Here is a 111219-nt window from a genome sequence, read left to right on the forward strand (position 1 = left end):
CGGGGTCGGTGCTCGGGTGAAGGTGCTCGGTCACGGCTACGGCCTCGCCATCGTGGTCTTGGGTCCGGATCGGGTGAACGTGCAGGACCACGAGGCTTTGTCGTTGTTGCCGCCGCCGGTGTCGCCGACCGACACGTACGCGGTCCACACTTCCCAGATCGTCTCGCCGGGGGCAGCGAAACGGACCTGGCCCAGCGACAGGTTCCCGACCTTGGTGCCAAGCGCTTCCACGAGCTTCTGGCCTGGCTCCGGCTGCCCGGTCGCCGGGTCGGTGAGCCGGAAGCCTTCCAACTGGAGCGAGGCCCCGCGCTGCATGACCTGGCCTTCGTACTCGCCAGCGGACACGAACGACGTGGTGTCGGTGGTCTCCTCGTTCTCGCTGCGCGAAAGCGTGAAGGTGTTCAGGCCGCCGATCTCGGTCCAGACCGGGGTGGCGGCCCCGTCGCTGATCTGGAACACGCAGTCACGCGCGTTGTACTTCACAGGTGGTGCCACGGTTCCCCCGTTGTTCTAGGTGCGATGCGCCGAGGCGGCGCGGATCTCGGTGCGGAAGTTGACGGCGAACCGGCGGCGGCCCGACTCGTCGAGGCCCAGCGGCACGGGGCCGGACTGCACCCCGGCGCAGGACAGCAGGTGCGTCCCTCCGGGCAGGCGCAGCGGGCCGAGGCCGTGCAGGGCGTCGTACACGGCGGCGGCCAGGTCGGCGGCGGCCTGGGTGCTTGCGGGCCCGCGCACCGTGACCTGTACCGACGGCTCGTCGTAGCCGAGGCCGGTGTCAGACTCGGGGCCCGCGTACAGGGCGACGGCGACGGCCAGGTCCGGCGCGGGCGGCAGGTCGTCAAGGAATACGTTGCCGCTCGCACTGGTCGCGCTGTAGGTGACCAGCCCAGCGGTGGCTAGGTACCGCGCCAGGCCGTCAGCCAGTCCCACCCGCGGCCTTCCGCTTGGGCTCGGCGGGCTGCTGCTCGCCGGGGCGGTGCCAGTCCGCAGACGCCGCTAGGCGGCGGTCCTCTGTGGAGTTAGGGACGGTGCGGGCCTGCTCGCCGCTGGTGTGCTGCCAGAGTGTCACGATAGGTGTCTCCTGATCTGCTGGGCGATGACCTGCCCGGCGATGCGGCGGGCTGCGACGATCGGGTCCTCCAGGTACTTGGCTTTGCGGCCCGGACCGTGGTGCATGGTGAGGCGCTCGTGTTGCACGATCGCCAGCGCCACCGTCGCGCCGGGCGGCGAGTCGTAGGTGATGAACCCGGTAGCACCGGTGCTGCTGGCCCGGACGAAGGTTCTGCCCGTGGCGCGAAGGTCGCCGCCGTCGAGGGGCACGAACCCCTGGGCCTCGTCGAAGATGAACCGGGCCACGGTGCGGACACCTGCGACGACACCGGCCTGTAGCGCGTCGAGGGCTTCGTCGCCCCGCCAGCGGAGCTGAAAGCGGCTCACGAGCGGCCCCCTGTCCACTGTGGCGGGCCGATAGGCTCCCGGGATGCGGAAAGTGAAGATGGTGACCTTGCTGGGCCTGGCCGCGCTGCTGGCGGCGGGCTGTTCGCCGGGGACGGACCAGACGCCCGGGGCGGCCCCCGCCACCACTCAGGGGCCTTCGCTTGCGGCCACGGCGTCGCGGGTCCTGCCCCAGCCCGACGAGGCCCAGAAATCCGGGTACCTAGCTGCCGTAAAGGTGATTGACCCTCGGCTCGCGGAGAAGCCCGACCGCGCTGTCAGCCACGGCCGGGATATCTGCCTCGACCTCAAGTCATCCCGTGACAAGGCGGTCCGGCTGGCCGCGCAGCGTGACGAGGTCACACCGGCCGTGGCGGAGAAACTGGTCGCCGCAGCGATCAAGCACCTGTGCCCCTCGGGCAGCTACTAGCGCAGCCTCACCTCAACGTGATGCGGCCCAGCCCGGCCCGGGATGACGGCCACGGTGACGGCGGTCAGTACCCGGCCGCCGATGGTGACCCTGGCGCCGGCGGCGATCGGGGTGCCCAGCGGCAGGAACAGCCGCGCGGTCGCCGGGGCCTGCTCGCCGAGGTTGTCGCGGAGCAGCTCGGCGGCGTCCTCGATCCGGCACCTGCTTGCCACCCCGGGCCCGAACAGCGGCCCGGTCGCGGAGTGTCCGGCGGGCGGCTCGATCAGGCAGGTGTCGCCGAGCAGGTGGTCGATGCTCATGCGCGGTCCGGGAGCCGGTAGCGGTCCAGGACCAGCCGCTCGACGGGTTCCAGCGCCGGGGTGCCCGGCGTGCTGGCTGCCGTGGTGTAGCTGTACGCCCCGATGGCCTCTTGCCGGTACGCGGCTGGGGTGGCGGCGTGACGTGCGGCAACGGAGACGACCATCGCGGCCACGTCGTCGGGGACCGGGTCGTACCCGTGGCCGAACGTGACCTCGACAGCCCGAAACTGGTCAGGCCAGCCGGCCCGCCGCCGCAGCACCCCGGCCGCCGACCATTCGTAATCGGTGACCGGGATGCCGTCGACCTTCACCGTGTGCACGGCGGTCAGCAGCAGCGTCGGCAGCAGCAGGATCATCGACCCGTCGCCGTCGAGGACTGCCGACGCGTCCGGCTCGGCGGAGATGTTCCAGCCGCAGTAGCCCCGGACCTCGGTTGAGGCGACCAGCAGCAGGGCGGCTGCGTTGGCTGGTACCGGGGCAGTCGTGTAGTCCGGCCACTGGGCGACCGTGACCAGCCCGGCCACGGCTCAGCCCTCAGCAGGCGGGCGGGCCGCCGTCTTCTTTTGCGCGCGGGCCGGTACTGCGGGCGGCCCGGTGGCTGGGGCGGGGAGGCCCCGCTCGGCGGCATCGGCGGCCGACAGCAGCAGGGTCGTGGCAACGCCGTTGACGACCACGTCGTACGGGTACAGCTCAGACATCGGCACCACCCCCTACAGCCCGGTCACGGTGCAGAACGCGGAGGGGCGGGTCACGGCGAACGCGACTCGTTCCTCGGCCAGCAGCGCCACCAGGTTCCGGATGAAGAAATCGGCGTGCGCGTCGGAGATGGTGACCGTGGTCTGTTCCCGGTCCCACAGCACGGCTTTGGAGAAGTCGGCCACGAGGCCGGTGCCGGCGGGCATGATCTCGGACTCGACGACCGGGACGCCCCACGCGGTGCGGGGCCCGATGCCCCACGGGCCCGAGCCGAAGTAGCGGCCCTGGGTGTCCTTGAGCAGGTCGAGCTTTTCGACCTCGACCGGGTTGAGGACGATGCCGCTGGGTGCGACCCGGCCGACCGTGCGGGCCTTGGTGATCGCCTTGCGCAGCGCATCGGGGAAGGTGTCCGCGCCCTTGGCGATCGTCTGGATACCCGAGGTGCCGAGGATGCCGGGCAGGTTCTCGCCGACACCCGAGCCGTTGAGGATCTGTGCCTCTTCGGTCTCGGCCAGGTCGGCGGCCAGCTCGTCACGGATCAGGCCCTCAAGCTGGGCCACGTCCGCCAAGGCGCGCTTGGTGGCCGGCACCCACTCGGCGAGCGTCTTCACGGTCGCCGTGCGGCGGGCGAACGCCCAGGACCCCTCGGGCTTGTACCCGCCAGCCGGGTCGTTGACGAGCGCGCCAGCGCCACCCGGGGCGGTCGGCGGGGCCGAGCTGGTCGCCTCGGGCACCGGGGCGGCGGCGTTGGTGTGGCTCGTCTGAACGACGTACTCGACGGTGTCCGACGTGGTGCGCCGTACCGAGATCAGGTCGCGGACGGTCAGTGCCCGGCGCCCGAGCATCTCGACGATGTCGGTGCGTTCCGGGACCACGAACGGGCCGGCGCTGGTCGGCGAGCCGCCGACGAACAGGGCCTTACGCGGAAGGTCGACGGGGATCGGGTCGGACTGCACCCGCGCCCGGTCGGGCACCCGGACCTGGCCGTACTCGTCACGGCCGAACGCGCCCATCAGGCTCTTGAACTGAGCACTGCCGACGACCTGTAGGCCGAGGCTCGCGGCCTTGGCGCGGGTCGGGTCCTCGCCCTGGGCACCGAGGTCGCCGCGGGCGGTGTCGATGTCGTCGAGGCCAAGGTCGGCGGCGAGCTGGTCGGCGCGCTTGAGCAGGTCCTGATCCCGGCGCGCGGCCTTGATCTGCTCGACGAGCTGACCGGCGGCGTCAAGGTGCCCGGTGTACTCGGCGAACTCGTTGCTGTTCATGTCGCGGCCCTCGTCGAGGGCCTTGGTGGCGATGGCCTTAGCTGCTGCAAGGGCCGTGTTCGCCTCGTTCTTGAGGCGGGCGAGCTTGGCGGACAAGGTGGTACTCCCCGTGAACAGGGCGCAGCGCGGCCCGGGGGCCGGTGCGCGGGTGAAGGGTGACTAGGCGGCGTCGAGCGCCAGGTCGAGCGCCAGCTCGGCGGCGGTGTCACGACGGGGCCGGGGCAGCACCTTGACCCGTGCGGGTTCCTCGGTGTCCGGGGCGTGGCCGTGGATGGCCTTGCTCTGGCAGGCCGCGCCCAGGCGGACAGCGGCGTCGTGCATGTGCTGTAGGTCGGCCAGGTCGGTCGTGCTGTTGCGGCGGCCTTCCTTGACGGCCAGCAGGCTCGTCGCCTGGTTGGCGCCGATCAGCGTCGGGCCGACCTCGTACACCTTGAGCTTGCGCAGCTCCAGCACGTCGGCCCCCTCGTGCACACCTGGGGCGGCGTCGAGGATGTCGTACGCGAAACTGAACTGGGTAACCCTGCGGCCTTTGAGCAGCCGGTACACCTGGGCCGCTTTGGGGGCGTCGAGGTCGAGCAGGCCCCGGACCCAGAGGCCCTCGCCGGTCTCGGCGGCCTCGATCACGTGCCCGATGTGGTAGTCCGGATCGTCCGACCGGTGACTCCAGATGATCGGGATGGGGTCGCCGCTGGCCTCCCACTCGGCCAGGGTGTCCGTGAACGCTCCCGGCATGACCTTGTCACCGACCGAGTCGACATTGCCGAACACGGAGACGATCGCCTCGAACTCCCCGGCGGGGGCCTCGGGGCCGCCGGCCTGCTTGATCCGGGCACGGCAGGTCTTGAGCAGCACTAGGAATCCTCCCGGTCGGCGGTGGTCAGGCGCATGTCGCAGGTGCAGCCGGCCCGGTCGTCCTCGTCGAGGACCCGGTCGCCCGGCCACCGCGCGCCGTTGCTGAACTTGGTGCCGATCGCTGCGGCCTCGCCGTCCATACGGGCGTGCGAGCTGCGCGGCCTGCTGCTGGTGACCACCCAGGTTTTGTGTGTGAACCCGGCGTGCGGGCCGGCGTCCTCGGCGGCGAACCCCGAGACGTTGGTGGCCTGCGTGATGGCGATCTGCCGGGCGCGTACCTGCTGGGCGGCCGTGAACAACGCCGTCAGCTCGGCGAGCGGATCGGCGGCGGCCTGTGCGGCGGCGACCTGTTCGACGGTGGCCTCGTTGATGGCCTCGGCGGCGTGCTCGGCGTTGGCGGCCAGCCAGCCGGTCATGGCGTCCAGCGCGGCGGCCTGGTCGAGGTCGCCCCCGGCGGCCAGCCCGGCGACGACCCCGGCAGCGTACTGCTGGTTGATGCCGAGCAGCAGCTCGGCCAGCTCCGGGTTCCACCGGTCCGGGTCGAGCAGGTCATCAGCCGCAGCCTTGGCCCCGGCCCTCGACAGCACCGCCCGGGACTGCCGCGCGAAGAACCCGGCGAGCTGCTCGGCGGCCTCGTCGACCAGCTGGCCGGGCGCGGCCTTCACCCGGACCCACCTGCCCGCCTTGCTGCGGCGGGCCTTGGGCGGCGGCGCGGAATCCCTCGGGCTGGCTTGCCCGCCCACCGTCACGTTCAGCGGGACAATCAGCTCGTCCCCGCCGGGCACGGTCGGCAGGTTGTTCCTCGCCCTGGCCTCGTTCGCGGTCATCCACGGTCGCCCGACCGAGGTGCTGAACGCGGTGGCCTGCTCGGTGAACGAGCCGTTGAGCTTGGCAGCGAGGTTGAACTCGACGTACACCCGGTTCGCGTCGGGCAGGTCGGGGACGAGCTGAGCCTCGATCACCTGCGTGATCTGTTCCAGCCACGGCCCCAGGGTGTCCGAGTAGAGCTGGCGGTGCTGCTGCTCCACATTGGAGAAAGTTGCGTGATCGAGAATGCCGACCATCGGGGGCGGGATGTGGAACGCGCTGGCGACCTCTTCCCTGGTCAGCCTGCGGGCCTCGATGTACTGGGCGTCGGCGGGCGAGATGGCCGCCGGGGTGAAGCTCATGCCGTCCTCAAGCACCGGCGTCCCGCCAACCTGCGGGCCGTCGCCGGTGTACTGCGACTGCCAGGACTGCCGGAACCGCTGGCGCGCGGGGTCCGACCAGTTCGGGGCGTCCACGGGCCGGGACAGGTAGCCGCTCACCCTGGCCCCGTTGCGCCAGAGCTGCTCGCGGTAGGCACCGGCGGCGTAGTCCTCGGCCAGGACCTGGCGCAGTGTCTCGATCGGGGAGCTGCCCCAACCCGACGTACTGGGGTCGTAGCCGTGGAAGTGGACGACCTCGTCGGCCGTGAAGGTGTGCACTCCCCGGCCCCCGGCGAACTCGTACATGGCCGGCGACACCCAGCTCGGGCCGACCGGGCGGACCATCCGGGGCGGCAGCCGCAGCAGCCCGAGCCCCGACGCGCCCCGGACCTTGAGCCAGAAAGCGTTGTCGAACAGGGCGAGGTCTTGGACCAGGGCGTCGATCAACTGGTACCGGGTGACGCGCGGCCAGGGCGAGCCCAGCAGCACCGCGAGGGGGTGCTCGGCAAGGCGCTGCCGGTCGGTGTCGCTGACCCTGCGGAACACTCCCAGGCCCAGTTGGGCGATGTTGCGGCCCAGGAAGCTAATCACGGTGCGCACCTGCGGCTGGGCCCGCCAGATCTGCGCGTAGTCGCTGACGAGGTTGTCCGACAGCCGCAGGTGCGTCGAGCCGGCGGCGATCGGGGCGGCCAGGGTGGCGATCTGGCCCGAGGACACAACGAACGCCACGCCGCCCCCTTGGGTTAGGTGATGAGCTGGATGAACTCGACGGCGCTGCGTTCGATGACGACCTCGCCGTCGACCGGGACCGGGGCACAGCCCGGCTCGTGCAAGGTGGCGTCACGCAGGATCAGCAGGGGCCCGGAGCGGGCGAACAGGATGCCGGCGAAAGCCTTGCCGCCGGTCAGGTTCACGATCGCCCGCCGTCGCAGCAGCCGCCGGAACGCGAACAGGGCCACGTCACACCACCTCTAGGTCACGCTCGTCGTAAGCGCTGGTCTTGGGTTTGGGCGCGACCATCGCGCGGGCGAGGGCCGTCACCAGCGCCGAGATCCCGTCGATGTTGTCGCCGCTCTTTGCCTTGTCCGGCTTGACGTTGCCGGCGGCGTCCATCTGGACGGCGAGGTTGTCGAGCATCCACCGGGCCACTGGGTGACCGCCGTGCCGGACCACCGGCGCGCGGCTGGTTCCCTTGCGCAGCAACGTGTTCAGCTCTTTCAGCGGGGGCGACATGCTGGCGTAGCCCTGCCCGATCGGCACCACCGGGGCCCCGGCCTCGGCTAGGTCCGTCACGAGCTGCGTGGCGTTCCAGCGGTCGTAGCCGAGCGCGGCGACCTGCAACAGGTCGAGGTCGGCGTCGATGCGCTGGCGGATGTGCCCGTAGTCGATCACGTCGCCCGGGGTCAGGGTGAGCAGGCCGTCGCGGTGCCAGACACTCGCGTTGCCCGCCGTGCGCTTGTCCAGGTCGCCGAGGATCGCCTCGGGGGCCCAGAACCGGAACAGGCAGTCGTACCCGCCCGCGCCGTCCGGCAGCAGCCAGGCCAGCGCGGACAGGTCCGTCGTCCGGGAGAGGTCCAGGCCGCCGAACGCCACCCGCCCGGCGAGCTGCTGCTCGTCGAGCACCGGGCCAGCGTTGCGGTCCCACACCGCGAGGGGCAGGTACCGGGTCTGCTGCCGGGTCCTGATCCCGAGGTGCAGCCGCAGGTACGACGCCAGCTCGGCCGGGGTGTCGCGGGCCTTGGTTGCTTTGCCCGCCAGGTACTCGGCGGTCGGCGAGATGCCGTAGCCGGGGTTGGCCTTGCGCTGCGTCTCCGGGCTGAAAGGGTCGTCCCGCTCGCTGGCCCCCCAGATCACGCCGTACGTGGTCGGGTCGACCAGGGTTCCGGCGGCGAGCTGCTCGACCCGCCTTCTCTTCCGGCTGTAGATGGTGTTCGGCTTGCCTGCGTCGGCGGTCGTGATCAGGACCACGAGCGGCTGTTCCCGCGAGCCGGTGCCGGTCTCGATCGTCTCGACCAGGTCCGGCGTCGCGTGGACGTGCAGCTCGTCGACCACGGCCGCGTGGACGTTCGCGCCGTGCAGTGCCTCGGCAACCGAGCTGACCACGGTGAAGTAGGACCCGGAGCGCGGGTGAACTATCTTCTTGGCCAGTGCCCGGACGTGACCGGAGAGGGCCGGGGCGTGGCGGGCGAGCTGGCGTACCGGCTCGAACAGGTACGACGCCTGCCGCTCGGTGGTGGCGGCGGCGAGCACCTGCGCGCCGGGTTCCCCGTCGCCAGCCGTGAGGTAGATGGCCAGCCCGCCGGCCAAGGTCGTCTTGCCGTTCTTCCTCGGCACATCGACGTAGCACTCGCGGATGATCCGCACCCAGCGCCCGGCCTCGTTCTGCCGTACCCAGCCCATGACGGGGGCGAGGATGTACGCCACCTGCCACGGGTCCGGGACGAGCGGCTGGCCGGCTAGCGCTCCCTGGGTGTGCCGCAGCAGCCCGAACGCCTTGAGGACCCGGTCGACACGCTCGGGGTCGAACCGGGCCCCGGGTAGCGTGCGCGGTTCCGGGGTCTTGTGCTTGGGCGGGCACGCCGGTAGCGGGATGCCCCGGCTGATCAGGTACCAGGCGACCTCGGGTGACAGCTTGATTTTCCGCAGTTGCGCCCGGCCCGGCATCGGGTTCGCTGGCGGTTGCGCAACCGGGCCGAGGTCAGGCGAACGGGTTCTCGTCGTCGGGAGCACTGGTGTCCCCCTTGGCGAGCTTGCCCTCAGCGGCCGGGGTGAGTCCGAACTCAGCGCACCAGCTACGGAATTCCTTACCCGCGCGTTCCTCGATCCCGACCCACGGCGCGGCCACCCTGCCCTGGGAGTTCTCGGCCAGCAGCCCGTGGGCCTGGCGCATGGCGACGGCCTGCCGCCACCGGGCGTAGGTCTCAGCCCCGACACGCAGGGCCGGGCCGTCCAGAACCTTCAAGAGCTGCAACTCCGGCAGGTGCGCAACCACCAGGTCCCACAGCTCTGCCGCTTCCGGCGAGAGGTCGTCAGGCCGGGAGGGCAGTTCGCGGGCGAACTCCGGGAGTTTCGCCACCTTCCGCCCGCCGGAGTCACGCCCCGGGGCGCGGCCTTCCAGCAGTTTCAGACCAGCAGGTTTGGGGGTGCGGCCGGTTGCGGCAGGCACGGCGGCACCTCCCATCATGGTTCCGGTCTCGGTGGTGCCGATGTGGCAGCTAGGTCCAGCACGCGCCGTTGTCGCAGGGCGCATCGTCTTCCGGTTCCAGCCCCGGCAACTCGTCCTGTGCCGGTGCGATGTCGTCGGCGAGCGGGCGCGCGGAACGCAGGAAGAACACCGGGTCGCGACCCAGCTCGGCTCGGCGTGTGTTGAGCAGCGACTCAAGGTCGCAGGTTGCGGCGAACTGATCGGGCCTATCGCGGCGCATGATCGCCCAGTGCGCGCGGGTGTGCAGCGGGCAGAACCAGCACGACGACTTACCCGGTACCGGCAGCCCTGCGGCCCTGATGATCGACATGCAGTCCGCGCGGTTGAGGCGCAAGTCGAGCAGCGGATACGTCACGCGCTCGTACGGGTTGACCCAGCGGTTGTGCGCGCGGTGCATCTCGTCGAGGGAGATGCCCACCGCAACCGTCGCCGGATTCTCAGAGCTGGCCCCGTTCGCGCGCAGCCACCGACCGAGAACCTTGATCTTGAAGTCCGCCGTACACGACCTGGTGCCCGGCGAGCCGTTGCTCATCCTCACCGGGATCGGCAGCGACCGCGACCCTGGCCGGGTCAGGCGGCCGAGCAGCGTCTCGACCCGGCCGTCGCGGCGTACCCGGTCGAGCTGGTGTAGCGCGATCCCGTGCGCGGCGGCGTAGGGGGCCGCCACCTCGTGGACATAACGCAGGCTCGCCGGTTCCTCGCTGTCGTCGCCAACGTTGGCGAACAGGAAGGTGGGGAAGTCGATCCGGCCGGTCGCGGCGAGGACGAGCAGTGCGGTCGACTGCACACCGCCGCCGTAGGCGACGACGCGGATCGGGCCTCGGGTCGTGAGCATCATTCACCCCCGAGCCGAGTTGGAAAGTGGTATGACGAGCTAGTCCACTCGGAGGTGAACTTTGGAGACCAACCCAGCAACCGGCAAACTCCACCAGACGGATCAGATCCGTGATCACGTCTTCCCGCTCTGCGTCTTCGATCATCAGACCGGCAAGGTAGTACGGATGTTGGGCTCAGCATTCCTCATCGGTGAGCGCCACTATGCCCTCACCGCAGCCCACTGCATACGCGGCGAAACAACGGGCTTGGCCGCCATGTTCATTCGAGATCGCGAATGGTATGCGTACGACATCGTCGCGTCGGCCATTCACCCCAGTGAAGACGTCGGGCTCGTCCGGCTGCAAGGAAGCGGCCTGACCTCCATGATGCGACTCTCGAAATCTCACTACCCTCAAGCACACCCGTACAAAAATTTCGGGTACCCCGAGGATGTGTACTACGAGATGGTCAAGGACGGAGCAGCCTTGATCCGGCCAGACCTCGTGTACACCGAGGGCTACATCCGACGTCGCATCACGGACGTCCCGATGCCATTTCCCGGGCGATACTTCTTCGAGTTGAGCGCCATCTCCGACCCAGGTTCGTCCGGAAGCCCCGTGATGAAGATCAACCCCGGCAGCAAGATGGATGTGTTCGGTATCTACGTAGGCGAGCGCAGACGCGAACAGGGTGCGGCGGTCGGCTACGCGGTTCGGGTTGACGGGTTCGGGGATTGGCAGCCCGAGATCCTGGATAGGACGGTATACGAGGAATCACAGTGACAATGACTGTCCAACTGCATGGTTGAGGGCAGAAGGAGCCGACCGCAAGGGGGGTCTCTGGTTCTGAGCGTGTGTGCGCGTCACCACCCCGGACGGTCTCGCCCCTCACCGCGCCAGCGATTGCGACGCCCCTACCCCTCGGCCTCGTCGGCTTCGGCGGCCTGGTCGCGGTCGCGGTGCCAGCCGCCCGGTTGCAGGCGCGCCGTCTCGCTGCTGTGACAGCCGTGGCACAAACCCCGGCCGAGTGCCGGGTCGCCGTGCGGGTCGACACCAGCCTCGATCAGCTCACGCAAGGACAGCGGGTAGTGATCGGCGTGCGCGGACAGCCGAAGCTGGCACACCTTGCAGATCGGGTTCTTGGCTAGAACCTGCCGCCGCCATGCCCGATGCCGGGCGCCGTATCCCCGCCTCACTGCTGACGGCCGCAGGTCCGGCAAGCGCTCGGCGTGCTCGGGGCAGCGGCGCTGTCCGCTGGGGACGAGTTCGGGGCAGGGGGGCCAGCCGCGCCAGGTGCAGGGGGTGGGGGGTCGCTGCGGCATCAGGCTCGCGCCAGTTCGGCGAGGTCGGCCAGCAGCAGTTTCACGGCGTGACTCGCCTGCAGGTTGACGACGCCGTTGCCGATCACGCGCAGGGCGCGGCTGTAGGTGGTGACAACGTCGGTGACGTAGCCGCCGCTCAGGCCCATCATCCACTCGGCGAACCGGGCGTTGAGGCGCGGTGCGGTGCGGCCCTGCTCGATCGGGTCGGGCGCCGGGCGTCCGGTGACCTGTTCCCACCGTGCGATGGCTGTGGCGTACTGGCCCCAGCGCGACCCTTCCTCGGCGGCGAGCTGCACGGCCACCCCGAGGGGCATCCCGCTCGCGCCCTTGCTGCGGCGGGCGGCCAGCAGCTTGTTCCGCGCTAGCCAGGACTCGGGGTTGTCGTTCAGCCCAAACGGGCTGCTGCGCAGGGTCGGCAGCAGGGAGACCGTGTTCGGCAACGACGAGATGTTCGGCAGCGGCGAGATCCCCCGCCCGTCGCGGGCCGCAGGGGTTGCCATCAGCGCCAGGTCTCGGTTTGCTGGCGGCGCGGCCGGTTCGGTGACGGGCAGTCCGTCGAGGCGGGAGGCGTCAACCGCGAGGATGAAAACGCGCTGCCTGCGGTGGGGAGCGCCTACGTCCGACGCGCGGACGCTACGCCATGCGCCCAGATACCCGAGGGTGGAAAGGTCGCCGAGTACACGTCCGAATCCCTTGCTGAGGTGCCCGGATACGTTCTCCAGCAACACGAATCGCGGTCGTAGCTGGCGAATGGCCGCAGCGATGGACGGCCAGATGTTGCGCGGGTCATCTTCACCTCTGCGGGGTCCGGCCAGGCTGAACGGCTGGCAGGGGTAGCCGCCGACGATCCAGTCGACGGGTGGGGTTGCGGTCCAGTCAGCGAGCGTGAGGTCGCCGAGGTTCGGAACACCCGGGTAGCGGGCGGCGAGGACGGCGGAAGCGTGAGGGTCGGTTTCGGCGTGCCAGGCGATCGTGCCGCCGCCAAGGGCGTCAACCAGGCCGGCGTCTAACCCGCCGTATCCAGAGCAGAGGGAACCGATGGTGAGCACGCCCCACCTCCATGCCGCGACTCGACGGCCTCAAAGATGGGTGCTGTGTGTTGCCCGGTGCGGCCGGGCGGGGCGTGCTCGGGAACGCCGAGAGCCCCGGGCCGCTTGGGCTCCGGGGCTCTCTCGGGTGCAGTGCACCAACTCTGACTTGACAGTACTTCGGTGCTGGTCAGGGCTCAATGGATCTTGGGTGTGGCCTTGCTTACGAGCATGTGTTCCAGATCGTCGAACACGTAAAACGTCCTCCCGCCCTCGCGGTAGCGCTCCCAGTTGCGTTCGCTGGCCAGCCGGTACACCGTCCCGATAGGACGGCCGTAGATCTTGGAGATGTCGGCAGCCGTCAGCCCGAACCGCTTCGTCACGCGGCCACCGCCGTCCGGGCGGGCTTGAGTTCGTGCCAGCGGTCGCGGCCCCAGCGGTGGGCCTCGGGCTCCACGTCGCACACCACCGCCGACCGCTCGGGCCGGTCCAGGTACACGTTCGCTGTGATCAGCCCTCCGCAGCCGACCACCACGCACGGCCCCAGCAACCGGCGGCGCGGCGGGTCCGGGTACGCCGCCTTGTCGGCGATGTGAACCAGGTCGCCGACCTCGGCGCACAGGTCCCCGGCCGCCGGGTGCGCGCACAGCCAGTCCAGGTGGCGGCGCAGGTACCCGGCAGTGGCCACAGCGTCGCTGCGGTAGCGGTAGACCCGGTTGGCTGGCCCGATGAACCCGTGGGGCATCTCGCACAGCCCCCAGGCCCCAGGCGGGCGGATACCACGCTCGTCAGCGACCATCCCGGCCCACTCAGCGAGGACAGCGAGGAGCTGGGCGCGGGCGTCACCGGCCGCAAGGTTCAGCGGGAGCCCCGGCTCCGAGGTGCCCGACACCTTGTCGTGCAGCCCGGTCGCGCGGATCATGGCCTGTTCGCAGTCAGCGGCCAGCCCCGGCAGGCTGGCCAGGTACTCGCCGAGGCGGTCGCGGCACACCCAGCAGACGCGCAGCCCGTCAGCAGCCGGGCGAGGGTCCGTGCGGCTCTTGTCCTCACGGTCGCGGCGGCAGCCTGCCGACTCGCACAACGTCATGTTCAGGGTCTTCACTCAGTCACCGTCCAGATCTGGATGTAGACGCCCGGGATGGGCAGGGCGAGCGGGTGCTCGTCGGGCCAGCACTTGGTGGCCGTCAGCTCGACGACCTGGCTGTCGTCGGCCCAGACCTTCGCGTCGGTGAGGGCGTCGAGCAGCGCACGGCCGAGCTTGTCGACATCGGGCCGCTTGCTCGGCCAGGTGCGGGTTTTCTTCGGCGCGCTCTTGGGCTTGGGCATGGTGGCCACGGCCATCACCTGCACCGGCCCGAGGTGCGGGGTGGTCTGCCCTGTGACGGCGAGGGCGGCGCGGGCGGCGGCGGTGACGGTCGCCCGCCACGGCCGCAGCCGGGGCGACGAGTCGATGAGGCGGCCCCCGCCGACGTGCCGCAGTGATCCCTGCGGGGCGGGGTTGCCGTAGGCGTACACGGCGAGCAGCAGCTCAGACATTGAAGGTCTCCTTAGAAGGGTGGGATCTGGTCGACGGGGACGGCCCGCCACGGGGCCGGGATCTGGGTGCCGCGCTCGACCTGCCCGGCGTCGAGCAGGCGGCGGAGTGCGGCCTCGGTGGTCTCGACGCTCATGCCGAGGCGGACGGCCACCCCGAACAGGTAGTCCGGCCCGTTGCGGACGAGGTGCCCACGGACCCGGGTGGCGTCCGGGTCGAGTTCCCGGGGCTGGCGCTGCTGCGGTACCGGCAGCACGGCCGGGGCGTGGTGCCCGGCGGCGATGGGCTGCCCGCACTGGTGGTCCACCACGACGGCACCGCTCAGGCTGGCCGCCCTGCCAGCGTCGCGGCGGACCAGCTCGCGGCCGACGATGCTGTACGTGCTGCGGCCTGCGAGCACGGCGTCCAGTTCCCCGGCCGGGGTGACGGGCTGCGGGTCGGCGTGGACGGGGACGCCCTCGGCGACACCGGCCAGAACCAGCACCCGGCAGCGGGGGCAGGTGTGCGGGAGCGCTGGGGTCGAGATCATGTGGGTGGTCACGCTGCGTTCTCTCCTTCACATCCGACGTGGGTGACGGCTCCCCGGTCGGCGAGCCACGGGTCGAGAAGGTCGCCGCAGCCGAGGCACACGGCGCGCTGGGGCGGCTGGGGTGACTTCGCCCTGGCGGGCTGGGCGAGGTCAGGTGTTTTCTGTTCGCCCTGGGGGCTCGCCGACCTCGCCCACCCCCCGTAGGGGAGGGGGGTGGTGGGCGAAGTCGCGGACGACCTCGCCCCGTCGATGGATGGGCGAAGTGGGGCGAGGTCAGGCGAGGTCGCCCCGAGAGCAGCCGCAAGAGGGGTTAGGGCTCGATCGCTGCCGATGTCGTCGGCCTCGCGGTAGGGCCGGGCCGAGGTGAAGATCCGCGCCCCGCGTGGTCCGGCGGCCTCCGTGAGGTAACCCTCGGTGACCAACTGCCGGACCGCTTTGCGCTTGGCTTCGCGGTTGCCGGGGACGCCGGACTCGATGGCGTTCATGGACCCGGGCGCGAACTCGACGTACCTGGAGACCTTGTCCATGAGCGCGGTCGGGCGGAACTCGGCCCGCTCCCCCGAGGTCCCCGGGGCGGCGTTCTGCGGCGGCCCCACGGTGACGGCGATGCGGCCCGGGGTGCGGGAGTCGACGACCACCCGGGCCGCTTCCTGGCTGCGGTCGGTCTTGCGCCACGGGCCGCAGTGCGGGCGGACCGCGCCGGGCCGGTCCTTGGCGACACGCAGGGACACAGCGCCGAGCAGGCCACGGCCGAGTACCTCGACGACCTCGACCATGTAGGCCGCCCCATCGAGGGCTGCCATCTTCGCCTGCCCGCCGATAGCGAACCGGCCCCTGCTCTCGCTGTCCTTGCTGACGTGGTCGATGAGGACGACGGCGGCACCGGTGCGGCGGGCGATCTGGCGCGGTACCTCGCGCATGAACGCGCTGACGTCGTCGTTGTCGGTGGAGCTGGCCCCGTGCAGCCCGAGGGCGTCCGTGACACCGTCCACAATGGCCAGGTCGCACGGTTCCATGAGCAACCGAACCCAAGCCTCGTGTTCGAGGACGTTGGCCCGGGGCGAGGACTCGGGCCGGACGTAGCGGAAGTTGTGGCGGATGTCCTCGACGCCGGCCCCGAGTTCGAGCAGCCTGGCGACTACCGCGGCGGCGTCGGACTCGAAATCGAGGTACAGCACGGGCAGCCCCAGCGTCAGCAGCCGGGCGCATTCTGCTTGCGCCACAAGGCTTTTCCCCGACTCGGACTCACCGTGAAACGAGTGCACCCGGCCCGGGTACAGCAGCGCAGGCCCGTCGACCCGGGGGAACAGCGAGGCGGCCTCGGGCACGAACGTGCCGTCGAGGTGCGCGGTCAGGTCGACCGGCGCCCAGGTACGAACCGGCTCCGGCTCGTCCTCGACCTGGCCGTCGCTGGGGGCTGCGGGGGCGACAAGAGCCAGCTTCGGCGGCGTGGCCGAAGCGGGCGGGGTGAGGACCCCGAGCGGCGCCGGGGCGGTGCGGTTGCTGGTTACGGCGTTCAGAACGGCGGCGGGCAGCGCGCGGGCTGCGGTGCTGGCGGTGATGCTGCCTGCGGCTGCGGCGGCGATGTCGCGGGCCGCCGCTTTCTCGTCTCCGCCGTGGTGCAGGTGCGCGAAGACGCGGCCCATCGTGAGTTTCTGCCCCGGGCCGCTGGGCAGCCCGGCGGCGTCGCTGTGCACGACGAGCGTCGGGGTTCCGCCGTGCCCCGCTCGGGCGGAGTACGCAGAGGACGGGTCGCCGGGACGCCGCCACAGTTCCGCGCCGTCCCGCTCCCGGCCCACCAGGGTCCATCCGGATGGGGCGAGGATGTCGGCCCAGGTGCAGCCGGCAGCGAGGGCGTCGAACGGGGTGCCGTCACCAGCGGGACCGGCAGCACGCGGTTCCGGGGCCGGAAGGCTCGGAGCCAGCGGCGCGGGTGCGGGCTGGGCGGCCTGAGCAGCTTCCAGGGCGGCGTACAGCTCGGGCAGGGTGAACGACACCCCATCGGCCCGCAGCAGCCTGCACGGACGCTGGAGGCCCTCTTTGCGGTTGACGGTGCCGGGGATGCGCAGCACCCGCGCCAGGTCCCCTACGCCGGTGCCGTAGTGCCAGCCGAGCCGCTCGGCTGCCGCACCGATGGCCTGCTGCCAGCCTGCTGATAGGGCGGCGACCTGTTCGAGGTCCCCGTCAATGACGTGCGGCACGTCGAGCAGCCACAGTGGGTAGACGCCACCGCCGGAGTGGATCCACATCGATGGCTCGGGCAAGCCGGCGGCGGCGGCGATCTGGGCGGCGGCCTCGGGGTCCGGGGGCAGCGGGATGGGGGTGGTGGCGTGCCCGGGACCGTTGATGTCGATGTCGGCCCACAGGCCCGGGAACGCGAGCGACAGCTCGGCGCCGCCCCGGCCGGAGCGGGGACGTTCGGTCAGGGTGGTCATTCGGGCGTAGATGCCCTGGCAGCCCTCGGCGTCGAGCTGGGCGACGTAGTCGACGGCCTGGTCGAGCTGATCGGGCGCGTACACCTTGCCCTGCCAATTGTCAGTGGCAACGATGTTGAGCAGGCCGGGCGTCTCGCTGTACATCAGGTCGAACCAGTTGGCGACGACTGCGCGATCGAACACTGTGGCCCCTCCCCAGGGTTGTGCTGGTCTGTCTGTGCGGCGCTCGGCCAGATGGCACCGCCCACCGGCCCCCGTAGACCGATGGACGACGCGAACGGGCCGGGCTACTGGGCGCGCTGCTGCGCTGCGAGCTGCTCGGCGAGGGCACGCGCCTCGGGTCCGAGCTGCGCGAGCAGGGCCTCGGGAATCCCGCCCGCCGCTGCGGCCGGAGCGGCAGCCGGAACGGGAACGGCGGGCGGCGGGCTGGCCGGGGCCGCGACGGTGCGGGCGAACGTCGGGTTTGACGCGATCCACGCCTCCGCGCGGGATACGGCTGCCGCATCGCCGGTGGCGTCCGCGAGGGCGTACCCGGGCTGCTTGCCGGGCTGCGGCGGCGTCATGACGACCCGCCCGAGAACCAGATCGCCGAGCTGGCGCTTGAGGCTGCCGACCGTAGGCCCGTTGAACCACAAGACATCCCGGGCGATCACGCCAGGCAGGCCGGTGACCGGGTCAGGGCTGTCGAGGTCAGCAAAGTCGACCTTGATCGCGTCCTTCTCCCCGAAGGTCGTCGCGATCTTCTCGACATACTCCGTGGGCCTGACGATCAGCAGCCGGCCGACCAGATCACGCATCGGGGCTTTTTCGCCCCCCGCTGATGGTGCTGCGAACATGTGCGAACTCCTTTGTGGGTAGGGATTTGCAGCCAACGCCGCGCAGATCAGGCAGCCAGAGCGCCAGGGCAGCCGTGGGCGTCAGCGGGGCCGGAGCCGGGCCGCCACGCCGGGCACCACGTGCAGGTAGCCGCAGGCGCGTCGGGCAGCAGCGCCCACCGCTCGGGGTGCGCGTCGAGATCGAGCAGCCGGGCCAGTGCACCGAGGCCGGACAGGCGGGCGAGGGCGTCCTCGGCAACAGCCGGGTCGTACGGCTCGGACCACACGTGCAGCCCGCTCAGCCACCCCGACCTGGGGTAGCAGGCCAGGGCGACCCGCTCGACGGAGATGCCCTCACGGGCCAGCCCGTAGCCATAGAGCTGCACCTGCACCCTGTACTGGTCGCCAGGGCCGTCGCGCTTGATGGCCTTGAGGCTGTCCGCGCCGAGGATCTTGTGGTCGATCAGCGTGGCCGTGTCGGTGTCGTACAGGTCGCCGGTCCCGGTCAGGGTGTCGGTGATACGGACCCGCCGCTCGACGAGCCACCGCTCCCGCCCGAGGGCAGCGTTGTGGGCGCGGAAAGCGCGGGCCAGCCAGTCGTGCCCGGCGGTCCCGATGATGCTGGGCCACGGGTCGCCGCCGCTGTTGACGGGTTCGACCCCGGCAGCCTCGTACGCGACTCGCCGCCCGCAGGGGTGCCCGACAGAGCTGGGTCCGATGCGCCGCTGACGGCTGCGCGGGGCACCGGCGGCGGCAGCCCGCACAACGTCCTGAAGGGACTGCGCGAGGCCGGACGAGCCTGAGGGGGCGTTGAAGATCATGACCCCACCGTCCCGGCCAGCTCGACGCCACGGCAGGGGGCAGCAGGGGGCACGAGGGGACCCGCCCCCGGCTGAACAGAGCGAACGTCTCGGTGGTCATGGGCTTCACGCTGCCGCCGGCCCGGTGTGCACCGGCAGGTTGCGACCCGTTGCGACCCGCAACGGTCACCGCTGCGACCAGCCCCGATCATGATCGTCATGGCCTCACCGTCCCCGGGCCAAGGCGGTGGCGGTAGTTGGCTGACGTGGTCCCGTGTAGTCCCGCCAGGTCCCGGGCCGGCTCACGCGGCGGCCTCGTCAACGAGGGAGAACCGGCGGCGGACGGTCTCGACAGTGCACTCCGCGACCAGTGCGGCCGGGGCCAGCTTGCGCAGCCGGGAAGCGTCGACCCGCCGGTCCGTGTAGGTGGAGAACCGCACGGCGACCCGGCCGGCGACGGTTCCGGCCTCAGCCTCGCCGAGCCTCGCCTCGATCACGCGGCGCAGCTCGTCACGGGCTGCGGCCCAGCGGCGGGCCTCGGCGTCGAGCTGGCGGAACGCCGTCAGCGTCGCAGTCAGGTCGTCGACGGCCAGCGTGGCCGGCGCGGGCTGCTCACTCACGCGACCACCCCCGCCCCTGCGGGCGTGAGCCGCAGCGTGCGGGCGCGGCTGGGGACGTGCTCGACCAGGCCGCCACTGGCGAGGCGGTCGACGTGGTAGCTGACGGTGGTGACGGATAGGCCGACTGCCTCGCCCAGGTCCCGCAGGCTCGGCGGGTATCCGCGCTCGGCCGTGTAGGCGTGCAGGGCGTGCAGCACGGCGACCCGCTCATCGGTCAGCACGTTCGTCCTCATCGGACCCCACCTCTGCCGCTCACACCAGGCTTGCGGGCAAGGCGGGCGGGACTGCGCTGGCAAGCGCCGCGCGTCGCAGCGGAAGCTGCACAGGGAACAGCCATGATTCACCTCCATCAAATGGCCCGTTGGTTCTAACCGAGACCTGCGGGCCGAGAAAAAGCCGGGCGGGGACCCGGCGGACAGCGCACCCCGGCCCGTCTCGCACGGGCTGCCGGCTCGGCCAGGCGGGGGCCACCCCGGCTGCACAAGGCGGCGGGGCTTGTAAAGCTTGGTGGCACTCTGGAGTTCTCAAGGGACGATCACAGCGGGTGATTCATCGAACCTACGTTCGCATGATCGAACCGTCAACTGTTTCAGCCGACGCATGGTGCGATGCGACCGAAAGGTTTAGTGCAGGCGTTCTAGAGACCTGGGAGCATGCATGAGCCAGCTCCCCCGGGGGAACCTCTCTGTAGAGCCTGGCGCCTGATGCAAAAAAGGTACCTTCGGAAAGTGTTGTGAGGGCACGCTAAGTTCTAGCTAAGTGCCGCTAACACAGGTGGCCAGCGGGTATGCGACCCGCTCAGGGGAGGAGGCCGCGCGTGCTGACGTTCACCGATGTTTTCGAGGCCCAGCGCGCCGGGCGCTCGTACAAGGCTCTCGCCGATGAGGTCGGTATCCATCACACGGCGATCTTCAGCCTGGCGAGCGGGGCCAACACCGAGTTTCCCTCGCGGTCCACCATCGGCCCTCTCGCCGCCGCCCTGCGCGTTACCGAGCCGGGGCTGATCGCGGCCATAGCCCAGGGGCTCGGCATAGACATGGGCCTGATTGAGATCCCGCGCCTGACCCTCGCGCACGAACTTCCCCCCGAGTCCGACGAGCTGCGCGACCCGCTGCGGCGGAGCATCCTCGACACCATCTGGTCACTCGTCAGCCTCGCCGGGCATCCCCCGCGCCCCCGGCCCCACACGCCGGTCCAGATCGCTGCCGCCGAGCCCACCCCGACCTTGTCAGCCTTGATCAGGGCACACAAAGGGGACAGGACCGCCAAGGCACTCGCCGCCGGAATCGGTATCGGCACCACTACCCTGCACACCCTGACGACCGGCACCAACACGGAGTTCCCCCGGCCCCTCACACTGATCGGAATCGCCGGCGCCCTGCGGGTACCTCAACGTCTCGTCGTCTCAGCCACCGCAGTCGGGCTGGGATTCGACATGGACGCCGCCAGCCAGCCCGCTTCCCAGTTCGGCGCGGAAATCCCTCCCGAAGCCGACCAGCTCCCCGAAGCCAGCCGGCAGGCCATCATTGACCTGGTGCTCTCGTCCCTGGCGATCATCTACGCCCCGTTTGCGCCGCAAACCGAGGACCCCGCGCAGCCAGCCCCGGAGACAGCGGATCAGGTCGCGGCAAGCGTCCGCCACCTACGCCGCGCACAGTGACGTTCACCACATCCCGTGACAGCATTGGCGCTCAATGGCGCTCATTGCCACGCATTCACACGAACCACATCGTTCACTCTTTGCAATCACAAATTGTGAAGTCCCACGTGTCACAGAGTGCGGTTAGGATCAACCCCCTACCCGGCCCCACCGCTGGGGAGACGAGCAAACCCGCCGGTCACTGACCTAACAGGACCTCCAGCGGGTGTAGGGGAGGCACACACGGTGGACAGCACGACCAGTAACGATCCGCTGCGCGGCGCAGCACTCGCCCACCACCCGATCGTGTGGTCCGGCAACGTCACGCGCGGCTGGTTCTCGCGCGAAGAGAACGCATACATTCTGCCCGACACCTGCGACACCGTGCGTACCCGCGACGCCATCGCCTACGCCAAGGCGCGCGTCGAACTGATGGGCTCAAAGCTGCCCAGCCTCCACCGGCACATCGCGCGCCGCGCCTCGGCCAGCCTCATCAGCATCGAGACCCTCGCCGTTGCGATGGTGAGCTGCGACGGGCTCACCGCACAGGCACAGGCCCTCGGCGTGCTCCCCAGCACCCTCACCGACCGCATCGACACCCTCACCCTGCCCGAACGGCACAAGCTGACCCGCCTTATCGAGCAGTACCGCACCGACTGCGGTGGGCGCGTGTGGGAACTCCGCCGCCGGCTGCTCGTCGTATCCCCCCAAGACCTCGCCTCGTAAACACAGCTGAGGTGCCGCCCCGGGGTGTCACGGCGACGGCACCTCACCCAGTCCTACGCGTCTACGCCGCCGCTGAACGCTTACCCCGGCGGCGACTCTCCAGCTCGACGACCCCAGCAGCCGGTGCAGCCGGCTCAGGCTCGGCGTACATCCGCCGCCCCTGCAACAGCGCGCGCAGCTTGTCGCGGTGGGTGTCAACGCCGATGTACGCCATCGTGGTCGAGATGTTCGCGTGCCCCAGCAACGTCTGCACCATCACCAGCGCGTCATCCGTGCCGCTGTCCCTCAGCCGCTCGTACAGCGCTTTTGCGGCCGAACGGCGCAGGGTGTGACCCCCAACCTGCTTGAGGCCCCCAGGCTCCCACCCGAGGGCCTTGAGCACGAACTTGATGGAGCGTTCGATGGTCTGCCTGCGCAGCGGCTTCTCAGGGTCAACCGGCCACTGTGGAACCATCCGCATCACGCCCGGCGCATTCCTAAGCCCCCGGGGCATGCCCGGCGATCCGCTGGGCAGCCGCGCCGGAAGCAGGTACCAGCCCGCAACCAGCCGGGTCCGGCCGGACATCTGCCGGTACCACCCGAAGTAGGTCACCAGTTCTTCCAGCAGTTCAGCGCAGATGGGCTTGCGTTCCCGCTTCTGGGTCTTCGGGGACACCAGCTCAATTTCCATCGCTGCGAAGTCCACCGACTCGATCCGCAGCAGTACCGCCTCACCCGGACGGCACCCCAGGTAGATCCCGAGCGCCGCCGCCATCCGCTCAACCGGGTGCCGCTGGCCAGCGGCCTCCAGCATCTCGGGCAGCCGCTCCGCCGGAACACGATGCAGCGTGTTCGCCACAGCCTTCCTCGCGTACTTCAACTCGGCGGTCGCGGTCAGCGTAGGCAGCACATAGGCCCGGTCCCGCGCCCACTCCAGGAACATGCTCAGGCTGGCGCGGTCGCTGTTAAGCGACGCCTGCGACTTTCCCGTGCGCCGCCCGCCGAGATGCGCGTCTCCCTGCTCGATGTCCTGCAAGCACAAGTCAATGTGCCGGGCGCGCAGATCGTCGGTACGCAGCCCAGCAGCGGCAGCCTGCAAGCGCTGCAGGGTCGCCCGCCGCTGCCGCTGCGTCGAGTCCGACAGCCGGGAGAACACCGACGACGACGTGTACTCCTCGATCGCGTCCGCGACCGGGATGCTGTAGATCATGGGGACAGCCCTTCGAGTGATCAGCGTGTCCCGCATGTCGACCCTCGCCCCCTGTTCAGTTGGATAAGCACCTACCTCACACTACATCTAGTGCAAAGTTTCTAGATCGGCACTACATCTAGTGGTGAATGCTTATGTGGACGACGGAGCGGGGTGTGGACAACGTCGCGCGGCGCGCGCCTGGTCAGCCCATGATCGCGATTGGCGCAGCCAAACCCAGCCGGAGCAGACGACACCTGCTCGGCCACAAGCGCGGCCCCGCACACACACCGACCCACGGGCCCACGGACCCAGGCAACGGCCGGAAGCCAACACCGATCACAGCCCTCTGGCGTCCAGTACCGTTCAACACCCCGGTGCCTAACCCGGCCGGCTTACGCCCGGGGACCGGGCAACAGGGCCGGCGGGCAGAGCAGCGTCACGCGGTACCAGAGAAACCGGTGTCCGGAACCCGGTACCGAAGAAAAAGGCCCGGCAGCCCCCGTCAGGGGACCGCCGGGCCTGAACAAGCCTTGCCGCTGGTCGTCAGCTCTGGAAGCCGTTGTCCGTCGGCAGGGAGATGTCTGGCTTCTCGAGTTCCTCGATGTTCACGTCCTTGAACGTGACCACCCGGACATTCTTCACGAAACGCGCGGGCCGGTACATGTCCCAGACCCAGGCGTCATGCATCTCCACCTCGAAGTACACCTCGCCGTCGCCGTTGCGGACCCTCAGGTCCACCTGGTTGGCGAGGTAGAACCGCCGCTCGGTCTCCACCACGTACGAGAACTGGCGGACGATGTCGCGGTACTCCCGGTAGAGCTGCAGCTCCATCTCGGTCTCGTACTTCTCGAGATCCTCAGCGCTCATCGCCCACCGCCGTCCATGCCTGCATTCTCGCTCACTCCACCCCCCGAACCCGCGCCGCCCCTCGCCGCCACGCCGGCACGCCGCCCCAGACGAACCCGGAACCGCCCAGACGAACCTAGACGAGCGTCCCCTGAACGCTTCCCGCCGGCCGGCGCTCCGCAGCCCTCGCCACGTTCTGGTAGGACATGCGGTGTTCCGGGCAGGGGCCGTGCTCGGCCAGCGCCGCGCTGTGCTGGGCGGTCACGTAGCCCTTGTGCACCCCGAAACCGTACTCCGGATATCCGGCGTCCAGCTCAGCCATCCGGCGGTCCCTGGTCACCTTCGCGAGCACACTCGCCGCCGCGACGCACGCGGCGAACTGGTCGCCCTTCCACACCGCGAGGCCCGGCAGCCCCGTCCCGTCCACCTTGAACCCGTCGGTGAGGGCGTAGTCGGGGGTGACCGGCAGGGCGGCCAGCGCCCGCCGGAGCGCCGCGATGTTGCAGACGTGCAGGCCGTAACGGTCGATCTCGGCCGGCTCGATCACCACGATCGAGTGGGCCGCCGCCCGGCGCAGGACCTGGGTGAACACCCGGTCCCTGGCCGCCGGGGTGAGCAGCTTGGAATCCGCCAGCTCCGGCACCTCAGCCGGGCCGAGGATCACCGCGGCGGCGACCAGGGGGCCAGCGCAGGCACCCCTGCCCGCCTCGTCGGCCCCGGCCACCGCGGCGAACCCGCGGCGGCGCAGGGCCTTCTCCAGGGCGTACAGCCCGCCGTCGCGGCGGATCACCCCTCGTGCCGGATAGATCATGGTCCTGAGTTCGGCACCTTGTCGTACACGTCGGGCACCGACAGCCACGTCGCGCGGCTGAACGGCCAGAACAGCACGAACGCCCGCCCGATGACGGCGTCCTCACTAATTGTGGCGCCTTCGGTGTTCCGGTTGCCCTGGAGGTAGTGCTCGCGGGAGTCACCGGAGTGGTAACGGTGGTCGCCCATCACCCACAGGCGGCCCTTGGGCACGACCACGTCGAAGGTCTGGGGGCTGGCGTCGCGGGTCTGGTCCGGCTCGTCGTAGACGTAGGAGGTCTCGTCGATCGGGTATCCGTTGACGGTGAGCCGGTTCTTGTCGTCGCAGCAGACGATGTGGTCGCCGCCGACGCCGATCACCCGCTTGATGAAGTCCTTCTCGTCCGGGTTGCTCCGCCAGGCCTGCGGGGCCTCGAAGACGATGACCTCACCGCGCTTGGGCGCACGGAAGCCGTACACCAGCTTGTTGACCAGCACCCGGTCGTTCTCGACGAGTGTCCGCTCCATCGACCCGGAGGGGATGTAGAACGTCTGCAGGACGAACCCCCGGACCAGCAGCGCCACGACGACGGCCACCACCAGCAGGAACGGCAGCTCGCGCCAGAACGATCCCGGTTTCTTCTTACTGGTCTCCTCGGCAATCACCAAGGGAGCCTACGTCCCCGGCACGTGTGCGCCCGCATCGACACCACCAATGTTCCCCATCCCATAACGTGTCAGAGCCCCCGTCCGTCTTCCCGGTTCCGCGCCCAGGCGACGGGCACTCCGTCAAAGGTATCCGGAACGGTCAGGGAACCCCATCGTCCCACGGGGAGCGCGATAACACCCGCCCGGCCGATGATGCTCTTGATGGGTACCTGCCCGTTGCACCGGGAGTCCTGCGACACGGCCCGGTGGTCGCCCATCACGAACACGTGGCCCGGCTGCACGATCACCTTGGCGAACTTGCGGGACCGGCACTCGCGGCCCGGCTGGGGGTCTTCGAGGAGGGAGTTGTTCTTGACGTACGGCTCGTTCAGCGGGAAGCCGTTGACGGTGACCCGGCCTTCGGCGTCGCAGCAGGCGACCACGTCGCCGGGGATGCCGATGATGCGCTTGATGAAGTCCTTCTCGCCGGGTTCGCTGACGCCGACCAGGTCGCCGAAGCCGCGGCCGATCCGGCCGAAGAAGCCCGGTTCCTCGGACTTCACGACCTCTGGTGCCCACTTGCCGTCGCCGCGGAACACGACGATCTCGCCACGCTCCGGCTTCCAGAAGTCGTAGACAATCTTGTTGACCAGGACCTTGTCGCCGACCTGGAGGGTGTCCTCCATCGAGCCGGACGGGATGTAGAAGGCCTGCACGAAGAACGTGCGGAGCAGGATCGCCAGGCACAGCGCGATCACGAGCAGCAGCGGCAGTTCCTGCCACCACGGCATCGCGCGGCGCTTGTCCCTCAGCCGCTGCCGGAGGCTGGCCCGGCGGGTGGTGCCACGCCCCTGCGGGTCGGCGGGGCCCTCTGCGGTGTCGGCTGGCTCGCTCACGAGTGCAGAGCCTAGAGAATCACCGGCCAGCCGGCCAGGGCCGGGTACCAGGGCTTCCTCACCCCGGACACGCACGTGCCCCAGCGAAGAGAGGACGCGAGAAAGCAGCAGCCGCCCGGGCACCCCACAGGGGCCGGGCGGCTGCTGGAACGCTCAGGTTCTCCGCGAACCCTGGAACCCGCAGGTTCCAGGGTACTCGGAGTGAAGCGCGAAGACCTTAGCTGGCGGCGTTCGCGACCGGCTTCGGGTCGCGACGCTCCTTGATCTTCGCCTTCTTGCCGCGCAGGTCACGCAGGTAGTACAGCTTGGCACGGCGCACGACGCCGTAGCTGACCACCTCGATCTTGTCGATCACCGGGCTGTTGATCGGGAACGTACGCTCCACGCCAACGCCGAAGCTGATCTTGCGGATAACAAAGGTCTCGCGCAGGCCAGAGCCCTGGCGGGCGATCACGACGCCCTGGTAGGACTGAACCCGGGAGCGGTTACCCTCGACGACCCGAACGGACACCTTGAGCGTGTCGCCGGCACGGAAGTCCGGGATGTCGGTACGCCGGGACGCGGCGTCTAGGGTGTCCAGCGTGTTCATCGCTGCTGCTTCCCTCGTGCTCAAGGCGCGCCGGAGCGCGCAAGGTCGGTCAAAACATCGGGAGCTGCCAGAGGCAACCCCACTACTCTGCCACATCCAGGTCTGATACCTGAAATCCAGCATCGGCCAGGAAGGCCAGATCACGCTTGTCCAGCGTGTCCACGACACGTTCTAGCAGGTCAGGTCGCTGCTGTGCCGTGCGTAACAGCGCTTGATCACGCCGCCACCGAGCAATTTTCGCATGGTCGCCTGAGCGGAGGATCTCGGGTACCCCATGACCGCGCCACTCGGCCGGCTTGGTGTACATCGGGGCCTCCAGCAGCCCGGCGGCGTGCGACTCGTCGAGCAGCGAGTCGGCGTTGCCGATCACGCCGGGCAGCAGGCGGACGACGGCCTCCAGGACGACGAGGACGGCCACCTCCCCGCCGAACAGCACGTAGTCACCGAGCGAGACCTCCTGTACCCGGCTGGTCCCCGCAGCGTGTTCCAGGACGCGCTGGTCGATGCCCTCGTACCGGCCGCACGCGAACACCAGGTGCTCCTCGGCGGCCAGCTCGTGGGCCATCGCCTGGGTGAAGGGCCGCCCCGCCGGGCTGGGTACCAGCAGGAGGCTCGACGGGGTCAGCACCGAGTCGAGGGCCTGGCCCCACGGCTCGGGCTTCATCACCATGCCGGGCCCGCCGCCGTACGGGGTGTCGTCGACGGTCCGGTGCACGTCGCTCGTGAACTCGCGGAGGTCGGTGACCCGGACGTCCAGCAGGCCGGTGGTCCGCGCCTTGCCGATCAGCGACAGTTCCAGCGGGGCCAGGTACTCGGGGAACACCGAGAAGACGTCGGCTCTCACAGGTCGAACAGCCCGCCCGGCGGGGTAACGATGATCTTGCCGCCCTTGACGTCCACCTCCGGCACGATCGCCGTGACGAACGGCACGAGCGCGTCGCTGGCACCCGGGCGGCGCACGACGAGCTGGTCGTGGGCCGGGCCGTGCACGACCCGCACGATCTCGCCGACCTTCTCCCCGTCCACCATGACGGCCAGGCCGACCAGCTGGTGGTCGTGGAACTCGTCCGGGTCGTCCAGATCCTCGATCTCGTCGACCTCCACGCCCAGGAACACGCCGCGCAGGTCCTCGGCCTCGTCGCGCCCCGGTACCTCCTCCAGCGCGCACAGGAGGCGCTCCTTGCCGGCGGTGGTGTGCTGCCGGGCGTACTCCAGGGTCAGCGGCCCGTGGTCAGGCGGGTCGGTGACGAACACCGTGCCGGGGACGAACCGGCTGGCCGGGTCGTCGGTACGCAGTTCGACCACGACCTCGCCCCGCACCCCGTGCGGCCGGATCACCCGGCCGACGATGAGCAGCATCGCTTTCCTCTCTGAAGGAACCTCACAGGCTCTCAGCAAGCCAGAAGGCCCGCCCGAGTAAGTATCGGGCGGGCCTCATGGATGTTGACTCTAGTACGCGTCGACGATCTCGACCCGTACGCCACGGCCGCCGATCGAGCCGACGACCTGCCGGAGCGCGCGTGCGGTCCGGCCGCCGCGGCCGATCACGGTGCCGAGGTCGTCAGGGTGGACCCGGACCTCCAGGCGTGCGCCCCTGCGCGAGTCGACCATCCGTACCCGGACGTCGTCAGCGTGCTCGACGATGCCTTTGACCAGGTGCTCGAGCGCCGGGCGCAGCATGTCAGGCGTCCGCGCCTGCGTCCGCAACAGCCTGCTCCTCGGCCTTGACCTCGGTGGCGGCCGGGGCCTCTTCAGCCTTCGGCTCAGCCTTCTTCGGGGCCTTCTTCTCGGTCTTCGGCGCCTCGGCGAGACCCGCGGCGACCTTCGACTCGGCCTCGTACACGGCCTTCTTGTCGGTGCGCGGGGCAGCGACCTTCAGCGGGGCCGGAGCCTCAAGGCCCTTGAACTTCTGCCAGTCGCCGGTCAGCTTCAGCAGGGCGAGCACCGGCTCGCTCGGCTGGGCGCCAACGGACAGCCAGTACTGCGCCCGCTCCGAGTTGACCTGGATCAGCGAAGGCTCTTCCTTCGGGTGGTACAGGCCGATGAACTCGATCGCCTTGCCGTCACGCTTGGTGCGCGAGTCGGCGATGACGATGCGGTACTGCGGGTTGCGGATCTTGCCCATCCGCAGAAGACGAATCTTGACAGCCACGGTGTTACTGCTCCTGAGCGGTAGCTTCGGGTGGGCAGGTGCACGCCAGTGGGGTTTGGCGCTGCCTGACCGGGTGGACGAGACCAATACCCGGGGTTAGAGGGCGCCAGGCATGGTCTGTTACCAGCCGCCCATTCTGCCAGACCAGCCTGAGTGCCGCCGGCTCCGGGTGGTCAGTCCCACTTTTCCACCCCTTTTTCCTGGTACACCGGACCAGGCCCCGCCGCCCGCCGCCACCGGCCCACGATGCTGGCCGGCGACGGCGGGAGACGATCATGAGGACGGAAAGTCCTAGTGGCGGACCACCAGCTTCGCCGCCCGGCCCTGGGCACCCGAGGCCCACACGTGTTTGCCGTCCGCGACCGAGACCGAGTCGAAGCTGCCCGAGTCGAACCGGTGCCACGTGACCCCGTCGGCGGAGTAGTCGCTGCCAGCCGGGCCGGCCGCGATGTACTCCCGGCCCGTCCACACCGCGCCCGAGCGGTACCCCTGCGGGGCGCCCTCCTCGATCGCCGTCCACGTGGCGCCGCCGTCGCGGGTGATCGCGAGCAGCTGGCCGGGCCGGTTCTCGTCGGCGAAGTCCCCGCCGATCGCGATGCCCTCGGTGGCGCTGCGGAACGCCAGGGAGAACACTCCGGCCGACGGCAGGCTGCGCAGCGGCGTGTCGGCCACCGTCCACGTCCGGCCGTGGTCGCGGGAGTGGAAGACGCGGGCCGCCGTACCGCCGCCGGTCGCGAACCACCAGTCCTCGCCCTGGGCCACGAGGCACGTACCGCTCGCGGCGAACGCCGCCTCGTTGGCCAGGGCCGGCGGCATCCCTGCCGGGTCACGCAGCTCCCACGTCCGGCCGCCGTCCGTGGTGGCCTGGATGCGGAACTTGCCGCCGACCGGGTCGGACATGACGAGCCCGAGCTTGTTCCCGCTGAACGCCATGCAGTCGTAGAAGGCGTCCGGGTCGGTGTTGCGGAACGCCTCGGCCCACGTCCGGCCGGCGTCGGCCGTCCGGTAGATCCGCGAGTCCTCGCCCGGCCCGATCGACAGCGCGACGGCCTCCTTCGCGCTGAACGCCTGGATGTCCCGGAACTGGAGCGTGTCCACTCCGGACGGCCCGACGCTCGACCAGGTGTGCCCGGCGTCGGTGGTCCGCAGGATCTTGCCCTGCGAGCCGGAGGTCCAGGCGATGTGGTGGTTGACGGCCGACAGGCCACGCAGCCGGGCCGTGGTGCCCGTGGGGTTCAGCTCCCAGGAGTACGTCCGGTGCGGGGCGGCCTCAGCGGGCACGGCGGCCGCCAGTACCAGCGAAGCCGACGCCACGCAGGAGACGATCTTCTTCATCATGGCGGGAACGTACCGTGTGGACGGACGCCATAGCTAGGGCCGCAGTCCGCACCACGTGCCGTCGAAGGGGAAAGCCCCCGCCTCGATCAGCTTGACCACCCGCTCGCCCTCCGCCCGGATCTCCGCGGCCTCCGCCGCGTCCCAGAACCGGACATCGCCCGTCTTCGCGGCGAAGGACTCCTCGTCCTTCCACTCCCACGAGCGGTCCGGCTCGACCCAGATGTCGAGTTCCTTGTCGACGATGACGGCGTCGCCCTCGCTGCGCGTCTCCAGGTTCACGTACCAGCCGGCGAAGTCACCGGCGTCCGTGTAGAACCACCACACCGCGTGGCCGGCGCCCTTCGGCTGCCACATGAGGATGCCGTTGCCGAACCAGACATCGTCCACCAGCGGGTACCCGCCCTCGGGCCACTCGTCGCGCGGGATCTCGCGGATCGGGCGGCCCGGGTTCACCCGCTTCAGCCGCGTACCACCGGCCAGGGCGAGCAGCCGGCCGTTCTCGTCCTCTTCGACCACCCGTACCGGAATCACCTGGCACAGCATCCCGCCGAACCAGATCCGGATCTCCGTATCAGACATCGGCCCACAGTAACCGGCGCACGGAAAAGGCGAGGCCCCGTAGCCCGGGACCTCGCCTTCCGTAACAACCTAGTAAGAACGCGCCAGGTAGGCGACGAGACCCGGTTCATCCTGGCTGAGCGGGACGGAGCCGTCGGCGCGGACCAGGCAGCGGACGCTGACCGCCGACTGGTTGGCCTTCGCCTCGCCCTCGACGCCGACCGCGTCCCACGAGATCTTCGCGAAGCCGTTCGCCGCGGCCTCGATCGCCTCGTCCACTGTCGACACCTCGAACGTGCGGGCCTCGCGGTGCGCGAGAGCCGCGTCGTACAGGGCCTTCTGGTCGGCTTCGAGGGCCTCGATGACGGCCTTGACGACGCCGTTCACCGGGACGGCCGTCTTGGTGCCCTCGATCCGGCGGGCCAGGGTCACGTTGCCCTCGGCCAGGTCACGCGGGCCGAGCTCGATCCGGATCGGGTAACCCTTGAGCTCGGCGTCGACGGCACGGCGGCCGAACGGCGTGTCGGTGCGGTCGTTGAGCTGCACCCGGACACCTGCGGCCTTCAGGTCGGCCACGATCTGCGCCGCCGTCGCCGGGATGCCCTCGCCGTCCTTGACCACCATCACGTACGCCTGGATCGGGGCGAGACGCGGCGGGACGCGCATGCCGTTGTCGTCGCCGTGCACCATGATCAGCGCGCCGATCATGCGGGTGGTGACGCCCCACGACGTCGTCCACGCCAGCTCCTGGCCGCCGTCCTTGCCGGAGAAGGCGATGTTGAACGCGCGGGCGAAGTTCTGCCCCAGCTCGTGGCTGGTACCGAGCTGGAGGGCCTTGCCGTCGCCCATCATGGCTTCCAGCGGGTAGGTGCTGGTCGCGCCGGCGAACCGCTCCCGGTCGGTCTTGCGGCCCACGTGCACGGGGATCGCCAGCTCCGACTCCATGAAGTCCTGGTAGACGTCGTGCAGGATGCGCCGGGCGTAGGTACGGGCGTCTTCCTCGTCGGCGTGGGCGGTGTGGCCCTCCTGCCAGAGGAACTCGCTGGTCCGGAGGAAGATCCGGGGCCGCATCTCCCAGCGGACCACGTTGGCCCACTGGTTGAGCAGCAGCGGCAGGTCACGGTAGGACTGGGTCCACTTGGCCATGAACTCGCCGATGACCGTCTCCGAGGTCGGCCGGACCACGACCGGCTCCTCCAGCTGCTTGCCGCCGCCGTGCGTGACGACGGCCAGCTCCGGGCTGAAGCCCTCGACGTGCTCGGCCTCGCGGGTCAGGTAGCTCTCGGGGATGAACAGCGGGAAGTACGCGTTCTGCGCGCCCGTGTCCTTGATCCGGCGGTCGAGGTCGGCCACCATGTTCTCCCACAGCGCGTACGCCGTCGGTCGGATCACCATCGTGCCGCGCACCGGCCCGTTGTCGGCCAGCTCGGCCTTGGAGATCAGGTCCTGGTACCAGCGGGGGAAGTCTTCCGCCCGGGGAGTGAGCACACGCGCCATGACGACCGATCCTACCGGCAGCCTGCTTCCGGCCCGGGCTCGGTGCCAGGTACGCCGCCTGCGCCCTCGCCGCCCGCCCTACCTCGCGGCCCCGCGCCCGCGCCGCGCGCCCTGCTTCGCGGTCCCGCGCGGGGCGAGCTGTGCCGTGCGGCCGGAGCCACGGAGGCTCTGGACCGCGAGGGTCAGCACGCCGGCCGTGACGATCGCGGCCAGGTTGATCAGGAGCTGGACGGCGGAGCCGGCGGCCTCGTCCGGTGCCCGGTAGGCCAGGGCGACGGCGGCGTTGGCTGCGGCCGGGACGGTCGTCACGGAGATCAGCACGCCGACGAGCGCCCCGGACTTGGCCGAGGTCAGCGACAGCATCCCGGCCACCCCGGCCAGGAAGCCGACGATCCAGCTCAGCGCGTCCGGCCGCCAGATGAAGCCGGTCAGCGGGCGTTCGGCGAGGAGCATGTCCCTGCTGACCAGCCCGAGGGCGTCCAGCCCCCAGGTGGCGGCCATCGCGAACACCATCGACACCGCGAACCCGGCGGCCAGGGCGACGAGCGAGCCCCGGATCAGGTCGGCGCGGCGCCGGACGAGCCCGATGCACAACGCCGCGAGCGGGCCGAACTCCGGGCCGACGACCATCGCGCCCACGATCAGGATCGGCTGGTCGAGGAGCACGCCGATCGCCGCGATGATCGTGGCGACGGTGAAGAAGGTCAGGTACGTGACGGACAGGTGGGTTTCCTCGCCCGTGCGGTGCTCCAGTTCCTCCCAGACGACCGCGTCGGCCCCCAGCCCCGGGGCTGCCTCGGCCGCCTGGTCGGCGGCCGCCGACAGCATCACGTCGACGCCCTCGATCGCGATGGAACCCTTCTCCTCGATGCCGAGCGCGCGCAGGGCGTCGAGGACGTCGTTGCTGCCCTCGCGGGCCACGTCGCAGAGGACGACATCGCCCTCGGGCTCGCGGGCGGCGCCGGGCAGGACGATGAGGTGGGTGACGGCCGGGTCCGCGCGGAGTACGTCGACGACCTGGTCGAGGTCCCCGTTCGGCGTGATGATCCTGAGGTGCAGCACACCGGGGAGACTAGAGGATCACGCGCCCCCGGAGGATGATCCGGGCTGGTTCACGGACCACGGTGAGGTCGGTGCGGGGGTCGCGCGGGTAGACGACGAGGTCGGCCGGGCCGCCTTCCGTCAGGGTCCCGAAGCCCAGCCACTCGCGGGCCTTCCAGGAGGCGGAGGCGATCACGTCAGCGGCCGGGATGCCCGCCCGCTCGTGGAGCAGGATCATCTCCTCGGCCGCGAGCCCGTGGTTGATGCCGCCGCCGGCGTCGGTGCCGACGAAGATCGGCACGCCGGCCTGGTGCGCGGCGGCCACCACGTCCGGGAAGCCGCGCTGGAGGGCCCGCATGTGGGCGGCGTACCCGGGGAACTTCCCGTCGGCCTGCGCCGCGATCCCCTCGAACGTCTCAATGTTGATCATCGTCGGGATGAGGACGGTACCCTGGGCCGCCATCTGCCCGATCAGGTCCACCGACAGCCCCGTCCCGTGCTCCACCGAGTCGACCCCGGCCTCGACCAGGATCCGGACGGCCTCCTCGTCGAACGTGTGGGCTGCGACGCGTACCCCGGCGGCGTGTGCGGCTGCCACCGCGGCCTTCATGGTCGCCTCGTCCCAGGCGGGCGCCAGGTCGCCGGCCGAGCGCTCGATCCAGTCGCCGACGAGCTTCACCCAGCCGTTGCCAGCCGCCGCCTGCCGCTTGACGGCGTCGACGAGCGTGGCCGCCTCGTGCTCCTCGCCGATCCCCCGCAGGTACCGGCGGACAGGCGCCAGGTGCCGGCCAGCCCGGGCGAGCCTCGGAAGATCGTCGGCTTCGTCGAGCTCCGGATACGGGAACGGCGAGCCGGCGTCGCGGATACCCAGCACGCCGGCGTCACGGTCGATCATGGCGAGCGCCCGGGCCTCGTCCACTGAGGAGATCGGTTCGCCGCCCCGCCGGATGCCGATGTGGCAGTGGGCGTCGACAAGCCCCGGGATGACGTACCCGCCATCGGCCACAGTGGTGGCTCCCGGAACAGGCTCGTAGGTGACCCGGTCACCCGTCAGCCACAGGTCACGGACCTCGTCGCCGGGAAGCACCACCCCGCGGACATGCAGAACCGCCACACCATCGGTCATAGCGCTTTTCTACCAGGCTGGGTCTGGGAACGAGTCAGGGACGACGCGAAGTGATCCGCGCCGTCCCCGGTACAAAATGAGGCTCTTGAAGTGAGAAGAGTCCTTATGAGGGCAAACCCACGCCGGCAGCCCCACAGGCCAAGAAGCTACTTGTCCTTCTTGAACTTCGAGAAGTCGATACTGGGCAGCTTGAAACCAGGCGGAAGACCGTCACCGGCACCACCCGCGCCAGCACCCGGCGGAAGCTGCGGAGGCAGACCCGGCGGCAGCGTCGGCATGCCGCCACGCGCACGGGCACCCGAAGCGCCGCCGCTCTTCTTCTTACCGTCCTTGCGCTTGTTCTTCTGGGACTTGGTGAAGCTGGCCTTGCCGCGGCCGGGCAGGCCCATCATGCCGCCCATCTGCTTCATCATCTTCTGCGCCTCGGAGAACCGGGTGATCAGCTGGTTCACGTCCGTGACGGTGGTGCCGGAGCCGTTGGCGATCCGGGTCCGGCGGGAGGCGTTGAGCACCTTCGGGTCGGTGCGCTCGCCGGGGGTCATCGACCTGATGATCGCGGTGACCTTGTCGAGGTGCTTGTCGTCGACCTCGGCGATCTGGTCCTTCATCTGGTTCATGCCGGGCATCATCGACAGCAGGTTGGAGATGGGGCCCATCCGGCGGACCGCGAGGAGCTGGTCGAGGAAGTCTTCGAGGGTGAAGTTCATGCCGCCCATGAGCTTGGCGGCCATCTTCTCCTTCTGGTCGTCCTCGAAGACCTTCTCCGCCTGCTCGATCAGGGTGAGCACGTCGCCCATGCCGAGGATGCGGGAGGCCATCCGGTCCGGGTGGAAGACGTCGAAGTCCTCCAGCTTCTCGCCGGTCGAGGCGAACATGATCGGCTGGCCGGTGACCTGGCGGACGGACAGCGCGGCACCACCACGGGCGTCACCGTCCAGCTTGGACAGCACGACACCGGTGATCCCGACGCCGTCGCGGAACGCCTCTGCGGTGCTGACCGCGTCCTGGCCGACCATCGCGTCGATGACGAACAGGACCTCGTCCGGGCTGGTCACGTCGCGGATCGCGGCGGCCTGGGCCATCATCTCGGCGTCGATGCCGAGGCGGCCGGCGGTGTCGATGATGACGATGTCGCGCATCTGCCGCTTGGCGTGCTCGATCGCGTTCTTCGCGACCTGCACCGGGTCGCCGACGCCGCTGCCGGGCTCCGGGGCGTAGACCTCGACGCCTGCCCGCTCGCCGAGCACCTGGAGCTGCTGGACGGCGTTGGGCCGCTGGAGGTCCGCGGCGACCAGCATCGGCTGGTGGCCCTGCTCCTTGAGGTGCAGGGCGAGCTTGCCGCCGAGCGTGGTCTTACCGGCACCCTGGAGACCGGCCAGCATGATGACCGTCGGGGGGTGCTTGGCGAACTGGAGCCGCCGCGCCTCGCCGCCGAGGACCGAGATCAGCTCCTCGTGCACGATCTTGATGACCTGCTGCGCCGGGTTGAGGGCCTTGGACACCTCCGTGCCCCGGCAGCGTTCCTTGATCTGGTGGATGAACGCCTTCACCACCGGCAGCGCGACGTCCGCCTCGAGGAGCGCCATCCGGATTTCCCGGGCTGTGCGGTCGATGTCGGCGTCGCTGAGCCGGCCCTTGCCCTTGAGCTGGGCGAAGATGCCGGAAAGCCGGTCGGAGAGCGTGTCGAACACGTCAGGATCCTTCTTGCTGGGGCTGGGGTGCGCGCCGGTCCAGCTTACCCGTCCCGTTCCGCCTGACGGGTTTTGGCCGAACCGTGCATCCCGGCTCCGTCCGGCCCGTACCGAATCCGGGCAAAACGCGCGCGAGGGCCAGGCGGGAGTGCGGTGTGACGTAGCTAATAATGTTCCGATGCACATCCCGTACGAGCGGTACTTCGACCTGCGCGCCATCCCCAAGGGCGGCATGGCGCTGGACTCCTACGAGTACCTGAGCCAGGTCACCGCTTCGGCTGTGGAGAGCTCGCCGATCTGGGACGCGCACACCCACCTGGGTACCGACACGGACGGCAAGACGCTCACCGCCGAGGCGCTGCTGGCCGACCTGGCCCGGTTCGACGTGGCAGGGGCCGTCGTGTTCCCGTTCAACGACCCGGACCAGGGCGAGGACTTCGGCGTGCCGAACCAGCGGATCTGGGACGCGTGCCTGCCGTACTCCGACCGGCTGGTCCCGTTCATGCGGCTCAACCCGCACGGGCCGTGGGAGGCGGAGTACGAGCGGTGCCTCGCCCGTGGTCACCGGGGCGTCAAGCTGCACCCGCGCGCCCAGGAGTTCGACATCGCGGCCGGCGTCGTACGGGGGATCTACAAGCGCGCCGCTGACGACGGCCTGCCGGTGCTCGTGCACACCGGCTACGGCATGCCGGCCATCTCGCAGGACGTGGCGGCGGTGGCCGAGGCGTACCCGGAGCTGAAGCTGATCCTCGGGCACGCGTCGTTCATCGACATGCCCCGGGCGCTGAGTGTCCTCAAGCCCTACCCGAACGTGTACTTCGAGACGTCCGTCGTCCGGATGTACGACCTGTTCCAGGTGCTGCGCGAGGTCGACCCTGGCCGAGTCATGTACGGCTCGGACAAGCCGTACTCGTCGAGCACCGTGTCCCTCCAGGCGATGGGCATCATGGCCTCGCTGGCCGGCGTGGCCCCTGAGCGCCTCCCCGATCTGTTCGGCGGCAACCTGCTCCGGGTACTGGGCGTCACCTCGAAGGTCGCGGCATGAGGACTGTCATCAAGGGCACCGACGTCCGCGAGGTCTGCCAGGAGGTCGTCGACCGGGGCCTGCACCCGGAGGAGGTCGACGTGGACCTCGGCGACGGCCGGGTGCTGCCGCTGGTCCTCGACGACCCGGCGCACTTCACCCTCTACGTCCGGCTGTACTCCCGCGCCCTCGCCGCCCGTAACCTCTTCCTCTCCGGGAACGTCCGCCGGACACTGTGGGAGATCGGCGCGGCCCTCATCGCCGCCGACGAGCCGCCCTGCTTCCTGGAGGGCGTGTACCTGGCCGAGATCCGGGGCGCGCTCGCCAACGCGGAGGACGCGCTGCGCACCGGGCAGACGAGCAGCAAGCACCACGGGCCGTACGCGTCGATGACGATCGCCGAGAACTTGTGCCTGATGCGGTTGTTCCGCCGGCAGACGTTCCCGATGTCCGGCATCCCGCAGCAGGCTCAGCCATCGATTTCGGACTCGACGGCGGCGCGGGTGTAGCGGCCGGTCAGGTAGAACACGTCGACGGCCGAGCCGCCGTACGTCGCGACCCGGGCCGAGCGGACCTGCGCTCCGGCCCGGGCCAGCGCCGCGGCGATCCGGTGCAGGAGGCCGGGCGCGTCGGCGGCGCGGACCTCCAGGATCTCCGCGTCGGTGGCGTCCGCACACCACACCAGGCGCGCTCCGGGCACCCCGGGCACGGCGAGCCCCGGCTGCGCGATGGCCTGCCGGAGCGTCGTGGCGGCGAGCGCGGGGTCTGGCGGATCGCCGTACCGTGGCCGGATCTCGCAGTCGAGCAGTGCGCGGCCGTCACGGCTGGCGATGTCGGCGGCCAGCACGTCCAGCCGGAGCCGGGCGAGGGCCCCGGAGACCGCGGCGAGCAGCCCGGGCCGGTCGTCCGCCCGCACGGTGACCCGGCCGGCGCCTATTTCCACGTCTGGTCCGGCGAAGCGGGCCGGGTCGGCGGCAGGTGCGGGCAGAGGTCCGCTGTCCAGGTAGGACCGCACCCGGCCAGCCAGTTCCGCTACCAGCTTGTCCTTCCAGCCCGACCAGGCAAGAGGCCCGGTCGCCGCCGCGTCCGCCAGGGTCAGTGCCCAGAGCAGATCGAGAAACCCCTCATCCTGTACCGCGTGAGCCACCGGAGGCACCGTCGCCGGGTCCCCCAGATCCCGCCGCGTCGCGGTGTCCGCGAGCAGCAGATGGTGCTCCACGAGCCGGGCGGTGACGTCAGCGTCACGGCCGGACAGCCCGATCCGGGCGCAGATCCGCCGGGCCGGGCCGATCCCCGCCAGGCTGTGGTCACCACCGAGCCCCTTGCCGATGTCGTGCAGGAAGGCCCCGAGGGCCAGCAGGTCCGGCCGGTTCACGTCGCGGGCCGAGCGGGCCGACTCGGCGGCGGCCTGCACGAGGTGACGGTCCACTGTGTACAGATGCACGGCGTCGTACTGCGGCAGGCACCGGATCCTGTCCCACTCCGGCAGCCACCGGCTCACCAGCCCGGCCCTGTCGCACGCCTCCCACGCGCCGACCAGCCCCTCCCCCGCGCCGAGCAGCGTCAGGAACGCCGCCCGCGCCTCCTCCGGCCACGGTTCCGGCAGCGGCGGGCTGTGCTCGGCCAGCCAGGCCAGCGTCGAGGCGGTGATCGGCAGCCCGTGCACGGCAGCTGCGGCGGCGACGCGGAGCGCGAGTACCGGATCGTGCCGGCTGGCAGAGCGGGCCAGGCACACCTCGCCGCCGTACTCGACCACCCCGTCGGCGAGCGGCCGGCGCGGCTCCACCACAGCGGGTCTCCCCCACCGCGCGACGGCCCGCCAGGCATCGTCAGCCGCGTACGCGATTGTCCGGGCGTCGTCGGAGACGCGGCGGAGCAGGGCATCCCTGCCGGGTACCCCCAAAAGGGCGGTGACCGGATCTCGCAGCTCAGCGAGCATCCGGTCGCAACGGCGGCCCGCAGCGTGGTGCAGGGCCTCCCTGACGTCACGCAGGCGGGTGGCGGCGCGGGCTGCGGCACGCGAGGGGATGGTGATCTGTGCGAATCCGATGCCGCGCAGGACCACCGCGTCCCGCAGCCCGCCGCGTGCCTCCTTCAGATCCCCTTCCAGGAGGAACGCGAGCTCGCCGCGATCACGCCACCGCTGCTCGGTGAGCTCGCGGAGCGCGGCGAGCCGCCTCGGTGCCCGCGCCCGCCAGTCGCCGGCGGCGGCCCCGCGCAGCCGGGCGGTCAGCGCGGGATCGCCGGCGATGTGCCGGGCGTCGAGCAGGCCGAGCGCGGCCTTCACGTCGCGTTCAGCGACGGCGAGGGCCTCGTCGACGGTGCGGACGGCGTGGTCGAGGGGCAGTTTCTCCGCCCAGACCGGATACCAGAGCTGGTCGGCGACGGTCGCGATGCCGGGCCAGCCGTCGTGCAGGAGCAGCAGGTCGAGGTCGGGGTACGGCGGGATCTCGCCACGGCCGAGGCCCCCCACGGCCACCAGCGCGATCCCGCCACCCCGCGGAAGGAGCCCGGCCAGCCAGCCATCGAGCATCCGGCTCCGTTCCGCGCCCTGAGCCCCCGCGACCCGTTCCCGCACGACAACCCCTACAGGGCGTCGAGGCCGCGTTCGCCGGTCCGGACGCGCACGACGTCCTCGACCGGGGTCACCCAGACCTTGCCGTCGCCGATCCGGCCCGTCCGGGCCGCCGTCACCAGCGCGTCGACCACCTTCCCGGCGTCGAACTCGTCGATCACGACCTCGATCCGGATCTTCGGCACGAACTCCACCGTGTACTCCGCGCCCCGGTAGACCTCGGTGTGGCCCTTCTGCCGGCCGTAGCCCTGGACCTCGCTGACCGTCAGGCCAGCGACGCCCAGGCTCGCCAGGGCCTCCTTCACCGCGTCCAGCTGATGCGGCTTGATCACCGCGGTGACCAGCTTCATGTTCACTCCGCCCCCACTGTCTCTGCGCGCTTCTCTTCTTCCCTGACCGGGGCCTGCGGCGCGATGCCGGCCAGCGCGAAGGCCCCGCCCCCGGCCGGGCCGCTCAGCTCGTACGCCGACTCGGCGTGCTCCGCCGTGTCGATCCCCTCGGCCTCGGCCTCGGCGGAGACCCGGAACCCGATCGTCTTGTCGATCGCGTAGCCCAGCAGCCAGGTGACGGCGAACGAGTACGCGCCGACGGCCGCCACGGCCAGAGCCTGCTTGCCGAGCTGCGCGATGCCGCCGCCATACAGCAGGCCGTTGATGTCGCCCGTCCCGCCGGAGAGCGTGGTCGCGAAGAAGCCGATCAGGAGGGCACCGACCGCGCCGCCGACCAGGTGCACGCCAACCACGTCCAGAGAGTCATCAAAACCCAGCTTGTACTTGAGCCCGATCGCCAGAGCGCACACCGCGCCCGCGATCAGCCCGATCGCGATGGCCCCGATCGGCTCCACAGTGGAGCACGCCGGAGTGATCGCCACGAGTCCCGCGACCGCGCCGGACGCGGCACCCACAGCGGTCGGCCTGCCGTCGCGCATCCACTCCACCACGAGCCAGCCGAGCAGCGCGGCCCCCGTCGCGACCTGCGTGTTGATGAACGCCATGCCGGCCAGGCCGTTCGCGCCCAGCGCCGACCCCGCGTTGAAACCGAACCAGCCGAACCACAGCAGCCCGGCACCGAGCAGCACCATCGGCACGTTGTGCGGCTTCAGGCCCTCCCGCTTCTTCCAGCCGAGCCGCTTGCCGAGCACGATCGCGAGCGCCAGGCCCGCGGCACCCGCGTTGACGTGGACAGCCGTACCACCGGCGAAGTCGAAAGCCTTCAGCTTGCTCAGGATCCAGCCGTCAGCGCCGAAGACCCAGTGCGCGACCGGGAAGTACACGATCGACACCCAGAGCGTGACGAACACCAGCCACGCGCCGAACTTCGCCCGGTCGGCGATCGCCCCGCTGATCAGGGCCGGCGTGATGATCGCGAACATCAGCTGGAACGCGGCGAACGCGAGCACCGGGATCCCGTGCCCCTCTGCCCCCGTCACGCCGTCCAGCGCCCCGCGCAGCCCGAGCGCCTCGAACCCGCCGAACAACCCGCCGTACCTGTCCGTCGTGAACGCGATGCTGTACCCGTAGGCCACCCACAGCACGCTGACGACCCCGACGGTCGCGAAGCTCATCATCATCATGTTCAGCACGCTCTTGGCCCGCACGAGCCCGCCGTAGAACAGGGCGAGGCCGGGCGTCATCAGCAGCACCAGAGCAGTGGACGCCAGCACCCAGGCTGTGTCACCAGAGTTGATCGGCGGCACCGGCCGCCTCCTTTCATGACCCCCTCCCGGCAACGCCAGCCGAACCGTCCCCCGGCCACGGCCGGGGACGCTCAGCTGCGCTGGAAAGGGCCACGCTGCCCTGGCGGCCCCGCTCCTTAGGGGCCAGCGCCGGATGTCACCCACCTAACATCGCGGTTGTTTCAGCCACCTGCCAGCCACGATTTCCACCGTGTTAATTGGGTTGGGCGGGCTGGCCGCTCCGTCTGGTTCCCTTCGCGCTCCGGCCCCAGGGGGCCTCCGCGCGAAGCGAACCGCGGCCAGCCCGCCCAACCCGTGCCCGGGCGCCGTTACCCATGCGACGTCTGCCGGCGCTTCACGGTTAGACCGGTTGTGGTTGAGCTGTAGGAACCTCTGTGGTTGATGTGATTGGTTCGCTCTGAGCTACCCCGCTCTGGGGCGTCCTGAAAGCAAACCTGTGCGCAGGTCACCGCACAGGTCCAAGGCTGGCCCACTCAGGCCCGCCGGCTGGCCCTCGACCTGGCGAAGGCCACCGCTGCCGCAGCCAGTACCAGCACCGCGACCCACAGCGGCAGGTACGAGGCCGGCCCGCTCCTGCCCCGCCGGGGAGAGGCGGACGGGCTCGCGGTGGGCAGCTCCGCCTCCGGTACCGTCACGGCCTCGTACGGCGACAGGCGGCCGTAACCGTACTGCGGATCGCGCCCGGCCGGCCCCGCGTCGCGGGCGGTCGCCGTCAGCCGGCGCACGACCCCGGCCGCGCTGAGTTCCGGATAGCGCTGGCGGATCAGGGCAGCCGTGCCGGACACCATCGCGGCTGCCGGGCTGGTGCCGGTCGCTGTCGAGTACCCGGTCGATCCGGCCACAGTCCTCGACGTGATGCTGGTGATGGACTCCGCCGGGGCGGACAGCGCGGCTTCGGGACCCTGGGCGGAGTACACGGAGAACGAACCGTCCCGGCTGAGGCCCGTCACCGCCAGCACTCCCGGGGACTTCGCGGGCCACGCGAGGTTCGTGAAGCCGTCCGCCGTGTTACCGGCCGCCGCGACGATCACGGCATCCCGGCTCGCCGCGTACGTGATCGCCGCGTCCAGTTCCGGCCCCGGCTCGTCGTCCGTGCCGATCGAGATGCTGATGACGCGCGCGCTCCGGTCGGCGGCCACCCGGATCGACTCGGCGAGGGCTTCGCTGAAGGAGCGCGCGCTGTTTCCGGGTACAACTGGCAAGATCTGGGCTGCCGGGGCAATGCCCTGGACCGCACCGTGGGCGGCGATGATCCCGGCCATCTCTGTCCCGTGCCCGGACGGGTCGGTCCGGCCGTCACCGGGGCCACCGGTGACCACGCCCGGGAGCACCGTGCCACCGCCCAGATCCGGGTGGCCACTGTCCACTCCGGAGTCGATCACGGCGACCGTCACGCCCTGACCCGTCACGCCCATCGCGTGCAGCTCGGGGACACGGAGCACGTCGAGATACCACTGCTTGGCCCTCAGGCCCGGGTCCGGATCGGCGTGAGCGGCAGACGCCGGGGCCGAGACAGCGAGGGCCACCAAGGCCGTCAGGAGGCAGGCACGGGGCCGGCGGATCGCAGTCATCCGCATCATCCGGCTACTTCCGGGGCCCCTTGCGCTTCCGCGCCGCCCGCCGCCCCTCGTCGCGCTTCCTCGCCAGCTCTTCGTCGCGCTCGACCTCCGCGTCGGCGGCGCGCAGCTCAGCCGCGTATCCGGCGTCGGTGCGCTCCAGCCCAGCGAGATACCGCTCGCGGCGGCGGGACTCGCCCACGAAGATCCAGGCCAGCGTCGCGACGACGATCACGAACGTCAGGACGAAGTCCACCGCGGACGGGACGCCAGCGGCCCGCAGGCCGATCGTGACGAGCACCGCCGCCCCGATGCCCAGCGCGAGCCTGGCCACCGAACGGGCGAACGTGCCCAGGTGAACTCGCGCCGGGAGCGGTCTCATCTGTTCGGATCCAGCTTCTGGTCCAGCTCCTCGTCGGAGTACTGATGGGGATCCTTGCCGTAGTCGGCGCCCGACTTGCCGGCATTCGCCCCAGCGGTCAGCAGCTTGCCGCCGGCCGGGGCCCAGGTCCGCCAGTCGGTCACCATGTCCTTGAACATGTGGCCCGGCGTGTTCCAGCCCTTCATGAACTGCCCGCCCGGGCCACGGCGCTGGAAGTTGGTCTGCACCCGGCGCATGATCCGCGGGTGCATCTTCTTCAGCACGCCCTGGAGCCGCTTCAGGATGTTCACGATCTTCGTGATGAACGTGGCGGCCCGGCTGGTCGCCAGCGAGGCCTGCACCGTGGTCGCCGCACCGGCGGCGGCCGTCGAGGCGCCGGCCGTCGGCACGGCAGCGGCCAGCGCCGCCGTCCACGTGTAGACCAGCCACTCGATGAACGTCGAGATCAGGCCGATGATGAAGGCCTGGGCCGCCTCCATGACCACCTTCGCGATGTTCATGATCATGGTGAGCTGCTTGACGTCGTTGCCGATCCCGGCGACCCCGTCGGCGAACTCCTCCAGCCGCTTGCGCGCCACGTCGGCGGTCTTGCCCTCCCACCCGATCAGGTCGTCCCTGGCGGCCTGGCGGATCTCCTCGGCGAGCGGGCCGAGCGCGTTGCCGACCCGCTCCCACTTGCCGACCTCGCCCTCCATCCGCTCCGGGTTCCCCGTGACCAGGCCGAGCAGGTCCTCCAGCGGCTGGACGATGTCGATCAGGAAGGTCAGCCCGGCGGTGATCAGGAAGTTCAGCGGGTCGGCGAAGTAGGTGACGGCGTTGAGGCCGATGGCGGCCGCGCTGCCGGAGATGTTGAACAGCTCCGACCAGTCGGCGTCGCCGTTGCGCATCTTGTCGATGGAGACCTTGATGGCCACGCCGTCCGAGACGACCGGCACGTCCTTCGTCGGGTCGACCCGGATGACGTCGGCACCGCCGGCCGTCACCGAACCCGAGCCGCCGTACCCGTCCCAGTCACCCTTGACCCCGAACGGCCCCCAGGAAGACTCGCCTTCCTTGACGTCGTTGGTGACGTCGCTGTCCTTCTTCGGATTGGTCACCGGCCAGCCCTCCCCTCACCGTCCACGATGGACTAGTCCTTCAGCAGGCCACGGATACCCTTCAGGGCGTCCGCGATGGCCTTGTCGTTCTCCTTGTACTGGCTGGCGGAACAGGCCAGCGACACCGCACGGTCCTTGAGCGCGTCGCCCATGTCCCCGAGGTGCTCGTAGATGCCCTCCGCGTAGGACCAGTAGAGCTGGGCGAAGCCGCAGTACCCGAGGCCGCCCCAGATGTACCACTCCGGGTTCGCGTCCTGGGCCAGCTTCATGATCTCGGCGGCCTTGCGCTCGATGTCGGCCAGCTTGCTGGCGCACTGCATGACCGCTTCCGGCTCGACCTTGTAGTTCATCGCCTGCCGCCCTCCGATCCGCCGTAGCCCGATCCGCTCTCGCCGGGGAGCATCCCCTCCGGGATCGCCGACTCGACCATCTCGCGGATGTTCAGCGCGGGGCCGGTCAGCTCCTGCACCAGGCTCGCCATCTTCAGCGAGGCCTCGACGTGCGCCTGCTGGACGGTCCCCTGGACGATCCGTGCCACGTTCGCCGGGCCGTGCCGGAGAACACTGTCCTCGATGGAGATCTCCGTGACGGCGCCCTGTGCGACCGTCACGCTGACCGCGCGGTCCGGTGAGGTCACTGTCGTGCTGAGCACCGCCAGCTCCTCGGTCAGCCGGGCATAGCCGGCCAGCTGGCGTTCCGCCTCGGCCTTCAGCCGCTGGGGCAGCTCGGCCAGCTCCGCCGGAACCTCGGGGCCCTCGCTGTCCGCCAGCTCCTCGGCTGCCAGCTCCTCAGCCTCCGGGCCGAGGTCCGGCAGCGGCTCGGCCGCCGGAACGGGCGGCAGGCCACCGCTGAGGATGTCCGCCAGGCCGGCGCCGGCCCGGGACAACCCGGCGGTCTCCGCCGCCAGCTGCTCCTGGAACCGCGCAGCGGCCGTCCGCAACGTCTCCGTGATGGCCTGGCCGAGCGCCTGCCCGCCGAGCGGGATCGCCCGGCTGCTCAGCTCCAGCTCGGTCAGCGCGCCGCCCGGGCCAGCCGTCACGGTCACCGCGTGGTCGGGCGAGGTGACGGTCACCGACATCCGTGCGACCTGCTCGGCGAAGGCGCGAGCCTCCGCGAGCTGCGCCTCCTGCCGGGCCCTGTCCCCGGGGCTGGGTGCGGGACCCGAGGGTCGCTGCCCAGCCCGCGCACCGAACTGCCCGGATCCCTGCTGCCCAGATCCCGGCTGGCCGTACGGCGCGGTCACCGCCCGCTGCCCGGCGGGGGCGGCGGGAACCCAGGCGGCGGCACGCTACCGGGAGGAAGGCCCCCCGGCGGCTGCCCGCCAGGAACCTGCCCGGGAGCCTGCCCTGGGAACTGACCAGGCACCCCACCAGGGAACTGCCCGGTGATCTGCCCGGTCTGCGGACCCTGCGGACCTGGGATCTGCCCGGTGGAGAACTGCCCCGTCGGCGGCTGGCTGCCCGGCCCGAAACCGCCCTGCGGCGGAGGCTGGCTGCCCGGCGGAGGCGGCGGGAAGCCCGGGCCGCCACTGCCCGGCGGCGGGAACGGCGGGCCTGCGCCACCCTTGGGGCCCTTGCCGCGCGACCGGCGGCGGAGCAGCACCACGAGCAGCACGATCGCGGCGATCACCACCAGCCCGATCAGGCTGAAGACGATCGTCGGCACGATCCAGTCGTCGCTGGTGTCACCAGGGTCGGCGTAGTCGCCCTCGAAGCCGCCACCGGCCCGGGGCGTGGTGCTCGCGCTCGAACCCGGGCTCGCGCTGCCGGAAGCCTTCGGGCCCAGCAGCGGGTTGGCCTGCACATCCGGCACGTTCGCCGTGAGAGCGCCCTCGGGGTTGACCACACCGAAGCCGTACTGGGCGTCGCGGCCGGCCGGGCCCTTGTCCGTTGCCGTCCTGATCAGCCGGTTGACGACGCTCGCCGCGTTCATCTGCGGGTACTTGGAGCGGACCAGGGCCGCCACGCCCGAGACGATCGCCGTCGAGTCACTCGTGCCGCTGCCGGCCGAGTAACCGGTGGCCCCGCTCGGGGCCTGGCGGGAGTCGACGTTCGCGATCTCCTGGGCCGGGGCGGCGATGACCGCCTGCGGGCCCTGTGCGGAGCCGGACCAGAAGCTGCCCTGCTTGTCCGTGCCGGTCACCGCGATCACGCCGGGCAGCGCTGCCGGGTACTGCACGGTCCGCTGGCCGGCCTTGGTGTTGCCGGCCCCGGCGACCAGGACGACGTCCTTGGAGATGGCGTACTGGATCGCCGACTCCAGGTCCGAGTCCGTGTTGGCGCCGGCGAAGGACATGCTGATGACCTTCGCGCCCTTGTCGGCGGCCAGCCGGATCGCCCGGGAACTCGAAGCCGTGCCGGTGTTGTGGTAGATCGAGAGGATCTTGGCGCCCGGGGCGACCCCGAGCGCGTTACCCGGGCCGCCGCCCTTGGCCGCGATGATGCCGGCCATATGGGTGCCGTGCCCGTCGGTGTCACCGGAGTGCGGGGCGCCGGAGTTGTCCAGCGCCGCGCTGACCTGGCCCGCCAGGTCCGGGTGCCCGGCGTCCACGCCCGTGTCGATCACGGCGACCAGGACACCGGAACCGGTGGAGATCTTCTGGGCCGCCGGGATCTTGAGCTGGTCGAGGTACCACTGCATCTGGCGGATCTCCGCCGCGGCGGCCGGCTGGGCGCTGCCCAGCAGGACCGCCGCGACGGTGACCAGGGTGGCCGCCAGCGTGGCCGGCCCGGTGCGCGCGATGCGCCCGGACCGGCCACCCTGGCGGGACACGCCAGAACTCACTTGAGTACTCCGCCGGAGAGGTTGTCGTTGTCCGCGCCCCACGGGTCCTCGTCCTCCCTGAGCCAGGTCGCCTGCTCGCCGCCCTCAGGACCTCCGTGGCCCCCGGCGCCCATGCCGCCACCCATCATGCCCATGCCCATGCCTGCCGCGCCACCGCGCATATCCGCAGCGTACTTACCAGGCGAGGACAGAACCGGCCCACCGGCACCGCCGCCCACCGCGCCCGGCACGCCGCCACCAGCACCGCCGGACCCGAAGGCACCCGTACCGGAGCCCACGCCGCCACCGCCGCCGTAACCGCTGGTCGAGGACAGCCCCGTGTTGGGGTTGGCGCCGGCCAGACCGGTGTTCTCCGGGTTCGGCCCGTCCCACTCCGGGTACGGGCTGGGCGTGAAGCCACCCGGGTCACCCGGCTTGTACCCGCCGGGGTACTCCGGGGTGTAGTCCCCCGGCCGCCCGCCCGGAGGCAGGGTGCTGTCCGGGTACTTCGGGTCGAAGCCCGGGGGCTTGGTGTCGAAGCCGGGCGGCTTGGTGTCGTAGCCCGGGGGCTTCGAGTCGAAGTTCGGCGGCTTGCTGTCGAAGTTCGGCGGCTTGGAGTCGAAGTTCGGCGGCTTCACCCCGGGCGGCGTGCTGCCAGGCGGCGTCGTGCCGGGTGGCGTGGTGCCGATCGGGGTCCGGTCGTCGACCTTGAGGTCGGTGGCACCGGGCTGGAGCTCGACGTAGATCCGCGGCCGCTCGGCGTCCATCGCGCCCGGCAGCTTGACGGCGTTGCCGGAGGTGCAGTAGCCGAGGTTGTCGTTGTACCAGTTCGCGATGTGCCCCTGGGTGTCCCAGACGCCACCGCGCGCGTTGGAGTGGTTCTTCTCGCCGGGCTTCATCGAGTACTCGAGGTCGATGTCGTCGGCGATCCGCTTGAACGCGCCGTCCTCGTAGGAGGACGGGTCCTTGGCGTAGTCGCTCAGCAGGGAGCTGAGGAGGCCGCCACGGTCGGCACCGTCGTCGGCGCCGTCGAGGTTCGTGTCGTTCGGCAGGCTGTACTCGTGGTAGCCGGCGTCGTCGCGCAGCGGGATCGGGATGCCGTTGATCCCGTCCACGATGTTCTTCGACAGCAGCTCGAGGGCCTTGCCGACGTCGGTGGCGTCACCGGACATCTTGGTGACCTCGCCGGCCAGCTTGCCGACCCGCTCGCGGTACGCGTCGGCGCCCTTGCCCGTCCAGGAGGCCAGCGCGCCGGTCAGGCCCATCGTGGGGCTGCCGCTCGGCGTGTTGGTCTCGCCGGTCAGCGCGTCCTGGAGGTGGTCGATCATGATGCCCAGGTCCCGCCACACGACCGCGAGTTCCGCGACCTTGTCCGGCTCGGACACGAGCGTGATGTTGCGGATGAAACCTTCCCAGCTCATCTTCGCCACGATTGCATCCTTTCCGGTCAGGCGGGCGGTACGGGCGGCGCGCCAGCGGCCTGTGGCGGCGTGACGGTGTCGAGGATCCGCTCGATGTCCTTGCTGTTCGCGTGGTTGCGTTCCTCGACCGTCTTGTAGTTCTCGACGATCTTGCGGGTGCCCTCGGCCAGCGTCGCGAGCTTGGTCTCGAGGGCCTTGAGCGAGGCCTCCATGTTGCCGTTGGCCTTGATCAGCCCGTCCCAGCGCTCCTTGGCCTCGACGAAGCCGCCGAACGGGGTCACCTCGGCCTCCACCTTCACGGCCTGCCGGGAGCTTTCTGACTTGCTGAGCGTCTTGATCCGGGTGACCTTGGTCGCCAGGATCTCACCGACGTACTCCTTGAGCTGGTCGATGTACTTGGCAGCGTTTTCCAGGTGCTCGACGTCGACGTGTGAGTTCTTGACGTCCGCTGGCCTGCTAGTGCCCATCGGTGGCGTCCCTTTCCTGCGATCCGGGCCTGTGGCGTGCGCGCCAGGCCACCGGGCACCGGGCGCACGGACCCGGGCACCCGGCACCGCTGTCAGCTTGTTCTCGGCGAAGCTCTCAGCGCACCGGGCCGGGACCTCGCCGCGGGCGGCACAGGATCACTGTGCCCCGCCAGGCGAGGCGGCCCCGGGCCACCACAGTGGCGGCCGGGGCCGTGCCCGATGCACTGGTGTTACCAGCGGCAGCTGGTTACCAGAGGTTCGCGTTGCTGTTCTCGGTGTCCATGTAGTTCTGCTTGGCGACACCGACGGCCGCGCCGATCTGGTTCAGGATCGTGTTCAGGTCCTTGATCGACTCGTCCCACTTGCGCTGGTGCGTGTCGTAGGCCTCGCGGTCCGAACCCTGCCAGTCGAGCTGCTGGAGCTTGGCGCGCAGCGCGTCGAGCTTCTCGTCGATCTGGCCGGACAGCGTCTTCATCTGGCCAGCTGCGTGCTCAAGGGTGGCGTAGTTGACTTCGATCGTCATGATGCTCCTCCGCTCAGCCGGCCCGGTGCGGGCTCAGCGCACCCAGGATCTTGTTCATCTGCTGGCCCTGCTCCTCGTCGTTCACCTGGTGCTTGGTGCCCGACTTGTCCAGCAGGTCAGCGATGTCGGAGAGGGCCTTCAGCAGGTCCTTGGCCTCGATGTCCCACTGCTCCATGAGCTTCTGGAACGCTCCGGCCGCCTGGCCCTTCCATGCCGGGCCGAGGTCGCCCACGACGACACCCTTGATCTTGCCCAGCAGGCCGTCCACCTCGCTGCGCGCCGACCGGACTTCGCCGGCCGATGCATGCAGCGTGTCGTGACCGACCCTGATTGGCTGACTCATCACACCCCCAGGTCAAGACCTGGCCGGAGCCTCTCTCCAGCCGTCTGCGGGACAGGTTAGCCCACGCATGCAACCCTCCATTGAGGCCAATTTCCCGACAGCTTTCCGACGATGCGCTTCCGCCGGGAATATCCGGACATAATCCGCAGGAAACGGTCAGCGGAGGGCGTATTCCAGCATCGCCCGCTCGTGGTCGATGAGCTGAAGGTCACGCAGCGGGCGGCGCAGGTGTCCCTTGTGGACGATCCGCACGAAGGCCGGGTCGCCGACCCTGGCCATCCGCTGGATGCCCTCGATGTGGTCGGCGATGCGCTTGCGGATGGTCCGGACCAGCCGGTGCCGGTCGGCGGGGATCAGCCCGTAGGCGTCGGCGAACAGCCGCAGCCGCCGGGGCCGGTCCGGCCTGGTCCAGCCGAGCTGCACCGAGTCGCGGTCGGAGAACAGCGGCACCCACGTCCACGCCGCGTACGCGACGTCGTAGATCCGCGCGCCCGGCGAGGCCAGGTCGAAGTCGATCAGGGACAGGGTGCCGTCGGGCCGCCAGATCACGTTGTGCGGGGCGGCGTCGTGGTGGCACACCACCTCGGTGTCCGGGGGCGGCGGGCCGAACGAACGCCAGACGGCCCCCGGCGGCGGCCGGAAGCCGTACTGCGCGTCGTGGTACATCCGCAGCATGGTCGCCACGGTCACCAGGGCCTCGTCGGTCACCCAGTGCGGGGCGAGCGGGTACTCCCCGCACTCCCCGGCCGTGAAGGACAGCACCTCGCGGCCCTGCTCGTCGAGCCCGTACGCCTTGGGTGCGCCCGTGAAGCCGACCAGGTCGAGGTGCCGGAGCAGGGCGTGCACGGCAGGGGTCCACGGCCCGGTGTTGCGGCGCACGGTGTCACCGATCCGGACCACCGTGGACGTGTTCCCGCCGTAGAGCGGGATCTCCTGCTGCGTCAACGCGACTCCTAGTCCCCCAGGAGGGCGTCCACGAAGGCCGCCGGCTCGAAGGGTGCGAGATCGTCCGGGCCCTCGCCCAGGCCGACGAGCTTCACCGGGATGCCGAGCTTGCGCTGGACAGCGATCACGATGCCTCCCTTGGCCGTGCCGTCGAGCTTGGTCAGGACGACGCCGGTGACGTTCACCGCGTCGGTGAAAACCTGTGCTTGTGCCAGCCCATTCTGACCTGTCGTCGCATCCAGCACGAGCAGGGTCTCCGCCACGGGGCCGTGCTTCTCCACGACCCGCTTGACCTTGCTCAGCTCGTCCATGAGGCCGACCTTGTTCTGGAGGCGGCCGGCGGTGTCGACCAGGACGGTGTCGACGCCGGTCTCGGTGCCACGCTTGACGGCGTCGAAGGCCACGCTGGCCGGGTCGCCGCCCTCGGGGCCCCGGACGATCTCGGCCCCGACGCGCCCGGCCCAGGTCTGGAGCTGGTCGGCGGCCGCGGCGCGGAAGGTGTCCGCGGCGCCGAAGAGCACCGAGCGGCCGTCGGCGATCAGCACCCGGCCGATCTTGCCGCAGGTGGTGGTCTTGCCCGCGCCGTTCACGCCGACGACGAGCACGACGGCCGGCTTGTCGCCGTTCACGTTCAGCGAACGGTCCATGCCGGGGTCGAGTGCGGCGGTCAGTTCCTCGGCCAGCAGTGCCCGCAGGTCCGCGGAGGTCTTCGTGCCCAGCACCCGGGTCCGCTCGCGGAGCCTGCCGACGATGTCGGTGGTGGCGTCCAGGCCGACGTCCGCCGTGATCAGGGTCTCCTCGATCTCCTCCCAGGCGTCGTCGTCGAGCCGGTCACGGGAGAGCAGGCCGAGCAGGCCCTTGCCGAACGCGTTCTGCGACCGGGCCAGGCGGGCGCGCAGCCGGACCAGCCGGCCGGCGGTGGGTTCCGGTTTCTCGGGTGCCGCCGGCGCCGCCTCGGCTTCCGGTTCCTTTTCCTTTGTACCGGTTCCGGAGGTCTCCGCCGTCGCGGACGGCTCGGCGCTGGGCTGCTCCGGCAGGGCCTCCGGCGCGGCTGGCGCGGCAGGCTCGACGGGTACCGGCCGGGCCGGGGCTTCGATTTCCGCCTGCTTGCCGCGGCGGCTCACCACGAGGCCGATGCCCCCGGCGAGCAGCACGACACCCAGGATGACGGCGATGACCAACAAATCCATGCACTGATCCTGACAGACGCCAGCCCGGTCGCCGATCCCCACTCTGGCCTGGGGCAGGATGGTCACATGTCGTCAGCATCGCGCCGCACCGCCGGCCTGATCGGGTACGCGGGGCTGGCCGTCCTCGACACCCTCGCCATCCTGGCCAGCAAGCCGAAGGCCCGCCGCCTCGTCAAGCCCGCCCTGATGCCGGCGCTGGCCGGGTCCGTGGCCTCCTCGTCGCCGGTCGGCAGGAAGGTCAGCCGGGCGCTGGCCCTGTCGGGCGCTGGCGACGCCGCGCTGCTGGGCAAGAGCCGCTGGGCGTTCCTGAGCGGCGCGGCCTCCTTCGCCGGCGCCCACGTCACGTACCTGAGCGCGATGAAGGACCTCGGCGACCGTCCCGGCATGCTCCGGTACCGGCCGTGGCTCGCCGCCCCGTACGCCGTCGCCCTCGCGGGTTTCGCCGCGGTAGTCCCCAAGGTCGCCAAGCGCACCGGCTGGGGCGAGGCCGCCGCCGGGCTCGCGTACGCCGGCCTGCTGACCTCGGTCGCGACCGTGGCTCTCGACCTGCGTGGCCGCCGTGGTGACGACCCGGAGTGGGACCGGGCGGCCACCCGGGCCGCCGCGGGCGGCGCGCTCTTCGTCGCCTCCGACTTCCTGGTCGGCCTCCAGCGCTACCTGAAGTCGGACAACCGTGCGATCGGCGCCGGCGTCATGATCACCTACACGGCAGCCCAGGGCCTCCTGGCAACGGGCCTCACGGAGCTGGCTGAGCGCTCGGAGTCCTAGACCCAGCGGCCCTGGCCGGGATCATGACGGCAGCCAGCACGTACGCGGCAACCGGCACCAGCGCTCTGGCCACGTCCGGCCAGATCCGCTCGTCGGGGCCGAGCGGGCGGCTGTCGACGGTCACAACGGCCAGGGCCACCGTGAGCAGCAGTGTCAGGGTCCAGCCGACCAGCGCCACCGGGGCCGCCCGGCCGATCCGGCCCAGTGCCAGCACGGCCCAGCCGGCGAGCAAGGTGGCGGCCAGGCCGGCTGGCAGGCCATACAACACCCCGCCAAGCCTGCCCACGTCGTCCGGCGCCAGCTGGCCGTAATGAAGATCGACAACGAAGGACGTGGCGGCCCAGGCTGCGCAGACGGCCAGGCCCGCGAGGCAGGCGAAGGCGATACGAGGAAAACGGCTCATGCCCTCAGCCTGCCGAGGGGCTGGGCTGAGGGCATGAGCGCTTGTACTCACAACTCGCTAGGTATCAGACGCTGGCGAGTTCCCGGGTCTCGCGGCGTTCGGACGTACCGGTGACGGTGCCTGCCGGGGTGAGGCGGGAGCCGACGGCGATCGCGACCGCCACGGCGACGACGATCCACAGGGCGGTCCGCAGGTCGCTGTGGTCGGCGGCGAAGCCGAGCGCGACCGGCCCGAGCAGCAGCCCGGTGTAGCCCATCGCCCCGACCTGGGCGACGGCCGCCCCGCTCTGGGTTCCGCCTGCCGTACCGGCGAGCGACATCGTGATCGGGATGACGGTGCAGATCGCGAACCCGGCGAGGAACATCGCGCCCAGCCCGGCCACCGGCCCCGGCGCGGCGATCAGGCCGGTGAGGACGACGGCGGTGGCGACGCCGGAGCCGATCAGGAGGTTCCGGGTGCCGTAGCGCACGCGCAGCTTGTCGCCGAACAGCCGGCCAATGATCATGGACAGCTCGAACATCGGGTACCCGAGGGCCGCGGTGGCCTCGGCTGCCCCGAGCCCGTCGCGCAGGTACAGGCCGGACCAGTCGGCGATCGAGCCCTCGACGAGGAAGGCGGCGAAGGCCAGCGCGCCGATCAGGTACACGGTGCGCGGGAGCTTGCGGGCTGGAGTGCCGGCCTCGGCCTCGGTACGCGAGGAGAAGTCGGGCAGGTAGGTGAAGCCCAGCGCGAGGGCGGCAGGCAGGCCGAGCACCGCGGCGGCCAGCAGCGCCTGGCTGAACGTCATGCCGATCGCTGCCGTACCGGCCCCGGCCAGGCCGCCGGCCAGCGCGCCGAACGACCAGCCGGCGTGCATGCCGTTCATGATCGAACCGCCGTGGGCCTGCTCGACCGTGACGGCCTGCGAGTTCATCCCGATGTCCGTCATCCCGAAGACCATGCCGTAGAAGGCGACAGCGGCCAGCAGTACCGGGAAACTGGGGGCGAAGGCGATCAGGACCAGCGACAGGGCGGTGAGCGGCGCCGCGATCCGCAGGACGAGGTCGCTGCCGGCCCGCAGCATCACGCCGCGCATGGACTGCATCGCGACCAGCGCGCCGAGACCCCAGGTCAGGACGGTGAGGCCGACCTGGCCGGAGTCGAGGCCGAAGGTGTCGGACAGCGCGGGGATCCGCACCACCCACACGCCCATCAGCAGGCCAGCCAGGGCGAAGGTCAGCGTGGTACCCCACCGGGCACGGGTGATCATGGAACGCCTTTCGGGGCAGAACTGAACGAGAAGATCTAGAGGAGGGTGAGCAGGCGCTCGCGCAGCTCGGCCAGCCGTTCGGGGCTGTAGGCGCCGGGAGCCATCACGCAGACCTCCCAGATGCCCTCGGCTGCCGCCCGGACGAGCTGGCTGGTCACCGCGTCGGCGTCGTTGTCCTCGGCGTGCCAGCGGCGGAAGGCCTCGCGGAGCGGCGCGGAAATCCCGGTGTCGGTGGCCGCAGCGGTCGCCACAGCCCAGCGCCGGCCGGTACCCGCCGGGTCGCCGGTGACGACCTCGAAGGTCGCTTCCAGGTACGCGCGGGCGTAACAGCCGGTGTCGTGGGCGGCGATCCGCGCGTCGAACTCGGAGATCAGCCGCTCGATCAGCGCCGTGACCAGGGCTTCCTTCGAGTTGAAGTGGTAGAGCAGGCCGCCTTTGCTGACGCCGGCGTGCTCGGCGACCTTGGCGAGCGTGAACGCCCCGGTGCCCTGCTCGGCGAGCAGGGATTCGGCGGCGTCGAGCAGGCGGTCGCGAGTCATGGGATGACTGTACCGTCCGGTCGGTACAGTACGGCAGGGGGAGTAAGCCGGTTCACAAGCGTGATGTATTTGTGTTCGACGATGTGGAAGATCCATTGTGAACCTCACACGTCACAGGAGCCGCACGTGAAACGACGTCACCTGCTGTCCACCCTCGTCCTGGCCGGAGCGGCCGGCGCGCTCGGCACCACGTCACCCGCCACCGCCGCCAGTACCGGGGTGCTGCCGTCCCGGGTGCCGCTGCCCGGCGGGTTCGCGCCGGAGGGCATCGCGATCCGGGGCGCGACCTTCTACACCGGCTCGCTGACCGGCGGGGCGATCTACCGTGGCGACCTGGTCAGCGGCGAGGGCTCCGTCCTCGTACCGGGCTGGGACGGCGGCTGCGCCATCGGCATGCACACCGACCCGCGCGGGCGGCTGTGGGTGGCGCGCGGCTGGCACGGGTACGCCGAGGTGCTCGACGGGCGGACCGGGAGCCGGCTCGCCAAGTACCCGCTGACCGGCGACCTCGCGAACACGTTCGTCAACGACTGCGTGATCACGCGGGACGCCGTCTACTTCACCGACTCCGGCCGGGCCTGCCTGTACGTGGTCCCGCTCGGGCCGGGCGGCCGGCTGCCGTCACCCGGCGCCGTCCGCACCATCGAGCTCACGGGCGGGGCCGCCGACGTCAGCGGCTTCAACAACGGGATCGAGGTACTCCCCGACGGCCGCCTCATCCTGGTCCAGATGCTGTCCGGGAAGCTGTTCACCGTCGACCCGCGTACCGGGCAGTCCACAGTGGTCGACACGGGCGGCGCCTCGCTCGCGCAGGGCGACGGGCTGGTGCTGCGCGGCGCGAACCTGTACGTCTGCCAGAACTACACGGCCAACAAGATCTCGGTCGTCGAGCTGTCCCGCGACGCCCGGTCGGGCCGGCTCACCCGCGAGATCACCGACCCGCGCTTCGACTCGCCGTCGACCATCGCACCGTTCGGCCCGCACCTGTACGCGGTCAACGCCCGCTTCCTGGCACCACAGGAGCCGAGCACCACGTACGAACTGCTGCGCGTGCACTCGTAGTACACAATGGATCTTTGCTTTTGATCTGTGAAACAGTGCGGTGGAGGTCTCCGCGATCGGAGACCTCCACCGGAAACGCTGGTCAGCGGGCGGGCAACCCCAAGGCCTTACGGATGTATGCCAGGTCCTTGTGGCCCGTGTAGCGGTAGGCCGCTGTGCCGGACACCCTGGCGCCCTGCACGTTCGTGTGGCTGTCGTCGACGAGCAGGCAGAGCTTCGCCGGGACGCCGAGCTTCGCCGCGGCTTCCAGGTAGTAGGCCTTGTCGGGCTTGCGGAGGCCGATCACCGACGAGTTGATGACGACGTCGAACTCGCCGGCGACACCCAGCTCGGCCAGGTCCGCGTCGAGGCGGTCGGTCGCGTTGGAGCACAGGGCGACCGGGATGCCGGCCGCGCGGACCTCGCGGACGAAGTCGAGGATCACCGGGTCGACGGTGCCGTGGTGGGCCTGCCAGTCCGCGACCGCCGCGCGGGCCCGCTCCAGCCTGCCGTCGGTCCGCGCCGCTTCCTGCTCGCCTTCCGGCAGCGGGGCGCGCAGGTCGTGCGGCGGCCAGGCGCGGGGGGCGAGGGCGTCGGCGGTGAGTTCCTGCCACTCCGCGTGGCTGATCTTGCCTTCGACCAGCGGGTAGCCCAGCGAGTGGTGGAAGGCGATCTCCGCCAGCATGCCCGGCGGCAGGTCATGGGCGGCCTCGACCTCGATGAGCCGCTCGGCCGGGAAGTGCCGGAGCACCCCGTCGAAGTCGAGCAGCAGCGCCCGGCAGTTGTCCCTCATTCCTGCTCCTTCTTCAGCTTCTGGCTGATCACCTGGGACACGCCGCCGCGCATGGTCACGCCGTAGAGCGCGTCGGCGATCTCCATTGTCCGCTTCTGGTGGGTGATCACGATGAGCTGGCTGGTGTCCTGGAGGAGGCGCATCACGTCCAGCAGGCGGCCGAGGTTGACGTCGTCGAGCGCGGCCTCGACCTCGTCCATGATGTAGAACGGGCTGGGCCGGGCGCGGAAGATCGCGCACAGCAGGGCCACAGCCGTCAGCGAGCGCTCGCCGCCGGACAGCAGCGACAGCCGCTTGACCTTCTTGCCCGGCGGGCGCGCCTCGACCTCCACGCCGGTGAGCAGCAGGTTGTCCGGGTCGGTGAGGACGAGCCTGCCCTCGCCGCCCGGGAAGAGCGTCTGGAACACCACCTGGAACTCGCGGGCGGTGTCCTCGTAGGCGTCGCGGAAGACCTCGAGGATCCGGTCGTCGACCTCCTTGACGACCGTCAGCAGGTCGCGCCGGGTCGCCTTCAGGTCCTCCAGCTGGTCGGAGAGGAACTTGTAGCGTTCCTCCAGCGCGGCGAACTCCTCCAGCGCCAGCGGGTTGACCTTGCCCAGCAGGGCCAGTTCCCGCTCGGCGCGGGCCGCGCGCTTCTCCTGCACCGGGCGCTCGAACGGGATCGGGTCGCTGTCCTCGACGGGGATCAGGGTCGCCGGGCCGTACTCGGCGATCAGGACCTCGGGGTCGATGCTGTAGTCCTCGACGGCCTTCTGTTCCAGCTGCTCGATGCGCAGGCGCTGCTCGGCCCGCGCGACCTCGTCCTTGTGGACCTGGCTGGTCAGGCGGTCGAGTTCCGCCGTCAGCTCACGGGTCCGGCTGCGGACACCGGACAGGGACTCCTCGCGGGCCGCCTTCGCCGCCGTCGCCGCGTCGCGCTCCTGGGCCGCGACCGACAGCGTGCCGCCGATCCGCTCCAGGGTCAGTGCCGCACCGATCTGGACGGCGTTGGCGATGCGTGCGCCCCTGGCTCGTTCCGCCCTGCGGGCCGCTGCCTTCTCGCGGGCCACCCGCTCCTGCCTCGCCTGACGGGAGAGTGCCTCCGCGCGGCCGGAAAGAGCCAGGACCCTTTCTTCCGCGGTACGCACGGCGAGGCGCACCTCCATCTCCGCCTGCCGGGCCGCCTGCGACTCGGCCATGAGGTAGTCGCGCTCCTCAGTGGAGGGTTCCTCGTCGACCGGTGTCGCTTCCGCGATCTCCAGCCGCTCCTCCAGCTCGGCGAGGCCGGCGAGGTCACGGTCCCTGGCTGCCTGGGCCTTCTCCGCCGAGGCGGCGATCCGGTCCGTCTCGGCCTGCGCGCTGCGGGCGGCGGCACCCAGCTCGGCGAGGCGGCGCTGGACGGCGTTGCGCTGCGCGTCGGCCTCCCGCCGGGCGCTGGCCACGGCCGTCACGGCCTCGCGCTTGGCGGCCAGTACCGTCCTGGCCTCGTCGAGCTGGTCGCGCAGCCCCTCGACCTGGTCCTCGAACTCGGCGCGGCGCTGCCGGGCCTCGTCCACCGCAGCCTGGACCTCGATGTAACTGGGCGCCTTCGCCGAGCCACCGGCCGCCTGGCCAGCACCGATCAGGTCACCGTCCGGCGTGACCGCGACCAGCGCCGGATGCGCCTCGGCCAGGCTCCGCGCCTCGGCGAGCCCCGCGACGAACACGACACCGCCCAGCGCGTGCGCCAGCGCGCCCCGCAGCTGTTCCGGGGCGACCACGACATCCAGCGCCCAGCGCGCCCCGGCCGGCAGAGGTACCCGCCCGGCCGCCGGTGCGGGCATGCCGCCGACGAGCAGCGCGGCCCGCCCCGCGTCGTCAGCCTTCAGCATCTCGATCGCCGCGACCGCCGAGCCGGGCGAGTCCACGGCGACAGCGTCGGCCAGGGTACCGAGGGCTGCGGCCAGCGCGGCCTCGAAACCCGGCTCCACGGTCAGCAGGGCTGCCACGCTGCCCAGCGTCTGGTGCCCGGACGCGAGCAGCGCACCGGCACCGTCCTTGCGGCGCAGCCCCAGTTCCAGGGCCTCGCCCCGGGCCTTCCACGCCGAGACCTCACGCTCGGCGGAGCGCTCCAGATCCGTCAGCTCCCGTACCCGCGCCTCAGCGAGCCCGGCCGCGTCCTTGGCCGCCGTGTGCCGCTGGTCGAGGTCGGCGTCGCCCTCGTCGAAGGCCTCGCCCTCGCCCTGGGCCTCCGCGAGCGCGATGGCAGCGTCCTCGGCGCGCTGGCGGGCCTCGTTCAGGGCCAGGGTGAGGCGGGACAGCTCGTCGGCGGCTGCCGCCACCCGGCTGCGTACCGCGCCCACCTGGCCGGACAGCTTGGCCAGCCCCTCACGCCGGTCGGCGACGGCCTTCACGGCCGCGACCAGTGCCCGTTCGGCGTCGCGGAGCCGGACCTCCAGCTCCTGCCGGGCGAAGACCGACTCCTTCAGCCGGGCCTCGTCCTCTTCCAGGGACTCCCGGAGCGCCGTCTCCTGCGCCTTGATCTTCTCCGCCTCGGCCTCGAGCTGCTCCGGGTCGCGGCCGGGCCGCTCGTCCGGCTGCTCCGCCGACAGGTACCGCAGCTTCTCGGCGGCGAGCTGGCTGGTCGAGCGCAGCCGCTCCTGGAGGGCCGACAGCCGGTACCAGGTCTCCTGGGCCCGGGCCAGCGCCGGAGCGTCGGCGGCCAGCTTCGCCTCCAGCTCGGCCAGCTCGGCCTCTGCCTCGGCGGAGGCCTCCTCGACGATCACGCGGCGCTCGCGCAGCGCGGTCTCGTCGGCCACTTCCTTGTTCAGGGTGCCGCGCAGGGTGTGCAGGTCGTCGGCGAGCAGCCGCAGCCGGGCGTCGCGCAGATCCGACTGGATACCGGCGGCGCGGCGGGCCACCTCTGCCTGCTTGCCGAGCGGCTTGAGCTGGCGGCGCAGCTCGGTGGCCAGGTCACCGACCCGGGTCAGGTTCGCCAGCATCGCGTCGAGCTTGCGGAGCGCCTTCTCCTTGCGCTTGCGGTGCTTGAGGACGCCGGCGGCCTCCTCGATGAACGCGCGCCGGTGCTCCGGGTTCGCGTGCAGGACGGCGTCGAGCTGCCCCTGGCCGACGATCACGTGCAGCTCGCGCCCGATACCCGAGTCGCTCAGCAGTTCCTGGATGTCGAGCAGGCGGCACGAGTCACCGTTGATCTCGTACTCGCTCTCGCCGGTCCGGAACAACCGCCGGGTGATCGACACCTCGGAGTACTCGATCGGCAGGGCGCCGTCGGCGTTGTCGATCGTCAGCGTGACCTCGGCCCGGCCGAGCGCCGCGCGCCCCGTCGTACCGGCGAAGATGACGTCTTCCATCTTGCCGCCGCGCAGAGACTTCGCGCCCTGTTCACCCAGGACCCACGCGATGGCGTCGACGACGTTGGACTTGCCCGAACCATTCGGCCCGACCACGCAGGTGATCCCCGGCTCCAGCCGGAGCGTGGTGGCGTTGGCGAAGGACTTGAAACCCTTCACGGTCAGGCTCTTGAGGTGCACCCGCCGAGGTTACTCGGCTCCTGGAACAACACTGCGCGCCGGCCCCACAACCAGGGACGGCGCGCCAGAGGTCTCGCGTGCGTTGCGTGCTAAGCCAGCACCGGCTCTGAGAGGCGGAGCAGCTCTTCTTCACTGGACACCGCGGCGGCCAGCCGGTCGTTCTCGGCGCGCAGCCGGGTCATCTCGAATTCCAGTGCTTGCACGGTGGCACGCAGTTTGGTGACCTCATCGAGCAGCCGGCGATCGGGCAGGCTGCCGACGTGGCCATAGAGGGCCTTCGCCATAGCATCTCCTTGATGAAAATACGTCGCTGTTGCAGATGTGCCAGTTGGGCCAGGACCCGCACCCCGGGCGGCTGGAGCTGAACGCACTAGGGCGCGACTAGCGACCCCTATATCGTCCACCGGCCCCCCAGGCAAGTCAAGTTAAGGTGAGTGAAACAGACTCAACTCTGTCACTCTTACTTGTCCCAAGTCCGACAAATACGCACTCACAGCGCGTGAGCGTCGTTGAGTCAGCATGACATGCCGGGGCGGACAAACAGTCGGGGCGGCGACACTGTGCTGAGGATCGCACTGCTGGCCGGCTCCCTGGGCACCGAGGCGTCCGCCCTGCTGCGCGGGCTGCGCCGGGCCGAGTTCCACCTCGTGACGTTCGCCGAGCCAGCCGGACGCGCTGTGCTGCCAGCCAATGTACTGTCCGTGACGCACCTGCCCGGCCGCCTCGCACCGCCGCCCACCGGCTGGCGGGTCATGGACGCCGCTGCCCACCAGCTCGGCCGGGGCAGCAGCGGGCTGGCCAGCGGGCTGCGCATGCTCTCCGGGCTGGTGGCCTCTTTCCCGGTACCGGAAGCGCGCGAACCCTCCTTCGGCCCCGAACCGCTGGGCGGCCTGCGGCTGACGCCGTACGGGGTGCCCGGCGGGTACCGGAAGGCCGTCCGGCCGCTCGCCCTGCGCCTGCCGCCCGTCCACCTCGTGCACGCGATCGGGCCCGACGCGGCGCTGGCCGCGCTCGCGCACAACTGGCGGCACGGGACGCCGTACATCCTCACGGGAGACCAGGGGCCCTTCGGGGCGTTGTGCCGGGCCCGGGCGGACGCGGTGATGAGCCTGCCGCCGGTACTCGACCCGTCCGACTACCCGCCGCGCGCCCCCGGTTCCGTGCTGCTCCAGATCAGCCACGCCGGGCACGGGCCGCTCGGGGCGGAGTTCTTCGCCGGCGGGTCGGTCGTGGCGCTCACGTGCGGCGTCTCGTACCCGCTGATCGAGGCCATGCTCTCCGGCCTGCCCGTCGTGGCGGCCGAGGCCCCCGGCGTCGCGGAGATACTGGGCGGCGGCGGGCTCGTCGTACCCGCCGCCGACGTCACCTCCGCCTGCCGCCTGCTGCTGTCCGACCCGGAACTGCGGGCCGAGATGGGGCTGGCCGGCCGGCAGCGGGCACTCGCCCGGCACACCATCGCGCCGTGGCTCGCCGCCCACGAGACGGCCTACGAACTGCTCAGCGAGCCGGCGGCTGGCAGGTGGGGCACGAGTAGGCCGACCGGTTCATCCACGGGTCGCGGCGGATCGGCGTGGCACAGCGGTGACACGGCTGGCCTTCCCGCCCGTACGCGCTGATCACCAGGGCGAAGTAGCCGCCCTCGCCCTCCACGTTCACGTACTGCGCGTCGAAACTCGTCCCGCCCTGGCTGACCGCCTCGCGCAGCACGTCACGGACGTGGCCGAGCAGCTCGGCGACCTTGGCCTCGCTCAGCTCCGCGACGGGGTGGCTCCAGTGCAGGCGTGAGCGCCACAGCGCCTCGTCGGCGTAGATGTTGCCGATGCCCGAGATCAGGGTCTGGTCGAGCAGCGAGCGCTTGACCTCGGTCTTCTTCCGCCGCAGCCGCCCGGAGTACTCCGCGTCGTCGAAGAGCGGGTCCAGCGGGTCGCGGGCGATGTGCGCGACGGAGGCTGGCAGCTCGGCGCCACCCTCGGCGTAGTCCAGGTACCCGAAGATGCGCTGGTCGACGAAGCGCAGCTCCGGCCCGTCGTCAGCGAAGGACAGCCGGACACGCAGATGCTTCTCGGCGGGCTCCTCGGCCGGCTTCAACAGGAACTGGCCCGACATCCCGAGATGGCAGAGCAGGGCGTCACCGGAGTCGAGCGGCAGCCACAGGTACTTGCCGCGCCGGGCCGTACCCACGATCTTGCGGCCGGCCAGCAGCGCGGCGAAGTGCCCGGGACCGGGCTCGTGATTGCGGACCGACCTCGGGTGCAGCACCTGTGCGGCGGTCACGGTCCGGCCCGGCAGGTAACGCTGGAGACCGGCCCGGATCGTCTCTACTTCGGGGAGTTCGGGCATGCGCCCAGCATCCCACGGAAGAGGCTAGGGCCTGTCCGATAGATCTTGCCGGTGCGAGGCGAGTCTCAGGAGGCTTCGGTGCCTTCGGCAGCCGACGTGCGGGCGGTCAGCTCGCGCCAGGCCAGCTCGGCGGCCTCCTGCTCGGCGTCCTTCTTCGTCCGGCCCACGCCGGAACCGAAGCGCTCGCCGGCCACCACGGCCCACGCGGTGAACGTCTTGGCGTGGTCGGGGCCCTCTTCCGCGATCGCGTACTCCGGGACGCCCAGGCCGTTGTTCGCCGTCAGCTCCTGCAGGCTCGTCTTCCAGTCCAGGCCAGCCCCGCGCTGGGCCGCCACGGCGAGCACCGGGTCGAACAGCCGGTGGACCACCTTCGAGGCGATCTCCAGCCCGTACTGGAGGTAGATCGCGCCCAGCAGCGCCTCCAGCGTGTCCGCGAGGATGCTGGCCTTGTCCCGGCCGCCGGTGATCTCCTCGCCCCGGCCCAGGTACAGGTGCGGGCCGAGGCCGGCCGGGCCCAGGCCGCGAGCCACGCCAGCCAGGGCGCGCATGTTCACCACGCTGGCCCGGAGCTTGGCGAGCTGGCCTTCGGGAAGGTCGGGATTGTCCAGGTACAGCGCGGTGGTGATCACCACGCCCAGCACCGAGTCGCCCAGGAACTCCAGCCGCTCGTTGGTCGGCAGGCCGCCGTTCTCGTAGGCGTAGGACCGGTGGGTCAGCGCCCGCTCGACGAGCTCCCGGTCCAGTGGCACCCCGAAGGCGTCCTCCAGCAGGGTCAGTGCCGGGCGGTTCTGAGCCATCGGTCCCCTTCCTCGGACTACGGGCGCATACGTTCCTGGTACGGGTGTGTCGAGGACATTACCGGCATACCAGAAAAGACTGGGGTTGCCCACGCGTTACAAGGACACGCGGGCAACCCCGAAAGAACTAGCTGAGGTCCTAGACCTCGACGACCTGACGGCCGTTGTAGGTGCCACAGGTCTGGCACACGGCGTGCGGCAGCTTGTCGGCCTTGCACTGCGGGCAAGCGACGGTCGCGACGACAGCAGCCTTCCAGTTGGCCCGGCGCGACCGGGTGTTGCTGCGCGACATCTTCCGCTTCGGAACGGCCACTGGTCTACTCCTCGGATGCTTTGATCTTGCCAAGCGCGGCCCAGCGTGGGTCGACCGCCTCATGGCTGTGGTCATCAGGCAGATCGTCCCAGTGCACTCCGCACTCGGAGCACAGCCCTGGGCAGTCGGCACGGCACACCGGATTGGTCGGCAGAGCCAACACCACCGCGTCCCGCAGCGCCGGCTCCAGGTCGAGCAGATCGCCCTCCAGCCGGCTGACCTCTTCCTCGTCGGTCGTCTCCGCCGTGGTGCTGTCCGGGTAGGCGTACAGCTCGGCGAGGTCGACGACCACGGTGTCACTGATCGGGCGCAGGCACCGGCCGCACTCACCCTCGACCGGGGCGGTCACCGAACCGCTCACGAGGACACCCTCGGAGACGGACTGCAACCGCAGGTCAAGCGCGAGCTCCGCACCGGCGGGCACGCTGATCAGCTCCACCCCGAGGTCACCCGGTGCCTGAGCGGACCGCCGCACCTCACGCATCGCCCCAGGGCTACGCGGCAGCTCCCGGGTATCCAGGACCAGCGGCGCACGGGGATCAAGATGAGCAGGCATTGTATCCGTTTACAGGCATCGTGAGACCTCGACCAGGGATTGGCCGACACGCAAGACTACCTGACCGGCCCCCGCCAGCCCAACTCGCCCTCGTACCGGGCCGGGCCCTGTGAGGGCTGTCTCGGCCCGGTACGAGAAAAGATCTCTAGAACGGCAGCGGCCGGTCGCCGTCGTCCGGCGTGAAGGAACCGATCTCGCGCAGGGCGTGCATCTTGTCCCGGCCACGCTCGATCGCGGCGAGCGCCTTGGTGAGGAACTGCTCGAAGTTCGCGAGGGTGGTGTCGACGTAGTCGTCGACCTCGTCCCGCAGCCGCTGTGCCTCCTGACGGGCCTCGCCGACGATCCGGGAGGCCTCGTGCTCGGCCGAGACGGTGATCTCGTTCTGCGAGACCAGCCGGGCGTGCTCGGCCTCGGCCTCGGTGACGATCCGGTCGGCCTCCCGCTGCCCCGCCGCGATGATCTTGTCGCGCTCGTCGAGCAGCGCCTGCGAGCGGCGCAGGTCCGAGGGCAGCTCGCCCCGCAGCTCGTCGAGCAACGCGATCAGCTCCGCCCGGTCGACGACACAGTTGCTCCGCGACATCGGTGACGAGCGCGCGTTCTCCACGTACGCGACGAGCTCGTCCAGGCGGTCAAGCGGGTCCATCCGAGACATCTCCCCTAGTCCGAAGTAGCTTCTTCAGATCCCTCAGGCCAGCTTCTCGGCCAGCCGCCGCGCGACGACGTCCGGCACGTACGCCGAGACGTCGCCACCCCACTTCGCCACTTCCTTGACGAGACTGGACGCGATGAAAGAGTAGAGCGGATTCGTCGTCATGAAGAGGGTCTCCACGCCCGCGAGTCCCAGATTCATCTGTGCCATCTGGAGCTCGTAGTCGAAGTCGCTGGCCACGCGGATGCCCTTGACGACCGCCGTCACGCCGTTGGCCTTGCAGTAGTCGACGGTCAGGCCCTCGAACGAGTCCACGCGGACGTTCGGCATGTCCGCCGTGGCCTCCCTGAGCATCGCGAGCCGCTCGTCCGTCGTGAACAGACCGCGCTTCGCCGGATTCACGGCTATGGCGAAGATGACCTCGTCCGCCAGCCGGGCTGCCCGCTCGGCGATGTCCAGATGACCTTTGGTGACCGGGTCGAAGGATCCCGGCACGAGCACTCGTCTCACGAGCCGGACCGTACCAAAGCCTGGCGGGTCAGCGGGTGCGGGTGACGGCCCGGCGCGCTCCCCCCGGTGCGCCGGGGGTGCCTGCCGGACACCCCGGCCGGGCCGTCACACCGCTCATGACGGCTCGGCCTGCGGTTCATGACGCGCATACCACAAAGTTGTCTCGCCATATTTCTTCGGCTTGTCGCCGTACAGCCCCTCCGGCCACTGTGGCTCCGGCGAGCGGCGGCCACGCTCGATGACGACGATGGCGTCCTCGGCCAGCCAGCCGTTGCCGGCGAGTCCACTGAGGAGAGCGGAGATCTCCGCCTCGGTCACCGCGTACGGCGGGTCGGCGAAGACGATGTCGTACGGCTGGCCTGGCGGCATCTTCACCGCCTGCTGAGCTGTCGACACGAGCAGCTCCACGGACTGGCCTGCCCTGAGGGCGACGATGTTCTCCCGGATGACCCGGGCGGCCTTCGCGCCCGACTCGACCAGCAGCACCCGCTCGGCGCCCCGGCTGTGGGCCTCCAGGCCGATCGCGCCCGAGCCGGCGTAGAGGTCGGCGAACCGGGAGCCCGCCAGCCCGTACCGCGACTCCAGCGCGCCGAACAGCGCCTCGCGCACCCGGTCGGAGGTCGGGCGGGTGTCGCGGCCCTCGGGGACGGCCAGCCGCCTCCCGCCGTGCGTACCGGCGACGATCCTGGTCATGCCATCTACCCCTTCTCCAGGAACTCGGCGCGTTCCTCGCCGACCAGGGTGGCCACGGTGGCGGCCAGCGCCGGGTAGCCTGCCAGGTCGACGTCCTCGCTGACCAGTTCGGCTGCGGCGGCCCGCGCCTCGGTGATCAGGTCGGCGTCCTTGATGACGGACAGCAGCCGTACGGCCGAGCGTTTGCCGGACTGCGCAGCGCCGAGCACGTCACCTTCGCGGCGCTGCTCCAGGTCCAGCTCGGCGAGCCGGAAACCGTCCGTTGTGGACGCCACGGCGGTCAGCCGCTCGTGCGACGGGCTGCCCGGCATGGCCTCGGAGACCAGCAGGCACAGGCCGGGAGCTGTGCCACGGCCCACACGGCCGCGCAGCTGGTGCAGCTGCGACACGCCGAACCGCTCGGCGTCGAGGATCACCATCATCGTGGCGTTGGGCACATTCACCCCGACCTCGATGACGGTGGTCGCGACGAGCACGTCGGTGTCGCCCGCCGCGAAGGAGCGCATCACCGCGTCCTTGTCCTCCGGGGCCATCCGGCCGTGCAGGATGCCGACCCGCAGGCCGTGCAGCGGGCCGGACGCCAGGAACGGCCCGATGTCGAGGACGGCGAGCGGCGGGCGCTTGTCCCCGGCACCGGACGAGGGCTCGTCACCGATCCTGGGGCACACGACGTAGGCCTGGTGGCCCTTGCCGACCTCCTCGCGGAGCCGCTGCCACGACCTGTTCAGCCAGCGCTCGTCGGTCGCGGGGACGACGTGCGTGGCGATCGGCGAACGGCCGGCCGGCAGCTGGGTGAGCGCCGAGACCTCCAGGTCGCCGTAGACGGTCATCGCGACGGTACGCGGAATGGGTGTCGCCGTCATGACCAGCGTGTGCGGCGGCTGGCTGGCCTTGGCCCGCAGCACGTCCCGCTGCTCGACACCGAACCGGTGCTGCTCGTCGACCACGACGAGCCCCAGGTCGTGGAAGTCCACGCCCTCGGAGAGCAGGGCGTGGGTACCGACGACGAGCCCGCTCTCCCCGCTCGCCAGCCTGGCCAGCACCCGGCGGCGGGCCGCGGCGCCCAGCGAGCCGGTCAGCAGCTCGACCCCGAGCGTGGCGTCCCCGGCGAGCAGGCCGGCGTCACCGTCGGCCCCAAGCGGGCCGAGCAGCTCGATGATGCCCCGGTGGTGCTGGGCTGCGAGGACCTCGGTGGGGGCCAGCAGCGCCGCCTGCGCGCCAGAGTCGGCTGCCTGGAGGATCGCCCGGAGCGCGACGAGGGTCTTGCCGGCACCCACATCGCCCTGGAGCAGCCGGTGCATGGGATGCGCCGTGGCCAGGTCGGCCGAGATCTCCGCGCCGACCTGGACCTGGCCCTCGGTCAGCTCGAACGGCAGCGACTTGTCGAACGCGGCCAGCAGCCCGTCCGGCCTGCCCGGCCTGGGAACGGCAGGCCAGCCGGCGGCCCGGAGCTTGCGCTGCACGAGGGTGACCTGGAGCGCGAAGGCCTCGTCCCACTTGAGGCGCTTGCGGGCCGCGTACAGCGCCTCCTTCGCCGGGGGCCGGTGGATGTCGCGGAGCGCGGTCTCCAGGCCGGCGAGCTTGCGCTCGGCGCGCATCCGCTGTGGCAGCGGGTCGGGCGGGGTCTCCAGGTGCTCCAGCGCGAGGCGTACACACTTGGAGATCACCCAGGTCGGCAGGCCAGCGGCCGCCGGATAGACCGGGATGATCGCCCCGGCGAACTCCTCGATCTCGCTGGCGGCGTCGCCCTCCGGGTCGAGCAGCACATACTCGGGGCCGTTGAGCTGGCGCTTCTCCCGGAACTCCGTGACCTTGCCGGCGAACAGGCCCCACTTGCCGACCTTCAGCTCGCGCTCGCGCCACGGCTGGTTGAAGAAGGTGGCGGTGATCGTGCGGATGCCGTCGCCGATCACGACCTCGAGGATGCTGCCCCGGCGCTGCTTCATCTGCTTGGCCGTGACCCGCTGGACCTGGGCCATCAGCGTCACCTCGTCGCCGATCTCCAGCGCTGCGAGGTCGGTGTGCTCGCCCCGCTCGTCATACCGCCGGGGGTAGTGCCGGAGCAGGTCACCGACCGTGTGCAGGTCAAGCCCCTTGTCGAGCTTGCCGGCAGTCGTGCCGCCGACGATGCCCTTGAGGGGAGTATCCAGCGTCGCCACGCGCGCAAGCCTAATCGCCGGGTACGACAACCATCGCCAAGGCGTTCATTCCACGCCGACCGTCAGGTAGCCCGGCTGGCCGCCCGGGTAGGCGCGGACCTCGACGAAGGGCCAGCGGCGGGCCAGGTGGCTGGTCAGTGCCGGGCCGAGCGGGGCTGGGGCCTGCGCGCCGAGCAGGAGCGTGACGAGTTCACCGCCTGCGGTGAGCAGCCGGTCGATCACGGTCTCGCATGCCGAGGTCAGGTCGTGGGCGACCAGGTTCACCTCGCCGTCGATCATCGCGAGGTAGTCGCCGGGGCGGCACGGGCCGGCCATCGTCAGCCCCTCGTGCGTGGCGAGGACCACGGACGCTGCCCTGCAGGCCGCCGCGGCCTCCGCCATCGCGATCACGTCGTCGTCGAGCGGCCGGGTCCGGTCGTGGACGGCGAGTGCGGCGAGGGCCTGCACGGGAGAGCGGAGCGGGATGACGCGGGCGCGGTCCGGCAGGTACGGCGGCGCGCCGAGGATCACCACCTGCCCGGTCACGCCGTCGAGGCTGGTCAGCGCGCCCTCGGCCCGCAGGAGCTCGCCCAGGCCCTCGCCCTCGGCGAAGGCGACGACCGTCCGGCCGGGGAGGGCTGGCGTGTGGTCGTCGGCGAAGCGGGTGACCCGGATCTCGTAGATCCGCCCGGCGCGCACGCCGGCCTCGATCGCCGCGCCGATGTCGTTGACGTGGATGTGGATGTTCCACGAGCCGTCGCCGGTACCGACGATGACGAGCGAGTCGCCGAGGCCGGCCAGCTCGGCGCGGAGGGTGCCGGTGGCCGGGGCGTCGAGCAGGTACTGGACCTCGTAGGCGTACTCCTCCGACCCGGCCTCGCGGGCCGCGAGTGCCGGTGAGCCGGTGACCCGGGCCAGCGGCGTACGGGGCGGCGCGGCCCCGGTGACGACCTCGACCAGGGAGTGCAGGAAGACGCACAGGCCGCGCCCGCCCGCGTCGACCACTCCGGCCTCGGCGAGCGCCGGGAGCTGCTCGGGGGTACGGGCCAGCGCCTCGTCGGCGCCCCGCGCGGCGGCTGCGGCCACCTCGGCGAGGTCATCTGAGTCACATTCCTCGGCGGCTTCGGCTGCTGACCGGGCGACGGACAGCACAGTGCCCTCGACCGGGGACGGCACGGCCGCGTACCCGGCCTCTGCCGCGTTGCGCAGTGCCCAGGCCAGCGCCCGGCCCCGCGCCTCGGGGCTGGCGCCGATGGCCTCGGCGATGCCGACGAGCAGCTGCGCGAGGATGGCACCGGAGTTGCCGCGGGCGCCGAGTACGGCGGCCCTGGCCATGCAGTGCAGGACTTTCCCCAGCTCAGCGAGGTCGGGCTCGGCGAGCAGCGCGCGCTGGGCCGCGTCGAGCGTGTGCACCATGTTGGTGCCGGTGTCGCTGTCGGGGATCGGGTACACGTTCAGCTCGTCGATCTCCCGCTGATGACGGCGCAGGGCGTCGAGCGCGGCCGTGAGCCAGCGGCGGACCGCGCCTGCATCGAGACTGTCGAGCACGGCTGACAAGCCTATCGGTGCCACCCGATTGGGCGTTGACCGGCCACGTCAGGTAGCCTTGCCGAGTTGCCCTGCACCCCGGGGCGGCTCCGCCCTGCGAGTTGTTGTTGGAGCACGGGCGGCGTACCGATTCACATCCCAGGAGAGCAACCGTGTCTAGCGTGTGCGACGTCTGCGCCAAGAAGCCGAGCTTCGGCCACAACGTGCCCTGGTCGAAGAAGAAGACCAACCGCATGTGGAAGCCGAACATCCAGGCGGTCCGCACGCCGGCCGGTGGTGGCACCACGAAGAAGATCAACGTGTGCACCTCCTGCCTGAAGGCTGGCAAGGTCACCCGGGCCTAGTCGCCCAGATCTGCCAGCGGCCTCTTCGGCCTTCGATCTTCCAGCCGGTGATCCCTCGTGGATCACCGGCTAGATCTTTATCTTCCCTAGATCGTTCTTCGGTACTGTGTGAGCCCGTGCGCCCTTCCCGCTGGCTACCAGCCGTGCTCGCAGCCGTGATCCTCGCTGGCTGTGCTGCCCAGGAACCGGTGGGCCGGTTCGCGGGCCCGGCCCGGACGACCCCGCCGGCCCCGCTGACCCAGCCGGCCCCGACGGAGGCGACGGCCCAGCCGGCCGCTTCACCGACGCCCCGGAAGATCTGGCCACACTGGGACTCCGCTGGTCCCGGTGGTTCCTCGGCGAGTACCGGGCTGCCCGGGATCGCGCTGACCTTCGACGACGGGCCCGATCCGGCTGTCACGCCGCGGCTGCTCGACCTGCTCGGCGCGCACGGGGTCAAGGCGACGTTCTGCCTGACCGGGTTCCGGGCGAAGGCGCATCCGGCGATCGTCCAGCGGATCGCGGCCGAGGGCCACACCCTGTGCAGCCACTCGTGGCAGCATCTCGGGGACCTGGCGCGGCGGGATGTCGCGTACCAGCGCTGGGATCTGACCAGCACCAACGACGCGATCCGGGCCGCGGTGCCCGACGCGGCGATCAAGTACTTCCGCGCGCCGTACGGCTGGTTCACCCCGGAGCTCGTCGGGCTGGCCAGGGAACTCGGCATGCGCTCGATCTACTGGAACGCCGACGACCGGGCCTACAACGACCACCTGTACGGCCGGGGGCAGCGGATGCTGGAGTACATGCAGAACGAGGTGCACCGGGACGCGAAACCCGGGGCGATCGTCCTGTCGCACGACCTCGACCGCCCGCACGTGATCCGCGCCTACCAGCTGCTGCTGCCCTGGCTGACCAGCCGCTTCACCCTGGTCGCGCTGCCTGCGGAGGACAGGCCTCGCCGGGTGCCCGGCGGCCGGGAGATCTAGCTACAGGTCGCGGCCGAGGTGCCGGGCGCTCTCGTAGTCCTTGTAGAAGCCGAAGGGCTCGACCGGCCGGTACCCGAGCTTGGTGTAGAGGGCGATCGCCTCTGGCTGCTTCTCGCCGGTCTCCAGGATCATCCGCTTGCGGCCGGCGGCCCGCGCGTGGTTCTCCAGCTCGGTGAGCAGGGCGATCGCGACGCCCTTGTTCCGGGCGGCCGGGACGGTGAACATCCGCTTCAGCTCGGCGTCGTCCTCGTGGCTGCGCCAGGCCGCGCACCCGAGCACCTCCCCGCCCTGCCAGACGGTGAGGAACACCCCGTTGGGCGGCGCGAACTCGTCCGCCGACAGCACCGTCTCGTCGGGGCTGCCGTACCGGACGGTCTGGTCGGTGAAGATCTGGCTGATGAGATCCACCACGACCGGGTGGTCATAGGGCAGGGCCCTGAACTCAAGATCCGTCACCGGTGAAGCTTAGCCAGGAAGCCTGGCTAGGACCGGAAGTGGTCCCAGCCGCGCTGCCCGGTGAACGTCTTGCCGTCCACGGTCACGCCGCTGCCGTGCCCGACCCGCCCGATCACCCGCCACTCCTCCGGCAGCTCCGCGTACGGCGGGAACGTCGCGGCCAGCGCGTGATCGTCGCCACCGGTCAGCACCCAGGTGTACGGGTCCACGCCCAGTGCCTTCGCCGCGTCGAGCATCGCGCCCGGCAGGTCCAGGGCCGGGCGGTGCACGTCGATCGCCACCCGGCTCGCCGCCGCGATGTGCCCGAGGTCGGCGAGGAGCCCGTCGGAGATGTCCAGCATCGCGGTCGCGCCGAGCTGGCGGGCCTGCGGGCCTGCGGCGTAGGGGACCTCTGGCCGCCGGTACGCGTCCACCAGCAGCTTCGGCGAGCGGAATCCCCGGGACAGGACGGTGAGGCCGGCTCCGGCGTACCCGAGCCGGCCGGCGACAGCCAGCACGTCGCCCGGCCGGGCCCCGGTGCGCAGTACCGGCTTGCCGCCGCGCAGGTCACCGAGCGCCGTGACGGCGATGGTCAGCACCGCGCTCGACGAGATGTCCCCGCCGACCACGGCGGCCCCGGTCAGGGCCGCCTCCTCGGCGAGCCCGGCCGCCATGTCCTCTGCCCAGGCGACGTCGAGGTCCGGCGGGCAGCAGAGCGCGACGAGCAGCGCCGTCGGCGTACCGCCCATCGCCGCGATGTCGGCCAGGTTCGCCGCGGCTGCCCGGTGACCGATCTCCTTGCCCGTCGCCCAGTCGCGGCGGAAGTGCCGCCCCTCGACCAGCACATCCGTACTCGCCAGCACCCGGCCGTCGGACGCAGCCACCAGCGCCGCGTCGTCGCCGGGGCCGAGAAGAACCCCCGGCCCGGTGCCCAGCCGGGCCGTGATCCGGGCAATCAGCCCGAACTCGCCCGTCTTGGCGACACTCATCGTGTGCTCCCTCTCCACTCCGTGGTCCGTATCGTGCCCCGCTGCGGTAGTTTCACAGTTCGCACCCTGTGCGTCGACGGCAAAGGAGTCGTGTCGTGGTCCAGGCGTACATCCTCATCCAGACCGAGGTCGGCAAGGCGCGGGACGTGGCCGCCGCCATCGCTGACATATCCGGGGTCACCCGGGTCGACGCGGTGACCGGCCCCTACGACGTGGTCGTGCTCACCGAGGCCCAGACCGTCGACGAGCTCGGCAAGATGGTGGTCAGCAAGGTCCAGGCGGTCGGGGGCATCACCCGGACGCTCACGTGTTCCGTGGTTCATCTGTAGGTGGTGCCGGCCCGCTGAGGTGGCCGATGTGCGTGTTGCCGGGCTCAGCGGGCCACCTCGCCTGAGATCAAGAGCGAAAGATCAAGATCAATTACTTCGTTGGTACCGCGCAGGCGGCCGGCGGGTTCGCGGCTGCCGGGATCGCCGTGGCCACCGGGGCGGAGAACTCGGCGATGAGCTGCCCCTCGTAGAACCTCGGTACCGTCACCCGCACGGTGACCGCCCGGTCGACCGAGGCGAACACCGTGGATTCGGCCTTCGACTCGCCGTACCAGCACATGCCGTTCAGCGGCCACAGCATCCCGGTCGGCGGGAAGGTCGCGGCCGGGCCGCCGCAGGTCAGCACGATGGCGGGCTCGCCGTACGCCGCCGCCTGCCCCGACGCGCCCGACACCCAGCGCCGGGGTTGCCCGGCGACCGTGTCCGGCAGCCGGCCGACCAGCTTCGCACAGGGCTCGGTCTCGGCCGGTGCCAGCGGGCTGGGCGAGACCGTCACCGGCCCGGCGACGGGTGCGGGCCTGCTGCCGCCCGGTTCGCTGTCGCGGTTCACGTACCAGAATGCTCCGGCGGCTACGGCCAGCGCGACGGGCACGGCCACGAGGGTCGCGGTACGGGCTGCCGCCCGGCGGTCTGGGTCGGACACCGCGTCAGGACCTCTTGCGCAGTGCCGTGCGGATCATCCGCGACACCAGCTTCGGGTAGTCGAGGCCGGACGCCGCCCACATCTGCGGGAACTGGGAGATCGGCGTGAAGCCCGGCATCGTGTTGATCTCGTTGATGTAGATGTCGAGTTCCGGGGTGACGAAGAAGTCGACCCGGGCCAGGCCCTCGCAGTCGAGCGCGCCGAAGGCCCGTACGGCCATCGCCCGGATCCTGCCGGCGAGCTCGGCCGGCAGGTGTGCCGGGATGTCGTACTCGCAGGCGTCGTCCAGGTACTTGGTGTCGAAGTCGTACCACCCGGCGGCGCTGTTCACGATCCGGATCTCCGACAGCAGGCTGGCCTCGGGCTCGCCGCCGTACTCGCCTTCGAGTACCCCGCACTCGATCTCCCGGCCGGCGATCCCGGCCTCGATGACGACCTTGGTGTCGTGCTGGCGGGCGACGGCGATGGCCGCGTCCAGTTCCGCCCAGTCGTCCACCTTCGAGATCCCGATGCTCGAACCGCCCCTGGCCGGCTTGACGAACACCGGCAGGCCGAGGCGCTCCTGGTCAGCCTCGCTCAGCGTGTGCTGCCCGGCGCGCAGGACAGCCCACGGCCCGATCGGCAGGCCCTCGGCGGCCAGCAGCTTCCGGGTGAACTCCTTGTCCATCCCTGCGGCGGAGGCGAACACTCCGGCGCCCACGTACGGAACGCCGGTCATCTCCAGCAGGCCCTGGATGGTGCCGTCCTCGCCGTACGGGCCGTGCAGGATCGGCAGCACCACGTCCACGTCACCCAGGCTCGCGACGCCAGCGGCCGGATCCAGCGGTACGACGGAGCCGTTGCCCCACAGCGCGACGGCACTACCGGAACCGGCGGTGACCTCCGGCAGCTTGCGATCTTCGATCGCGAGGTTGCCCGGGTCGCCGGGCAGCATCACCCACTGGCCCTCCCGGGTGATCCCGATCGGGACGACCTCGAACTCGTCCGGGTCCAGCGCGGCGAAGACACTGCCGGCGCTCACGGCGGAGATGGCGTGCTCACTGCTCCGGCCCCCGAAGACGACCGCGACTCTGATCTTTCGTGCGCTGTTCACGGAGCTGAGCCTATGGGGTTGAGTGGAGCTGAGCTTGCTGGGGTTGGGCGCCGTTACCCGTGCGACGCCTGCCGGCGCTTCACGGTCAGACCGGAATGTGCGGGCTCAGAACGGCGAGGTGAGCGGTTTGTCACTCCGCGGCTTGCAGGCCGCGTTGGAGGTCCGCCAGCAGGTCTGCCGGGTCCTCACAGCCGCAGGACAGGCGGACCAGCCCCGGTACGGCTGTCTCCCCCGGCCACTGCGCGCGGCGGTCGGCGGTGCTGTGCAGGCCGCCGAAGCTGGTCGCCGGCCGGATCAGCTCACAGCCCGACAGGAACCGGACGGCGGTCTCCTCGTCGGCGAACTCGACCACCAGGACACCCGGCGGGCGGCGGAGCTGCTTCATGGCTTCCGGGTCGGCACCGGGCCAGACGGCACGGCGCACGGCCGCCGAGGACCGCAGCAGCTCGTACGCGGCTCCAGCGTTGCTGGCCTGCCGGGCGAGGCGCAGGTCGAGTGTCCCCAGTGAACGGTGGGCCAGCCATGCCTCGAACGGGCCGGGCAGGGCTCCGGTGCGCGTCCGCCAGGCTCGTACCGCCTCCAGTCCGTCCACACTGGACGCCGCCACGTAGCCGAGGAGGATGTCGGAGTGCCCGGTGAGGGCCTTGGTGCCCGACGCGACGGCGAAGTCAGCGCCGAGGACCAGCGGCTGCTGCCCGAGCGGGGTGGCCGTCGTGTTGTCGACGGCGATCAGCGCCCCGGCCGCGTGGGCCTGGGCCGAGAGTGCGGCGATGTCGCAGACTTCGAGGCCCGGGTTGGCCGGGGTCTCCAGCAGGGCGAGGCGGACGCCGGTGAAGTCGTAGGGCCCTTCGGTCGGCACGGCGGCCACCTCGATGCCGAACTCCGCGAGTTCCTTCAGGGCGAAAAGCCTGGTCAGGTAGTACCCGTCGGCGGGGACGACAACCTTGTCGCCCGGCCGGAGCACGCTCAGCAGCAGGCCGGTGACGGCCGCCATGCCGGAGCTGAACACGACACAGCCCGGCGCGCCTTCGAGCCCGCCGATCGCCGATTCGAGGGCGCGGAGGGTGGCGTTGCCCGCCCTGCCGTACGAGTCGCCGTCACCCGGGCCCTGCGGGCTGATCGCGAACGGCGCGGCGAACTGGGGGCCGGGCATGAACGGCTGGCCGGGTACTGGCTCCGGAAGTCCAGCGTGGACGGTCCGGGTGCCGTCCGACCACTCGCCGTGACTCATGTCAGCCTCACAAGGTACAAGGGAAGAGGTCTTATTCGGGTTTGGTTTCCCTGCGCATCAGGGCGACCACTGCCTCGCGGGGATCGAGGCCCTCGTGGCAGACCCGCTCGACCTGCTCGGTGATGGGCATCTCGACGCCGTGCTGGCGGGCCAGGTCACGGATCGCCAGGCAGCTCTTCACGCCCTCGGCGGTCTGGCGGGTGACGGCCTGGGCCTCGGCGAGAGTGGCTCCCCTGCCGAGTTCCTCGCCGAAGGTGCGGTTGCGGGAGAGCTTGGAGGAGCAGGTGGCGAACAGGTCACCGAGGCCGGCCAGGCCAGCGAAGGTCATCGGGTCGGCGCCCAGCTTCACGCCCAGCCGGGCCGTCTCGGCGAGCCCCCGCGTGACCAGGGTGGCCTTCGTGTTGTCACCCATGCCCATACCGGTGCAGATGCCGTAGGCCAGGCCGATCACGTTCTTCACGGCGCCGCCCAGCTCGCAGCCGATGACGTCCGTGTTGGTGTACGGCCGGAAGTAGTGGTTGGCGATCGCGTCCTGGACCAGCTCGGCGCGCGCCGGATCGGTGCAGGCGATCACGCCGGCGGTCGGCTGCTCGCGCGCGATCTCCGGGGCGAGGTTGGGGCCGGTCAGCACGCAGATCCGCGACGGGTCGACCTGGGCGGCCTCCTCGATCACCTGGCTCATCCGCAGCCCGGTGCCGACCTCGATGCCCTTCGCGAGGCTGAGCAGGGTCGCGTCCGGCGGGATGAGGTGGCGGATCGCGACGAGATTCTCCCGGAGGGTCTGGGCGGGGAAGCCCAGCACCACCAGCTCGGCGCCTGCCAGCGCCTCCTCGGCGTCGGACGTCGCCACGAGGTTGTCCGGCAGGACGATGCCCGGCAGGTAGTCCGGGTTCTCGTGCCTGGTGTTGATCAGCGAGGCGACTTCGGGGCGGCGGGCCCACAGCGTCACGTGCCGGCCGGCGTCGGCCAGTACCTTCGCGATCGTCGTGCCGAACGAGCCCGCCGTGAGCACCACAGCCTTCATGCGCTTCCCTCCGGGGAGTCCGGGTTGGTGTCGTGCCTGCTGCCCGGCGAGTACAGCTCCGGGGCTTCCTCGCCGCGGATCTCGGCGAGCAGGTCGCGGATCGCGTACATGATCTCGTCGGTGACTTCCTGGAGCACGGTGGCGGTGAGCGGCTTGTCCCGCCACGGGCTCAGGTCGACCGGCGGGCCGGCCACCACGCTCAGGTGGTTGCGGAACCTCAGCCCGACCTTCTTCGTCAGCGGGTCGAACATCTTCTGCGCCCCCCACTGGGCGATCGGGATGACCGGGGCGCCCGTGATCAGGGCCAGCCGGGCCACGCCGGTCTTGCCGCGCATCGGCCAGTGCGAGGGTTCCTTGCTGACCGTGCCCTCCGGGTAGATGATCACGATCTCGCCGCGGTCGATGGCCGCCTCGGCTGCCGACAGCGACTTGGAGGCGTCGGCCGTGCCCCGGTACACCGGGATCTGCCCGACGGCCTTCAGCCACGGCCCGATCACCTTGAGATGGAACAGGCTGGCCTTGCCGAGCAGCTGCGGCCAGCGGCCGGCGTCGTAGACGTAGTGCGCCAGGCCGAACGGGTCGGCGTGCGAGATGTGGTTGACCGCGAGGATCGCGCCGCCGGAGGCCGGAATGTGCTCCATCCCCCGCCATGTCCGCCGGGTGAACGCCAGAAGCGGCGGCTTGACGACGCTCACTGCCGCCCTCCGCCAGAAGCCCAGCCTGCGCACCAGTCCACTCTCCCTATCCCTGCGACCTGCCTGCTGATCGTCGTGCATCGGACCTGGCCTGTCCATCTGGGGGTGCTGTGTTTCTCGGCTCCGGCCCGCCCGGATCTCCCCCGGCTGGAGGTAGCCTCGCTCGGGTGTCCCGCTGGTCCGTGATCATTCCGGTGAAGCCGGCCGCGCTCGGCAAGTCCCGGCTGCGCGGCGGCGTGCCCGGCCATGCCCACGAGGACCTCGCCCGGGCGTTCGCGCTCGACACGATCTCGGCGGCGCTGGCCTGCCCCGTGGTCGGCGCGGTCGTCGTCGTCACCGACGACCCCGTCCTGCGCACAGCCACGGATGGTGGTGTGCGCATCGTTGGCGACCCGCCCGCCGGAGATTCCCTTCATCCGGTACGCGACCTCAATCATTCGGTACGCCACGGCGAGCTCACCCTCCACGGCCCCCGGGCCGCGCTGACCGCCGACCTCCCGGCCCTCGGCCCGGCCGACCTCGCAGCGGCGCTCACGGCCGCCGCACGGCACCCGCGGTCGTTCGTCGCCGACGCCGCCGGTACGGGGACCGTGCTCCTCGCCTCGGCTGGCCCGCTCCAGCCGCTCTTCGGGGCCGGCTCGGCCGGGGCACACGCCGGATCCGGTGCCGTGCCGCTGCCCGGGACCTGGGCCTCGCTCCGGCAGGACGTGGACACCCCCGCCGACCTCGCGGCAGCGATCCGTCTCGGAGTCGGCCGCCACACCGCAGCGGTCCTCGCAGGTTTGTGACCTGGCTGTACGCTGCGGCATGGATGATCTTGGGAATCAGCTGACGTACTGGGACACCGCCGGAGCCACCAAGACCTTCACCCACCCCGTCGTCCCGGCCTGGCTGGACCGCCTGGCCCCGGGCGCGCGCATCCTCGACTACGGCTGCGGGTACGGCCGGGTGATGGCGGGCCTGGCCGGCCAGGGGTACACCAGCGTGCACGGCGTGGACATCTCCCCGGCCCTGATCGCCCGTGGCCGTACTCTCCACCCTGGACTGGACTTCGCCGTCCTGGAGCACCCGCCAGCCGTGCCTGCCCCGCCGGCCAGCTTCGACGCCGTCCTGCTGCTCGCCGTCCTCACCTGCGTACCGGACCCCGGCGCGCAGCAGGCCCTGGTCGCCGAGGTGAGCCGGCTCCTCGTACCCGGCGGCCTGCTCTACGTCAGTGACCTCCTGATCGCCGCCGACGAGCGCAACCGGGAGCGCTACGCCGCAGCCCCGGGCGACCTCCCGTACGGCGTCTTCACCACCGCCGACGGGGCGGTCTGCCGTCACCACGACCCGGAGGCCCTGCGCGCGCTGCTGTCGGGCAACGGGTTCGACATCGCCGCCGAGCACCGGCTCGACGTCGCCACCATGAACGGCAACCGGTCCCCCGCCATCCAGTTCCTCGCCCGTAGGCGGGACGGGGAGAAAGTAGGCTGACGGCCATGCAGGGAACAGTCGCCACGTGGAATCCGGAAACGCACGCCGGCACCGTGCTGCTCGACGACGGCCGGGAGCTCGAATTCCCAGCCAGCGCCTTCGAAGCCTCGGGGCTGCGGCTGCTGCGGCTCGGGCAGCGCGTGACGCTCAACACCGATGAGCAGGGCGGAATTAACCGGCTAGTCATCCCGACGTTGCCTTAGCCGGGTGATGATGAGCGGGTGATCAGCTCACCCGCTCTGCCCGCCGGCCGCTTCCTGAACCGGGAGCTGTCCTGGCTGGATTTCAACGCGCGGGTGCTCACCCTTGCCGAGGACCCCAGCCTGCCGCTGCTGGAGCGGGCGAAGTTCCTGGCCATCTTCGCCAGCAACCTCGACGAGTTCTACATGGTCCGCGTCGCCGGACTCAAGCGACGCATGTCGATGGGCCTGTCCGTGCTGAGCATCGACGGCCTCACCCCGCGCGAACAGCTCGAACGGGTCGGCCGCCGGGGCAACGCCCTCGTCACGCGGCAGGCGCGCTGCCTGACCGTCGACCTGCTGCCCGCACTCGCCGCCGAGGGCATCCACATCGTGACCTGGGCCGAGCTGGAACCTGCCGAGCAGGACCGGCTGCGCGGCTACTTCCGCGACCAGATCTTCCCGGTGCTGACCCCGCTGGCCGTGGACCCGGCACACCCGTTCCCGTACATCTCGGGGCTGTCGCTCAACCTCGCGGTGATCGTGGAGCCGCCGGGTGGCGGGCCGCAGCGGTTCGCCCGGGTCAAAGTGCCCGACAACGTGCCCCGGTTCGTCAGCGTGACCGCCGGGCGCTTCCTGCCCGTCGAGGAACTGATCGGCGCGCACCTCGACCAGCTCTTCGGCGGGATGGCCGTCGTCGAGAAACACGCGTTCCGGGTCACCCGCAACGCCGACCTCGAAGTCGAGGAGGACCGCGACGAGGACCTGCTCCAGGCGCTCGAACGGGAGCTGGCCCGGCGCAGGTTCGGCCCGCCCGTGCGGCTGGAGGTCTCCGCCGCCGTCTCCGACGACGTGCTGGAACTCCTGATCCGTGAGCTCGACATGGACGCGCACGACGTGCTGCGCGTGCCGGGACTGCTCGACCTGTCCGGGCTGTGGCAGCTCTACCACGACATCGACCGGCCAGACCTCAAGGACCGGCCGTTCGTCCCGGCCACGCATCCGCAGTTCGCGGAGGCCGAGCAGCCCAAGAGCGTGTTCGCGACGCTGCGCGAGGGCGACATTCTCGTGCACCACCCGTACCACTCGTTCTCGACCAGCGTGCAGCGGTTCATCGAGCAGGCCGCCGCCGACCCCGGCGTGCTGGCCATCAAGCAGACGCTGTACCGGACCTCCGGCGACTCGCCCATTGTGGACGCTCTCGTGGCCGCCGCGGAGGCCGGCAAGCAGGTCGTCGTGCTCGTCGAGGTCAAGGCCCGCTTCGACGAGCAGGCCAACATCGGCTGGGCGCGGACCCTGGAGCGGGCAGGCTGCCACGTCGTCTACGGGCTGGTCGGGCTCAAGACGCACTGCAAGACGGCGCTCGTCGTCCGGCAGGAGGGCAGGACGCTGCGCAGGTACTGCCACATCGGCACCGGCAACTACCACCCGAAGACCGCGCGGCTGTACGAGGACTACGGCCTGCTGACCGCAGACCCCGACGTCGGGGCCGACCTGACGGACCTGTTCAACTCGCTCACCGGCTTCTCCCGGCAGGCCGCGTACCGGCGGCTTCTCGTTGCCCCGCACGGCATCCGTTCGGGCATCCTCGACCGGATCGCGGAACAGGCCCGGCTCGGCGAGAACGGGCTGATCCAGTTCAAGACGAACTCGATCGTCGACGAGCAGATCATCGACGCCCTGTACCTGGCGAGCGCGGCCGGCGTCCAGATCGACCTGATCGTGCGCGGGATCTGCGCGCTGCGCCCCGGCGTGCCCGGGCTGTCGGAGACCATCCGGGTCCGGTCGATCCTCGGCAGGTTCCTCGAGCACTCCCGCCTGTACCGGTTCGGCCGGGCGATCTCCGAGCCGTCTGGCAGCGCGAAGCGGCCCGAGTACTGGATCGGCTCCGCCGACCTGATGCACCGCAACCTCGACCGCCGGGTGGAGGCGATGGTGCTGGTGACGGCCGAGCACGCCCAGCAGGAGCTCGAACGCGCCCTGGAACTGGCGATGGCCGACAAGTCCTCCAGCTTCGACCTGGACGGCAGGGGCGTGTGGACCCGGCGGCTCACGGGGCTCGACCCCCAGGAGGAACTGCTCCGTTCCATCACCGGCAAGAGCTGAGCTTTCCCGGAACGCGAAAAAGCGATGCCCGCCTCCATCCCCCAGGCGGGCACCGCTTCGTCGTACGCGCGATAGAGCAGAACTACTTCTTGGCTGCCTTCTTGGCCGGAGCCTTCTTGGCGGCCGTCTTCTTGGCGGGAGCGGCGGTGGTCTTCTTCGCCGTCGTCGTCTTCTTCGCGGCCGGCTTGGCAGCGGCGACCTTCTTCGCCGGAGCGGCCTTCGCCGTGGTCTTCTTCGCGGCCGGCTTGGCTGCGGCGACCTTCTTGGCCGGAGCGGCCTTCGCGGTCGTCTTCTTGGCCGCGGCCTTCTTCACGGCCGTCGTCGCGGCAGCGGCGGTGGTCTTCTTCGCCGCGACCTTGGTGGCGGTCTTGGTGGCGGCCTTGGTGGCCTTAGCAGCCGTGGTCTTCTTCGCGGCCTTGGCCGGAGCGGTGGCCTTGCCGGCCGCGACCTGCTCCTTGAAGTTCGCACCGGCGCGGAAGGCCGGCACCGACGTCTTCTTCACCTTCACAGCCTCGCCGGTACGCGGGTTGCGTGCGGTACGCGCGCCACGGACCCGCTTCTCGAAGACACCGAAGCCGGTGAGCGAGACCTTCTCGCCCTTGGCGACCGCGCCCTGGATCTCGGCCAGCACCGCGTCGAGTGCCGCCGTCGCCGACTTCTTGTCCCCCAGCCGGTCGGCCAGCGCCTCGATGAGCTCCGCCTTGTTCACGATTCCCCCTCAAAAGTTCCAACGTGGTAACGCTGTTGTCATTCTGCGCGCACGTTAGGCCGGTTTGGGCCGAGATACAAATACCGGTTCGAAGAAATTCCTTGTGTCGTAACAGATTTCGAACCTGGCACTTGTGGGGGAAAGCACCGGAATGCGTTGTGCCACAAGGGTTTCCGGCTCTTTCGGAGCATAGGAAACCCGGCCGGTGATCAGCACCGGCCGGGTGGGCACGCGTGGCGGAGAACACTCCTATTGGGGCAGCCGCCCAGGTCAGCAACCCTGGGTCGTTACTTGCCCGCCCCGTTCTACTGGGTCACCGGAAGCCAGGCGGGGCGGCGGGTTTCGAAGCCGGCGATCGCGTCGGCGTGCCGGAGGGTGAGCCCGATGTCGTCGAGCCCCTCCATCAGCCGCCACCGGCTGAACTCGTCGACAGGGAAGGGCCGGATCCGGCCGGAGTAGCGGACTTCGCGGGCCGCGAGATCCACCGTGACGGCGAGCGCGGGATCCTCCTCAGTCATCGTCCACAGCTCCTCGATGACCGGCTGCGGCAGCTCGACCGGCAGCAGCCCGCCCTTGAGCGCGTTGCCACGGAAGATGTCGCCGAAACGCGGTGCCAGCACGGCTTTGAACCCGTGGTCGAGCAGCGCCCAGACCGCGTGCTCCCGCGAGGAACCGGTGCCGAACTCCGGCCCGGCGACCAGGATGCTGGCGCCGGCGTGCTCCGGCCTGTTCAGCACGAAGTCCGGTTCGTTCGCACGCCAGGCCGAGAACAGGCCGTCGGCGAAGCCGGTCCTGGTGACCCGCTTCAGGTACACGGCGGGGATGATCTGGTCGGTATCCACGTTGGAGCGCCGCAGCGGGGCAGCCGTGCCGGTGTGCTCGGTGAACTTCTCCATTGCCGTCTCAGCCCTTCACGTGTACGTCTGCTGGCGCGGCCAGGTGACCGGCGATGGCCGTGGCCGCGGCGACGGCCGGGGAGACCAGGTGGGTACGGCCGCCTTTCCCTTGCCTGCCCTCGAAGTTGCGGTTCGAGGTGGAGGCCGCGCGCTCGCCGGGCTTGAGGGTGTCGGGGTTCATGCCCAGGCACATCGAGCAGCCGGCGAACCGCCACTCCGCCCCGGCCGCCGTGAAGACCTCGCCCAGGCCCTCGGCCTCGGCGGCCAGGCGTACCCGCGCCGAGCCCGGCACCACCAGCATCCGCACGCCGTCGGCGACCTTCCGGCCGCGCAGCACGTCAGCGGCCGCGCGCAGGTCCTCGATGCGCCCGTTGGTACACGAGCCGACGAAGACGACGTCGACGGGGATGTCGCGCAGTGGCGTACCGGCGGTCAGTCCCATGTAGGCGAGGGCCCGCTCGTCGTCGGCGTCGGCCGGCTCCGGCACGACAGAGCCGAGAGGCGCGCCCTGGCCCGGGTTCGTACCCCACGTGACGAACGGGGTCACGGCCGAGGCGTCGATCTCGACCACCGTGTCGAACTCGGCGCCGTCGTCGGTCCGCAACGTCCGCCAGTACTCGACGGCCGCGTCGAAGTCGGCCGGGGCGTGGTCCTTGCCGCGCAGGTAGCCGAACGTGACGTCGTCCGGCGCGATCATGCCGGCCTTCGCGCCCCACTCGATCGACATGTTGCAGATGGTCATCCGGCCTTCCATCGACAGCGCCTCGATGGCTGGCCCCCGGTACTCGACGATGTGGCCACGCCCGCCGCCCGTGCCGACCTGGGCGATCAGCGCGAGGATCAGGTCCTTGGCCGTCACGCCGGGCCGCAGCTCGCCGGTCACGTTGACGGCCATCGTCTTCGGCCGGGCCTGCTGGAGGGTCTGGGTGGCCAGGACGTGCTCCACCTCGCTCGTACCGATCCCGAAGGCCAGCGCGCCGAACGCGCCGTGCGTGGCGGTGTGCGAGTCGCCGCACACGATCGTCGTACCCGGCTGGGTCAGGCCGAGCTGCGGGCCGATCACGTGCACGATGCCCTGCTCCGCGTCGCCGAGCGGGTGCAGCCGCACGCCGAACTCCGCGCAGTTCTTCCGGAGGGTCTCGATCTGGGTGGCCGAGACCGGGTCGCTGATCGTGACGAGGCTGTCGGTGGGGGTGTTGTGGTCCTCGGTGGCGATCGTGAGATCTGGCCGCCGGACCGGACGGCCTGCCATCCGCAGCCCGTCGAAGGCCTGCGGGCTGGTGACCTCGTGCAGCAGGTGCAGGTCGATGTAGAGCAGGTCCGGCTCACCCGGCGCGCTGTGCACGACGTGCGCGTCCCAGACCTTCTCCGCGAGCGTGCGGCTGCCCGCGTGCCCCTCTGTGCGCCCCATACGGCGGCTCCCCTGGATTCCTGGATTCCTGTTTTCCCCGCAGCGCTTTCCCGCTGCGGGTGGCCGACGCTGGACTTCCCAAAGAATGGGAGGTATGTTTCGGCTTGTGGGACACAGTATCAGCGGGGTCGGCGTTCTCGACAAAGCCGTCCTGATCCTTGAGACATCCGTGGACGGCGCCAGCCTGGCCGAGCTCGTCGAGCGCACCCAGCTGCCCCGGGCCACCGCGCACCGGCTCGCCCAGGCGCTCGAGTCGCATCGCCTGCTGGTCCGCGACGCCCAGGGCCGGTGGCGGCCGGGCCCGAGACTGGCGGAGCTGGCCAACGAGGCGCCGGACGTCCTCCTCACCGCGGCCGAGCCGATCCTCGCCCTGCTCCGAGACCAGACCGGCGAGAGCGCCCAGCTCTACCTGCGCCGTGCGGACGAGCGGATCTGCGTGGCCGCGTCCGAGCGGTCCAGCGGCCTGCGCGACACGGTGCCGGTCGGCGCCGTGCTGCCGATGACGGCTGGCTCCGCCGCGCAGATCCTGCTGGCGTGGGAGCCGCCGGAGGCGATCCTGCCGCTGCTGCCCCGGGCCAAGTTCACCGCCCGCACGCTCGCCGAGGTCCGCAAGCGCGGCTGGGCGGCCAGCGTCGCCGAGCGGGAGGCCGGTGTGGCCTCGGTCTCGGCCCCGGTCCGCGACCGCACGGGACGGGTGATCGCCTCGATCAGCGTCTCCGGCCCGATCGAGCGGCTGACCCGCCGCCCCGGCGAACGGCACGCGATGGCCGTGGTCCGGGCCGGCCAGCGCCTGTCGGGCCTGTGACAGCTGACCGGAGCCACTGAGCCAAACCCCGGGGTACCTAGTGGGCAAACCTGTGCCCACCTGCGCATTTCCCGCTGTGAGTCCAGCCACGGACCGCCCTTTTGGGACAGCGGGGGTTTGACCGCGCACCCTACTCTGATCGGGCTGACCACGCTCTAGGAAGGCCGATCAGGTGACCGAGCAGTACCCCTCCCAGCCCCAGCCGTCCGGGCCGTACCAGCCCGGCCAGCCCGCAGAGCCCGGCCAGCAGCCATATCCGGCGGCTGGCGGCTACCAGGAATACCAGCAGCCATACCAGCAGCAGGACTACCAGCCGGGCTACCAGCCCCAGCAGGCCTACTACCAGGACCCGGCGCAGCAGGGCTACATGCCGCTGGCCACCGAGCTGGCCCCGCCGGTGAAGAAGAAGAGCAAGGCCGGCCTGATCATCGGCGGCAGCGTGGCCTTCGCCGTGCTGCTGGCCGGCGGCGCGTTCGCGACGGTGAAGCTGCTCAGCTCCCCGCTGGGCGCAGAGCCGGAGGACGTGATGCCGTCCACCGTCATGGCGTTCGCCCGGATCGACCTCGACCCGGCGCTCACCGAGCAGAAGAAGCTGTACGACCTGTCGAAGAAGTTCCCCGGCCGCAAGGGCGACCCGGACGAGCTCAAGCGGGACCTGATCGACCACGCCGAGATCGACGGCGTCACGTTCGACGAGGACGCCAAGCCGTGGCTGGGCGACCGCATGGGCGCTGCACTGTGGACACAGGGCAAGGACAACTTCATCCTGTACGCCTTCGCCAGCGAAGACGACAAGAAAGCCAAGTCCGCGCTGGACACGGCCCGGGCCGGCGCCAAGAAGAAGTGGGGCTACCGGCTGCACGAGGGCTACGTCCTCATCGCCGTGCCGGAGAAGTCCTCGGTCGACGGTGACCCGGCAGCCGCCTCGGCCGTGACGGCGGCCAAGCACACCAAGCTGTCGGACAGCCAGGGTTACAAGGGTGTCGTCAGCAAGCTGCCGGACAACCAGCTCGCGATCGGCTGGGCCGACCTCGGCTCGATCTTCCAGCTGGTGAAGGACCAGTCCGGCAGCAAGGAGATCTCCGACCTGACCGGCGGCGTGGCGGTGTCCGGCCAGGTGGCACTGGGTGCGCAGGTCACCGGCGACGGCATCGAGCTGCGGGTGCAGCAGAGCGGCAAGTCCGGCTTCCAGCCGAAGCAGGACCTGGTGAAGGAGCTGGAGACCCTCCCGGCCAACTCGGCCGTCGCGCTCGCCATGCAGCCGCTCTACGACCACCCGGACTTCAAGAAGGGCTTCGACCAGGGCGTCAGCAAGGGCCTCGGCAAGGAGCTGGGCACGCTCAGCAAGGACGAGGTCGAGCAGCTGACCGGCGGCTTGAAGGAGCTGGTCAGCTCGACGCTGACCCTCTCGGTGACCGACATCGACACGGCGGCGCTGCGGCTGACCGCGATCAGCCAGTCCCCCGCTTCGGCGAAGAAACTCCGGGAAACGCTGTCCCTGCTGGAGGGTCTGGTGAAGGTCGGCGAGGACGGCGCGCAGAAGACCACTGTCACCTACGGCGCGTACAAGGGTGAGGGCGGCACGCTCGCCGAGAACGCTGTCTACCGCAAGGCGATGGCCGGCCGCCCGGCCAAGACCACGTTCGCCGCGTACGTGAATGTCGAGAAGTTCATCGAGAACAGCGACATGTCCGCCGAGGACAAGAAGGAAGCCGCGCCGTTCAAGGCCGTCGGCGTCATGGTCGGCGAGGACAGCGCCATCATCCGCCTCGTCATCCAGTAACACCCGCGACACTCAGGGAAGGGGCATCCGCCGCCGGGCGGGTGCCCCTTTTCCACACCCCTTTCCCGGTACCCACAAGGGGAATGCTCCACTTTCACGTTCCCCCACGTGGCTGTCCGCCGTGGCCGGACGCGGGTTCCGGAGGGGCCGCCGCGCGTAGACTGAAACCGTTTCCCCGCCTTCACTGCCCCTAACGACTCAGGAGGCAGGGTCATGACCAGACTCAGGGGAAGGCTGCTGGCGGTCCTGGCCGCCGCCGGGCTGTTCGGCTCCGTCCTGACGGCGTCTGTACTGACCGCCGGAGCCGCGGTCGCCGCGCCCAGGGCAGAGGACAACGGGGTGGCGGCCCTGTCCCCGGCCCAGATCGCCGAGCGGGCCAGAGCCGCCGTCAAGACGATCACCTCGGTGCACGTGAAGGGCGAGGTGCCCTCGGGTACGGAGAAGATCGCTCTTGATCTGAAGATCTCCGGGTCGGAGGGCGCGACGGGCACGATGACCGTGGGCGGCAACAAGGTCAGCATCCTGCGGATCGGCACCTCCGCGTACTTCCAGGGTGACCGGGCCTTCTGGGCGCAGTTCGGCGGGAACGCCGCCGCGAATCTCTTCGAGGGCAAGTGGATGCGGACCACCACCGAGGACCCGAACTTCAAGGACCTCGTGTCGCTGACCGACGCCACGCAGCTGATGGACGCTGTGCTGTCCGGGGTGTCGGCGGCCAGCAAGGGCCGGACGCAGCAGATCGACGGGCAGCCGGCGATCGAGCTGATCGGCGGGGACGGTTCGCTGTTCATCGCGACGACCGGCGAGCCATATCCGCTGCTGCTGCGGTCGAGCGCGGCAGGCGGCGGCGAGCTGGCCTTCACCGAGTACAACCAGCCGGTGACCCTGACCGCGCCGCCAGCCGACCAGGTGATCGACCTGAACCAGCTCGGCGGGAACTGACGCCGGATACGAGAAAAGCCACCCGGCTGGGTGGCTTTTCCTTACTGTAGTCCCGAGGGGATTCGAACCCCCGCTACCGCCTTGAGAGGGCGGCGTCCTAGGCCGCTAGACGACGGGACCAGGTGGTGCGAGGACAATTGCTGGGGTACCAGGACTCGAACCTAGACTAACTGAACCAGAATCAGTCGGGCTGCCAATTACCCCATACCCCATCGGTGCCCTCGCACCGGAGATGAACTCTACCCGACGCCCTCCGCGAGGCTCAAATCGGATCCCGTCACTGGATCGCCGAGGAGGGCTCCGAGCGCGTCCAGGGTGGAGATTTGGCGGGCAAACTGGGGCAAAGATTCGCCGTCCCAGGCCCGGTCCAGCCAGATACCCAGCAGGCCGGCTCCGGTGGCGCCCAGCGCGTCGGCGGTCAGCGAGTCCCCGACATATGCCGTTTCATCTGGGGAAACACCGAATGCCGCGCACGTGGCCGTGAAGATGTGCGGGTCGGGCTTCGCGACGCCGTACGTGTCCCTGCCCACAACGATCCCGAACCGGCCGTCCAGCCCCGTCCTGGCGAGCTTCACCCGGGTGTAGTCCTCGTCGTTGTTGCTGATCACGCCGAGGCGCAGGCCACGGGCCTCCAGGGCGTCCAGGCAGGCCACGACGTCACCGAAGCGGGTCAGGCTCGCCTCGTAGTACGCCAGGTACGCGGCGAACCACTCCCCCGGGTCACGCGGCCCCCGCCCGCCGAGCGCGGCCCGCATGGCCCGGGCGCGCTCGTGGCGCTGGCCTGCGAAGGTGAGCTCGCCGGCCAGGTACCGGGGGAAGTGCTCCCCCTCCAGCCGCAGCCACTTCCCGGCCGCCGCGGGCAGCCGGGGAGCCGGAACGCCCAGCTCGGCGCAGTACGCGATGATCGCGGCCCGCGCCGAGCCGGTGTAGTCCGTCAGCGTCTCGTCGACGTCGAAGAGGACTGTTGTGATCTGCCCCACAGTTACAGGGCGGACCGGAGCCGGGCGAGGGTGACCTCACGGCCGAGCAGTTCCATCGACTCGTAGAGCGGCGGGGACACCGTGCGGCCGGTGACGGCGACGCGCAGCGGGGCGAAGGCCGCCTTGGGCTTGAGGCCCAGGCCCTCGATCAGCGCGGCCTTGAGGGCCGTCTCGATGGCCGGCGTCGTCCACTCGGCGGTCTCCAGGGCCTTGAGCGAGGCCTCCAGCACCGGTACGGCAGCCTCGGTGAGCACCTTGGCCGCGTGGTCCGGGTCCGGCGCGAAGCCCTCACCGGCGAACAGGAAGCCGATCATGGCCGGTACCTGCGCCAGGGTCGTGATCCGGGTCTGGATCAGCGGCGCGGCGGCAGCGATCTGGTCCTCGTCGGCGCCGTCCGGCAGGAAGGCGGCGATCCGGCTGGCGAAGTCGGCCGGGTCGAGGCGGCGGATGTGCTCGGCGTTGATCGCCTCGCACTTCTTCTCGTCGAAGCGCGCCGGGCTGCTGTTCACGTCGTGGACGTCGAACGCGCTGATCATCTCGGCCATCGTGAAGATGTCGTGGTCGGGCGAGATGGCCCAGCCGAGCAGCGACAGGTAGTTGACCAGGCCCTCCGGCAGGTAGCCGTTGCGGCGGTAGGCGAAGAAGTCCGAGCGCGGGTCGCGCTTCGAGAGCTTCTTGTTGCCGTCGCCGACGACCAGCGGCAGGTGCGCGTACTCGGGCTGCACCTTGGCGATGCCCAGCTCCAGCATCGCCCGGAACAGCACGATCTGGCGCGGGGTGCTCGACAGCAGGTCCTCGCCGCGCGCGATCAGCGTGATGCCCATCATCGCGTCGTCGACCGGGTTCGTCAGGGTGTAGAGCGGCTTGCCGTTGCCCCGCACGATCGCGTAGTCCGGTACCTGGCCGGCCTTGAAGGTGACCTCGCCGCGGACGGCGTCGACCCAGGTGATGTCCTCGTCGGGCATCCGGATCCGCAGGACGGCCTCGCGGCCCTCCGCCTCGTACGCCGCCTGCTGCTCCGGGGTCAGGTCGCGGTCGAAGCCGTCGTAGCCGAGCTTCGGGTCCTTGCCGGCCGCCTTGAGGCGCGCCTCGACCTCCTCGGGGGTCGAGTACGACTTGTAGGCGTAGCCGCCCTCCAGGAGCTTGCGGGCCACGTCGGCGTAGATCTCTGCGCGCTCCGACTGCCGGTACGGGCCGAAGTCGCCGCCCTTGCCCGGGCCCTCGTCGTAGTCGAGGCCGAGCCAGTTCATGGCGTCGAGCAGCATCGCGTAGGACTCGTCGGAGTCGCGGGCCGCGTCGGTGTCCTCGATACGGAAGATGAGCTTGCCGCCGTGGTGGCGGGCGTGCGCCCAGTTGAACAGCGCGGTGCGCATCAGGCCGACGTGCGGGGTACCGGTCGGCGACGGGGAGAACCTCAGACGCATCTCACTCATAGGACACAACCTTGTTCGTGAGGGCTCCGATGCCCTCGATGGACACAGTCACGGAGTCGCCGGCGCGCAGGGCGTCCACGCCGGCCGGGGTACCGGTGAGGATCACGTCGCCCGGCAGCAGGGTCATCACGTGGCTCACATAGGACACCAGAGTCGGCACGTCGAACACCATGTCTTTTGTCCGGCCGAGCTGGCGTACCTCGTCGTTGACCTCGCACCGCACCTCGACGTCGGCGACGTTCGCCAGCTCGGTCTCGATCCACGGGCCGAGCGGGCAGAAGGAGTCGAAGCTCTTCGCCCGGGTGAACTGCACGTCCTTCTTCTGGAGGTCGCGCGCCGTCACGTCGTTGGCGATCGTGTAGCCGAAGATGGCCTGCTCGGCCTCCGCCCTGCCGACCTTCCGCGCGCCCGGCAGGCCGATGACGACGGCCAGCTCGGCCTCGTGCTCGACCTGCTGCGACTGCGGCGGGAGGCTGATCGCCTCGTTCGGGCCGATGATCGTGGTGGACGGCTTGAGGAAGAGCAGCGGCTCGTCGGGGACGTCGTTGCCCAGTTCCTTCGCGTGGTCGGCGTAGTTGCGCCCCACGCAGACGATCTTGCTGGGCAGCATCGGGGCGAGCAGCCGGACGTCGGCGAGCGCCCAGCTCTGGCCGGTGAAGGTCAGCCGGCCGAACGGGTGGCCCTCCAGCTCCTTGACGATCGGGGATTCCGTGCCTTCGACCACGCCGAAGGACATCCCGCCCTGGTGGGCAAACCGGGCAATACGCACTGTGACAGGCCCCTTTGGGATGAGCTAGGGATGAGCATTGGTAGTACCCCTGAATCTATCGCCGGACCGGGACGGTGCCTGTCACGGGCCGGGTAGCCTCGACGGGTGCACCACTCCCCCGCTGATCACGACGCCCGGCGCGCGGCCCACGAGGCCCGGGTCGGCGCGCTGGTCGCCGGGCACCTGGAGCGGCGCGCCGCCGGGATCAAGCACCCGGTCGAGGACTTCCTCTTCACCTACTACTCCTACAAGCCCGCCCAGCTCCGCCGCTGGTTCCCCGGCTTCACGGAGGAGCTGGGTGACAAGGAGCTGGCCCGGATCCGGTGGACGCGGGACCTGCTGGCCGCCACGCGGGGCCGCCCGGCGCACCTGGGCTGCTTCGGCCTGCACGAGTGGGCGATGGTGTACCGGGTGCCGGACACCCGGCACGCCGTGCCGCTGCGGATGACCGGCGAGGCGCTGGCCGAGTTCGTGGAGTCCCGGGAGATCCGGTGCAGCCACTTCGACGCGTACCGGTTCTTCACGCCGCCGGCCCGGCCGCTCAACCTGCTGAGCCCGACGAGGGAGTCGCAGGCGGACAACGAGCAGCCGGGGTGCCTGCACGCGAACATGGACCTCTACAAGTGGGCGTACAAGCTCGCCCCGCACGTGCCTGCCGAGCTGATCGCCGACTGTTTCGAGCTGGCCCGCGACATCCGCACGCTCGACATGCGGGCCAGCCCGTACGACCTGGCCGCCGCCGGGTACGAGCCGGTGCGGATCGAGACTCCCGAGGGGCGCGCCGAGTACGTGCGCGCCCAGCAGGAGTTCAGTACCAGGAGCGGCCCGTTACGGGACCGGCTGGTCGAGGCGTGCGAGGTCCTGCTGCGCGAGGGCGTAGGTGAGCGCGTCGACCAGGGCCAGCCAGCTCGCCTCGACGATGTTCGGGTGGACGCCGACCGTCGTGAACTCGTCTGAGCGGTCCGAGGACTCCACGAGTACCCGGGTGACGGCGTCGGTGCCGTGGGAGCCCGCGAGGATGCGGACCTTGTAGTCGATCAGCTCCAGCCCGGCGAGGGACGGGTAGTGGGCGACGAGTGCCTGGCGGAGCGCCTGGTCGAGGGCGTTGACGGGGCCGTTGCCCTCGGCGGTGGCGATGACCCGCTCGCCGCGTACCCGCACCTTGACCGTCGCCTCGGAGACGACGAAGCCGTCGGAGCGGTGCTCGACGATCACCCGGTACGACTCCAGGGTGAAAGGTGCCGGGGCAGGCCCCTGCGCGCCGCGCACCAGCAGGGCGAAGGACGCGTCCGCGGCCTCGAAGGACCAGCCCTGCGCCTCCAGCTGCTTGACGCGGTCGGTGACGGCGGCGAGGACGGATGGCTGGCCGGCCAGGTCGAGGCCAAGCTCCCGGGACTTGAGCTCGATGCTCGCCCGGCCAGCCATCTCGGTGATCAGGATCCGCATGTCGTTGCCGACGGTGGCCGGGTCGACATGGTTGTACAGCTCCGGATCCACTTTGATCGCGCTCGCGTGCAGCCCCGCCTTGTGGGCGAAGGCCGCGTGCCCGACGTATGCCTGGTGGGTGTCGGGGGCGAGATTCGCGATCTCGGCGATCGCGTGGGACACACGCGTCGCCTGTTCCAGGCAGCCCGGCGGTAGCACGGGGAGCCCGAGTTTGAGGACCAGGTTGCCCGCGAGGGCGAACAGGTCGGCGTTGCCCGGCCGCTCACCGTAGCCGTTGGCCGTGCCCTGCACGTGCCTGACTCCGGCCTCGACGGCGGCGATGGTGTTGGCGACGGCGCAGGAGGTGTCGTTCTGCGCGTGCATGCCCAGAAGTGCGGGATCCAGGCCGAGGCCGGCGATCGCCCTGGTCACCCCGGAGGGCAGAGATCCGCCGTTGGTGTCACACAGGACCACACGCTCGGCGCCGGCTTCGAGTGCGGTCTCCACAACCCTTTTCGTGTACTGGGCGTCGAAGCGGAACCCGTCGAAGAAGTGCTCGCAGTCGACGAACACCCGCCGCCCCTCGCCGGTCAGGAAGCGCACGGTGTCGGCGACCATCGCCAGGTTCTCCTCCGGCGTGGTGCGCAGTGCCCGCTCGACGTGCCGCAGATCGCTCTTCGCGACGAGGGCCACGGCCGGGCTCTCCGCGTCCAGCAGGGCCCTGACCTGCGGATCCTTGTCCGCTGTCGTACCGGCCTTGCGGGTGGCACCGAAGGCGACCAGTACGGCGTGCCGGAGCTTGAGCTCTGTGCGGGCCCGGCGGAAGAACTCGGTGTCCTTCGGCATCGCCCCCGGCCACCCGCCCTCGATGAACCCGACCCCGAACTCGTCCAGCAGCCGGGCCACGGCGAGCTTGTCGACGACCGAGTAGCTGATCCCCTCGCGCTGGGCGCCGTCGCGGAGGGTGGTGTCGAAGAGCTGGAAGTCCATCGGGTTCTCCTGTGGGAGGCGGGCGTGATGAGTACTGGCAAACAAAAAGACCCCCCACGGTCGTGGGAGGTCTGCGCGCTGACGTCTTGCTGGCGGAAGCCGGGTCAGCGCGCCGGGCCAATAATGAGCTGGCTCGTCACGGGGACAACTTTTCCATGACCGTCCGCTCCGTGGGCACTACTCCCAGATAACGGAACCGTTGTGACCTATCTCATACTGGGACGGGGGTCATGGCCGGGGCGGGCGGCGGTCGGGCATTATCTGGAATGACTCCAATCAAGATCCCGCCCTACAGGAGAATTTCTGTGCTTACCGTTGGTGACAAGTTCCCCGAGTACGAGCTGACCGCCTGTGTCTCCCTGGACCCGGAGAACGCGTTCCAGACCATCACGCACAAGTCGCACGAGGGCAAGTGGCGCGTGGTGTTCTTCTGGCCGAAGGACTTCACCTTCATCTGCCCGACCGAGATCGCGGAGTTCGGCCGGCTGAACACCGAGTTCGCCGACCGTGACGCCCAGGTGCTCGGCGCCTCCGTCGACAACGAGTTCGTGCACTTCGCGTGGCGCAAGGACCACCCGGACCTGCGCGAGCTGCCGTTCCCGATGCTGTCGGACATCAAGCGTGAGCTGTCCGAGGCCGCCGGGATCCTCGGCGAGGACGGCGTGGCCCAGCGGGCGACCTTCATCGTCGACCCGAACAACGAGATCCAGTTCGCGATGGTGACCGCCGGTTCCGTCGGCCGGAACGTCTCCGAGGTCCTGCGGGTGCTCGACGCGCTCCAGACCGACGAGCTGTGCCCGTGCAACTGGAACAAGGGTGGCGACACGCTGGACGCCGCCAAGCTGATGGCCAGCTAGTCACTGCTGGTACCAGGTCCGCGGGCCGGGTCACCACGCCCCGGTGGTGAGATGACCCGGCCCTGCCTCGGCGAGCGAAGAGAAGGAAGCGAAGAAGTGGGAATCGACACCCTGAAGGAAGCCCTGCCGGCCTACGCCAAGGACACCAGGCTGAACCTCGGCTCGGTGCTCGGCACGAGCAGCCTGCCGGACCAGCAGGCGTGGGGCGCCGCGCTGGCCTGCGCGATCGCGGCCCGCAACCCGCAGGTGATCCGCGAGATCGCCGCCGAGGCCGCCGACCGGCTCAAGCCGGAGGCCGTGGAGGCAGCCAAGGCTGCCGCCTCGATCATGGCCATGAACAACATCTACTACCGGTCCAAGCACCTGATCGGCGACGAGGCGTACCAGACCCTCCCCGCCCGGCTGCGGATGACCGTGATCGGCAACCCGGGGGTCGACAAGCTCGACTTCGAGCTGTGGTGCCTGGCCGTCTCCGCGATCACCGGCTGCGGCGTCTGCCTGGAGTCGCACGAGAAGACCCTGATCAAGTCGGGCCTGGGCCGCGAGGCCATCCACGACGCGCTGCGGATCGCCGCCGTCGTGCACGCCACGGCGGTGACCCTCGACGCCGAGGCCGCGCTGAGCGCGTAGTTCTCCAGCTTCCGGGAACCCCGGTTGTCCATCGTGGACAGCCGGGGTTTTCGCGCGCCCGGCGGCGCACAATCGATAACTGTTCATGTTCGGACAGTGCCCGACAGTAGACATGACATCGATTCATGTCGCTAGAGTGACGCAGTGGACCGGGACTCAGCTCCCGCCGGGCCGGAGGGCTGGGTGGGGCAGCACCGCCGTGTGCCTGAAGCCTCGCCCCCGCCGCTGCTGGGCTGGCGAGGGCAGGTCGCGTGGGTGCTGATCTGCGGGCAGATGCTGATGCTGGTCTCGGCCGCCGTGAGTGCGCTGCGGCCGGCGAACGGGGTGCCGGTGAGCCTGCCGGGCGCGGAGCAGCCGGCCGGTCAGTCCGGTACCGAGGGGGCGGTGCTGCCGGGCGGTGTGCGGCCGGTGCCGGAGCGGAGCGGAGGCACGGAGGCCGCACAGGTCGCGCGAAGGCTGGGGGCGTCAGCACCCAGCCTGGCGGCGACGGTGACTCCGGTGCCGGGTACGACACCGGGTTCCGTGCCGGGGCCGGGGACGACTGCCGGGCCGCCGGCGGTGACCAGCAAGCCGGTGACCTCGGGGCCGCCGCCCTCGACGACGGCACCAGCGGGGCTGAACGTATCGGGTATGCCGGAATGCTCCGGCTCCTCGTGGAGCGTGCGGATCACGGCCAGCCTGTCGGGGCACACCGCCTCGGAGGCCACCGTGTACTCCCGGCGCGCCGACCAGGCCACGCCCTGGGAGGCCTACCGGATGTCCGGCGGGCCCACGTCCTTCTCCGGCAGCTCCAGCACCGAGCCGAACACCGCCGACATCTCCTGGTACGTGTCGGCCCGGCTGACGAGCGGTGGGACGGTGACCTCCTCGGTCTACACCACCACGAGCTGCTGATCCGCCTGCTGCTCTGTGCCGGTGCCGGTGCCGATCCGGGCGAGGCGGCGGGCGGAGAGGCTGGCGAGGGCGAGCGCGAGCAGGCCGGCGAAGACCGGTACCGCGAAGGCGCCCCGGTAGCCGACGGCGTCGGCGAGCGCTCCGGCGATGGCCGCACCGGCCGCGATGCCGGCGACCGTACCGCTCGTGACGAGCGTGAGCGCTGTGCTGACCCGGCCGCGCGGCGCGATCCGCTCGGCGAGCGCGTACACCGTGATCAGGTACGGGGCCACGGCCACGCCGAGGATCGCCATCGCGATGGCCGCCGTCCCCGCCGACCGTGCGAACAGGAGCGTGGCGGCACCGAGGAACAACGCCCCGGCGAAAGCCACGTACCTGCGGTGCAGGGCGAACCTGGCCGGCAGTGCGGCCGTCGCGAGCCCGGCGACGATGCTGCCGACGCCCATCACGGAGTAGATGAGGCCCCCGGCTTCGCCTGCCAGGGCGGTGATCCCGCTCTGGGTCGCGCCGAACACGACGCCGATGCAGGCCATCGCCGCGATCAGCCCGATCAGGTCCGCTGGCAGCTTCCCCGCTGACGTACCAGCGGGCAGCCTGACCACGGGCGGCGTGGTCGGATGCAGCGCGAAGAGCACGCCGAAGACGAGCAGCAGCGCGATCGCCCCGAGCAGCGGGACCATCGGCTGGCCGGTCAGCGCGAGCACTCCGACCAGCGCCGGGCCGAGCACATAGGACGTCTCGTCGGCCGCGCCCTCGTAGGACATCGCCGCCGGCAGCTGCCGCTGCGCGCCCCGGTCGCCGAGCAGCACGGCCCAGCGCACCCGGACCAGGGGCCCGACCTGCGGGTTCGCGAAGCCGGCCAGGAACGCCGCCCCGGCTGTCGCGAGGACGGGCGCGCCACCGAGGGCGAGGATCAGCAGGCTGGCGTAGGCGAGCGCGTCGAAGACGGACGTGATGACGCCGACGGGACGCTGCCCGTAGCGGTCGGCCAGTGCTCCGGTCAGCGGGCCGCCGAGGGCCGCGCCGAGGCCGAGGGCTCCGGCGGCGATCCCGGCCGCGGCGAAGCTGCCCGTGGTGTGGGCGACGAGCGTGAGTGTGCCGAGGGCGCCCATCGCGGCGGGCAGCCGGGCAAGGAAAGCAAGGAGGAGGAATCCGGGGCTGGTCGCGCGCAGCAACCCCCGGTATGTCGCCAGGGCTGGCAAGAGTCGTCCCTTCCGAAGGTGCCGAAAGAGCGCGCTGCCCCACCCCCAGCGCGTGCTCATGGTTGAGCCCTGTGCGCCTCCATCGTAGGAGCGCAGGTCAGGGCCGCCCAAGAGCGAGTGGGCCGAATCTCCATGCCGACAGGTCAAAACCTGAAAAACTTGGTCAAACCCACGAAAGGGGTACCAGGTGAGGCTTCGGCTCGCGTTACTGACCGTCATGGCCCTCGGAGCGCTGCCGGGGACAGCGCTCGCACTCCCACCCACCGACCCCTTACCAGCCGTCGTCTCGCTCGGCGACAGCCTGGCCTCCGGCGAGGGCGCCGGTGACTACCTCGACGAGGGCCCGTGTCACCGGTCGCGCAACGCCCAGCTGGCCGTGGCAGGCCTGCCCGGCACCAGCTACCAGATCCTCGCGTGCTCCGGCGCGGAGACGAAGGAGGTGCTCGACACCGCGCAGGGGACGGAGCCGCCGCAGCTGGAGCAGTTGCGCGCGTTCGGCTCCGGGTACGAGATAAAGCTGGTTCTGATCACCGTGGGGGCCAACGACCTCGGGTTCACCGGGATCGTGGCCGACTGCGCGGTCACCTTCGCGACCTCGGACAAGAACTGCAAGGACGAGTGGGGGCCGAAGCTCGAACCGCTGCTCGCCGAGCTGACCCCGCGCCTCGTGAAGGTGGTTTCCGAGGTGAGGAAGGGCTGGCCAGGGGCACGTGTCGTGCTCCAGTCCTACCCGTCGCCGATCCCCGTGGAGAACCGGTTCAGCAGCAGGCTGGGCCGGGCACTGCACGGCTGCCCGTTCTCCGACGAGGACGCGGCCTGGGCGAGCGACACGTTCGTGCCCGCGCTGTCCGGCGCGATCCGGACGGCGGCCAGGGACACCGCCGTGGAGTTCCTGGACCTGACCCGGGCGATGGCTGGCCGTGAGGTGTGCGCGGCCGGAATCACCAAGGAACAGGAGTGGACCCACGGGATCAAGCTCAACCTCAAGGAGGACGGAACCCCCGAGGGCGTGATCTCGCGGGAGTCCCTGCACCCGAACAAGCTCGGCCACGCGGCCCTGGGCGCCTGCCTGGCCGGCTTCCACGCGCAACACGGCAACGGACTGTGCACAAGGGAGGGCGAGACCCTGAAGTTCCACCCCGTACCGTTCGAGTGATTCTGATCTTCGCTCTTGATCTCACGCGAGGTGGCCCGCTGAGCGGAAATCTGATCGCATAAACGAAAGCCCGTGTACTGGTTACACGGGCTTTCGTTTCGGGCAGCTCAGATTTTCGCTCAGCGGCACTACCCCCGAAGCATCTCCGCGACGAGGAATGCGAGTTCCAGGGACTGCTGGGTGTTGAGGCGGGGGTCGCAGGCCGTCTCGTAGCGGTCGGGCAGGTGGCGGTCCTCGATGGCCTGTGCGCCGCCCAGGCATTCGGTGACGTCCTCGCCGGTCAGCTCGACGTGGATGCCGCCCGGGTGCGTGCCCAGGCCCCTGTGTACCTCGAAGAAGCCGAGCACCTCGTCGACGACCCGGTCGAAGTGCCGGGTCTTGTACCCGTTCGAGGACTCGACAGTGTTGCCGTGCATCGGGTCGCACTGCCAGACGACCTTGTGGCCGGCCGCGGTGACCTTCTCGACGATCGCGGGCAGGGCGTCACGGACCTTGCCGTTGCCCATCCGCGTGATCATGGTGAGCCGGCCCGGGATGTTCTCCGGGTTCAGCTTCTCGCACAGTTCGATCGCCTCGTCCGGGGTGATCGCCGCGTCGATCTTCACGCCGAGCGGGTTGGCGATCCGGGACACGAAGTCCAGGTGCGCGCCGTCGAGCTGGCGGGTCCGGTTGCCGATCCAGAGGAAGTGACCGGACAGGCCGTAGGCCCTGCTGTCCGACACCCGGGTCAGCGCGCGGTCGTACTCCAGCGCGAGGGCCTCGTGCGAGCAGTACAGCGTGACGGTGCGCAGCGCCTCGTCGTCGCGGAGCCCGCACGCCTGCATGAACGCGAGCGCCCGGTCGATCTCCCGCGCGATGGCCTCGTACCGCTCGCCTGCCGCGGACTCTCTGACAAACGTCCGATTCCACGTGTGCACGGCGTGCAGGTCGGCGAGGCCGCCGCCCAGGTACGCGCGGAGCATGTTCATCGCGCTGGACGCGTTCGCGTACGCACGGATCATGCGCTGCGGGTCGTTGACCCTGGCGTCCTCGGTGGCCTCCAGCGAGTTGAGCATGTCGCCCCGGTAGGACGGCAGACCGAGGGAGTCCAGCGCCGCCGAGCGCGGCTTCGTGTACTGGCCGGCCACCCGGGCCACCTTGATCACCGGCAGGCTCGCGCCGTAGGTGAGCACGACGGCCATCTGGAGCAGCGTGCGGGCGTTGGCCAGCAGGTGGGCCTCGGTGTTGTCGGCGAAGGTCTCGGCGCAGTCACCGCCCTGGAGCAGGAACGCCTTGCCCTCGCAGGCCAGGGCGAGCCGCTGGCGGAGCTGGTCGACCTCGTAGGGCGCGACGATGGGCGGGACGGTGCTCAGGACGTCGGAGACCTGCTCGACGACGGAATAGTCCGGCCAGGGCGGCATCTGCTCCCGGGGCAGCTCACGCCATCGGTCGATGCCCAGCGACTCGGCCTCCGCCGTCTCGGCGGGGCGGGTGAGCTGCAAGCCTGGATTCCTGAACTGGTGCCATTCCTGTGCCACAGGACAACAGTAGTGCGGCCATCGTGATCTCACCGCGCCGAGGTGGGCGATCTCGCAGAACGGGAGAGTATGCGGCGCCCGTGACGGGAGTCGGCGAGGGAAGGGAGGGAACGACCTGGGCGGGGTTCGGTCGTTAAGGTCTCCGTGGGGGAGATCAATATGCCAGATGTGTCCGAATTTTCCTGGCACAGGACCATCGAGGACGTCGATTTCGAGGGCGTACCGGTGCCGGGGCTGCGCGGCGAGTTCTACCGCCGGCCGGCGGGCACGGGTACCGAGTCGGTCGGGGTGTACAGCTACGCGGGGGACGAGGTGTTCCTGGCGTGGGGGTTCGTGGGTGAGGCGCACTGCCGGTACGCGGCGCTGCGGCTGGCCGACGGGACATGGGACACCCGGCGGGGCTGCCCGAGGATCCGGGTACTGCTGGACGACGGCGTGGTGACCGGCCTGGCCCTGCGGACGCGGGACGGGGAACGTGTCCTCCGGCGGGAGCTTCAGGCGAGCTTGCGGGCGTAGAGCGCGACCGTGAAGGACCGGGGCGTCCAGAGCTGCTCCAGTGTGTACTGGGAGCGGAGCAGCGCCTCCTTCTCGGTACCGATCCCGGCCAGCGGGTCGGGGTGGGACTCGTAGCGGATGATCCACAGGCGCGGGGCGCCGCCCAGGCAGCCGGACAGGTCAGCTGGCGGGCACTCGGTCGCGAGGAAGTTCCCGGCTGTCCGCTGTGGTGTGAGCGCGAAGGCGTCGCGCGGCTGCCGGGCTCCGGGCACGTAGCGGGCCACCAGGTCGCGGGCCTCCCAGGGGACGACGGGCTCGTTCAGCGCGTAGGCGATCGCGTCGCCGGGGCGGCTGTGCGCGGCGATGACGGCCGCCGCGCCCCGGGTGTCGTGCTCGTGGCCGTCGGGAGCCCGGTACGAGACGCTCGGGTACATGCCGATGGCTCCGAGGGTGAGCAGGCCGAGGACGAGCGGGACCGTGCGGGCCCTGGCGAGGGCGAAGCCGGCCAGGAGCGCCAGGGCCGGGACGGTGAAGAGCAGGTACCGCCACCAGAAGAGATTCACGACCGGGGCACAGAGCAGCAGGATCAGCGGCGGGACCAGTGCCCAGGAGATGGCCAGTACGGAGACCCGGCGTTTCGAGATGGCCAGGATGGCGAGGGCCAGGAGGAAGCCCGCGACCGCCGCCCCGCCAGCGACGCGGTCAGGGAGCGTGATGACGGCGCGGAGCGTGGGGGGCGGTATCCAGCTCACCTGGGTCCGTTGCTGGGCCGAGAGCCAGGCGAGCGGGCCGGCGGCGAGGACGCCGGCTGTCGCCGCGACGGCCCAGCGCTGGACGGCGTGGCTGGAGCGGGCCCGGTACGTGACCACGATGGCGTGCGCTGGGATCAGGAGCAGCGCCACCATGTGCAACCAGCCGAGACCGGCGACCACGAACCCGTACAAGATTAATTTGAACCGCACGAGCAGGAGCGCGGCAGCCACGGCGAGCAGGATGACGATCGCGTAGACCCTGGCCTCCTGCGCGTAGCGGGACGTGATCGGCAGCAGGGCGAAGACCAGCCCGGCCGCGAGACCGGCCCGGTAGGACACCAGCCGGCGGCCGAGGACGGCGAGCAGCCCGGCGGCGGCGGTCATCGCGGCGAGCGACGGCAGGCGCAACGCGGTCTCGGACTCCCCCGCCACGCGCACCCACGCGCTCATCAGGAGGTAGTAGGCCAGGTTGGCGGCGTCGGCCTCGGTGAGCATCCGGAGCAGCTGGCCCGGCGGCATCCTGGCCGCGCCCCACGTGGCCAGCTCGTCGGCCCACAGCCCCGGCCGCCCGATCCGCCACAGGCCCAGCCCGGCGGTCAGCGCGGCGGGGGCGAGCCACACCCGGGCCAGGATCCCTCCCACACTTGGTCATTCTGCCCAGCATGTAGCGGCGGTCACACCGGTTCCGTAGCATCAGGTATGGTCCCGGGAGGAGTCACATCCGGCTAATCGGGCATTAGACGTCAATGCGGCTTAACGGGGCCTACCGGCGAGGGAAGTGAGCATGACCGACCTTGGCGGGGACCAGCAGGTCCAGGAGGAAGTCCTCGAAGGGCTCGCCGAGGCCGTCAACCATCGCAAGTGGTTCTCCTCCATGGCCTTTCCCTACCTCGGCGACGACCCGATCGAGATCGGCAGCGGCTTCGGCGACTACGCGCTGGAGTGGGCACCCCGGGTCCGCAGGTTCACCTGCACGGAGGCCGAGCCGCACCGGCTGGACGAGCTGCGCGCCCGGATGGCGGAGGAAGCCGCCAACGTCGAGGTCCGGCACATGCTGCTCCCGAGCGAGGAGACGGCCAGCCACACCGGGCTGGTCACCTACAACGTGCTGGAGCACATCGAGGACCACGTCGGCGCGCTGCGGAGCATGTCGCGGCTGGTCCTGCCGGGCTCGGCGCTGGTGATCGTGGTGCCGGCCTTCATGATCGCGATGAGCAGGGTGGACATCGCGACGGGGCACGTCCGGCGGTACACGAAGAAGACGATGCGGGAGGCGGTGCTGGCCGCCGGGCTGGAGATCGAGGTGCTGCGGTACGCGAACATCCTCGGCTTCTTCGGCTACTTCGTCTCGGCCAAGCTGCTCGGCCAGGCCCCCCGGCCGGGGCGGATCGTGCGGATCTACGACCGGTTCGTGCTGCCGGCCACCCGGTGGTGGGAGGGCATCTTCGGGGCGCCGTTCGGCCAGTCGGTCGTGTGCGTGGCCCGGACACCCGTCTCCTCGTAGCTGGCCATCACAAGGACGCTGCTGCCGGGTACTCGCTGGCTGCTACACCGTCCGGGCAGCGTCCCGTGACGACCAGGGCTGTACCCGGCCCTTCCCCAGCACCGGGCAGCGACCTGGTACGCACACCGGCCGGCGACCCCCGCCGGCCGGCAGTGTGTCCAGTTCACCGGCAGCCCGCGCGCTCGCCCCAGCCGGCGCGGGCTGGCGGGCTCACCGGGTCGCGGGCGTCCGCTCCGCCCGGCGGGAGGGCCGGGTGAAGTACAACGCCAGCCCTGTGAGCGTCAGCGCGCCGGCCATCGCCGCGCTGTGCAGCCAGGGATTGGGAATGGGCACGAAGGCCGCGATCGCGACCGGGATCTGGACCACCGAGACCAGGGCAACGAGCAGGGCCCGGCGCCGTCCGCCCCACAGGTACGCCGTCCACAGCGGTGCTGAGACCACCGCCAGCGTGACCACGTCCAGCAGGGAGTGCAGGAAGACGTTGTGCACCCGGTCGTGCGCGAAGGCCGACGCCGGAGCGGCGATCAGCAGGATCCCGATGGCGGTGCCCAGGGCCAGAAGTGCTCGCCGCATGGGTAGCCCCCTTTCGATTACTAGTTGTGATCACCCTAGGGCGTTTAGTAATCGATGGGAATACATGTAGGCGTGAGTGAATGCCTCACCAGTCTCACTTGCACCGTCCCAGGTGAACGGTCGTTACTCCGCAGTTTCGGCGATCTCCCGGGCGCGGTCCCGGGCAGCCTCCAGCGCCGCCAGCATCGCCGCACGGACCCCGTGGTTCTCCAGCTCGCGGATCGCGCTGATCGTCGTGCCGGCCGGCGAGGTCACCGCCTCGCGCAGCGTCACAGGATGGTCCCCCGAGTCGCGGAGCATGACGGCCGAGCCGATCGCGGTCTGCACGATCAGGTCACGCGCGACCTGCCGGGGCAGCCCGAGCAGGATGCCGGCGTCGATCATGGCCTCGACCAGGAAGTAGAAGTACGCCGGGCCCGAGCCGGACAGGGCCGTCACGGCGTCCTGCTGCGACTCCGGTACCCGGATGGTCCGGCCCAGCGGCTTGAACATCTCCTCGGTGAGTGCCAGGTGTTCCGCCGTGGCGTGCTCCCCGGCCGAGATCGCGGTCATCGCCTCGTCGACCAGGGCCGGGGTGTTGGTCATGACCCGCACGACCGGCGTACCGGCGGCGAGCCGCTTCGCGAAGAACGCGGTCGGCAGCCCGGCGCACAGCGAGACCACGAGCTTGCCTGGCGGTACGGTGAGCTCCTCCAGCAGCGCGCCGGCGTCCTGCGGCTTCACGGCGATCGCGATGACGCCGGCCTCGGCGATGGCGTCGTCGTTGGACAGGACCCGGATGCCGTACCTGGCGCGCAGTTCGGCGGCGCGCTCGGGACGGCGGGCGGTCGCGATCAGGCGCTCGGCCGGCCAGCCAGCCCGGACCAGCCCGGCGAGCAGCACTTCACCGATCTTCCCGGCCCCGATCACTGCGATGGTGCTCATGCCAGCCCGCCTTCACGTCAACGATGGCTTGTGCGTGAATTGTGCCGTATGCCCGGCCGGGGACCGTCCCCCGGCCGGGCACGGCGCACGGTTACCCGAAGAAGACCTCGGCCTCGTGGTACCGCTCGACCGGCACCGTCTTCAGCTCGCGGGTCGCCTCCGACAGCGGGACGCGGACGATGTCCGTGCCGCGCAGGGCGACCATCTTGCCGTAGTCGCCCTCGTGCACGGCGTCGATCGCGTGCAGGCCGAAGCGGGTGGCGAGCACCCGGTCGAACGCTGTCGGCGTACCACCGCGCTGGATGTGACCGAGGACGACCGCGCGGGCCTCCTTGCCGGTCCGCTTCTCGAGCTGGTCGGCGAGCCACTGGCCGATGCCGCCCAGCCGGACGTGGCCGAACGCGTCGAGCTGCCCGCTCTGCGTGATCAGGTCGCCGTCGGTGGGCATCGCGCCCTCGGAGACCACCACGATCGGGCTGTACCGGGTCTTGAACCGGCTCTCGATGTGCTCGACCACCTTGTCCAGGTCGAACTTCTGCTCGGGCAGGAGAATCACGTTCGCCCCGCCGGCCAGGCCGGAGTGCAGGGCGATCCAGCCCGCGTGCCGGCCCATGACCTCGACGACGACGGTGCGGTGGTGGCTCTCGGCCGTCGTGTGCAGCCGGTCGATCGCTTCCATCGCGATGTTCACGGCGGTGTCGAAGCCGAAGGTGAAGTCGGTGGCGCCGAGGTCGTTGTCGATCGTCTTCGGCACGCCGACCACCGGCACACCCAGCTCGGTGAGCTTGGCTGCGACGCCCAGCGTGTCCTCGCCGCCGATCGCGACCAGCGCGTCGATGCCGAGCGCCGCCAGGTTCTCCCTGATCCGCTCGACCCCGCCCTCGATCTTGAACGGGTTGGTCCTGGACGAGCCGAGGATGGTGCCGCCGCGCGGCAGGATGCCCCGGACCTCCTGGACGCCGAGCGGGCGGGTGTCGCCCTCCAGCGGGCCCCGCCAGCCGTCACGGAAGCCGACGAACTCGTGGCCGTACTCGGCGACGCCCTTGCGGACCACGCCCCGGATCACGGCGTTGAGCCCCGGGCAGTCGCCGCCACCAGTCAGTACACCGATTCGCATGTCTTGGATCCCTTCTGCGGATCACGCGGAATGCGAGCCACTGGGAGATCATCGGCGCCGTTGCCGGCCCCGGGCCGCTACGCATCCGACTCTAGTCGCCCTGCGTGATTGTGCGCACCCCGGCCCGGCGGCGAGCAAGCATGATCAACTGCCGGTGTGCCGCACCCCCTGGAGTACCTGCCATCTGGCCAGGTTGTGCCGGGCGTCGGCGAGCGCGTCGTGCTGGTCCGGCGGGGCCGAGGGCAGCTGCGGCCTGCCCAGGTCGTCCCAGCGCTGACGGAGCTCCTTGGTGAACCGGGGGATCACTCTCGGTAGCGCCGGCATCGCGCCCCACAGCTGGGCGAGGGCCACGTGGTCGTACGCGGCGAACCACGCCCACAGCTCCAGCTCGCCGCCGGAGCCGAGCGGCTCGGTCAGGAAGGCGAGCAGGTCCTCGCGGATCCGCTCCCGGCTGCGCCACGCCTTACTGGCCGGCGAGGGCAGCTTGTCGAGCACGTTACGCCGGACCCAGGGGACGGCCTTACTATCGTCGAACTCCGTGGAGACGGCGTAGAACTCACGGCCGGCCTCGTCGACGACGCCGATCGAGACCAGGTCGATCCTGGTACCGTCCTCAATGAATTCACAGTCGTAGAAATATCGGTAGATCACGGCAACCAGCGTACGCACCGGCCTGACCTGCGATTCCTCCCCCGGCTCCCGATTTGTGGCCAAGGTGGGTTGCTGTCTGGCCGATATGGGGGATGTACATAGCGCACCAACCATGCATGATCTGTGGTGTTGGTTGCACTGACTGCCGAAACCGGGGAGGAGTACTACCGTGGAGGTTCGCCTTCCGGATCCCACCGACGCGCTCACCGGCGTGGAGTTGTTCGCTGGGCTGGAGCCCGAGGCCCGGGAGCGGGTGCTGGCGGCAGCCGTGCCGCGCACGTACCGCAAGGGGCAGCTGCTGTTCGTCGAGAACGATCCCGGCGAGTCGCTCATCATCCTCAAGCGTGGCGCGGTCGCGGTGTTCCGCACGGCGCCGACCGGCGAGCGTGCCGTCCTCAATGTCGTCCGCCCGCCCGGCGTGCTGGGTGACGTGGCCCTGCTGGACGGCGCGGCCAGGTCAGCCTCCGCCGAGGCCATTGAGGACTGTGTGGCGCTGGCGCTGTCGCGCGGGGCGTTCCTGGAGCTGGTGCACGCCAACCCCCGGATCCTCGACCCGGTGCTGCGCTCGCTGGGCTCGCTGATCCGGCGGCTGACCGAGCAGAACGCCGACCACGTCTTCCTCGACCTGCCCGGCCGGGTGGCCAAGACCCTGGTCCGGCTGGCCGGCGACCAGCCGGCCGCGATGGTCACGATCGAGCTGAACCAGTCGCAGCTGGCCGAGATGGCCGGTGGTTCCCGGCAGAGCGTGAACCAGGCAATCGGTTCCTTCGCGAACCGGGGCTGGCTGCGGACCGAGGGCCGGCGGATCGTGCTGACCGACATCGTGGCGCTGCGCCGCCGGGCCGGAATGCCCGACCGCTAGGGCCCGCACTCGCGGTTACCGCGCCAATTCCAGATCCTTTTCAGATAGCGAAAAACCGCGGCCGATGACTTGTCTCGGCCGCGGTTCTGCTTCATCGAGCATTCCGGCGTACGCGGTGACGCGCCGCTTAGCTCGGGTGGTCCCAGCCCTGGGTGCGCGGGTCCTTAGTGGCCGGAGCCTGCACCGAGACACCGATACCCCCGGTGACCAGGCTGGCCCCGGTCATCTCGTCCACAGTGATCGTCGCGCCGGCCGGGTGCGTGACGCCCTGGCCGTCTGTCCAGTCCTGCGTGAGCCTGACCTGCATCGTCAGGTCCCTCCCCCTGTAAAGGCGAATAATGGTCGGGCCGACTGTAGCGAGGGGCCCGCCGGTGACGCATCGCACTGTCGGTATCCGAACAGCCCATACCCTCCCGGGCTGTGATCAGGCCATACTCGGCGTCGGGCAAGAACTGGGGGTAAGGGCCATTTCCAGCAGAGCGTGTCATCAGTGTGGCCGGGTGGCCGGGCCGGGCGACCGGTTCTGCGGCGGCTGCGGTACACAGCTGGCCCTGACCTGTGACCACTGTGGTGCCGGGATCCAGCCTGGCACAGCGTTCTGCACGAGCTGCGGTACGGCGCACGCCAAGCCGGGCACGACCCCCGAGCCCAGCCAGAGCTCCACTCAGGAGGACCGGCGGCGGGTCAGTGTCCTCTTCGTCGACCTGGTCGGCTTCACGCCGTACGCGGAGCAGACGGACCCCGAGCAGGTCCGCGCGATGCAGAACAGTTTCTTCGCGACCGCCCGCCGGGTCATCCGGCAGCACGGCGGCGTGGTGGAGAAGTACATCGGCGACGCGGTGATGGCGCTGTTCGGCGCGCCCGTGGCGACCGAGACCGACCCGCTGCGCTGCGTACGGGCCGGGCTGGAACTCCAGCGGGCACTGATCAGGCAGGCCCCGGACGCCGGGCTGCGCTTCCGGGTCGGTATCACGACCGGTGAGGCGCTGGTGGACACCGCTGCCGCCCGGGACGGCGGTCAGGGCATCGTGACCGGCGACGTGGTCAACACGGCTTCCCGGCTCCAGTCCGCCGCCCCGGCCGGCGGGGTGCTTGTGGACAGTACGACGTACCTGGCGACGCGGGAGGCCGTCCGGTACACGGAGCAGCCGCCGATGCTGCTGCGCGGCCGGTCCGCCCCGAAAGAGGTGTGGCTGGCCGAGGCACTGTTCCGGCGCCGCCCGCCGGAGGAGGCCGACAACACGCCGATGGTCGACCGGGAGCACGAGCTCGGGCTCCTGGTGAACGCGCTGCACCGCGCGGTACGCGACCGGGTGCCGCAGCTCGTGACGATCCTGGGCCGGGCTGGCATCGGCAAGTCCCGCCTGGTCCGCGAGCTGTACACGCACGCGGAGCGGATCGGGAGCCACGTGTGCTGGCGCACCGGGTACTGCCCGCCCTTCGGCGAGGACGTCACGTTCGCCGCGCTCGCCGACATCGTGAAGGCGCACGCCGGGGTGCTCGACACCGACAAGGCCGAGGAGGCGCGGGCCCGGCTCCGGCTGGCGCTGCGCGAGGTCGGCGCCGAGGAGAACGGCAGGCTCGCCGACGCTCTGGCCCCGCTGGTCGGGCTGTCCGGCTCTCAGCTGGCCGCTGAGGACGTGGGTTCGCTGTGGCGGCGGTACCTGGTGTCGATCTCGCAGCAGCGGCCGCTCGTGCTGGTCTTCGAGGACATCCACCTGGCCGACCCGGCGATGCTGCACTTCGTTGAGCTGCTGGCCGGGCGGGCCAAGGATCTTCCGCTGCTGGTGCTGTGCACGGCGCGGCCCGAGCTGCTGGAGTCCGAGCCGACCTGGGCCGGGGCTGTGGCCGGCTCGCTGACGATCTCGCTGCCGCCGCTGCGGGACACCGACATCGCCACGATGTACGCGCAGATGTTCGGCCAGGCTGTCTTCCCGCCGGAGATGCTGGCCCCGCTGGTCGAGTTCGCCGACGGGAACCCGCTGTACGCCCACGAGTACGCGCGGATGCTGATCGAGCAGGGCAGCCTGCGCGGTGCGCTGCACCAGGACGACGACCTGCCGATGCCCGACAACGTGCACGCGGTCATCGCCAACCGGATCGACCTGCTCGACCCGGCCGACCGGACGATCCTCCAGGCGGCTGCCGTCGTCGGTACCCAGTTCTGGCCCGGAGCCGTCGCGGCAGCCGTCGGCAGGCCTGCCGAGAGCATCGAGCGGGCCCTGCGGCGGCTGGAACAGCGCGACCTGGTCACCGAGCAGCCCGAGTCCACTATGGCCGGTCAGGCCGAGTACCGCTTCCGGCACGTCCTGGTCCGCGAGGTCTGCTACCAGCGGCTCCCCCGTACCGAGCGGATCGCCCGCCACGAGCGCACGGCGGCCTGGCTGACCGGGGTGTCGACCGGGCGGGCCGACGACCTGGCCGAGCCGATCGCGCGGCACCGCGTCGCGGCGTACGACATCGCTCTGTCCCTGGGTCTGGAAAGCCTGTCCTACGCGGCGACCGCACGATCGGCGCTGGCCGCGGCGGCGCGGCGGGCCTTCCGGCTCTACGCGCTGGACCGCGCCGCGACCCACGTCGAACGCGCGCTCCAGCTGTGCAGGGAGGACGAGCCGGACACGGTCTCTGGCCGGCTCCAGCTGGAGCTGCTGTCCACCGAGCTGTCCTTCTACCGCGACACGGACGCCTTCCTGGCCAGCGACGGCGCGAACCAGCTCACCATGCTCAGCGAACGGCTGGAGACCGCCGGCGACCTGCCGAGCGCCGCGCGGGCTGCCACGCTCTGCGGCTCGGTCGCGATGCGGTCGGCCGACCAGGGCGGCGCGCTGCGCTGGCTGGGTCTGGCCGTCGAGCGCTTCACCGACCTGCCCGACTCGGAGGAGAAGGCCACCGCGCACGCCGAGCTGGCCAGGGCACTGATGCTGAACCTCCAGCACGACCCGGCCGCCGAGCACTCCGAGGCGGCCCTGGAGATGTCGGAGCGGCTGGGCCTGGTCGAGGTCAGCGCCAACGCCATGATCACGATGGGCACCGCCCGGTACACGGGTGGCGACCCGACCGGCCTGGCCGACCTGGAGGACGCGCTCGCCTACTGCCGGGGGCACGAGCTGCCCAGCGCGCGGCGGGCGGCGTCCAACCTGGCCTGGGCGATGCGGGAGGAGGGCGACCTGCCCGGCTCTCGGACGCTCGACGAGCAGTACCTGCGCACCGATGTGGGCAGCGGGCACGGCCTGGTCACCAACTACGCCACCGAGGCGATGTGGGGGTTCTTCGCCGGCGACTGGCAGCGGATGCTGACCGCTTCCGACGCGTTCCTCGGCACGCCGAGCGGGCGGTGGGACGTCCAGCACCGGATGGTCCGCACGTGGGTACGCGGGCTGCGCGGCTTCGAGGAGGAGCCGGGTGAGGTCGCCGAGGCGATCGCGGCCGGCCGGGCCACCGGCTTCCACCGGGTGCTGTGGGGCGTCCTCGGGCACGCCGCGCTGTGCCGGGCGCTCCAGGGCAGGCTCGACGAGTCGGCCGAGCTGCTGACCGACCTGGTGGGCCACTGGCGGCCCTCTGGGGTGATCCCGTTCAAGGACTGGGTACCGGCTGCGAGCTTCGCCGCCGTCCTCACCGGCCCCGAGGCCGCCGGGCAGCTGCTCGAAGCCCTGACGGCCTTCCCCCGGCGTACCCCGTGGCTGGAGGCTTCGATCCAGGTGGCCACGGCCGGCGTCCGGCACGCGGACCCGGCGGTGGCCGGGGAGCACCTCAGCCTGGCCGCCACCCAGTACGAGAAGATCGGTGACCTGAGTGACCAGGCGGTGGCCGTCGCGCTCGGGGCCGCGTCCTACCAGGACGTCCAGCACCCGGCGGCCGGGCCGCTGCTGGCGGAGGCCAAGGCGTTCGCCGAGCGGAACTCCGCCCCGGGGCTGCTGAACCTGCGCCTCCCCGGGTGAGGAAGGGTCAGGCCGCCGCGGCGAGGGGCTCGGCCGGTGGCTGGGCGTCCTGGTTCTTCAGCTTGGCCGCGTAGACGTCCACGTACTCCTGGCCGGACAGTTCCATGAGCTCGTACATGATCTCGTCGGTGATGGACCGCTCGACGAACCGGTCGAAGGCGTTGCCCTCGTACCGGGAGAAGTCCAGCGGCTTGCCGATCTTGATGTGCACGCGGACGAACCGTGGCCAGATCTTCCCGGGCGGCTGCACGATGTGCGTGTTGACCATCGCGCACGGCACGACCGGCGCCCCGGTCTCCAGGGCGAGCCGGGCCACGCCGGTCTTGCCCTTGTAGAGCCGGCCGTCGGGCGAGCGGGTGCCCTCGGGGTAGATGCCGAACAGCTCGCCGGAGTTCAGGATGCGGGCACCGGTGGCCAGGGCTCCCGCCGCCGCCGAGCCGCCGACCCGGTCGAGCGGGATCTGCCCGGTACCGCCGAAGAAGGCCCGGCTGATCCAGCCCTTGATGCCCTTGCCGGTGAAGTACTCGGCCTTGGCCACGAAGGTGATCCGCCGCTTCACCACCAGCGGCAGGAAGATCGAGTCGGAGAACGACAGGTGATTGCTCGCCATGATCGCGGCACCCTCGGCTGGCACGTTCTCCAGCCCCTCGACCTTGGGGCGGAACAACAGCCACAGCCAGGGGCCGATAAAGATGTG

121 protein-coding genes, 2 tRNA genes and 1 pseudogene (2 of these 124 running past the window's edge) are annotated in these 111219 nt (G+C 70.7%); 28 read left to right on the plus strand and 96 right to left on the minus strand.

Annotation, left to right across the window (positions count from 1 at the left end; genetic code table 11):
- From A3G1_RS35465 to A3G1_RS35475, 4 genes are all read right to left on the minus strand, one after another.
- Positions 1–34, minus strand: the beginning of a protein-coding gene (locus A3G1_RS35465) for a hypothetical protein (protein WP_018350944.1). 425 nt of this gene lie to the left of the window's left edge; only the first 34 of its 459 coding nucleotides appear in the window; it begins with the start codon at positions 32–34; the stop codon falls past the left edge of the window.
- Between the two features lie 2 nt (positions 35–36).
- Positions 37–495: a phage tail tube protein gene (locus tag A3G1_RS0118370; protein ID WP_245563525.1), complete on the minus strand. Its 459-nt coding sequence runs from the start codon at positions 493–495 to the stop codon at positions 37–39.
- Positions 496–510: 15 nt separating this feature from the next.
- Positions 511–930 carry a minor capsid protein gene (locus A3G1_RS35470; protein ID WP_018350946.1) on the minus strand — a complete coding sequence of 140 codons (420 nt, stop codon included), beginning with the start codon at positions 928–930 and terminating at the stop codon, positions 511–513.
- Between the two features lie 135 nt (positions 931–1065).
- Positions 1066–1437, minus strand: coding sequence for a hypothetical protein (locus A3G1_RS35475; RefSeq protein ID WP_157641220.1), 372 nt, complete (start codon positions 1435–1437; stop codon positions 1066–1068).
- A gap of 43 nt (positions 1438–1480) precedes the next feature.
- Between A3G1_RS35475 and A3G1_RS0118390 the strand changes: the two genes are divergently transcribed.
- A complete protein-coding gene (locus A3G1_RS0118390; protein WP_083936987.1) occupies positions 1481–1864 on the plus strand; it encodes a DUF732 domain-containing protein in 384 nt (127 codons plus the stop codon).
- Here A3G1_RS0118390 and A3G1_RS0118395 read toward each other — a convergent pair.
- The 10 genes from A3G1_RS0118395 to A3G1_RS0118440 form a co-directional block, all read right to left on the minus strand.
- Entirely contained in the window at positions 1861–2163 is a 303-nt protein-coding gene (locus A3G1_RS0118395) for a hypothetical protein (RefSeq protein WP_018350950.1), read from the minus strand. The two genes, A3G1_RS0118390 and A3G1_RS0118395, sit on opposite strands and share 4 nt — an antisense overlap.
- Positions 2160–2687, minus strand: a complete 528-nt coding sequence (locus tag A3G1_RS38705; RefSeq protein ID WP_018350951.1) for a hypothetical protein — start codon at positions 2685–2687, stop codon at positions 2160–2162. The genes A3G1_RS0118395 and A3G1_RS38705 overlap by 4 nt, the downstream gene beginning before the upstream one ends.
- A gap of 3 nt (positions 2688–2690) precedes the next feature.
- Positions 2691–2861: a hypothetical protein gene (locus A3G1_RS0118405; protein WP_018350952.1), complete on the minus strand. Its 171-nt coding sequence runs from the start codon at positions 2859–2861 to the stop codon at positions 2691–2693.
- A gap of 12 nt (positions 2862–2873) precedes the next feature.
- Positions 2874–4217, minus strand: a complete 1344-nt coding sequence (locus A3G1_RS0118410; RefSeq protein WP_018350953.1) for a phage major capsid protein — start codon at positions 4215–4217, stop codon at positions 2874–2876.
- A gap of 63 nt (positions 4218–4280) precedes the next feature.
- Positions 4281–4973 carry an HK97 family phage prohead protease gene (locus A3G1_RS35485; RefSeq protein ID WP_018350954.1) on the minus strand — a complete coding sequence of 231 codons (693 nt, stop codon included), beginning with the start codon at positions 4971–4973 and terminating at the stop codon, positions 4281–4283.
- Positions 4973–6889: a phage portal protein gene (locus A3G1_RS39685; RefSeq protein WP_026212268.1), complete on the minus strand. Its 1917-nt coding sequence runs from the start codon at positions 6887–6889 to the stop codon at positions 4973–4975. The genes A3G1_RS35485 and A3G1_RS39685 overlap by 1 nt, the downstream gene beginning before the upstream one ends.
- Positions 6890–6903: 14 nt before the next feature.
- The gene (locus A3G1_RS35490) at positions 6904–7119 is read right to left on the minus strand and encodes a hypothetical protein (protein ID WP_018350956.1); all 216 of its coding nucleotides are present in this window, start codon (positions 7117–7119) and stop codon (positions 6904–6906) included.
- A gap of 1 nt (position 7120) precedes the next feature.
- Positions 7121–8890, minus strand: coding sequence for a terminase large subunit (locus tag A3G1_RS0118430; RefSeq protein ID WP_211216341.1), 1770 nt, complete (start codon positions 8888–8890; stop codon positions 7121–7123).
- Positions 8859–9326: a phage terminase small subunit P27 family gene (locus A3G1_RS0118435; protein ID WP_211216342.1), complete on the minus strand. Its 468-nt coding sequence runs from the start codon at positions 9324–9326 to the stop codon at positions 8859–8861. The genes A3G1_RS0118430 and A3G1_RS0118435 overlap by 32 nt, the downstream gene beginning before the upstream one ends.
- A gap of 49 nt (positions 9327–9375) precedes the next feature.
- Positions 9376–10200, minus strand: coding sequence for a hypothetical protein (locus A3G1_RS0118440; protein ID WP_018350959.1), 825 nt, complete (start codon positions 10198–10200; stop codon positions 9376–9378).
- Between the two features lie 61 nt (positions 10201–10261).
- Between A3G1_RS0118440 and A3G1_RS0118445 the strand changes: the two genes are divergently transcribed.
- Positions 10262–10963: a trypsin-like serine peptidase gene (locus A3G1_RS0118445; RefSeq protein WP_157641221.1), complete on the plus strand. Its 702-nt coding sequence runs from the start codon at positions 10262–10264 to the stop codon at positions 10961–10963.
- A gap of 131 nt (positions 10964–11094) precedes the next feature.
- Here the strand turns inward: A3G1_RS0118445 and A3G1_RS41460 are convergent, their stop codons facing one another.
- From A3G1_RS41460 to A3G1_RS0118500, 11 genes are all read right to left on the minus strand, one after another.
- A complete protein-coding gene (locus A3G1_RS41460) occupies positions 11095–11304 on the minus strand; it encodes a hypothetical protein (protein WP_018350961.1) in 210 nt (69 codons plus the stop codon).
- A 197-nt stretch (positions 11305–11501) separates the two neighbouring features.
- Positions 11502–12551 carry a DNA cytosine methyltransferase gene (locus A3G1_RS0118455; protein WP_018350962.1) on the minus strand — a complete coding sequence of 350 codons (1050 nt, stop codon included), beginning with the start codon at positions 12549–12551 and terminating at the stop codon, positions 11502–11504.
- Between the two features lie 176 nt (positions 12552–12727).
- Positions 12728–12913, minus strand: a complete 186-nt coding sequence (locus A3G1_RS35500; protein ID WP_018350963.1) for a hypothetical protein — start codon at positions 12911–12913, stop codon at positions 12728–12730.
- Entirely contained in the window at positions 12910–13632 is a 723-nt protein-coding gene (locus A3G1_RS35505) for a hypothetical protein (protein ID WP_018350964.1), read from the minus strand. Before A3G1_RS35505 ends, A3G1_RS35500 begins: the two co-directional genes overlap by 4 nt.
- A complete protein-coding gene (locus A3G1_RS0118470; RefSeq protein ID WP_018350965.1) occupies positions 13629–14066 on the minus strand; it encodes a RusA family crossover junction endodeoxyribonuclease in 438 nt (145 codons plus the stop codon). The genes A3G1_RS35505 and A3G1_RS0118470 overlap by 4 nt, the downstream gene beginning before the upstream one ends.
- An 11-nt stretch (positions 14067–14077) precedes the next feature.
- Positions 14078–14605, minus strand: a complete 528-nt coding sequence (locus A3G1_RS38720; RefSeq protein WP_018350966.1) for a hypothetical protein — start codon at positions 14603–14605, stop codon at positions 14078–14080.
- Positions 14602–17211 carry an AAA family ATPase gene (locus A3G1_RS41810; RefSeq protein WP_018350967.1) on the minus strand — a complete coding sequence of 870 codons (2610 nt, stop codon included), beginning with the start codon at positions 17209–17211 and terminating at the stop codon, positions 14602–14604. Before A3G1_RS41810 ends, A3G1_RS38720 begins: the two co-directional genes overlap by 4 nt.
- A gap of 104 nt (positions 17212–17315) precedes the next feature.
- Positions 17316–17825: a hypothetical protein gene (locus A3G1_RS38730; RefSeq protein ID WP_018350968.1), complete on the minus strand. Its 510-nt coding sequence runs from the start codon at positions 17823–17825 to the stop codon at positions 17316–17318.
- A gap of 86 nt (positions 17826–17911) precedes the next feature.
- Positions 17912–18664: a hypothetical protein gene (locus A3G1_RS0118490; RefSeq protein WP_018350969.1), complete on the minus strand. Its 753-nt coding sequence runs from the start codon at positions 18662–18664 to the stop codon at positions 17912–17914.
- 281 nt (positions 18665–18945) lie between these two features.
- Positions 18946–19263: a hypothetical protein gene (locus A3G1_RS0118495; RefSeq protein WP_018350970.1), complete on the minus strand. Its 318-nt coding sequence runs from the start codon at positions 19261–19263 to the stop codon at positions 18946–18948.
- Positions 19260–19496 carry a LexA family protein gene (locus A3G1_RS0118500; RefSeq protein WP_018350971.1) on the minus strand — a complete coding sequence of 79 codons (237 nt, stop codon included), beginning with the start codon at positions 19494–19496 and terminating at the stop codon, positions 19260–19262. Before A3G1_RS0118500 ends, A3G1_RS0118495 begins: the two co-directional genes overlap by 4 nt.
- Before the next feature lie 584 nt (positions 19497–20080).
- On the opposite strand from A3G1_RS0118500, the gene A3G1_RS0118505 reads away from it, so the two are divergent.
- The gene (locus A3G1_RS0118505; protein WP_018350972.1) at positions 20081–20923 is read left to right on the plus strand and encodes a hypothetical protein; all 843 of its coding nucleotides are present in this window, start codon (positions 20081–20083) and stop codon (positions 20921–20923) included.
- Between the two features lie 225 nt (positions 20924–21148).
- Positions 21149–21628, plus strand: a complete 480-nt coding sequence (locus A3G1_RS0118510) for a hypothetical protein (RefSeq protein WP_018350973.1) — start codon at positions 21149–21151, stop codon at positions 21626–21628.
- A 61-nt stretch (positions 21629–21689) separates the two neighbouring features.
- On the opposite strand, the gene A3G1_RS0118515 is transcribed toward A3G1_RS0118510, so the two are convergent.
- The 16 genes from A3G1_RS0118515 to ffh form a co-directional block, all read right to left on the minus strand.
- On the minus strand, positions 21690–22817 hold the full coding sequence (locus A3G1_RS0118515; RefSeq protein ID WP_245563526.1) for a tyrosine-type recombinase/integrase: 1128 nt from the start codon (positions 22815–22817) through the stop codon (positions 21690–21692).
- A gap of 525 nt (positions 22818–23342) precedes the next feature.
- Positions 23343–23666: a DUF2469 domain-containing protein gene (locus tag A3G1_RS0118520; protein WP_018350975.1), complete on the minus strand. Its 324-nt coding sequence runs from the start codon at positions 23664–23666 to the stop codon at positions 23343–23345.
- Between the two features lie 115 nt (positions 23667–23781).
- On the minus strand, positions 23782–24456 hold the full coding sequence (locus A3G1_RS35530; RefSeq protein ID WP_051110581.1) for a ribonuclease HII: 675 nt from the start codon (positions 24454–24456) through the stop codon (positions 23782–23784).
- On the minus strand, positions 24453–25097 hold the full coding sequence (lepB, locus tag A3G1_RS0118530; RefSeq protein WP_425411398.1) for a signal peptidase I: 645 nt from the start codon (positions 25095–25097) through the stop codon (positions 24453–24455). The genes A3G1_RS35530 and lepB (A3G1_RS0118530) overlap by 4 nt, the downstream gene beginning before the upstream one ends.
- A gap of 74 nt (positions 25098–25171) precedes the next feature.
- Entirely contained in the window at positions 25172–25894 is a 723-nt protein-coding gene (gene lepB / locus A3G1_RS35535; protein ID WP_245563537.1) for a signal peptidase I, read from the minus strand.
- Positions 25895–26195: 301 nt separating this feature from the next.
- Positions 26196–26567, minus strand: a complete 372-nt coding sequence (rplS, locus tag A3G1_RS0118540) for a 50S ribosomal protein L19 (RefSeq protein WP_018350979.1) — start codon at positions 26565–26567, stop codon at positions 26196–26198.
- Positions 26568–26649: 82 nt separating this feature from the next.
- Complete coding sequence (gene trmD, locus A3G1_RS0118545) at positions 26650–27411, minus strand: tRNA (guanosine(37)-N1)-methyltransferase TrmD (RefSeq protein WP_018350980.1); 762 nt, start codon at positions 27409–27411, stop codon at positions 26650–26652.
- On the minus strand, positions 27408–27923 hold the full coding sequence (gene rimM / locus A3G1_RS0118550; protein WP_026212270.1) for a ribosome maturation factor RimM: 516 nt from the start codon (positions 27921–27923) through the stop codon (positions 27408–27410). The genes trmD and rimM overlap by 4 nt, the downstream gene beginning before the upstream one ends.
- 93 nt (positions 27924–28016) lie before the next feature.
- Entirely contained in the window at positions 28017–28247 is a 231-nt protein-coding gene (locus A3G1_RS0118555) for an RNA-binding protein (RefSeq protein ID WP_018350982.1), read from the minus strand.
- A 1-nt stretch (position 28248) separates the two neighbouring features.
- Positions 28249–28719: a 30S ribosomal protein S16 gene (rpsP, locus tag A3G1_RS0118560; RefSeq protein WP_018350983.1), complete on the minus strand. Its 471-nt coding sequence runs from the start codon at positions 28717–28719 to the stop codon at positions 28249–28251.
- 291 nt (positions 28720–29010) lie between these two features.
- Positions 29011–30057, minus strand: coding sequence for a WD40/YVTN/BNR-like repeat-containing protein (locus tag A3G1_RS0118565; RefSeq protein WP_018350984.1), 1047 nt, complete (start codon positions 30055–30057; stop codon positions 29011–29013).
- A gap of 33 nt (positions 30058–30090) precedes the next feature.
- Positions 30091–30636, minus strand: a complete 546-nt coding sequence (locus A3G1_RS0118570) for a ribonuclease FAU-1 family protein (RefSeq protein ID WP_018350985.1) — start codon at positions 30634–30636, stop codon at positions 30091–30093.
- A 69-nt stretch (positions 30637–30705) separates the two neighbouring features.
- Positions 30706–32112 carry a proline--tRNA ligase gene (gene proS, locus A3G1_RS0118575; protein WP_018350986.1) on the minus strand — a complete coding sequence of 469 codons (1407 nt, stop codon included), beginning with the start codon at positions 32110–32112 and terminating at the stop codon, positions 30706–30708.
- A gap of 78 nt (positions 32113–32190) precedes the next feature.
- Entirely contained in the window at positions 32191–33174 is a 984-nt protein-coding gene (locus A3G1_RS0118580) for a DUF389 domain-containing protein (RefSeq protein ID WP_018350987.1), read from the minus strand.
- Positions 33175–33184: 10 nt separating this feature from the next.
- On the minus strand, positions 33185–34279 hold the full coding sequence (locus tag A3G1_RS0118585; RefSeq protein WP_018350988.1) for an amidohydrolase family protein: 1095 nt from the start codon (positions 34277–34279) through the stop codon (positions 33185–33187).
- A 146-nt stretch (positions 34280–34425) separates the two neighbouring features.
- On the minus strand, positions 34426–35970 hold the full coding sequence (ffh, locus tag A3G1_RS0118590) for a signal recognition particle protein (RefSeq protein WP_018350989.1): 1545 nt from the start codon (positions 35968–35970) through the stop codon (positions 34426–34428).
- Between the two features lie 178 nt (positions 35971–36148).
- Here ffh and A3G1_RS0118595 point away from each other — a divergent pair, with 178 nt between their 5' ends.
- Positions 36149–37015 carry an amidohydrolase family protein gene (locus tag A3G1_RS0118595; protein WP_018350990.1) on the plus strand — a complete coding sequence of 289 codons (867 nt, stop codon included), beginning with the start codon at positions 36149–36151 and terminating at the stop codon, positions 37013–37015.
- Complete coding sequence (locus A3G1_RS0118600; RefSeq protein ID WP_018350991.1) at positions 37012–37503, plus strand: hypothetical protein; 492 nt, start codon at positions 37012–37014, stop codon at positions 37501–37503. Before A3G1_RS0118595 ends, A3G1_RS0118600 begins: the two co-directional genes overlap by 4 nt.
- On the opposite strand, the gene A3G1_RS0118605 is transcribed toward A3G1_RS0118600, so the two are convergent.
- The 15 genes from A3G1_RS0118605 to ftsY form a co-directional block, all read right to left on the minus strand.
- Positions 37464–39572: a [protein-PII] uridylyltransferase gene (locus A3G1_RS0118605; protein ID WP_245563527.1), complete on the minus strand. Its 2109-nt coding sequence runs from the start codon at positions 39570–39572 to the stop codon at positions 37464–37466. The two genes, A3G1_RS0118600 and A3G1_RS0118605, sit on opposite strands and share 40 nt — an antisense overlap.
- An 8-nt stretch (positions 39573–39580) precedes the next feature.
- Positions 39581–39919: a P-II family nitrogen regulator gene (locus tag A3G1_RS0118610; RefSeq protein WP_026212272.1), complete on the minus strand. Its 339-nt coding sequence runs from the start codon at positions 39917–39919 to the stop codon at positions 39581–39583.
- 2 nt (positions 39920–39921) lie between these two features.
- Complete coding sequence (locus tag A3G1_RS0118615; RefSeq protein WP_211216357.1) at positions 39922–41202, minus strand: ammonium transporter; 1281 nt, start codon at positions 41200–41202, stop codon at positions 39922–39924.
- A gap of 536 nt (positions 41203–41738) precedes the next feature.
- On the minus strand, positions 41739–42836 hold the full coding sequence (locus tag A3G1_RS35540; protein WP_157641223.1) for a S8 family serine peptidase: 1098 nt from the start codon (positions 42834–42836) through the stop codon (positions 41739–41741).
- A gap of 13 nt (positions 42837–42849) precedes the next feature.
- Positions 42850–43203 carry a hypothetical protein gene (locus A3G1_RS0118625; protein ID WP_018350995.1) on the minus strand — a complete coding sequence of 118 codons (354 nt, stop codon included), beginning with the start codon at positions 43201–43203 and terminating at the stop codon, positions 42850–42852.
- Complete coding sequence (locus A3G1_RS0118630; protein WP_026212273.1) at positions 43200–44300, minus strand: hypothetical protein; 1101 nt, start codon at positions 44298–44300, stop codon at positions 43200–43202. Before A3G1_RS0118630 ends, A3G1_RS0118625 begins: the two co-directional genes overlap by 4 nt.
- Before the next feature lie 32 nt (positions 44301–44332).
- A complete protein-coding gene (locus A3G1_RS0118635) occupies positions 44333–44650 on the minus strand; it encodes a hypothetical protein (protein ID WP_018350996.1) in 318 nt (105 codons plus the stop codon).
- Positions 44647–45543: a YbaB/EbfC family nucleoid-associated protein gene (locus tag A3G1_RS38735; protein ID WP_157641224.1), complete on the minus strand. Its 897-nt coding sequence runs from the start codon at positions 45541–45543 to the stop codon at positions 44647–44649. Before A3G1_RS38735 ends, A3G1_RS0118635 begins: the two co-directional genes overlap by 4 nt.
- Positions 45540–47084 (minus strand): S8 family serine peptidase, encoded by a 1545-nt coding sequence (locus A3G1_RS42115; RefSeq protein ID WP_018350998.1) that lies wholly within the window; start codon positions 47082–47084, stop codon positions 45540–45542. The genes A3G1_RS38735 and A3G1_RS42115 overlap by 4 nt, the downstream gene beginning before the upstream one ends.
- Positions 47081–48493 carry a hypothetical protein gene (locus A3G1_RS0118650; protein ID WP_026212274.1) on the minus strand — a complete coding sequence of 471 codons (1413 nt, stop codon included), beginning with the start codon at positions 48491–48493 and terminating at the stop codon, positions 47081–47083. Before A3G1_RS0118650 ends, A3G1_RS42115 begins: the two co-directional genes overlap by 4 nt.
- Positions 48494–48510: 17 nt before the next feature.
- Positions 48511–48951: a hypothetical protein gene (locus tag A3G1_RS0118655; RefSeq protein WP_018350999.1), complete on the minus strand. Its 441-nt coding sequence runs from the start codon at positions 48949–48951 to the stop codon at positions 48511–48513.
- Positions 48952–49198: 247 nt separating this feature from the next.
- Positions 49199–49474, minus strand: coding sequence for a WXG100 family type VII secretion target (locus tag A3G1_RS0118660; RefSeq protein ID WP_018351000.1), 276 nt, complete (start codon positions 49472–49474; stop codon positions 49199–49201).
- A gap of 13 nt (positions 49475–49487) precedes the next feature.
- Positions 49488–49817: a WXG100 family type VII secretion target gene (locus A3G1_RS0118665; protein WP_018351001.1), complete on the minus strand. Its 330-nt coding sequence runs from the start codon at positions 49815–49817 to the stop codon at positions 49488–49490.
- Between the two features lie 156 nt (positions 49818–49973).
- Positions 49974–50762: an aminoglycoside phosphotransferase family protein gene (locus A3G1_RS0118670; protein ID WP_018351002.1), complete on the minus strand. Its 789-nt coding sequence runs from the start codon at positions 50760–50762 to the stop codon at positions 49974–49976.
- Positions 50763–50770: 8 nt separating this feature from the next.
- Positions 50771–51952, minus strand: a complete 1182-nt coding sequence (gene ftsY, locus A3G1_RS0118675) for a signal recognition particle-docking protein FtsY (protein WP_040478808.1) — start codon at positions 51950–51952, stop codon at positions 50771–50773.
- A gap of 66 nt (positions 51953–52018) precedes the next feature.
- On the opposite strand from ftsY, the gene A3G1_RS0118680 reads away from it, so the two are divergent.
- Entirely contained in the window at positions 52019–52720 is a 702-nt protein-coding gene (locus A3G1_RS0118680; RefSeq protein WP_018351004.1) for a lysoplasmalogenase family protein, read from the plus strand.
- On the opposite strand, the gene A3G1_RS0118685 is transcribed toward A3G1_RS0118680, so the two are convergent.
- The 3 genes from A3G1_RS0118685 to A3G1_RS0118695 all read right to left on the minus strand — a co-directional run bounded on the left by A3G1_RS0118685 (position 52689) and on the right by A3G1_RS0118695 (position 54911).
- On the minus strand, positions 52689–53123 hold the full coding sequence (locus A3G1_RS0118685) for a hypothetical protein (RefSeq protein WP_018351005.1): 435 nt from the start codon (positions 53121–53123) through the stop codon (positions 52689–52691). The genes A3G1_RS0118680 and A3G1_RS0118685 overlap by 32 nt on opposite strands.
- A 64-nt stretch (positions 53124–53187) precedes the next feature.
- Positions 53188–54372, minus strand: coding sequence for an MFS transporter (locus A3G1_RS0118690; protein ID WP_018351006.1), 1185 nt, complete (start codon positions 54370–54372; stop codon positions 53188–53190).
- 35 nt (positions 54373–54407) lie between these two features.
- Complete coding sequence (locus A3G1_RS0118695) at positions 54408–54911, minus strand: TetR/AcrR family transcriptional regulator (RefSeq protein ID WP_018351007.1); 504 nt, start codon at positions 54909–54911, stop codon at positions 54408–54410.
- Positions 54912–55037: 126 nt separating this feature from the next.
- On the opposite strand from A3G1_RS0118695, the gene A3G1_RS0118700 reads away from it, so the two are divergent.
- A complete protein-coding gene (locus tag A3G1_RS0118700; RefSeq protein WP_018351008.1) occupies positions 55038–55973 on the plus strand; it encodes an NHL repeat-containing protein in 936 nt (311 codons plus the stop codon).
- Positions 55974–56055: 82 nt separating this feature from the next.
- Here the strand turns inward: A3G1_RS0118700 and A3G1_RS0118705 are convergent, their stop codons facing one another.
- From A3G1_RS0118705 to A3G1_RS0118715, 3 genes are all read right to left on the minus strand, one after another.
- Positions 56056–56745: an HAD-IA family hydrolase gene (locus A3G1_RS0118705; protein WP_018351009.1), complete on the minus strand. Its 690-nt coding sequence runs from the start codon at positions 56743–56745 to the stop codon at positions 56056–56058.
- Entirely contained in the window at positions 56742–60254 is a 3513-nt protein-coding gene (gene smc, locus A3G1_RS0118710; protein WP_018351010.1) for a chromosome segregation protein SMC, read from the minus strand. Before smc ends, A3G1_RS0118705 begins: the two co-directional genes overlap by 4 nt.
- A gap of 89 nt (positions 60255–60343) precedes the next feature.
- Positions 60344–60538 (minus strand): hypothetical protein, encoded by a 195-nt coding sequence (locus A3G1_RS0118715; protein ID WP_018351011.1) that lies wholly within the window; start codon positions 60536–60538, stop codon positions 60344–60346.
- Between the two features lie 276 nt (positions 60539–60814).
- Here A3G1_RS0118715 and A3G1_RS39695 point away from each other — a divergent pair, with 276 nt between their 5' ends.
- Positions 60815–61870: a glycosyltransferase family protein gene (locus tag A3G1_RS39695; RefSeq protein ID WP_026212276.1), complete on the plus strand. Its 1056-nt coding sequence runs from the start codon at positions 60815–60817 to the stop codon at positions 61868–61870.
- Here A3G1_RS39695 and mutM read toward each other — a convergent pair.
- From mutM to A3G1_RS0118765, 9 genes are all read right to left on the minus strand, one after another.
- Positions 61752–62594 carry a bifunctional DNA-formamidopyrimidine glycosylase/DNA-(apurinic or apyrimidinic site) lyase gene (mutM, locus tag A3G1_RS0118725; protein WP_018351012.1) on the minus strand — a complete coding sequence of 281 codons (843 nt, stop codon included), beginning with the start codon at positions 62592–62594 and terminating at the stop codon, positions 61752–61754. The genes A3G1_RS39695 and mutM overlap by 119 nt on opposite strands.
- A 65-nt stretch (positions 62595–62659) precedes the next feature.
- Positions 62660–63391 (minus strand): ribonuclease III, encoded by a 732-nt coding sequence (gene rnc / locus A3G1_RS0118730; protein WP_018351013.1) that lies wholly within the window; start codon positions 63389–63391, stop codon positions 62660–62662.
- A gap of 139 nt (positions 63392–63530) precedes the next feature.
- Positions 63531–63704 carry a 50S ribosomal protein L32 gene (gene rpmF, locus A3G1_RS0118735; protein WP_018351014.1) on the minus strand — a complete coding sequence of 58 codons (174 nt, stop codon included), beginning with the start codon at positions 63702–63704 and terminating at the stop codon, positions 63531–63533.
- Between the two features lie 4 nt (positions 63705–63708).
- On the minus strand, positions 63709–64260 hold the full coding sequence (locus tag A3G1_RS0118740; RefSeq protein ID WP_026212277.1) for a YceD family protein: 552 nt from the start codon (positions 64258–64260) through the stop codon (positions 63709–63711).
- Between the two features lie 145 nt (positions 64261–64405).
- Positions 64406–64903 (minus strand): ATP synthase subunit B family protein, encoded by a 498-nt coding sequence (locus A3G1_RS0118745; protein ID WP_018351016.1) that lies wholly within the window; start codon positions 64901–64903, stop codon positions 64406–64408.
- A gap of 42 nt (positions 64904–64945) precedes the next feature.
- Positions 64946–65419, minus strand: a complete 474-nt coding sequence (coaD, locus tag A3G1_RS0118750) for a pantetheine-phosphate adenylyltransferase (RefSeq protein WP_026212278.1) — start codon at positions 65417–65419, stop codon at positions 64946–64948.
- Between the two features lie 114 nt (positions 65420–65533).
- On the minus strand, positions 65534–66112 hold the full coding sequence (gene rsmD / locus A3G1_RS0118755) for a 16S rRNA (guanine(966)-N(2))-methyltransferase RsmD (RefSeq protein WP_018351018.1): 579 nt from the start codon (positions 66110–66112) through the stop codon (positions 65534–65536).
- A gap of 5 nt (positions 66113–66117) precedes the next feature.
- A complete protein-coding gene (gene recG, locus A3G1_RS0118760) occupies positions 66118–68271 on the minus strand; it encodes an ATP-dependent DNA helicase RecG (protein WP_018351019.1) in 2154 nt (717 codons plus the stop codon).
- A gap of 45 nt (positions 68272–68316) precedes the next feature.
- Complete coding sequence (locus tag A3G1_RS0118765; RefSeq protein WP_018351020.1) at positions 68317–69798, minus strand: DAK2 domain-containing protein; 1482 nt, start codon at positions 69796–69798, stop codon at positions 68317–68319.
- A 161-nt stretch (positions 69799–69959) separates the two neighbouring features.
- On the opposite strand from A3G1_RS0118765, the gene rpmB reads away from it, so the two are divergent.
- Entirely contained in the window at positions 69960–70142 is a 183-nt protein-coding gene (gene rpmB, locus A3G1_RS0118770; RefSeq protein ID WP_018351021.1) for a 50S ribosomal protein L28, read from the plus strand.
- 116 nt (positions 70143–70258) lie between these two features.
- Positions 70259–71110, plus strand: a complete 852-nt coding sequence (locus tag A3G1_RS35555; protein WP_245563528.1) for a polysaccharide deacetylase family protein — start codon at positions 70259–70261, stop codon at positions 71108–71110.
- Here A3G1_RS35555 and A3G1_RS0118780 read toward each other — a convergent pair whose 3' ends face one another.
- A complete protein-coding gene (locus A3G1_RS0118780; RefSeq protein ID WP_018351023.1) occupies positions 71111–71566 on the minus strand; it encodes a GNAT family N-acetyltransferase in 456 nt (151 codons plus the stop codon).
- Between the two features lie 26 nt (positions 71567–71592).
- Positions 71593–72534, minus strand: a complete 942-nt coding sequence (locus A3G1_RS0118785; protein WP_018351024.1) for a thiamine-phosphate kinase — start codon at positions 72532–72534, stop codon at positions 71593–71595.
- A gap of 95 nt (positions 72535–72629) precedes the next feature.
- On the opposite strand from A3G1_RS0118785, the gene A3G1_RS0118790 reads away from it, so the two are divergent.
- Entirely contained in the window at positions 72630–72863 is a 234-nt protein-coding gene (locus A3G1_RS0118790) for an Lrp/AsnC ligand binding domain-containing protein (RefSeq protein WP_018351025.1), read from the plus strand.
- A gap of 91 nt (positions 72864–72954) precedes the next feature.
- Here A3G1_RS0118790 and A3G1_RS35560 read toward each other — a convergent pair whose 3' ends face one another.
- The 5 genes from A3G1_RS35560 to A3G1_RS0118815 all read right to left on the minus strand — a co-directional run bounded on the left by A3G1_RS35560 (position 72955) and on the right by A3G1_RS0118815 (position 77573).
- A complete protein-coding gene (locus tag A3G1_RS35560; RefSeq protein ID WP_018351026.1) occupies positions 72955–73506 on the minus strand; it encodes a DUF3515 family protein in 552 nt (183 codons plus the stop codon).
- Between the two features lie 4 nt (positions 73507–73510).
- Entirely contained in the window at positions 73511–74599 is a 1089-nt protein-coding gene (locus A3G1_RS0118800) for a D-alanine--D-alanine ligase family protein (RefSeq protein WP_018351027.1), read from the minus strand.
- Positions 74600–74729: 130 nt separating this feature from the next.
- The gene (locus tag A3G1_RS0118805; protein ID WP_018351028.1) at positions 74730–75830 is read right to left on the minus strand and encodes a cystathionine gamma-lyase; all 1101 of its coding nucleotides are present in this window, start codon (positions 75828–75830) and stop codon (positions 74730–74732) included.
- Positions 75831–75861: 31 nt separating this feature from the next.
- Positions 75862–76854 (minus strand): NAD(P)H-dependent glycerol-3-phosphate dehydrogenase, encoded by a 993-nt coding sequence (locus A3G1_RS0118810; RefSeq protein ID WP_018351029.1) that lies wholly within the window; start codon positions 76852–76854, stop codon positions 75862–75864.
- The gene (locus A3G1_RS0118815; protein WP_026212280.1) at positions 76851–77573 is read right to left on the minus strand and encodes a lysophospholipid acyltransferase family protein; all 723 of its coding nucleotides are present in this window, start codon (positions 77571–77573) and stop codon (positions 76851–76853) included. Before A3G1_RS0118815 ends, A3G1_RS0118810 begins: the two co-directional genes overlap by 4 nt.
- Before the next feature lie 143 nt (positions 77574–77716).
- On the opposite strand from A3G1_RS0118815, the gene cofC reads away from it, so the two are divergent.
- The 4 genes from cofC to A3G1_RS35565 are packed head-to-tail and all read left to right on the plus strand — an operon-like array spanning position 77717 to position 81307.
- Positions 77717–78337, plus strand: a complete 621-nt coding sequence (gene cofC / locus A3G1_RS0118820; RefSeq protein WP_018351031.1) for a 2-phospho-L-lactate guanylyltransferase — start codon at positions 77717–77719, stop codon at positions 78335–78337.
- A gap of 19 nt (positions 78338–78356) precedes the next feature.
- Complete coding sequence (locus A3G1_RS0118825) at positions 78357–79022, plus strand: class I SAM-dependent methyltransferase (RefSeq protein WP_018351032.1); 666 nt, start codon at positions 78357–78359, stop codon at positions 79020–79022.
- Positions 79023–79027: 5 nt separating this feature from the next.
- Positions 79028–79225 carry a cold-shock protein gene (locus A3G1_RS0118830; RefSeq protein WP_018351033.1) on the plus strand — a complete coding sequence of 66 codons (198 nt, stop codon included), beginning with the start codon at positions 79028–79030 and terminating at the stop codon, positions 79223–79225.
- 18 nt (positions 79226–79243) lie between these two features.
- On the plus strand, positions 79244–81307 hold the full coding sequence (locus A3G1_RS35565; RefSeq protein ID WP_018351034.1) for an RNA degradosome polyphosphate kinase: 2064 nt from the start codon (positions 79244–79246) through the stop codon (positions 81305–81307).
- 82 nt (positions 81308–81389) lie between these two features.
- On the opposite strand, the gene A3G1_RS0118840 is transcribed toward A3G1_RS35565, so the two are convergent.
- The 3 genes from A3G1_RS0118840 to leuC form a co-directional block, all read right to left on the minus strand.
- Positions 81390–82016, minus strand: a complete 627-nt coding sequence (locus A3G1_RS0118840) for an HU family DNA-binding protein (RefSeq protein ID WP_018351035.1) — start codon at positions 82014–82016, stop codon at positions 81390–81392.
- 305 nt (positions 82017–82321) lie between these two features.
- On the minus strand, positions 82322–82912 hold the full coding sequence (gene leuD / locus A3G1_RS0118845) for a 3-isopropylmalate dehydratase small subunit (protein ID WP_018351036.1): 591 nt from the start codon (positions 82910–82912) through the stop codon (positions 82322–82324).
- Positions 82913–82919: 7 nt separating this feature from the next.
- A complete protein-coding gene (leuC, locus tag A3G1_RS0118850) occupies positions 82920–84323 on the minus strand; it encodes a 3-isopropylmalate dehydratase large subunit (RefSeq protein WP_018351037.1) in 1404 nt (467 codons plus the stop codon).
- Between the two features lie 118 nt (positions 84324–84441).
- On the opposite strand from leuC, the gene A3G1_RS0118855 reads away from it, so the two are divergent.
- The 3 genes from A3G1_RS0118855 to A3G1_RS0118865 all read left to right on the plus strand — a co-directional run bounded on the left by A3G1_RS0118855 (position 84442) and on the right by A3G1_RS0118865 (position 87853).
- Entirely contained in the window at positions 84442–85128 is a 687-nt protein-coding gene (locus A3G1_RS0118855; protein WP_026212281.1) for an IclR family transcriptional regulator, read from the plus strand.
- 172 nt (positions 85129–85300) lie between these two features.
- Positions 85301–86911 (plus strand): hypothetical protein, encoded by a 1611-nt coding sequence (locus tag A3G1_RS0118860; RefSeq protein ID WP_018351039.1) that lies wholly within the window; start codon positions 85301–85303, stop codon positions 86909–86911.
- Positions 86912–87124: 213 nt separating this feature from the next.
- Positions 87125–87853 carry a hypothetical protein gene (locus tag A3G1_RS0118865; RefSeq protein ID WP_018351040.1) on the plus strand — a complete coding sequence of 243 codons (729 nt, stop codon included), beginning with the start codon at positions 87125–87127 and terminating at the stop codon, positions 87851–87853.
- Positions 87854–87900: 47 nt separating this feature from the next.
- On the opposite strand, the gene A3G1_RS0118870 is transcribed toward A3G1_RS0118865, so the two are convergent.
- From A3G1_RS0118870 to A3G1_RS0118890, 5 genes are all read right to left on the minus strand, one after another.
- Positions 87901–87973, minus strand: a tRNA-Glu gene (locus tag A3G1_RS0118870).
- A 20-nt stretch (positions 87974–87993) separates the two neighbouring features.
- Positions 87994–88065 (minus strand) — tRNA-Gln (locus tag A3G1_RS0118875).
- A 27-nt stretch (positions 88066–88092) separates the two neighbouring features.
- Complete coding sequence (locus A3G1_RS35570; RefSeq protein ID WP_018351041.1) at positions 88093–88833, minus strand: HAD family hydrolase; 741 nt, start codon at positions 88831–88833, stop codon at positions 88093–88095.
- 2 nt (positions 88834–88835) lie between these two features.
- The gene (gltX, locus tag A3G1_RS0118885) at positions 88836–90266 is read right to left on the minus strand and encodes a glutamate--tRNA ligase (protein ID WP_018351042.1); all 1431 of its coding nucleotides are present in this window, start codon (positions 90264–90266) and stop codon (positions 88836–88838) included.
- Complete coding sequence (locus A3G1_RS0118890; RefSeq protein ID WP_083936991.1) at positions 90259–91035, minus strand: fumarylacetoacetate hydrolase family protein; 777 nt, start codon at positions 91033–91035, stop codon at positions 90259–90261. The genes gltX and A3G1_RS0118890 overlap by 8 nt, the downstream gene beginning before the upstream one ends.
- A gap of 105 nt (positions 91036–91140) precedes the next feature.
- Here A3G1_RS0118890 and A3G1_RS39700 point away from each other — a divergent pair, with 105 nt between their 5' ends.
- A complete protein-coding gene (locus A3G1_RS39700) occupies positions 91141–91992 on the plus strand; it encodes a hypothetical protein (protein ID WP_018351044.1) in 852 nt (283 codons plus the stop codon).
- Here A3G1_RS39700 and cimA read toward each other — a convergent pair.
- A pseudogene (gene cimA / locus A3G1_RS0118900) lies at positions 91900–93450 on the minus strand (citramalate synthase); the annotation flags it as partial. The gene A3G1_RS39700 and the pseudogene cimA overlap by 93 nt on opposite strands.
- Positions 93451–93755: 305 nt before the next feature.
- On the opposite strand from cimA, the gene A3G1_RS0118905 reads away from it, so the two are divergent.
- The 3 genes from A3G1_RS0118905 (at position 93756) to A3G1_RS0118915 (ending at position 95831) form a co-directional block, all read left to right on the plus strand.
- Positions 93756–94307, plus strand: coding sequence for a peroxiredoxin (locus A3G1_RS0118905; protein ID WP_018351046.1), 552 nt, complete (start codon positions 93756–93758; stop codon positions 94305–94307).
- A 96-nt stretch (positions 94308–94403) separates the two neighbouring features.
- Positions 94404–94937 carry an alkylhydroperoxidase, AhpD family gene (gene ahpD, locus A3G1_RS0118910; protein ID WP_018351047.1) on the plus strand — a complete coding sequence of 178 codons (534 nt, stop codon included), beginning with the start codon at positions 94404–94406 and terminating at the stop codon, positions 94935–94937.
- A gap of 144 nt (positions 94938–95081) precedes the next feature.
- Entirely contained in the window at positions 95082–95831 is a 750-nt protein-coding gene (locus A3G1_RS0118915; RefSeq protein WP_026212282.1) for a hypothetical protein, read from the plus strand.
- Here the strand turns inward: A3G1_RS0118915 and A3G1_RS35575 are convergent.
- Positions 95810–97033, minus strand: coding sequence for an MFS transporter (locus A3G1_RS35575; RefSeq protein ID WP_157641225.1), 1224 nt, complete (start codon positions 97031–97033; stop codon positions 95810–95812). The two genes, A3G1_RS0118915 and A3G1_RS35575, sit on opposite strands and share 22 nt — an antisense overlap.
- A 187-nt stretch (positions 97034–97220) precedes the next feature.
- Here A3G1_RS35575 and A3G1_RS0118925 point away from each other — a divergent pair, with 187 nt between their 5' ends.
- Positions 97221–98189: an SGNH/GDSL hydrolase family protein gene (locus tag A3G1_RS0118925; RefSeq protein WP_157641226.1), complete on the plus strand. Its 969-nt coding sequence runs from the start codon at positions 97221–97223 to the stop codon at positions 98187–98189.
- 128 nt (positions 98190–98317) lie between these two features.
- Here the strand turns inward: A3G1_RS0118925 and A3G1_RS0118930 are convergent, their stop codons facing one another.
- Entirely contained in the window at positions 98318–99706 is a 1389-nt protein-coding gene (locus A3G1_RS0118930) for a class II 3-deoxy-7-phosphoheptulonate synthase (protein WP_026212283.1), read from the minus strand.
- 168 nt (positions 99707–99874) lie between these two features.
- On the opposite strand from A3G1_RS0118930, the gene A3G1_RS0118935 reads away from it, so the two are divergent.
- Positions 99875–100222 (plus strand): hypothetical protein, encoded by a 348-nt coding sequence (locus A3G1_RS0118935; RefSeq protein WP_018351051.1) that lies wholly within the window; start codon positions 99875–99877, stop codon positions 100220–100222.
- Here A3G1_RS0118935 and A3G1_RS0118940 read toward each other — a convergent pair.
- On the minus strand, positions 100201–101595 hold the full coding sequence (locus tag A3G1_RS0118940; protein WP_018351052.1) for a glycosyltransferase family 39 protein: 1395 nt from the start codon (positions 101593–101595) through the stop codon (positions 100201–100203). The two genes, A3G1_RS0118935 and A3G1_RS0118940, sit on opposite strands and share 22 nt — an antisense overlap.
- 142 nt (positions 101596–101737) lie before the next feature.
- On the opposite strand from A3G1_RS0118940, the gene A3G1_RS0118945 reads away from it, so the two are divergent.
- On the plus strand, positions 101738–102457 hold the full coding sequence (locus A3G1_RS0118945; RefSeq protein WP_018351053.1) for a class I SAM-dependent methyltransferase: 720 nt from the start codon (positions 101738–101740) through the stop codon (positions 102455–102457).
- A 210-nt stretch (positions 102458–102667) separates the two neighbouring features.
- Here the strand turns inward: A3G1_RS0118945 and A3G1_RS0118950 are convergent, their stop codons facing one another.
- The 4 genes from A3G1_RS0118950 to A3G1_RS0118965 all read right to left on the minus strand — a co-directional run bounded on the left by A3G1_RS0118950 (position 102668) and on the right by A3G1_RS0118965 (position 105722).
- Positions 102668–103030 carry a hypothetical protein gene (locus tag A3G1_RS0118950; protein ID WP_018351054.1) on the minus strand — a complete coding sequence of 121 codons (363 nt, stop codon included), beginning with the start codon at positions 103028–103030 and terminating at the stop codon, positions 102668–102670.
- 123 nt (positions 103031–103153) lie between these two features.
- Positions 103154–103954, minus strand: coding sequence for a pyrroline-5-carboxylate reductase (gene proC / locus A3G1_RS0118955; RefSeq protein ID WP_018351055.1), 801 nt, complete (start codon positions 103952–103954; stop codon positions 103154–103156).
- 91 nt (positions 103955–104045) lie between these two features.
- Positions 104046–105071, minus strand: coding sequence for a 6-phosphofructokinase (locus tag A3G1_RS0118960; RefSeq protein WP_018351056.1), 1026 nt, complete (start codon positions 105069–105071; stop codon positions 104046–104048).
- Positions 105072–105215: 144 nt separating this feature from the next.
- Positions 105216–105722, minus strand: a complete 507-nt coding sequence (locus tag A3G1_RS0118965) for a polyadenylate-specific 3'-exoribonuclease AS (RefSeq protein ID WP_026212284.1) — start codon at positions 105720–105722, stop codon at positions 105216–105218.
- A 169-nt stretch (positions 105723–105891) separates the two neighbouring features.
- On the opposite strand from A3G1_RS0118965, the gene A3G1_RS0118970 reads away from it, so the two are divergent.
- The gene (locus tag A3G1_RS0118970; protein ID WP_018351058.1) at positions 105892–106584 is read left to right on the plus strand and encodes a Crp/Fnr family transcriptional regulator; all 693 of its coding nucleotides are present in this window, start codon (positions 105892–105894) and stop codon (positions 106582–106584) included.
- Positions 106585–106711: 127 nt separating this feature from the next.
- On the opposite strand, the gene A3G1_RS35580 is transcribed toward A3G1_RS0118970, so the two are convergent.
- Entirely contained in the window at positions 106712–106891 is a 180-nt protein-coding gene (locus A3G1_RS35580) for a hypothetical protein (RefSeq protein WP_083936993.1), read from the minus strand.
- Between the two features lie 64 nt (positions 106892–106955).
- Here A3G1_RS35580 and A3G1_RS0118980 point away from each other — a divergent pair, with 64 nt between their 5' ends.
- Positions 106956–110522, plus strand: coding sequence for an adenylate/guanylate cyclase domain-containing protein (locus A3G1_RS0118980; RefSeq protein WP_425411395.1), 3567 nt, complete (start codon positions 106956–106958; stop codon positions 110520–110522).
- A gap of 7 nt (positions 110523–110529) precedes the next feature.
- Here A3G1_RS0118980 and A3G1_RS0118985 read toward each other — a convergent pair whose 3' ends face one another.
- Positions 110530–111219, minus strand: partial view of a lysophospholipid acyltransferase family protein gene (locus A3G1_RS0118985; protein WP_018351060.1) — the 3' portion only. The gene runs 33 nt beyond the window's last position; 690 of the gene's 723 nt are visible here — the last part of the coding sequence; its start codon lies beyond the right edge, outside the window; the stop codon is at positions 110530–110532.

The organism is Longispora albida DSM 44784 (assembly GCF_000379825.1).
Lineage (GTDB): Bacteria > Actinomycetota > Actinomycetes > Mycobacteriales > Micromonosporaceae > Longispora > Longispora albida.

Bases quoted from the DNA above. Each gene is read 5' to 3' on its own strand.
- A3G1_RS0118960 (WP_018351056.1), bottom strand. From the start codon at position 105,071: ATGCGAATCGGTGTACTGACTGGTGGCGGCGACTGCCCGGGGCTCAAC.
- A3G1_RS0118695 (WP_018351007.1), bottom strand. From the start codon at position 54,911: ATGACTCGCGACCGCCTGCTCGACGCCGCCGAATCCCTGCTCGCCGAG.
- A3G1_RS0118565 (WP_018350984.1), bottom strand. From the start codon at position 30,057: ATGATGAAGAAGATCGTCTCCTGCGTGGCGTCGGCTTCGCTGGTACTG.
- A3G1_RS0118945 (WP_018351053.1), top strand. From the start codon at position 101,738: ATGACCGACCTTGGCGGGGACCAGCAGGTCCAGGAGGAAGTCCTCGAA.
- A3G1_RS0118805 (WP_018351028.1), bottom strand. From the start codon at position 75,830: ATGAGTCACGGCGAGTGGTCGGACGGCACCCGGACCGTCCACGCTGGA.
- A3G1_RS0118470 (WP_018350965.1), bottom strand. From the start codon at position 14,066: ATGTCTGAGCTGCTGCTCGCCGTGTACGCCTACGGCAACCCCGCCCCG.
- A3G1_RS35530 (WP_051110581.1), bottom strand. From the start codon at position 24,456: ATGATCTATCCGGCACGAGGGGTGATCCGCCGCGACGGCGGGCTGTAC.
- A3G1_RS0118610 (WP_026212272.1), bottom strand. From the start codon at position 39,919: ATGAAGCTGGTCACCGCGGTGATCAAGCCGCATCAGCTGGACGCGGTG.
- A3G1_RS0118810 (WP_018351029.1), bottom strand. From the start codon at position 76,854: ATGAAGGCTGTGGTGCTCACGGCGGGCTCGTTCGGCACGACGATCGCG.
- A3G1_RS0118680 (WP_018351004.1), top strand. From the start codon at position 52,019: ATGTCGTCAGCATCGCGCCGCACCGCCGGCCTGATCGGGTACGCGGGG.
- A3G1_RS0118715 (WP_018351011.1), bottom strand. From the start codon at position 60,538: ATGGCGAAGGCCCTCTATGGCCACGTCGGCAGCCTGCCCGATCGCCGG.
- gltX (WP_018351042.1), bottom strand. From the start codon at position 90,266: ATGAGTGAGATGCGTCTGAGGTTCTCCCCGTCGCCGACCGGTACCCCG.
- A3G1_RS0118830 (WP_018351033.1), top strand. From the start codon at position 79,028: ATGCAGGGAACAGTCGCCACGTGGAATCCGGAAACGCACGCCGGCACC.
- leuC (WP_018351037.1), bottom strand. From the start codon at position 84,323: ATGGGGCGCACAGAGGGGCACGCGGGCAGCCGCACGCTCGCGGAGAAG.
- A3G1_RS0118865 (WP_018351040.1), top strand. From the start codon at position 87,125: ATGACCAGACTCAGGGGAAGGCTGCTGGCGGTCCTGGCCGCCGCCGGG.
- A3G1_RS0118585 (WP_018350988.1), bottom strand. From the start codon at position 34,279: ATGACCGATGGTGTGGCGGTTCTGCATGTCCGCGGGGTGGTGCTTCCC.
- leuD (WP_018351036.1), bottom strand. From the start codon at position 82,912: ATGGAGAAGTTCACCGAGCACACCGGCACGGCTGCCCCGCTGCGGCGC.
- A3G1_RS0118595 (WP_018350990.1), top strand. From the start codon at position 36,149: ATGCACATCCCGTACGAGCGGTACTTCGACCTGCGCGCCATCCCCAAG.
- A3G1_RS38730 (WP_018350968.1), bottom strand. From the start codon at position 17,825: ATGCGTGATCTGGTCGGCCGGCTGCTGATCGTCAGGCCCACGGAGTAT.
- A3G1_RS0118390 (WP_083936987.1), top strand. From the start codon at position 1,481: ATGCGGAAAGTGAAGATGGTGACCTTGCTGGGCCTGGCCGCGCTGCTG.
- A3G1_RS35540 (WP_157641223.1), bottom strand. From the start codon at position 42,836: ATGACTGCGATCCGCCGGCCCCGTGCCTGCCTCCTGACGGCCTTGGTG.
- ftsY (WP_040478808.1), bottom strand. From the start codon at position 51,952: ATGGATTTGTTGGTCATCGCCGTCATCCTGGGTGTCGTGCTGCTCGCC.
- A3G1_RS0118660 (WP_018351000.1), bottom strand. From the start codon at position 49,474: ATGACGATCGAAGTCAACTACGCCACCCTTGAGCACGCAGCTGGCCAG.
- A3G1_RS0118825 (WP_018351032.1), top strand. From the start codon at position 78,357: ATGGATGATCTTGGGAATCAGCTGACGTACTGGGACACCGCCGGAGCC.
- proS (WP_018350986.1), bottom strand. From the start codon at position 32,112: ATGGCGCGTGTGCTCACTCCCCGGGCGGAAGACTTCCCCCGCTGGTAC.
- A3G1_RS0118490 (WP_018350969.1), bottom strand. From the start codon at position 18,664: ATGATCTTCAACGCCCCCTCAGGCTCGTCCGGCCTCGCGCAGTCCCTT.
- A3G1_RS0118745 (WP_018351016.1), bottom strand. From the start codon at position 64,903: ATGGACCCGCTTGACCGCCTGGACGAGCTCGTCGCGTACGTGGAGAAC.
- A3G1_RS0118600 (WP_018350991.1), top strand. From the start codon at position 37,012: ATGAGGACTGTCATCAAGGGCACCGACGTCCGCGAGGTCTGCCAGGAG.
- A3G1_RS0118405 (WP_018350952.1), bottom strand. From the start codon at position 2,861: ATGTCTGAGCTGTACCCGTACGACGTGGTCGTCAACGGCGTTGCCACG.
- rnc (WP_018351013.1), bottom strand. From the start codon at position 63,391: ATGGCTCAGAACCGCCCGGCACTGACCCTGCTGGAGGACGCCTTCGGG.
- A3G1_RS0118690 (WP_018351006.1), bottom strand. From the start codon at position 54,372: ATGATCACCCGTGCCCGGTGGGGTACCACGCTGACCTTCGCCCTGGCT.
- A3G1_RS0118500 (WP_018350971.1), bottom strand. From the start codon at position 19,496: ATGAGGACGAACGTGCTGACCGATGAGCGGGTCGCCGTGCTGCACGCC.
- A3G1_RS0118950 (WP_018351054.1), bottom strand. From the start codon at position 103,030: ATGCGGCGAGCACTTCTGGCCCTGGGCACCGCCATCGGGATCCTGCTG.
- A3G1_RS0118440 (WP_018350959.1), bottom strand. From the start codon at position 10,200: ATGCTCACGACCCGAGGCCCGATCCGCGTCGTCGCCTACGGCGGCGGT.
- rplS (WP_018350979.1), bottom strand. From the start codon at position 26,567: ATGAACACGCTGGACACCCTAGACGCCGCGTCCCGGCGTACCGACATC.
- A3G1_RS0118520 (WP_018350975.1), bottom strand. From the start codon at position 23,666: ATGAGCGCTGAGGATCTCGAGAAGTACGAGACCGAGATGGAGCTGCAG.
- rsmD (WP_018351018.1), bottom strand. From the start codon at position 66,112: ATGACCAGGATCGTCGCCGGTACGCACGGCGGGAGGCGGCTGGCCGTC.
- A3G1_RS0118555 (WP_018350982.1), bottom strand. From the start codon at position 28,247: ATGCTGCGCCCGGCGCTCGAGCACCTGGTCAAAGGCATCGTCGAGCAC.
- A3G1_RS0118635 (WP_018350996.1), bottom strand. From the start codon at position 44,650: ATGAACTACAAGGTCGAGCCGGAAGCGGTCATGCAGTGCGCCAGCAAG.
- A3G1_RS35580 (WP_083936993.1), bottom strand. From the start codon at position 106,891: ATGCAGGTCAGGCTCACGCAGGACTGGACAGACGGCCAGGGCGTCACG.
- A3G1_RS0118655 (WP_018350999.1), bottom strand. From the start codon at position 48,951: ATGGGCACTAGCAGGCCAGCGGACGTCAAGAACTCACACGTCGACGTC.
- A3G1_RS0118615 (WP_211216357.1), bottom strand. From the start codon at position 41,202: ATGACGCCCGGCCTCGCCCTGTTCTACGGCGGGCTCGTGCGGGCCAAG.
- A3G1_RS0118625 (WP_018350995.1), bottom strand. From the start codon at position 43,203: ATGAGACCGCTCCCGGCGCGAGTTCACCTGGGCACGTTCGCCCGTTCG.
- A3G1_RS0118395 (WP_018350950.1), bottom strand. From the start codon at position 2,163: ATGAGCATCGACCACCTGCTCGGCGACACCTGCCTGATCGAGCCGCCC.
- A3G1_RS0118515 (WP_245563526.1), bottom strand. From the start codon at position 22,817: ATGATCTACAGCATCCCGGTCGCGGACGCGATCGAGGAGTACACGTCG.
- A3G1_RS0118740 (WP_026212277.1), bottom strand. From the start codon at position 64,260: ATGCCTGCTCATCTTGATCCCCGTGCGCCGCTGGTCCTGGATACCCGG.
- A3G1_RS0118570 (WP_018350985.1), bottom strand. From the start codon at position 30,636: ATGTCTGATACGGAGATCCGGATCTGGTTCGGCGGGATGCTGTGCCAG.
- mutM (WP_018351012.1), bottom strand. From the start codon at position 62,594: ATGCCCGAACTCCCCGAAGTAGAGACGATCCGGGCCGGTCTCCAGCGT.
- A3G1_RS0118685 (WP_018351005.1), bottom strand. From the start codon at position 53,123: ATGAGCCGTTTTCCTCGTATCGCCTTCGCCTGCCTCGCGGGCCTGGCC.
- A3G1_RS0118785 (WP_018351024.1), bottom strand. From the start codon at position 72,534: ATGAGTGTCGCCAAGACGGGCGAGTTCGGGCTGATTGCCCGGATCACG.
- A3G1_RS0118705 (WP_018351009.1), bottom strand. From the start codon at position 56,745: ATGAGGGACAACTGCCGGGCGCTGCTGCTCGACTTCGACGGGGTGCTC.
- proC (WP_018351055.1), bottom strand. From the start codon at position 103,954: ATGAGCACCATCGCAGTGATCGGGGCCGGGAAGATCGGTGAAGTGCTG.
- A3G1_RS0118665 (WP_018351001.1), bottom strand. From the start codon at position 49,817: ATGAGTCAGCCAATCAGGGTCGGTCACGACACGCTGCATGCATCGGCC.